The following is a 115,343-nucleotide window of genomic DNA, read 5'->3' as shown; positions in this document are numbered from 1 at the left end:
CGTACGAACCAGAACAAGAAATCACGGGAAGCATGATCCTTATCAGCCTCGGCGATATCAACCAATTTGTCGATCAACTCTGATACATAGCACTCGTGTTTGTAAACATGCTCGAATACCTCCAACGGATTTCCCCAGCCTGTCGGAACCACGTTGATCTGGCCGATCGTAATATCGCCGCCACGATCCAAGGCGTAATCGATCAACTTATGAGCATGCTCCAATTCCTCAGCCGCTTGTTTCTTCATCCAATGGGCGAAACCGTTCAACCCTGCTTTCTGGAAATACACGGACATTGACAAATACAAATTCGAAGACCACATCTCCGCATTAACTTGGGCATTGAACGCCTCTGATAAATTTCTACTTAAGATCATAATTTTATCATTGTTTAAAAATGTTGAAGTATTATCCGTTCACGAAATTTCACTATGCAAATATAAATAAAAGTAGGATTCCTTATCTCATTTCCGCCCTTAGATATTGGCTACTTTCGAAAATTTTTCTAACTTACGCCCTTATTTGATAAACATCATGCAATACACCGACAAATATCGATCTCCCTTGGGAGAAATAACCCTAGCCAGCGATGGCGACCACCTGACAGGATTATGGTTCGACGGGCAAAAATATTTTGCCGCCACTTTATCGGCGGAACACCAAGAAAGAGAACTGCCGATATTCGAGCAAGCCAAAGAGTGGCTGGATAGCTATTTCATGGGTAAGATTCCCAGCTTCACCCCTCCTATCCATCTGGAGGATACGCCTTTCCGACTTGCGGTATGGGACTTATTGAGCAAAATACCTTATGGCGAAGTCGTAACCTACAAGGAGCTCGCCGGGGAAATCGCCCGGCAAAAAGGTATCCCGAGCATGTCTACGCAAGCGATCGGAGGAGCGGTAGGCCATAACCCGATCAGTATCATCATCCCCTGCCACCGTGTCGTAGGCAGCGATGGCAGCCTAACCGGATACGCCGGAGGTATCGACAAAAAAAGGAGCCTGCTTACAATCGAACGGGCCAAAGGATTCTAAAACCGTATCAGTATGCGCACATTTCGTTCTATCGATGAATTGGTTCGTACGCTCGACCGAGAGAGGGAACTGCTACGTGAGATGTTTCATAAACGGACCTCCCTTTCTTTCAAATACGATTTCGCGGTGGAGCTGACCGATTATAAGGAGGAGCGGGTACAGAGCTTAATCAATCACGGAGTGATACGTAGTAGCGGCGATTTCTTGGAGATGGAAGACATTTACCTAAAGTTCTTCGAGGAGGTGCTGCAAGTGAACGAAGAGGTGAATGTAGCCTATATACAAGGACATCTCAGCAAGCTGAACGAGCAGATAGAGTATTATCTGAAAGAGAATAACGAGAGGCGGCGATATAACTACCATAATGACGTGCGCCGTACGCTCAAGAACATAGCGCTCACCACGGTACGCAACGTGATCGACCTGAAGCGGAATCTGGACAGCACGTATAAGAACGAGCCGAACTATCAGATAAAGAAAGTAAAACTGCAACGACTGGGCGAGAAACTGAAGAATATCATCCAACTCATCAACAAGTGCGAAAATGCGATCGATAAAGATCAATTGCTCTTCTTCCGCAAGGCAATGGATGCCCAGATGCGTGCCACGGTGAGCGACGTGAAGTTGCAACTCATCGACTCCTCCCACAACCTCATGGAGATACAGCGGCAAATCGTTCATTACCTCAACATGATCGAATACCAAAATCGAATCTTCGAGAAAGTACGCAAGCTGAAGTATCTTAAAGAGCAATTCCTGCTGGAGGAGAATACGAATATCAAGCAAGTGCTGGCTGAACGTAACCATGTGTGGATGGAGCCGCAACCTAGTTATCGCATCAAACTTTCAATAGATTACCTGCGCAATTCGGACGAAGCGCTGACACTTATCAAGAAACTCGCCACTAAGCTTAAAAGGCGTGACGATAAATCGAGAGACGTAGCGGAAGCAATACCTACCGAATATCTGGAAGGTAAGGCGGAAGTGATCGATCAAGTGAACTTGAGGGAAGTGTACAACTCGTTTGTGGCTTCCGGCGAGCATCTTTTCGCTTTTGTCATGAATTACGCTTATAAGAATGCGGTAAGTACAGAAGACAAGCTCGTCTTTTTCTGCCAGATAGCCTCTGAATATGCCGAAGATTTGAACTTTTCCGACCGTTACGAATGTAAGGGACAGGTAGAGTATCCCTTAGTTTTCCCTAAATAATTCATCAACCATGAAATATACCGAAGAAATATACAGTACATTGAGCCATGGCGGATTTATCTCGTCCAATAGCCTTTCGCCCGCAGTCCGTCGCTACTACGATGCCATCGAAGAGGAGTTGACCGACTATTATGAATATTATAAAGGCATAGGTTTCTATCTTGAAAGCGGCAATGGCTACTACTTTTTCGCACGTAAAGAAAGCAAGGCGGATATAGATCGTAAACTCGAAGCCGCCGCTCGCTGGATAGATTATCTCTGCTTCTTGAAAACCTACAATTCAGCCTTCGGCCCCGGTTTCGTATTCAGCAAGTCGGACATAGTGACACAAATACGTACCGAAATCGAGCTGAAGGAGCAAGCCAAGGAACTCTTTAGCGACAAGAAAGGTTTCGAGGAAATCGTTGATAAGCTCATCAATGAGTTAAAGACTATGGGATTTATAGAGTATGAAGACGAGGACGAAGGCACTTGGAAGGTACTAACGGCTTTTCATTATATAGAAGAGTTGGTAGATTGTATTAACATAACAGAAGAGGGACAAGATGAGATACCTGAATAAAATAGTTTTCCTGAATAGTGCGCATATCCCTTATTCCGAGATTCAACTGGACGGAAACGTGCATTTCATTGGTACGCAGGGTGTAGGAAAGAGTACGCTGCTCCGGGCTATTCTTTTCTTTTACAACGCCGATAAGCTGAGGCTAGGCATACCCAAAGAGAAAAGAAGCTACGATGAGTTCTACCTTCCTTATGCCAACTCATTCATCGTCTACGAGGTGATGCGTGAAAACGGCCCTTATTGCGTGATGGCTTTCAAGCAACAAGGGCGTGTGGCTTATCGATTTATTGACGCACCCTATCAGTCGTCATGGTTCGTCAACGAGCGTCGTGAGGTTCGTGCTGATTGGATCTCTATTCGCAAAGCCATTGGCACAGAGACGCAAATCAGTCGTATCGTCGTTTCTTATCAAGAGTTCCGGGATATTATTTTCGGCAACAATCGTCGTCCCGATCTCATAGGTTTCCGTAAATACGCTATCGTAGAAAGCCCCAATTATCAGAATATCCCCCGAACCATACAGAATGTGTTCCTCAACTCCAAGCTGGATGCCGATTTCATCAAGGACACGATAATCCGCTCCATGAATGAGGAAGAGGTGAATATAGACCTTGATGTCTACCGTAACCAGACGAAAGATTTCGAACAGAATTACAATGACGTTACGCTTTGGCTGGACAATGAAAAACCCGGAGGGTCGCCGGTACAAAGACAAGCCGGGAAAGTGATGCAAAGCTATCGCGACTTATTGTACATGGATAGCCACATAGCCAAGGGACGTGCCGAATTATGCTATGCAGAGAAATCAGCCTTGAAGCAGCGCCCATTAATTGACGAGGAAATATCCAGACACAAAACCGAGCTGGAACGTGTACATCGCTTACAAAGTGAGGAGACAAAGAAATACCAAGAGGGACGGGACAAATTGATAAAAGAGAAAGGCTCGGTTGATGCCGACTTAAAACGTGCCAAGCAGAAACAGCTGGAGTACGAGCAGATGAACATTACCGAAATAATTCGCAGGGTAGAGCAGAAAAGTGCGGTTACCGATGAATTAACACGCCAACAGCAACGGAGGCAGGAACTCACACGTGCCTACGATGATGTCATAGCCAAATACAGCGCACTTATAGAACGGGTAGATACCGACTTTCGAGCCTTTGAGAATGCGCAACACGCATTGGTGAACGAAAGGGAATATGCGACAAATAAGCAGAACGAGAGCTTGATGCAGACACGGCGCAATGAAGAGAACGAGGTATATACGCGTTTTGAGGAGAAATCGCAACTCTCGGCAGACAAACTCCAGCAACTACGAGAGGAGAAATCGCAACAAAACAATGAGTTGCTACGGATAGCCCACGAAGCTCCCTATAAAGAAGAACATGCCAAAGCCGACGAGGAACTGAACAAACTGAATACTCGTGCGCAGGAGTTGAAAATGTCCATTCAGCAACTCTCTACGCAAGCTGTAAGCCTGCGTCAAGAGGCTGGAATGAAGTTACGGGAATTGGAGTTGGCACAGGCTCAGCCTCTCGCTAACGCACAAAAAGAGAAGCAAGAGATAGAGGAACAAATAGCCCGGCTGGAGTCGCTCATCGAACGGCGCAAAGGTTCGCTGGCCGAATGGCTGGACAGGAACAAACCCGCATGGAAAGATACGATCGGAAAAATAGCCGATGAAGAGAAAATACTTTATCGCAATGACTTGGCGCCGCAGGTAACCAACCAAGGGGAGGCTTCCTTGTATGGCGTGCAAATAGACCTTACGGCATTGGAACGCAATTTCCGTACCCCCGAGGAATTGAAAGCAGAACTGGCCATATACCAAGGAGCATTGTCACAGTGCGTCAAGCGGATCAATATGCTACACCAAGAATTGGCAGAGCAAACGGAGGCTTTGAAGAAACAATACAACAAGCGCTTGCGTGAGATAACAGACCGACAGCGTCTGCAAGAATCCGAACAACTTCAGCTTCCCGCATTCATCAAGAACGCCATGGCACAATCCGCCTCATGGCAAAAGAAGACGGACGATTGGCGTGAACAGCGTATGGTTGAAATCCGGATGAAACAGAACGATACGGCTCATCGACTGGCGCTTTGCGAGGAAGAGATAAAGAAGTTGAAGGCTGATCGTGCGCATCGTCTTAAGGTATGCGAGAAAAGTTACAAAGAGAAGAAGCTCCGGCTGGAACAGGAACTGAATAACTACCGCAACAGTATCGAGACAGAAATAAAACTTCACAAGCAGCAATCGCTGGAACGCCGTAAAGAACTGGAGGCTTCCCAACAAGCGGAGCTTAGCGGAAAAGGCGCCGACACGGCAGCCATCGGAAAATATGACGCACGCATCCTGCAGATTCAAAAAGAGCTGGCTTACATCGAGAAACATTTCCCCGACACCATCCGCTATCAAAAGGACAAAGAGGAACTTTTTGATCGTGAACCACAACTTCGCAGTAGAAAGAAGATGCTTGAGGATGAATTGGCCACGCTTGAAGAACGTTTCACTTTGCGTAGCGAGAAACTGAACATACAAGAAAAACATCAGCAAGCCTTATTAGGCAAGGGCATCGAAACAAAGAGAAGCTTGGAGGAAGGTTTGGCACAGGCCGCCAAATTTCACGAAGACTCCACTTTCTGCCCACCCGAAGTAGTAGTGACCGAAGAGAGGCAGACCTGGAAGAGTTGCGCAGAGTTGGTGCAAGAGTTGAAAGACCATATCACCGGCCGCATGAAACAATTGGAAGAATTCAAACGGATGGTTAATCTGTTTAAAAGCAACTTCTCGGCCAAGAACACGTTCAGTTTCCGCACCGATCTGTCTACGGAGGAAGACTATCTGGATTTTGCCTCCAACCTCTGCGAGTTTGTGGATAATAATAAGATCCTCGATTTTCAGAAACAAATCAGCGAACGCTATACACACATCATTCAGCGCATCTCCAAAGCGGTAGGCGAGCTTACCCAGAATGAAGGTGAGATACATCGTACCATAGGCAATATCAACAAGGATTTCGAGCGCCGTAACTTTGCGGGAGTGATACGCAAAATAGAACTCCGTGCACAACCCAGCAGCGACCGACTGATGCAACTCCTCAAGGAAATAAAGAAATTTTGCGATGAGAACGAATTCAATATGGGTGAAGTAGACCTCTTCTCGCAAATGGATCTGCGCGAGGTCATCAACAGGCAGGCCGTGCGCTATTTGCTCAACCTCATGAAGGAATTGCAAAATGAACCGTCCCGTAAGCGGTTGCTGCTCACCGATACGTTTAAACTGGAGTTCCGCATCACGGAGAATGACAACGATACGGGATGGGTAGAAAAGATATCAAATGTAGGTTCGGATGGAACGGACATCCTGGTAAAGGCCATGGTGAACATTATGCTCATCAATGTCTTCAAAGAGAAAGCCTCACACAAGTTTGGAGAGTTTCGTTTGCATTGCATGATGGATGAGATCGGGAAATTGCACCCCACCAACGTGAAGGGTATCCTTGACTTCGCCAACAGTCGCAACATTTTGCTTATCAACTCCTCACCTACTACCTATAATGTAGAGAGCTATCGCTACACATATTTGTTGGGTAAGGACAGTGGAGCCAACACCAAAGTTACGCCATTATTGAAATATGATAATTAATGTTAGGAACCATGATTGATAGAGAACAGAATTTACGTTTGGGCGATGCCCGTAAACTGTCGCAAATGATGCAAGGCGAGAGCGTGCCCTCTTCCGGGCTTTCCAAACAGATGGCAGAAGAACTGCTCTCCGAGGATTTGATTTGGCAGCAAGTCTATGGTAGCAGAAGAAAATTCAAACTGAGAGACGCAAATGCGTTATCTATCTATTTAGCACAGCGATATGGGATACAAGTCTCGCTGGATGAGTGGATCAAGGTAATGGAGAGTGGCGAAACGGTGAGCCGTGCCAGACAAGTAGAAGTTACATCACGTTCTAAGGCGAAAAGTACCCGTAGTTTTACCGGATTCCTCGTTAAAAGTTATCAGCCCATTGAAACGTCGCTGTATGGAGAACCGCTGCTAATCAACCCTCCGCAGGGACTCTCTCTCTTTATAGAAGATTTCACGCATTTCCGCTTGGCGGATGATGTTACGGTGGTAGGTATCGAGAATGGAGAAAACTTCCAGCATATAGAGCAGATGAGGCATTTGTTCAAAAATATCAAGGTATTATTTGTCTCTCGTTATCCCCAGAGTTCGGATCTTCGCACATGGTTGCGGGCCATTTCCAATCCCTATCTTCATTTTGGGGATTTCGATCTTGCCGGCATTCACATTTTCCTCACTGAATTCTTCACTCATCTCGGTCTTAAGGCCCGCTTCTTTATACCTTCCGACATCGAGACGCGTCTTCAAACGGGAAACACCCTCCTTTACAACCTACAGTACGAACGTTTTAAAGAGATGAAAGTAATTGACGAACGGCTGAAACCACTCGTAGCGATGATCCACCGCTACCGTCGTATCTATGAGCAAGAAGGATATCTTCAAAATAGATAAAAGACACGCATTCAAAACAAGCAAGCTTCAATCCCAAAGTAAGTTAACTTACTTCATCATTTAAGTCAACTTACTTGGCCGCAAAGTTAACTTACTTTTTTTCGCCTTGAAATCTTATAAGTTTTCACCTTTATCAAGCTCTTTTGCCATCCAAAAATTAATAAGACAAAGCTGATTAGCCTTGCGTTTTCGTTCCACTTCTACTATATATCTTTTTTTTCAAAGAAAAGGCGAGCGGTTAGGCTCACTTCCGATGTAACTCGTGTGATACCAGCCGTAATCGCATACCGCTCTATATCGTTTAAAAGTATCGTAACGATACCTTTACTTTGGAAGTCCTTGTGAACAAACATCGAATGTAGATGCCCAATCTTCTACCTCAGCTTGCGAATAATCGCACCTGTTCACCACCAATACGGTATTCTGAAATAAAGCTCGAATGCAAAGGTAGGAAAGTTTTTGGAGTAGCAAAACAAAAGTTGCTACTCCTCGCTTACATCACCACTCTCCTCGATGGAATTAATTTCTTGAATGAGTAATGCCTGAAGTTCGTCTTTGGGCAGCAGCAGTTGATACTCGGCAACCCCAATCGGCTTGTTTATATCTTGCAAAGCAATCTCTACATCCAAGTGGTCCTTGTCGGCGCAAAGAATGATACCGATTGACGGGTTCTCATTCTCTCCTTTTTCCAAGCGGTCAAGCAGCGAAAGGTAGAGATTCATCTTGCCTACATACTCTGCCTTGAAGGCCCCGAGCTTCAATTCAATCGCAACGAGCGACCTCAAACCTCTGTGAAAAAAGAGCATATCCACTGCATATTCCTTATTGTTATACTCCAGACGATATTGGTTTCCGATAAAAGAAAAACCTTTGCCCAACTCCAGTATAAACGACTTGATTTTAGATACTAATCGCTTCTCCAGTTCCAACTCCTTAACAGGCTCTGTTATTCTAAGGAATCCTAAGTTGTACGAACTTTTAAATACTTCATTAGCATAGTCGGCATGCGCCATCGGCAGTACGGCATCAAAGTTATTCGTTTTGATTTTCGTCTGACGGGCTGCGTAGGTATTCATCTTTATTGCATTGAGCAGCATATCTCTCGACCAACCTTTTTGCAAGCACTCTTCTGCGTAGAATAAGGCTTCATTAGCTGACAACGACTTATCCAACAGTAGTAAATTATGTCCCCAAGGTAAAACTGCCACAGCTTGTAGCAGTTTTGTATCTTCTTGATAATAACGCTCGTATAGGCGTTTCATATTCCAAAGGTTACGAGGAGACAATCCCATATCCGGAAACTGTTCTTTCAAGTCCACTGACAATCGTTTAACCACGCCACTACCATATCCACTCTCTAAATTTCTATCAAAGAGTAACTTCCCGATATTCCAATATACAGAATTGACGGTAGTGTTTACTTGCCGAGCAACGGTCGTGCGAGCAGTTTGAATCTCAGAAACCGCCTGCTGCAATATTTGAGCGTACTCGTTATCATTTATTCTTATTTCTTTTGCCATATCATGAATCTTTTCAATGCTAATCTATTATATTTTCTTCAGTAACACCTTCTTTGTTATTTTTTTCAACAAATAACATCGGTAACGGAGCACCAGCATATCGGGCATTCTCATGCCTTAACACCCTTTGGGTACGGTGCAAATGTCCGAGTGCCGTGTATGCAATCTTTTCGTCGAATACTTCAGACGAAAAACACTCTAACCTTCCGATAATAGTGCGTTCGGCACGGTTCTTTTCCAAAATCTTCGAACACGTAGCCTGCAAATACCACATTACAATGAAAGGTTTACTTTTGTCCGGCATAGGTAGTATATCAAAAAGTTCTCTGTACATCACTTGCACTCCTTTCAGCCGATAGGTTTGGGATATCAAACAAATCTCCGGCAATAAACAACCCATCCACCTCGTGAACTTTCACTTGCTCTCGAAGCCACGTCAAAAATAGAGTATGTTCACCTTTACGGTCATATTCAAAAAACGTTTGCCCTAAATGCCAATCTGCGGTATGGATTATTTTCATTTATTATTATTTATACCATTCTTTTTTTATCTCATCTATTTTGAGATCTTTCCATTCCTCTTTCCATAATTTCCAATAAGGGATATCATTTGACGATGGTTCTGGGCTACAACGATCTATTTGAACTATTGAAGGTAGTATAACTGATTCACCTATTAATATACACTCTCCGGCTTTGAGTGTCGGCATTTTATCAATAAGATTTCCAAGTGTATCCGGCAACAGTCTCTTTACATAATTTTGATCGTTTGGATTTGTTAATCGCATGGCTAAAAAATTGTTACACTGAGAAAATATTGTTTCTGATATTTCAGAAGGTCTCTGACTAGCTAAGAGTAAAGATACACCATATTTACGTCCCTCTTTTGCTATTCTTTCAATGGAGTGTTTAGATGACCGATATTTTGCCAAATCACTATTGGGAACATATTTGTGAGCTTCTTCATACACAAGTAAGATAGGGACATCGTTATTAATTCTTTCCTCACCATTCTTTGAGCATCTTAGTCGTTTATAAAAATAACCATATTCAAATATTATCCTTGAAATCAAAGAAACGGTAATACTTAACACATCAAATGGAACCCCACTTAAGTCTATAATTGTGATATTGGAATGTTTTGTTTCCTCATAAGCAATTAAATGCTTTAAAGTATCTTCGAATGTAACGTCTTCTGTGATTTCACCTAAAAGAAAATTTAATCTTTTATCATTAACTTTACTTTTTATTCTAGAGATAAATTTGTCAATGCTTCCGTCTGCGTACGTACCCTTTGAATAATTTTGGCTCTTTGGCTCTTCAAATGTATATATTTTCGTAAAGTAATGATTAATTTTAGCTGACTCATCATTAAAACACTGATGCGCTTCTTTTATTGCTATTTCATTTGTCTTTTTATAATCCTTCGTTTCTCTAGAAAGATTTGACAAACAAGTGATTACTTCATTTAAAATAAATTTCACGGGTGTATCAAAAGATATATTTTCTAGTTCTGAATTATATTTTTTCTTGTTTTCAGTTATCACTTTTTGTAACAAAGAAGCCTGATTGTAATTATTAAAATCTCCTGATTCTAAAAAAAGCTCTTCCAATTCATCCCCATTAAGAAGCCAATATGGGAGTATAAGATTATTGATATCAATAAAGTTTGCATCTGGAAATGCTGATTTGTATTCTGAATGAATATCAAATATTATAATATGAGAATTATTCAAACCAGAATATTCTCCTGTTTTTTCATGTGTAGCACTTTGAATTAGTTTCGCTACAGTATGGGATTTCCCTGAACCTGTTGATCCTACGATGGCAATATGCTTATTGAAAAACTTATTACCATTTACAGGAACCGAAATATCTTTATTTGTAGAAAGTTTAGAGAAAGTGAACTTGTCTTTTGCCTCAAGAGATTCTTCATAAATTTTAGAAATTTCTTCTTTCTTAGCAGGCTCAACTTTTTTAGGTGGAATAGCTATTGTATCTCCACCACGCTCAAACTTGTCACCACGAATCAATCCTAAGGGATTAGCTTCAAGAATATACTTTCTTGTTGCATTTCCTTCCTTATCTGCTCCAACTTCAATGGAAAAGTTCTCAATAATGGCAATTAACACAGCATTATCATTGTCTGCGATTCTTAAATATGAACCAACTTTAAGCTTTTCTTCTGCTAAACAGAAATCTTCTAATTTATCTACTGATATTTTTACTTTATTGGGAAATACAGATATTACTTCTGCATTAATTTTTTCTTGTTCTACCATAATAATTATATTATTTTATTGATATGAATTGTTTGTTCAACTAATATCTTGATATGTTCATGGTTCGTATTTTCATAAAAAGGTATTCTTGTATAAAATTGATAAATCTTTCGAGTCTTTTGTATACTATCTATTACAGAATCTAAATCTTCCTTATTGTACAAGATTTTAAGTTTTAATCCATTGTAACAAGTAGCCTTTTTAACAATTGAATTGACTGAAAATTCAGCATCTTTATAATCGTAGCCATCTATAAAAATAAAGTTGTCATCATGTAAACTTTTTAAAATATTTTTCAATCTATTCTCAGGTAAACCATATAGATATACATAAGGGCAGAATGGACTTGGATTTTTTGCTTCTATTTTTGAATATTTATTTCCAATTTGGATTAGTAAAGATTTTATTTCTGTATCAGAAATTATCGAGTCGCACTCTATAACAAAAAAACGTTCAAAAGGAGATAAATTTAAAGGAGAAAAATATTCTCTTTTAATCATTAAGCAATATTCTTTGATGCTTTTTTTTATCAAGAACCACTGGTTGAAAAATATATCCTTACTATTGATTTTATCAATAAATTCACGTTTTGTTATTCTTCTTTGAGAAATATCCGGATTTATCGATAATTCTTTTACTATTCTTAATGAATTATTGTAATAAAAGTATTCTGCTTCAAAATCATTACAGCTAAAGAGTCTTTTTAGTTCATTAAAAATATCAGTCTCTTGCTGTTCAAACTCTCTTGCTGCAATATCTATCTCCAAATTTGATAAAAATGATATTATTTGTTTATCTTCTATCGAAAGACCTTTAAATGCTTTTAGACTTATAAAGTTACTTTTAAAAAATTCTATATTAATAGGTAATATAAGTTTATCTTGACCTGATTTGTAATACCCATAAATCTTATATTTTATACCATTATTAGCTTTTGATAGATAATGATCTAACATATATCGCAATGGTTGAGCTATAACAGAATGATTATATTCTGTTCCTGCATAATATTTGCATTGAATAGCAGTACTTTCATCAACTGTTTTTAAATCAACATCCTCGATGCCTTCAATACAAATGGAATCAGTTTCATTATTGCATTTTAGTAACTGAAGGATAAAATAGTCAAATTGATAATAATATCCTTTGATTGTTGCTATTGCTGAACGTTCTTTTGCCATATTTAAAAGGTTAATTTCGGTAATCCATTCACTATCTCCATCATCTCTATACTTAATAAAATAACGCTGAGGAGCAAATCCAATATATAGCGGGGATTGTCATGTTCCGTTGCCCAGTCATTAGGATTATTAGTGATGCCGCTATCTTTGTGAGTGATGACGGCATAACGCTCCATAATCCATTCGATAGCACTTTTGCCATTTACTATGTATTCATAAGCTGTGGCTGGTATATTTTCAATCGTTATCTGGCTGTTGTATATAATTTTGCTTTTATCCGTTTTGGAGGGAAAGCGCATCTTTTCAACTTGATAATTGATTGTCTCCATCTCGCCTGATTGCATTACTTTTTCTATTTCGCTCTGCGGAATGGTATTATAGGTCACAATGACTCCGGTTGCCGAAGGACGATTCTCATAGTTCAAATGCAATTCCGCTAAGTTTCTTCCTGCTTTGCTAAAACTCCAAAAATCAAGGGCTTCATCCACTAATGGAATACGGGGCAACATCTTTTTAAGGTCGGCGGCAAAGGCGGTGCGATATTCCGTGCTGTGCAGAATGCCGTAAACATAGTAAAAAATATCTTCTTTACTCACATGTGGACCGTAGGCTTTGCGACAACGTTCTGAAATGAAATCGGAGATGGCATCACGACGAATATAATTATTCTGAATGGTGTCCTCGGCATCATCAAACAAAGTTTTACTCTCAATTTTACGTTCCTCATAGTGATACATTGGGAAACATTGAACTCCAGCCTCAAGAAAATTCAAGTCAACAATCGTTTCAGACATTAAGAAACTGTTTAAAAATGAATTAAAACAATTACTATATAATTATATATCATATTGAATATCAGTTAATTAACCGATATATTATTTAAAACCTAGTGGTTACTAAAACATTAAGTTATGGAACAATATTCAACCAACCTCACTGATAAACAGTGGCAATTTATAGAAAAAATAGTGAATACGCAAAAAAGAAGACGAAAATATTCTGTGGTCAAATTATTATATATCAGCTATCGATATTTAATTTTCCAATTCTTTATTTCTCTTTTTCCACAGCTGATAACTGTTAAAAATATTTTGCCACAGTACATAGCTTCCCGGGCCAACAGAAGACAAGGGGTTCAAATAGGTGTAAGACATCCAGATAGCTAACACGGTATTTTTTTGTCCCAAGGCTTGTCCGGCGCTAATACGGTCATTGTATTTCTTGCCGATGCGCTTTCCCCAATAAAACTGCGCGATACAGGTTATCAAGCCGCCTAAAGCGATCAGGATTTCTACATAAATCTCCGCCTCGCTATTGACCAAGGATTTCACGGTCTGCCCGGTCACGATAGCTAGAGCGACGGCCCAGAGGTAAAAGGCCATGTCTCGAAGCCCCGCAAGGAAGCGATGGATAGGTGGTATGAATCTACGCAAGAACAAAGCGAGGAAAAACGGGAATAACAGCAATGGAAAGACTTTTCCCAAGATCTTCAAGAATGCGGCGAAGAAAGTAATCTCGGCATGCGGTTCCACTAATGGGAAGACCAGCGGCACGACAATCGCTGCCAATAGATTCGATAATAAGGTATAAGTAGTCAGACTAGAGGCGCTTCCCCCTAATTTACCCGTAATCACGGCGGCCGCCGTAGCGGTTGGGCAAATCAGGCAGACCATCGCTCCCTCGAACACATCCCGGTATTCCTCTCTCATTGGCAGCCAGAGCAATAAGGCGGCAAGCACCAAACTGGAAACCGCTTGGATAAGCAATAGCCAACCATGCCAAGGGCTGGGCATCAATTCCCGGACAGAGATCTTACAGAAGGTTAAGAGCAACTGCGCAAAAATCAAAAAGGGCGTCAGATACGCTATTAAAGTGTACATGAACGGCTTTGTAGGCTCCAGAAAAGTAACATTGGCGAAAACAAAATACCCTATCGCACCCGCTAACATGGAGATAGGGAGTGTCCATGTCTTGAAGAATTTCAACATAACGCCTATTCTTTTAATTCGGGATGCAAAATAACATCTTTCCACCGAAAGAGGCAAGAGAAACGGGGATTAATTAGGGATAAAGAGAGACGGGGCATGCCCCGTCTCTACATTAGATATTCTTACAGCTTACTTTTAATGTCCTTATCCCGTAACGAGGGATAGAGAGACGCATTGAACTGGCGCCTTTCTTCTCGGTGACGGTTAAGTCCTCAACCAGACGGTTATCCAATTCCACCAAGCTCGCTTTCACGTCTTGTCCTTGGAAGGTTATCGTTTTAGGGGAGGCATCGCTTTGGGCATTGAATAGGCGGATGTAAAGGTCATTACCTTTATAGACCATGGAGACCAACTCGTAGGCATTATTCTCTATCCGGAAAAGGGAACCGGATGTCAAGGTAGCATCGCCGTCCAAGGTTGCGACCAAAGGCTCATTGCGTCGTTCGCTTTGTGTCCAAATACGGCTTTTCTCCCAAGTTCCGGCATGAGGGATCAAGGCATACGAGATCTCGGTCGGACGGTCTATGATATAATCCCGGCCCCACAAGCCTTTACCGGCGTATTGTACGTTCAAGGCCAATGGGAAATCCTTACCATGCGCATAGCTGGTCGTATGATCCGTGAATAATGACAGACCGCAAGAGTTATCCTTGCTCGCTACATCCACCCAATTCAAGATGATATTATGCTTGATGCTATCCCAACGATTGAAAAAGGTATTCTCCAACCGGCTCTCGCAAACATCGAACGGAGCATCCTTATAAATCTGTTGGTTGGCGATCTGGATAGGCAGATATACCAGAAGTTTGTAACGGTCGTCATAGAATGACTTACGAGGATTATCCGCACGGAATTCGATACCCGGCTCACCAATACGAGGGCTTCCTATCCAATCCAGCTTAACACTCATATCGATGCGAGGCTCTCCCTGCGTTAACCGGATCGTTTGGGTAAATGAATACTTTCCAATCTTGCCTTTCACAGCTACCTTCACGAATAAGGGCCCTTGCTCCAACACGCTCACCTCAGCCGGTTGATCCATACTGGAAAGGAAACCACCCTCATCGATAAAATATCCCCGAAGCTCATTGAACCCACGTTCATTCCGGTTATCCACGAATTCCTTGCCTCGTACGGCTTTCGCTTTCAAGCTTTCTATTACACCTCCTTTAGAGGGGTTTAGCACCAAGGTGTATAAATCACTTTCCATGCGAAACGTACCGTCTTTCTGTCTCTCAGCCTTCAAGGTTCCGGACTGTTTATCCTCTGCCTTCCGGATCGCATAAGAGGCATAACCGGCAGAGGGGACTTGCGCACGAAACAAGAGTTTTGAAACGCCGTCTTCCGTCAGCCATTGAGCCGGCTGTTTCTTCCCTCGCTTATCAAGAACCACCCAATCTGAGTTTCTCCATGAGGCGGGAACTTCCACCGCCACCAATTCATTCCGGTCGGTAGCCAAGGTATTATATACGTACACCGTGGATTCACCTTCCTTTTCTTTCAATAAGGACAAGGCGTTATCAATTATCTGACGGCTGTTTTGAATGGTCACCCCAGTCCAATCCGTAACCGTCTCCGCCCATGTCTTTTTCCCTTGTAGTTGATTGTAAGGAACGATCCAGCAATCATGATGCTGCGACAATAAAAGCGTGCGCCATCCCTCATCGATACGTTCGGTCGGCCATTCCATGCCTTTGTATAAGCGAGCGTAAGCCGCCATTTTCTCCGCACGCACGATAGCGTTCTCGGCTACCCGTACCTCTCCGGCCAAACGCTGCATGACCTGCGTTCCCCACATCAAGCCACCTAGGACATCCTCTTGCGAGAAATGCCAATCATCCTGAGTAGTCCCGACGGAACAGTCTTGGATGTAATTCCGCCAAGTCTTATAGGCGGTCGGCGTATAATAGCCCGTCGTATCCTGTCCCAGCCAAGGGCCTTTATCCCAACCATGGCTCCATGAGGCATCTTGGATACACATGCCGACCGGGTGCTGGATACCGGCATCCAAGCATTTATGGATGTAGTCCTCCGTATTGAACCACGAGATGGATTGCCAGCAAGAGCCGGGTTGTAAATCCTCGCAGGCGTAACGGGGGACGGTGGTAAGTCTCGTACCATCCGGCCCTACCCAATTCACCAACTCACCTCCGTAGGCGCTTACGTAGCCACCCCACATCGTATTCGGGTTCTTAGTAGAGGCATACGAGAAGCCGAATGACTTCAATATATAGGGCAGGCAACTGGTAAAGCAAGGCTCCTCCGCCGAATAGGTGGTGAATACCGCCTCGGGGAAATGTTTCCGGATCAGCCGTATTCCATATTCGAATTGGCGGATAGCGCTCTCGCCGGATGTCCCGAAGAAATAACTTTGGGCATAGGTCGGGTTTACGTACTCGATCCGCCCGCTCTCCACGGATTGATCCTTAAATAAGCGCTTGAAAGCCTCGTAACCTTCGGGGTCTCGTTGCCGTACGACTTCCCATGATTCAGGCTCGATCTCGATATTGATATTCCAGTTGGGATTCTGCCTTAATTTCTGGGCGATAAAGGCGGTCTGCCCCACCGGGTAATGCCCGTAGATACCGCCATGATAGCCATCGATGAAATAGGCTTGTTGGGCATCTGCCCAACCGGCCAACAAGAATTGGCTTAATACGAATATCGCTAGTTTCTTTTTCATATAATATGTACTATTAATTCACATTTAGAATACTTCCAGTCGGTGGGAGACGGGGCACGCCCCGTCTCTACAAGTCTGTAAATTTCTTGATCTCTATTCGCAAGGGGATTGGTTTATTTTGCTCATAGATCCGGTTAACCAGATCCTGTTGCTCATTCACGCAATCCTCACGAATCCCCTTGTGCATGTATTGTAGCCAAAGGTCGCCGTTCCATTGCAAGAAGATGTCGTGGGGACGGTATTTGCGCAAGGTGTCCACGGCAGCCTCGTTGCAGGCCCAAAGCATGCCCGTCTTCCGCATCAAGTTATATTCCACCCAATAAAATTCACGCATCTTACGCTCTTTCAACCAGCGTTCCTCGTTCATCTGGCGGATCTTCATCGCTTGTTTATACTGCGGGGTATTCTGAAGAAGAGTCATATTGATGCCTCGCTCCAACTCCCTCGCCGTAAAACGACCGATAAACTCCCCACCGATCGTCAACCCGTAATATCCATCCGACAAACCGCTCACGGACAATCCCTCATAATTCATCTCATCCATAAAAGGGATAACACTCAAGGCATCTGCCTGCGTATGTTTCTCATTATCATAATAAGAGGTATCGATAGGATACGGAAGCGATTTCGCCTCGTACGTAAAAGTAAGGTTATCCGAGGAAACAGACAAATCCGAGACACGGCAATTATCCGAGCGAGTCACCTTTTTCCCCGCTCCGTCTATCCGGATATCGGCTACCGGCTTACCGGCCAGACCTTGCGCCTTCAAGAAGAGATAAGCCATGACCAGATGCCCGTCCGTAGAGGGATGTATACGATCCTTCCCGCATAAGGTATACATGGAATCCTCCGCTTGCTCCCATTGGTTGATCGCTACCATCGGGCGGTTAAAATCCACGAATCCCCATTGATTCTCCCGGGCCCGGGCATTCAGGAAATCCACGATCTCCAAGATCGGCGTATTCTTCCCCGGGAAAGCGACCTTATTGAAACGAGAAGTCTCGTCATAAGGAGAGCTTCCGATCAAGATTTTCCTCACCTCCGGATACTTCTTATAGACCTCCTCGATAAAGGCATAATCCCGGCAAGCTTTCTCTACCCGGTTCCGGGCGATCGTATCCGCCCCCGGCTTCCGAAAATCCATATAGCCGACATCGTTCATGCCAAAAGATAGCGTCACCACCGTAGGCTCATGTTCGAAAACCTTATCCAACCGCTGGTAAATCATCTCGGCTACATCCCCACCTACTCCCTCGTTAAAGATATCGATGCGTTGATCCGGGAAACGGGTCATATAGTATAGCCAGATATATGAATGATAATGACCACCGCAAGTAATGCTGTTTCCCACGAAAGCGATCCGATCTCCTTTCTGAAACGGAGCTATCGACTGAGCATATACTCCAGCAAGGCTTGATAAAAACAAACAGACAAACAAAACATATCTTTTCATCTCTATTTCTCTCTTCTCTAATTTTTTGTGATGAATAATATATACCGTGTTAAAAAATATTACTATCAATAGTAATCGTATTTATCATGGATAATAATCCGGATTACTACGGATAGTAATATCCTCCCACACACCTCTAGTCTAGAGAATCGCTCGCTTACTTTTAGCGAACGACATCCTCACCGAGCAGAGGGTTCAGTTCTTTCTCACGCAAAGGTACCGGGAAAACCAAATCCGATTCTTTAAACGGATACGTATGATTAACCGCCTGATAGCCGAATAAATCAACCATTTGCTTCGATACCGGATCAAACGCACGGTGAGTACGCAACATATCATACCATCCTGTAAACTCATAACAGAGTTCCCACGCACGCTCTTTCAATACTTGATCAACCGTGATTGAAGTCGGTCTCGCCTCATTGGGCAACGCACGGTGACGAACTTGGAAATAAGCATCCACAGCTATAGCGTCGGAAGTAGATCCACCATCCAAGGTAGCTTTTGCCTCCGCACACATTAATAGAACGTCCGCATAACGGTAAACCGGAATATTCGCCCCGCTCTTTCCTGTAGATTCGGCATTCTCATCCCAATATTTGCATAAATAAGGAACATCCAAAGTAATCGTTGTCTCCGGATCACCATATTTGGGTTTAGAAGTATAGAAAAACTCCTCATTCCGTTTACGAATATCTTGGTCATCATAACTTTCATAAAACTCTTTACGAGGAGCCAAACCACCCCCATAAGCCGGAGTAATGGAAATCGGTTGTTCCGGATAAGGCAAAAGGCCAAAATGGAAAGGAGCCCCGGCATCTTGCGCCTCACGCTGGATCATAAAAATATGCTCACCACTATTTTCGTTCTCTGACGCACGCAAATCCTTATAATCAGCGAACAAGCTAAAGGCTCCACTATCAATAACCTCCTTGGCTTTCTCGTAAGCCAATTGATAATACTCATTTCCTTTTTGAAGCGGATAACCTGCCATTGTCAAATAAACCTTAGCTAAAAGGGTCTTGATCGCTCCCATAGAGACATGGCCTGTTTTATCACTCCAATCCAGCCCGGACTGCTCCGCCTTTTTCAAGTCTTCCACGATCTGGTTATAAATATCCTCCTTAGGAGACCTTGGGATCTTCACCGTATTCAGGTCTACCGTAGGTTCCGTCTTCAACGGGATATCCCCGAATAATTGTACCCCTTGGAAATAGTAATATGCCCGCAAGAAATAAGCCTCTCCCAGATACTTCGCTTTCTGGCTCTCGCTAATAATATCCGTAGCGGAAACATTTTGAATCACGCTATTACAGTTTTCCAAAGGAAAGAAAGTAGCCTTCCAGAAGTTACGAATAATGCCGTTACTCTCTTCCAAACCGGAAAGCAATAAGAACTGGTTCTGCTCATTACCGGCCGCACGAGGACGATAACTAGTACCTACAAGGTATTCCAAGTTAAAAAGGTGAACTGTAGCAATCTCGAGGTCGGAACTCAACAGATCATCAAGCCCGTCATAAGTGCCATCCACAGCCGCCTTTATCTGGTTCTCTGTCGTATAATATTCAGAAGGACTCAAGAAGGTTTTCGGGTCTTCCTCTAAAAAATTCGTACAGGATGTAAAAGCCATTGTCGCAGAAAGCAAGCCACACATCCATACATGCGCTTTATTTTTCATATCTTAGTTTTTTACGAAGTAAAGATTAAATAATTAGAAATTAACACCTAAAGTAAATGAGTACGTACGAGGTTTGGGATAGGTATAAAAATCCACTCCCTGCTCAAATACGGCATCATAACTCGTTACCTCCGGATCACTACCAGAATAGTTCGTAATCAAGAACGCATTCTCCACATTGAATCCCAAGGATAAACTCTTGATGTGAGCGGCAGAAAGCATACGGGAACTAAAGTCATATTTCAAGCCGATATTACGTAAACGCAAGAACGAACCCGGCTCACAACTCCAAGAATCTACGTCATTCTCATATCCATCTCCCGGAAGGCGCAAGCTAGGCACCATCGTGTTTTGGTTTTCCGGCGTCCAAGCGTTCACCGGAATGTCCGCATAAGCATTGGAGAATGTCACACGGTTACCCATCAACTGGCGAGTGAAGTTAATCAACTTATTACCATATACCCATTGCAAATCAAACATAAACGTGAAGCCTTTCCACGAGAATGTATTTGTCATATTCATCTCGAATTTAGGAGCGCCATTTCCGATATAGTCTTGGTCTTCGCCATCCTTCATTCCATTACCATTCTTGTCCCAATACTTGATATCGCCGGGTTTCTTATTATACTTAGCGGCTTCTTCCGCCTCATCAGTACCCCATGTACCTAGGCGAACATAGCCGTAAAGAGCATTTAAAGGATGTCCCTCTTCAATGCGTCCTCCCCACTTACCGATAATATTATCATTTATATCCAGTACCATCGAGCGGTTCATCGTATAATTCCAAGAGGTAGTCCATAAGAAATCACGGCTTTGGATATTGCGTGTATTCAAGCTCATCTCAAGACCTTGATTACGGATCTTACCCAAATTTGTCATAGTCTTCTCATATCCCGAGTTAGAAGGCAATTGTAGCTCATACAATAAATCAGTCGTAATCTTATGATAATAATCCGCCATAAACTCGATACGCCCATTAAAGAAACTCAAATCGATACCCGCGTCAAGTTGTCTGGATTTCTCCCAGCGTAAATCCGGATTTGCCATACTTTTCAACGTAACGATCGTCGTCATATCCTTGCCAAAAGGAAGGCGTTTATTCTCATAACGTGCCATAGACGCATAATCACCGATTTCTGCGTTACCCACCGTACCGTAGCTCAAACGGACTTTCATATCATCAATCACCTTTTTTGCGTTCTCGAAGAAATTCTCATTGGATACACGCCAAGCGGCCGAGAATGAAGGAAAGAAACCATATTGGTTATTCAAGCCAAAACGAGAAGAACCATCCTCACGGAAAGAAGCGCCCAATAAGTAACGATTGTCAAAATTATAGTTGATACGGGCATAGTAAGAATTCATCTTATTATCCGTATAGTCTGAGCCAACCTTAGAACGTACGGTACCGACTCCCATATTATTGTACTCAAAATAATCATCGAAGAAATTCTCGGCCCCTAGCTCGCTTTTCTCTGTTTTTGAGTAATACCAACTGGCTCCCGCTACGACATTCAAGTTATGCTTATTCCAGCTTTTATCAAAAGTCAAGTAGTCCTCATTCGTCCACGACATCGTATTCTTATGCGTTTTCTCCGCCTTACCTTTTTGAGTATCTCCATAGCCGAATAAGGTACTCGGGTTATAAGATGAATTGATATAAGAACCATCTTGACGGCTGAAGCTAGTCGTTAACTTTAGCCAAGAGGTAATTTTAAACGTACCGATCACATTAGCCAACGTGTACTGATTCTTATCGATATTCTTACGCTCCTTTAAAATCCTCACGGGGTTCTCCGTATCTTCCGCACCGGGATAATCCCCCTTACGGGAATAGGTACCATCCTCATATTGGATAGGAAGGAACGGCAATGCTTCCAATGTATACCGAGAGATCGCATTCTCCGAGTTTCGGGCATTACTAGATCCTACATTCAACATGGCCTGTAAATGGAACCATTCTTTCAAATCCCATCCTACATTGATAAACGCATTCAACTGACGTTTATAAGTCTCCAACATAATACCCTGATTATCTTTATAACTTACATTCGCCACAGCGGTCAGCTTATCGCTTCCTCCGGAGAAACTAAGTGAATGCTGATGAGAAAAAGCCGTACGGGTTACGGCATCCTGCCAGTCCGTATCATATTTCGGAGTCCCGTCCGGATTGAACAGGTCATTCTTATGCGTAAACATATTGCTCGGATCCAGATGGGGAGCGATACGTCCCGGTTGAGCCTCATAAGCACGCTTGAATACATCCAAAGCCTCTTCCGCATTTAAGACATCGACTTTACGAGCTAACGTTCCGGCAGACAAAACGGTATTATACGAGATATTCGTTGTATTTTTCTTACCTTCCTTCGTTGTTATCACCACAACACCATTCGCACCTCTCGCACCATAAATAGAAGAGGAAGTAGCGTCTTTCAAGATATCGATAGACTGAACTATATTCGGATCAATCTGGTCCGGATCCACGCCAACCACACCATCGACCACATATAGCGGTGTATTGGAAGAATTCAAAGAACCGATACCACGGATTTTTATCGCAGGGCTACCACCCGGCGCACCAGAATTCAAAGCGATATTAACACCCGCTACCTTTCCGGCCAATCCTTGGAATACGTTCGTGGCATTCGGACGCTCCAATAACTTCTCCGAGTCTACGGAACCCACTGAAGTTGACAAGTTTCGTTTCAACATCGTACCATATCCAACGACGACGACCTCTTCAAGCGCTTTATAATCCTCGGCCAACTTCACGTTAAACAGTGTACGATTCCCTACCTCGATCTCTTGCTCCGCATAGCCGATATAGGAAAATGACAGGATATCGTTATTAGCCGCATCCAAGCTAAACTTTCCATCCAGATCCGTAACGGTACCGACCGTCGTACCCTTAATCACAACATTGGCCCCAATAACCGGTATGCCATCCGGATCCGTAACGGTACCGGAGATCTTTTTCTTTTGTTGCTGTACGGCGTCTTTCTTCAAGATCGTGATGTGCTTACCTGATATGCGGTAGGTCAAGTTCGTGTTTTTCAACAACTCATTCAACACGTCGGTGACTTGGCGATTCTTCACCTGTATATCCACCTGCTTACTATTATCGATATCCTCGCTCTTATAGAAAAACATGAACTCGGTCTGTTTCTCAATCTCCGAGACGACATCATAGAACGTCCCGTTCTTTACTTCTACCGTAACTTGAGCTTTTTGCGCATAGGTATCCGCCGAGACATGCAATATACCCAGTATTAAAAAAAGCAATGTGATCTTCATGATTGATTTAAATTTTTTAGGTAATAGATCATCACTATTCCAAACTTTTTCCATAAATTTGTAAATGTTTTTTTATTAAGGACTTACCTCGATCGCACGGTTTCAGCGGACTGGCGAGAAAGGTGATTCATAAATTAAGAACGAATAAGGATCGGGGGTGAGTGGTGTCAGTCCCGATTCTTTTTTTGTGATCAAGTATTTGTCATAGGCAATTCCAATGTTTAAGGTTATACATCTATTATTTTGTTATTTGCTTCTCGCCGATATCAGAATATCTTTTCCGTCTTTCATGAAAGTGAATTGTTTCTCCGAGTTAATAATATCCAACACCTCTTGTATACCTTGATCCAAAGAGAAGGTTCCCGTGTAGCGGATGTTCCGCAGACTGTCATGCGCCAAGCGGATATTTACCCCATAGTAATTCTCCAGACGTTTTACGATAGAGACTAAGGTCTCATCCTTGAAACGATATTTCCCTCCTACCCAAGCGTTCGAGATCGAGGCATCTGTCTCTGACAAGAAAATAGAGCCGGTCCGGTTATCCGACCGGGCTTGTTGATTCGGCTTTAGCTTCATGCTACTCATTTTCCGTCCTTGAGCGTCAAAAGATTCCAACAGGATACTACCACTTAATAAGGTGGTGACGCTAAAGCGATCATCGTTGAAAGCCTGTATATTGAATGAGGTTCCGAGTACCGTGATTTGTTGGTTCTTTAGTTTTACGATGAAAGGTTTCGAATGATTCTTCGCAACCTCGAAATAGGCCTCACCCTCCAGATGAACCACACGCTCATCTCCATTAAAAGAGGTGGGGTATTTAAAACGGGTGGAGGCATTGAGTATGATCTTACTGCCGTCGGATAGCAATAGCGTGTTCGCACGTCCGCCTTTTTCCACTACGATCTCGTTATATTCCATATCGCCGGCATATAAACGATTGCTTATCCATTGATTCATACCCACACCTACTCCCATAGCGATTACGATAATCGCCGCATATCTCAAGAATGAAAGCCAGAACTGTTTGCCAAGGACCTTGGATTTCACAGATACGCCAGAGATCGCATCCAGCTTTCCAGCCATTCGCTCCCAACTACGCTCCACGGAATAATGGTTCAAGAACGCCACTTCTTTCCGAGTGTCAAAAAGCCCCTTAAGCTCAAAGAAGTGGGCTTTATTAGCGTCACTCTCATGAATCCAAGCATCCAACACCCGAAGTTCATCCTCTTGAATCTCGTTCTGCAAATAGCGTATGATCAGTTCTTCTATCGAATTATTAGATTCCATTTTCTGTTTCATTTATAATATATACGACCGGTTTCCTCTTTTTACTTACGTATTCTACCGTATTTTCATCTAAAAAATAAAACCAGTGCCAGAAGCGCCAACACATTCCGTATGATCTTCAATCCTTTATAGAGTTGCGCCTCTACCGTACGTTGAGAGATATTTAGCATTCCTGCGATCTCCACTGATTTCTTCCCGTCCACATAAGCCAACGTAAAAACCTCTCGGCATCTGTCCGGTAACTTGGCTATTTCCCGGTAAACGGAGTCCAGACGCTCTTTCTCCAGCTCCGCCGCATCCGACTGATTATAATAACCTATCTCCTCTATCTTTAGTCTACGAGCAACCTCATCCGCATAAGTCATTTCTATTGATTTATGCTTTAGGTAATCGAGGCAAGCATTTTGAACGGAACGGAATAGGTATGTCTTCAAGCCTTCTTCCACGGAATAAATCTCTTTCTTTTGCCAGATCTTGATGAATATATCATGCACTAAATCTTCCGCCGTATCGCTATCCACATATTTCGAGGCATAAAAGATCAGTCTGGGGGCATTCTCCAGATATAATAATTTAAATTTATCTAACTCATGGTTCTTAATAATATAGTCTTTCATGCTCAATGTGGACATTTCTTGTATTATATTAGACAATTCAAGGCTTCTCCTTTATCTATATACGATCATAGAAACAGATCTACTTACGCCCACACGAAAAAAATAACACAAAAACAAAAAGCCCTATCCGAACTTAATCAGATAGGGCTTTCAGATTATTCTATCGCTAGATATTATCTCAACGGGATATATTGTACAAACGCCTCGATCGCCTCATAAGAAGCCAAACCTAATTGACGATACAACTCCGCGGTAGCACGGTTGCGATCTTCGGCACGCTGCCAGAACAAACGCTCGTCGTCACCCAGATACGGAGCGCTCTCGGCCTGCGATTGATGCTTCAAGATAGCGTTACGTTTGAAGCGCAACTCCTCCGGACTGATAGGTACGGCCATCTCGATATGGTCCATTTCCCATTCTGCCCATGCGCCGCGATACATCCATACACGGCAGTTCTTCATCCATTCCTCGTCTTTCACCTCGTCGATAGCGGCCAGTACGGCATCCAGACAAACCTTGTGAGTTCCGTGCGGGTCAGCCAAGTCACCGGCGACAAACATTTGATCCGGCTTGATCTCGAGCAACAGCGCCTTTACGATATCCTTGTCGGCCTCACTCAAATCATTCTTTTTCACTAATCCGGTCTCGTAGAACGGAAGATCCAAGAAATGAACATGATCGTCCTTCACGCCCGAGTAGCGGCAACCGTGACGGGCTTCCTCACGACGGATCGTTCCTTTCATAAAGAGGACATCCTTTCTCTCCGGCTCGCCGTTCTCCACCTTCTCGTAACGCAGGTAGTTGATGATCTCGTTCGCTTTATCCTTCACGGCCGAGTCGGGAGAGTATTTCTCACATACATCACGCAAATACTCGCAATAACGGATTACCTCCTCGTCGCCTACGGCAATATTACCGGAAGTCTCGTAAGCCACATGCACATCATGATGTTGGTCGCACAAACGGCGCAAGGTACCGCCCATGGAGATCACGTCATCATCCGGGTGCGGACTGAATACGATCACTTTCTTTGGATACGGGTTAGCACGCTCCGGACGATTGGAATCGTCGGCGTTCGGTTTACCACCCGGCCATCCGGTAATCGTATGCTGGATATCATTGAATATCTTGATATTTACATTATACGCCGAACCATACAGGGCTAACAACTCACCCAATCCGTGCTCGCTATAATCCTTGTTTGTCAATTTCAAGATCGGTTTGTCCGTCAACTGACACAACCAAACGATCGCACGGCGGATCAACTTATTATCCCACTCGCAGCTAGTCACCAACCAAGGATGACTGATACGAGTCAAGTCGTAAGCGGCTGAAAGATCGATCACGACCTTGGCGTTCGGATGATTCTGCAAATAGCTGGAAGGAACGGCATCGCTAACCTTGCCTTCAACGGTCTTAGCGACAATGCTAGCCTTATCCTCGCCCCAAGCCATCAAGATCACGCTGCGGGCGTTCATCATCGTAGAGATACCCATCGTGATGATACCTGCCGGGACATTCTCCTGCGAAGGGAACGTACGGGCAGCCTCCTTGCGGGAAGCGCCTTCCAACAAGACCATACGGGTACGCGAGCTGATCGTCGTTCCACCCACGTTGAACATGATATTGCTGGAGTTACCGATACCTAGCAACATGCAATCGATACCTCCCACGGATTGGATCGTCTCCTCATACTGGCGACAGAAATCTAGGATAGCGTCTTTCGGCATGCTTCCGTCCGGGCAATAGATATTCGCAGGATCGATATCGACCTGATCGAATAACTCCTCTTTTAGGCGAGCCAGATTTCCGGCGCTGGGATTAGCCAATGGATAGAACTCATATTCCACGAAAGCAATCACGTTGCGGAAACTTAAATTCTCCTCTTTATGCATACGGATCAACTCCTTGTAAACGCTTAGCGGAGAACGTCCGCCGGGTAAAGCGATCACGAAGGGCTTACCAATATCTTGTTTTTTACGGATTTGTGTTGCTATCTCTTTAGCGATAGCGAAAGAACCTTCCTCGGCCGATTCGTAAATGTTTGTCGGAATCTTTTCCAAACGAGTTAAAACTGAATGCTCGAAAGCATTTTCCGGGCGATAATACCGCAACGGTATACGCGTCAGAGTAATTTGAGAACTAAGGTTCGTTTTCATGTTTAATTATTGATTTAGTATTACAATCTTACTTGAATCACAAATATATGAAATAAGTACTGATTTCGCCATACGTTGATAGAACAAATTTATTAGCCGAAAGGTTTGATCTATATCGCCTAAAAATAAAAAAGAACCGTCCCGGCCAGCCAAGACAGTCCCTTCCTTATATTATTAACGAGCTTAGACCAATGTATTTGTCTCCGGAACTAAGTTTCCCATGCTCCATACCGCACGCACATTCAACTTACGATCCAAGATCACGATATCCGCGTCCTTCCCTCTTTGCAAGGTTCCGGTGCGATCGCTTACCCCCATCAGGCGGGCCGGAGTCTCGGAAGCCATACGGACAGCGTCGGCCAAAGGAATATCGGCCTTCTGCACCATCGTACGTACCAGTACGTCCATCGTGGCGATACTTCCCACCAATGAGGAATGATCCGCCAACTTGCATACGCCATCCTCAATGATAATGCGGGGATCGGATAACGGCTTACCCTCGTTGGCTGCGCAAGAAAGAGCATCCGTAACCAAGCAAGTACGTTCCACTCCTTTCAGCTTATAGACCAATCGGAGAATCGTAGAGGGTAAATGACGCCCGTCAGCGATCACCTCTACCGTCATATCGTCCATCAAGAAAACACTTTCCACCGTTCCCTCGTACTTATATTCACGACGCTTATGGAAACCGGGCATAGCGTTATAGAAATGAGCCGCATGCGTGAAACCGGCATTGTAAGCGGTCTTAATATCATCAAACTCCGCTTCCGTATGCGAGATAGCGGATAGGATTCCCCTCGACTTCAAGTATTGGGCGAACTCAAGCGCACCCGGTATCTCCGGGCTGGAATCCCAACGCTTGATGCAATCCGTACGTTCCAATATCTCTTTATATTCTTTCGGGTCGGCGGAATTCTCCTTATCGATAAACAGGCTCGCCGCCATCTTCGGATTCAGATACGGTCCCTCGATATGCAATCCCAAGATAGGGCCGTCTTTTTTCCTCATCATCTCCTCGCATACGGCCACCGCCTTATCGATCACCCCAATTTCCGGAGCCAACACGGTAGGGAATATCGTCGTGGCCCCATGCTTCTGATGGGCAGCTACCGCACCATGAAAAGCCTCTTCCGTACATTCAGAGAAGTCGAAGCCCCCACCGCCATGGATATTCATGGCGACAAAGCCCGGGACGATAGACATGCCTTTCGCATCCACCACCTTGGCGCCAATCACAGCCAAGTCGCTATTTGTTACCTCTAAGATCTTCCCATCGCTAATCAATACGGAACCATCCTTCATCCAACCTTGCGGAGTAAGGATATGGCCATTTATAATTTGTGTCAACATAATCGTTCTTGTTTAGAATAGTTTATTCGTACCTTCAACCAACTTACCCATCGCCCAGACCGCACGGACATTCAAGTCACGGTCCAACAAGACGATATCGGCGTCTTTGCCCCGCTGCAAGGTTCCCTTGCGATCGGATACGCCCATGATACGGGCGGGAGTCTCCGAGGCCATACGCACGGCATCCTCCAAGGGAATCTCGGCCTTTTGCACCATCGTACGGATCAAGCGGTCCATCGTGGCGACACTACCCGCCAAGGCCGAGCGGTCGGCCAACTTACACACGCCATCCTCGATGATGACACGGGGATCGAAAGCGACTTGGCTATCACTGGCGGCGCAAGCCAAGGCATCCGTGATCAGACAAGTGCGTTCCACACCTTTTATCTTATAGACCAGACGAAGGATCGTAGGCGGCACATGGATACCATCCGCAACGACCTCGACGGTCATATCATCGAGCAGATAGATGCTTTCCACCGTTCCCTCATACTTATACTCGCGGCGTTTATGGAAGCCCGGCATGGCGTTATAGAAATGGGTGGCGTGGGTATAACCTACCTCATAAGCGGTCAAGATATCCTCAAACTCGGCTTGGGTATGCCCTACCGAGGCGAGTACGCCTTTCGAGGTGATATATTTACCGAACTGCATCGCTCCCGGAAGTTCCGGAGCGGCGTCCCAGCGCTTGATGCAATGCGTTTCCTCCAACAGAGGGATATATTCCTCGGGATCGGGATTCTTGATATTCTCAGGGATTTGTCCACCAGCCATTTTCATATTGAAATAATGTCCTTCTAAGTGAAGCCCCAGAACCGGGCTATCTTTCTCGGCCATCAATTTCTCGGTGGTCTCGGCGGCGGCACGGATCATCGGGATGGTAGAAGAGGATAAGGTGGGGAAGATACTCGTCGTACCGTGTTTCATGTGCGTGGCTACTGCCGCACGGAAAGCGTCCTCGGTGCCTTCCATAAAATCACGGCCTCCACCTCCATGCACGTGAATTTCCACCCCCCCGGGGACGATATACATACCTTTGGCGTCTATCAAGGTTGCCCCTACTACCGCTAAGTCGCAGTTTGTTACTTCTAAAATCTTACTGTCGCTGATCAATACCGACCCGTCTTTCAGCCAGCCTTGCGGGGTAAGAATCTTTCCATTAATGATCTGAGTTAACATGATATGAGTTTTAAGCTTTCGCGTTTCTTTGGATAGCAAAGTTAAGGACTTTCTTTTTAAAACGAGTAAGCTATTAAAGGTTATTTTCAAGGAATAATCAAAATGACACTTTGTAATCCGAACCTCCGGAGAACCGAATATTCCGGGCCTAAGTACTGCTCGCCTCCAAATCCGAAAGAAAATTTCAGCAAACAACTAATAGCCAACTCTATACCCAAAAAGAGCCTTTTATTCTAGCGAAATCAATTCATCCTAATTCATATCAAAGGGAAAGATTGGTATCATTTATAGGGTTACAATAGGGTTCTAGCAGGGTAAGAATGCCTATTCACGAGTAGTCATAACCCTATTCTTGAGTAGTCACAATGCCCAACGGCGGCATACGCATCGGCCGATGGCAGTACTGGCGTAGCCCAACGCAGCCTATCACGCATGAGAAAAGGGATATTCTCCCCTTTAAAAGCCAGCTCTCGTACTCTCCCTTCCGCTATTTTGCGTCATCAACGGCAAGCGCTTGTCACGAAAACAGGAGTATTTGGATCAAAAAGATCAGATAAGCAGCCTTTCACTGACTAGCAGCCTTTTCATGAATCCTGCGTATTCAGCTCTTCCAACTCCATTGTCCGTTCGGTCCATAGATCCATCGCATCGGAAAGTTCTTTTTTTAGGGCAGAATATTCACCGTAGAGAGAAGCGTCGGAGGCACCTTCCGGCGTAGCCAGCTTCGCCTCGATAACGGCAATGCCATTCTCAAGCTCCGAGATACGGGCCTCGGCCTCGGCAACTGCTTTCTCCGCTTTCTTAATCGCTTTACTCAGTTCCTTCCTTGCCTCATAGGAGAGCTTGTTTTGAGATACCTGAGCCTCACCGGTACCGGATGTGGAAGTGCTCGTCCCGGTAGAACGTTCCAATTCACGCAAGCTATCCATTTTCTTATGCTCCAAGAAATTATAGATGCCGCCTAAGTGCTCGACGACTTTCTGGTTACCGAACTCATAGACCTTATCGACTAGGCCATCCAAGAACTCACGGTCGTGAGAAACCACGATCACCGTGCCGTCGAATTCTTTCAAGGCATCTTTCAGCACGTCTTTCGAACGCATATCCAAGTGGTTCGTTGGTTCATCGAGAATCAGCAGGTTGACTGGTTCCAATAACAAGCGGATCATCGCCAAACGGGTACGCTCGCCACCCGACAGGACTTTCACCTTCTTATCGGAAGCCTCGCCACCAAACATGAAAGCGCCTAGGATATCCCGTATCTTCAAGCGGATATCTCCTTGCGCTACGTAATCGATCGTATCAAAAACGGTAAGATTCTCGTTCAATAGTTGCGCTTGGTTCTGGGCGAAGTAACCGATCTTCACGTTATGACCTAATTGGAGCTTTCCGGTGAAATCGGCAATCTCTCCCATGATACATTTCACCAAGGTAGATTTACCCTCGCCGTTCTTTCCGACGAAAGCTACTTTATCGCCCCGGTTGATCGTAAGCGTCACATGGTCGAAGATCAGATGATCGCCATAACGCTTCGCCACCTCCTCACAAATCACCGGATAGGAGCCGGAACGGGGAGCGGGCGGGAATTTCAGCCGCAGCATGGCTGTATCCACATCGTCTACCTCGATACGTTCCACCTTCTCCAATTGCTTGATGCGGGATTGTACCTGTACGGACTTCGTGGCTTTATAACGAAAACGCTCGATAAACGCCTCGGTATCGGCCAATTTCTTTTGTTGGTTCTCATAAGCGCGCTGCTGCTGCTCACGGCGTTCTTGGCGAAGTACGACGTACTCCGAATATTTCACTTTATAATCGTAGACCTTGCCTAATTCGATCTCCAAGGTGCGGAAAGTCGTATTATCAATAAAGGCACGGTCGTGCGAGACTAAGATCACGGCGTTGGCACGGGTAGCGATAAAGTTCTCCAGCCATTGGATGGATTCTATATCCAGATGATTCGTCGGCTCGTCCAGCAACAACACGTCCGGTTGCCGGAGTAAGAGCTTTGCCAGCTCGATACGCATACGCCAGCCTCCGCTGAACTCAGACGTCGGGCGGTCGAAATCGCTACGGCTAAAGCCTAATCCGACCAATGTACGCTCCAACTCCGCATGGTAGTTGTTTCCTCCCATCATCTGGAAATGCTCGGATAGGTACGTGACACGATCGATCAGCTTTTGATAGCTCTCGGAGTCATAATCCGTACGCTCCGCCAATTGGGTATTCAAGCGGTTGATCTCCTCCTCCATCTCATGGATATGCTCGAAAGCGCATTCCGCCTCCTCCCGCACCGTACGGGTATCAACTAATTGCATGTGCTGGGGCAAATACCCGATCGTAACATCTTTCGGTACGCTAACAGTTCCGGAAGTGGGTGATTGCAAACCGGCGAATATCTTCAACATCGTCGATTTACCCGCACCGTTCTTACCTACCAAGGCTATACGATCCTTCTTGTTTACTACAAATGAAATGTCATCAAAAAGCGTAAAACCGCCAAACTCAACTGTTAGTCCTTCAACCGAAATCATACTGTCTCTTTAATTTATGACCGCAAAGATACAACAGTTCAAGGTTTACTCACAAACTTTTCAATTAATATCAGCACATCCTTATGCAACGGAAGGGCCGGATCGATATAGGTAGCCATCTGTTTTTGCTGGTCCATCGTATCGCAGGTCTTCATCAGATGGTTCATATTTCCAATCAAATGATAATCCGCCGAAGGCTGGGCTTGCTTCAACAGCTCGGCGTCTTTTACGGATACTTGCATATCCTTATCCCCTTGCAAGATCAACACCGGGGCTTTTAGTTTCTTGATGATTTCCTGCGGATTATACGTATACCATGAGATCATATAAGGCTGTACCGACGAACGGAACAAGGATTGTAAGCCGATCGGCACGTCCGGTACGAGCTTCCCTTCCTTCAAGGACGCATTTATCGACTTTACCATGTCCCGGATCACTTCCGGCTGACCCTCCATTTGCTCCTCCACGATCTCATAGGCCGGACGCCCCGCACCCGCCACCGAAATGTATCCTTTCACTTTCAGGTTATCCACCGAAGCCGCCATACCGACCAACGCTCCCTCGCTATGCCCCAACACATAGATTCCGGAAATACGTTTATCCCGGCTCAAATAATCGATCCAGCCTCGTGCGTCCTTGATCCCGTCTTCGAAACGCATGGAATACTCATCCTTTCCCGCTGAGGCGCTGGAGGCGATACCCCGTTTGTCATACCGCAAGGAAGCGATACCTTTTCCCGCTAGCCCTTCCGCCAAGTATTTAAGGGAGTTATTCTTACCCGGCAAGGCGGCGGAGTTCCCGTCCATATCCGTAGGGCCGGAACCGGGTATAATCAATACCACAGGATAACCGGACTCCTGATTGGGAGTTACCATCTTCCCTTTTAATGCCCCGGTAGACGTATTTAACACCACCGAACGCTCGTTCAACCGTACAGGCAACTGCGGCAAACAAGACAAGGATACGAGAAGAAAGCAGGCAAAAACTATCAGTTTCTTTTTCATAACGGAATCAATTTATATACTTAAGCACATGAGACATACAATCTCAATATTCGCCAAATGTAACTAAAAAAGGGGAGAACCTCTCGGCCTCCCCCCCCTTTTTATCTAACATCTCATAGGAAACTAATACCCCGGATTCTGTTTCAAGTTTGGATTCTTATCCATGCTTGTTTGAGGAATCGGCAAGTAACGGTTACGAGAAGAGAACTGACGAGTCTCAATAACAGCCGTACCCGTGATTTCCGCACGTTTAGTAGGCTCAGACTCCCCATAATTAATCGTTCCTGTAACACGTAACAAATCACCATTCAGGACTTTCTCGGCAAGCATCTTTCCATCTTCCTGCCAACGAACGATGTCCGCACGACGCAAGCCTTCGCCGGCCAACTCTACCGTACGCTCACGACGGATCAATTCACGAAGTTTATCCTTCGTCCCATATTTAGCCTTATCCACTTCCCGCATTCCTACACGCTGACGGATCTGATTCAAATAACCATAGATCTCATCAGAAGGACCGCTCAACTCATTCGCAGCCTCCGCATACGTCAATAGAACCTCCGCATAACGGAATACGATCGGACAAGCTCCCGAGCTCCAAACATCTCCATATTGATCCATTGGATCCAAGTATTTCGCCCAAGTCAAAGCACTCTTGGAAGCATTATCTGTATAAGTCGGGAAGTTCTTGTTGACAGTACCATCTTGAAGTTTCTCATCTAAAGTATTCAAGATATCACCTCTCCAGTCACGTCCCGGATATAAAATGGTCATGGCCATACGAGGGTCGCGATTCGCAAACGGATGCTTTGCGTCATAAGTCTTCGACTCTTCTTTCGTCAATCCATCAGACATTTCATACATATCCACCAAATTCTGGGTCGGGACGATAGAAGACCAGCCTTGGTCTACATTATTGTACATTTGCCCGATGGTTCCCAATCCGTCCAACGTCTCAATATTCTGATCCGCTAGGATTATCTCTTTAGAATCCACTCCCGATACCTTAAAAAGATTCGTATAATCCGGATCCAACTCATACTGCTTCAAATCAATGATTGCCTTAGCTGCGTCTTTTGCCTTTTGCCAATCACCATAATACAAAGCCTCACGCATCTTGATAGCTAAAACAGCACCTTTAGCGATATAGCCACGAGCCTCCGGAGCCTCCGCGATCCCAGCTAAGGCCTCGTCTAAATCCTTAGCTATATAATCGCGTACCTCTTGTTCCGTATTGCGTTCCACTTTAGCCTCGTCCGCACTTGAATAAGAACTAATAATAGGTACACCACCATACCACCAATTCATCAAGAAATACTTATAAGCACGGATCGCTTTAGCTTGAGCCACATAATTAGCTTTTACAGCGTCACTAGAAAACGTCACCTTGTCTACATTCTCCAAGAATGTATTCGCCTTACGAATCGACTTGTAATCATAAAGGATCTGCCCAGGATTAGAACTAGACAATGACCCATCCCCCCACGGGCGGAATCCTTCCCAAGGGAAATTATTATAGCCTATATCTGAGCCACAATCCAGATAAAGCAACGTATTTCCATCTAGCAAATCCTTATAACAGCCTACTATGAAGCCCTTCGCATCCGCCTCTGTCTGCCATGTGGTAGAAGGAGCCAACTGATCCTTAGGCACCGTATCCAGAAAATCCGAACACGAAGTAGATAACGCAGCCATACCAGCCGCCAACATATATATTGATAATCGTTTCATAAAATCTTCTATTTAAATGGTCTTAACTAATTAGAATGTCACATTTACGCCAAAAGAATTTGTCATCACTAATGGGTAGCTAGACAAACGGGAACTAACAGTCTCCGGGTCTACGTTCAATGGCATAGAATCTATCGTAAACAAATTCTCCGCAGAATAATAAACACGTACATTCGACAAACCGATAGCGTTCAGCACACTCTTTGGAAGCGTATATCCTAATTGCAATGTCTTCAGACGCAGGTAACTGGTATTAATTACCCAGAAATCAGACATCACGTTAGAAGCCTCACTCGGAGATTTTCTAGACTCCGCTACACGCGGCATACTTGCATTGGTATTTTCCGGTGTCCAGCTATCCAGCCATGCAGTAGAAGGATGTCCGGCACTACCCGAGAACTCACCAAACGCTTCTTTCGTAAACGCACGGCCTACATTAGCCGCACCGGTGAAGTTCAAAGTCAAGTCAAATGCTTTATAGCCTACATTCAAGTTCAAACCAAATGTAACAACTGGATTGATAGTCTTAGACAATACACGGTCATCCGCATCCAGCTTTCCATCTCCATTCGTATCTACATAACGTAAATCACCGGCTTGGAAATCCTGTCCGAACGGGTAGCCGTCTTTTCCTTTATAGGTATCCATCCATTGCTGTGCCTCTGCGTCAGATTGGAAAAAGCCATCAGCCTTATATACATAGTAAGAATCGATTGGCTTTCCAACAAAACGCCACAAATCACCGTCATCAGGATTTGTCATACGGTCTACACCTCCTAAATCCTCGATCTTGTTCTTATTATAGGCCATATTTCCCATCACATTCAATGACCAGTCATTCCACTTATTGTTATAACCTAGCTGTACCTCGACACCTCGGTTACGCATAGAACCCACGTTATCGAAATAAGGATCCAAGCCAAACTCAGTCGGGACCGGTACCTCCATGATGATATCCGTAGTCTTGCGATCATAGTAATCAAACGTGAAAGTCACATGATTAATAACCGCATCCAAGCCAATACCCCAAGTCGTAGATTTCTCCCATGACAAATCCTCGATACGATAGGCTTTCTGATAATATCCCGTCGTCAAGTTGCCTCCCATAGGATAATTACCATCCAAATTATAAGTCTGCATCCAAGGATAATATTGGTTCTCCCAAGGATTCGATTTATTTAAGGCGTCTTGATTACCTAACATACCCCAAGAAGCACGAATCTTCAAACTGCTCAACCAATCATGCGTACTTTCCATAAACTCCTCCTCGCTGATACGCCAAGCACCGGAGAAAGAAGGGAAATATCCCCAACGATGTCCCGGAGCAAAACGAGAGGAAGCATCCGCACGGAAGTTTGCCTCTAATAAATATTTTCCCGCAAAATCATAATTAATACGCCCAAAATAGGAAAGCATGGCAAGCTCTCGGCTCAAACCATCATTTGTTTGTGTAGAAGCCCCACCGGCATCCATATCATTCAGGCTATTACTCGGGAAATTATTCCTCTGCATCTGATTCTTGCTAACCTCATACTTCTCCGCATGATAACCTACCATCACTTTCAAGCCATGCTGACCAAAGTTCTTGCTGTAATTCAGCAAAGCATCGAAATTATAACGTTTCCAATTCACGAAACGTTCAACCAAGGAAGTGGTACGAGACGCAGATGCCGGATCATCCGGTATGCTCAGAACTCGCTCCGTATGACGTTGGTCCTCGTTCACATAGGCACCCGTCACAGTAGCCTTCAGCCCATCAATAATATCATAATCAACAGAAAGTGCCCCCGTAAAATTCTGGTTACAATTATCCACCGTCTGCCCGGAATCCAACCATGCGATAGGGTTACCATCGTTAGTTTGTCCGTATTTGCCATCCTTATCCTTGACAGGAATCATCGGACTAATAATATTCAATTGACGGATAATCTGGTCGGAAGAACCACCATAATAGCTAGCATTCGGATCCGAGAAGTCATTCTTGATAAAAGACATGTTCATCCGAACAGCCAGTTTCTTCGTCAACTGCATATCCAGATTCGTACGTCCGTTAAACTGTTTACGATCTGAGTTAGGAAGGATACCCGTCTGCCCTAAATATCCGGCCGAAGCCATATACTTCACGTTCTCCGCACCTCCTGTAATACTAACATTGTGCTTATGCAACAAACCTGTCCGATAAGCCTCATCATTCCAGTCCGTATTAGGATGTCCGTAAGGATCAGAGCCATCCTCAAACATCCGGATGTCCTCGTCACTATAACGTCCTGGCTCGAAACGATTCCACAAACGTGCGTAATCGGCTGAGCTGACACGATCAATCATGGAAGTAGCTTTCGAGGCACCCACATATCCGTTATAAGAAATACGAGGAGCACCCGTCTTACCACGTTTTGTCGTGATCAAGATAACACCATTAGAAGCCTTCGAACCGTAAATAGCGGCGGAAGAAGCGTCTTTCAATACAGAAATACTCTCAATATCATTCGGATCGATATCATTCATGGAGCCACTCTCGATACCATCGATCAAGATATATGGGCTGGCAGAGTTCAAAGTACCGACACCACGGATACGGATCGTACTACCATCCTGTCCCGGACGGCCTTGACCCGAGGTAACGGTTACACCCGGCATCATACCTTGAAGACCGGAAGACACGTTGGAGATAGGACGGCTTGTCAACTCCTTGCTATCCAATTGGGCTACCGCTCCCGACAAGTTTGCCTTCTGTTGCGTACCATAACCAACAACGATCACCTCATCTAATTTCTGGGTATCTTCCTGCAAGGACACATTGATGGAAGGCTCTCCATTATATTTGAATTCTTGAGTTAGATAACCGATAAAGGATACTTGGATCACATCCCCTTTCTTCACATCCAACACGAAATTACCATTCATGTCGGTTACAGTACCATTCGTAGTACCTTTTACAACTATTGACGCTCCGGCCACAGGGCCAAAACTGTCACTAACCGTTCCCTTCAAACTACCTTCTTGCTGGGAAATACCTACCCTCGGAGTTATCGCCGCACGATCAGAAGCATGAACCACACCCCCGGAACAAAACGCTGCAGACAATAGAACAAAACTGACAGGTCTTACAATTTTCAACATAAGAATCGTTTTTTGTTTATTAAATAGCTGTTACTATTATAAGACTTAAGGCATACTATTTTAGATCTCGTTTCTTATAATATTCACTCTTCTAAATCATTAATGTATAATTATAAATCCTCGGTTAACTACCATGAAAGCACTTCTTCATCGTTCTGGCGGAACTTATAATCATTAGACGCAGCAAATATAGCACTATTTTTAATTATAAAACAAAAAAGACTAATTTTTCGCATACGAATCTAAAACAACACCATCTAATTATTAAAATATTTAACAAACAATCTTTCCAACCATAATCTTTTTTAGTATGGAGCTATGGACATCAAAGAGGTATATGGTTTGAAATTCAAACATGAAGTTAGTGTATATTAGTAATAAACGGAGTTCCGCCAGAACTACGTACTTAATAGAAGCTTGATTAATATTAAGGCACTTATTCCATTTATTCCTTTATAACCACTATTTATCATGAAAAAGTTGTTATCTTCGTCCCTTGTAATAACTAATTATTAAATTATGAAAAAGAAAAGCTTAACTTTATTACTAGCGACTACGGTGGCAAGTAGTATCCTATTTTCGTCCTGTATAGGATCTTTTGGTTTAACAAACAAACTTTTAACGTGGAATAGAAGCATCGACAGTAAGTTTGTTAATGAGCTAGTGTTCATTGCTTTCTGGATTGTCCCGGTTTACGAGATTTCCGCTTTGGCTGATGTCCTTGTGATCAACTCTATCGAATTTTGGAGCGGAAGTAATCCTGTAGCAGATGTAGGTAACGTTAAAACAATCGATGGTAAAGACGGCGTTTATACCGTAGAAACAAAAGTTGACGGATACCATATCCAAAAGGAAGGCGACGAGAAAGCGCTTGACTTAGTTTTCAACGAAGCAGATCAAAGCTGGAATGTAGAGGCTGACGGTGAAAGCACAAAATTGTTAAAATTCAATGGCAATGACGAAGTTGTCATGTACCTACCGGACGGAAAAGAAATGAATGTCGAGTTAAGCCAATCTGGGGTTTTAGCATTCCAGCAAGTAGCTAACGGATATTCTTACTATGCAGCTAAATAATTGAAAATTGAGAATTGAGAATTGAAAATTAGAAGTGACTCTACGTAATTTTCAATTCTCAATTCTCAATTTTCAATTCCCCAGTGCTAATCTAAATAAAATACGATGAATATGAACTCTATCAAAAAAATGATGCTTTCCGGAGCATTAGGTTGCCTTATTTCCGGAATGGCTTATGCGGACGGTTCTTCACCCCAACCCGTAAAACCTTATTGGCAAGACATTCAAGTCGTAGCCGTAAACAAGGAAAAACCCAGAAGCTCCTTCATGAGTTATGCGGACCGAGAAACCGCCCTCACCTCTCGATTTGAGAAAAGCCCGTACTATTCCCTATTAAACGGTACTTGGAAATTTTTCTTTGTCGACTCTTACAAAGATCTTCCTCAAAATATCACAGATCCTTCCGTTAATACCTCCTCATGGGATGATATAACCGTTCCCGGAAACTGGGAAGTACAAGGACATGGCGTAGCCATTTATACGAATCATGGTTACGAGTTTAAACCAAGAAATCCCCAACCTCCGTTATTGCCGGAAGCGAATCCGGTTGGCGTATACCGCAGAGACATCGAGATACCCGCAAGTTGGGATAACCGGGATATTTATTTACACATCGGCGGAGCTAAATCCGGCCTTTACGTATATTTAAACGGGAAAGAAGTGGGTTATAGCGAGGATTCCAAAAATCCCGCCGAGTTCCTGATCAATAAATACCTGCAACCCGGAAAGAATGTGCTTACATTAAAGATATTCCGTTGGAGCACCGGTTCTTATTTGGAATGTCAGGATTTCTGGAGAATGAGCGGTATCGAACGTGACGTATTCCTTTGGTCTCAACCCAAGGCCAGTATTCAAGATTTCCGTGTCGTCTCAACCTTGGACGATACGTATACGAACGGAATCTTCAAACTGGCGGTAGACTTAAAGAATCATACCCAAGAAACAAAAAACTTAAATGTCGGATATGAGCTTTTGGACGCAAAAGGTAATCTTGTGACCTCCGAGGCTAATGATATATGGGTAAGTCCCGCAAGTCCTCAAACAGCATCTTTCGAGTATGATTTAAAGAACGTAGCCCCTTGGAGCGCCGAGCATCCGAATCTATACAAATTATTGATGACGATAAAAGAAGAGGGTAAGGTAATCGAGGTAGTTCCATTCAACGTTGGTTTCCGCCGGTTCGAGATGAAGCAAATCGACCAAGTAGCGGAAAACGGAAAACCTTATACGGTCTTATTATTCAACGGACAACCGGTGAAGTTCAAGGGAGTCAATATCCATGAGCATAACCCGGAAACCGGACATTACGTAACCGAGGAACTCATGCGTAAGGATTTCGAGCTGATGAAGCAAAACAATATCAACGCTGTCCGCCTATGCCACTATCCGCAAGACCGTAAATTCTATGAACTTTGCGACGAATACGGATTGTATGTTTACGATGAGGCGAATATCGAGTCTCACGGTATGTATTACAGTCTGAAAAAAGGCGGCACTTTGGGTAATAATCCGGAATGGCTGATCCCGCATATGGACCGTACGATGAATATGTACGAACGAAACAAGAATTATCCGAGCGTTACTTTCTGGTCACTCGGAAACGAGGCTGGAAACGGATACAACTTCTATCAGACTTATTTATACCTGAAAGACAAGGAAATAAATAGCATGAATCGTCCGGTGAACTACGAACGTGCCCTTTGGGAATGGAATACGGATATGTACGTACCTCAATACCCGAGCGCTGAATGGCTAGAGGAAATCGGGCGTAAGGGTAGTGATCGTCCGGTAGCTCCTTCGGAGTATTCACATGCGATGGGAAACTCTTCCGGTAACTTATGGGATCAATGGAAAGCTATCTATAAATACCCGAACCTGCAAGGCGGATTCATCTGGGACTGGGTGGATCAAGGTATCTTGGAAAAAGATAAGAATGGACGTGAATATTATACCTATGGTGGTGACTATGGAGTAAACGCCCCTAGTGACGGAAACTTCCTTTGCAACGGTATAGTAAACCCGGATCGTACCCCGCATCCCGCTATGGCAGAGGTTAAATACGCCCATCAAAATATCGGGTTTGAGGCGATTGATTTAGCGAACGGTTTATTCCGCGTCACGAACCGTTTTTATTTCACGAACCTAAAGAAATATATGGTCCACTATAGCGTAACAGCCAATAATAAAGTTGTACGCTCCGGTAAAGTCTCTTTGGACATAGAACCCCAAGCTTCTAAGGAATTTACGGTTCCCATAGGCAACTTAAAGCCACAAGCCGGTACGGAATATTTCGTAAACTTCAACGTAACGACCGTAGAAAAAGAGCCGTTAATCCCTATCGGACACGAAATCGCTTGTGATCAATTCCGCTTACCGATCGAAAGCCCCAAGAAGGCGTTTAAGACCAGCGGCCCTAAATTAACGGTTTCGACAAATGGAGATAACTTATCGGCATCCTCCTCAAAGGTAAACTTCATGTTTAACAAGAAGACAGGAATCGTTACTTCTTATAAAGTGGATGGTACGGAATATTTCAGCGAGGGTTTTGGTATCCAACCGAACTTCTGGCGTGCGCCGACCGATAACGATTACGGAAATGGTATGCCAAAACGCTTACAAGTATGGAAGGAAAGCAGCAAGAACTTCAACGTAACAGACGCTACCGTCACTATGGATGGCAATAACGCCGTGGTTAACGTGAACTATTTATTGCCGGCAGGAAATCTATACATTGTTAATTATACGATCTATCCAAGCGGAGCTGTAAATGTGGCCGCCCGTTTCACATCCACGGATATGGATGCCGCCCAAACCGAGGTATCGGAATCTACTCGCACGGCAACTTTCACTCCGGGACGTGACGCCGCCCGTAAAGAGGCTTCCAAATTGAATGTTCCCCGTATCGGTGTTCGCTTCCGCTTACCGGCAAGCATGAATCAAGTGGAATATTTCGGACGAGGACCTGCTGAGAACTACTTGGATAGAAACGCCGGTAGTATGGTCGGCTTATATAAATCTACAGCCGAGGAATTATATTTCCCATATGTACGCCCGCAGGAAAACGGTCATCATACCGACACTCGTTGGGTATCACTTAGTACCGGCAAGAAAGGCTTGTTGATCCAAGCGGATAATACGATTGGATTTAACGCTTTGCGTAATTCCATAGAGGATTTCGATGACGAGGAAGCGACTGGCCTATCCCGTCAATGGAGTAATTTCACACCAGAGCAAGTAGCGAATCATGATGAAGCCGCAGCAAAGAACGTATTACGTCGCCAGCATCATATCAACGATATCACGCCTTGCGACTTCGTTGAGGTTTGCGTCGACTTGAAACAACAAGGTGTAGCAGGTTATGATAGCTGGGGTTCACGTCCGGAACCAGCTTATACATTACCCGCAAACCGGGAATACAACTGGGGCTTTACCCTTATTCCGCTTAAATAAAGAAAAGTCATAACTTATCCATAAAAAAGGGAGTGTATTAGGCTTAATCCAATACACTCCCTTTGTTTATACTACTGCAACGGCTTTGCAGTAACGTATCCTTATTTAATCACTTCCTTCAAGGTATTCTGTAAGTCTTCTCCAGTGATATTCTTGGCGATGATCACCCCATTCGGATCCAATAACACATTTGCCGGAATACCCCGTACCCCATAAAGAGCAGGGATCTCAGAATCCCAATATTTCAAGTCGGAAACGTGAGCCCAAGTCAGATGATCGTCAGCGATCGCTTTCTGCCATTTAGCCTTATCCTTGTCCAAGGATATACCTACGATCGTAAAGTTCTTATCCTTATATTGCTGGAAGGCATTTACCACGTTAGGGTTTTCCTTGCGACACGGGGGACACCAAGAGGCCCAAAAATCCAATAACACATATTTTCCCCTAAAGTCCGACAAAGACACAGAAACCCCGGCAGTATCCGGCAAGGAGAACTCCGGAGCGACTTGTCCGATCTGTACGTGTTCTAATTGCTTGATAATACCGTCCAAGTCCTTCACATAAGGACTATTCGCCAATGCCGGGGAAATCTTCGCACGAGCCGCCTTCAAATCATCCAAAGATAATTGGTAGGTAAAATAACGATATAGATAGAACGCCGCCGCCGGAGAATCCGGATATTTCGAGATCAAACTGTCAATATCATACCCTTCCTCAAATACCTTCTCCGCATTTTCTTGAAAGACATCATTCACCGGCGAGTTCCGTACGGTGATGGTCTCCCCGTCATTCCCGATCTTGACATTCATATCCGTATTCTCCAAGAAAAGTTGAACCGGATAGTTCATGCTCTCGGTTGCCAAACCGAATAGTAAAGGCTGATCTACCGCACCCTTAAAGGTGAATTTCCCGTCTTTTACCTCTGCCGTATCCACATCAAAGAACATTTTATTACGGAATGACTTCAAGTAAATTTTACCGTCGGGCATATTCTCTACCTCACCATTGATAACATATCCTTTTGGAACTTCTTGGCAACCAACCACCAAAAGGCCGACAAGCGCCATCATACAAAATTGCTTCATTTCTCTATTCTATTTATTGATTACTTAAACTCTGGGTGATGATAACGTCCCTTTTTCAACGAGATCGTCCCATATTCTATCGCACGCACCGGACAACGATGAATACAGGCAACGCACTGAACGCAAGTATCAGCCCATTCCGGTTTTCCGTCACCCGACAGGGAAATCGTACCGGTCGGACAGACCTTCGCACAGATACCGCAAGAGATACAGGTATCCGTAGCATAAAATCGGTTGCTGCCTATCGCAAAGTGAGTAAATAACGGATAGACCATATAGCTCTTCAAAAGAGGGGCACTTCCCGCACAATACAAAGAGGGATTTTTCTTCTGCCGGATCGCCTCTACGATCTCGTCTACACGTTCCGGTGCTTTTTTCAGTTTTTCAGTCTCTACCTCCTTACTATCCACGTCGAAGCCGGGCATTAAGATATAATTGTTCGGCATTTGTAGAGAGAATCCTCCGGTTAAGGTAATTCCCCGTCTCGCCAAGGTGCTCCGCATGATCCGATCCGTATATCCACAATCATCACCACAAGTACAGACGAAATAAACCTCTTGCCCTTTATATCCAGACAGGATCAACCGGGAAATAAAACGGGACACCAATACAGCCGGCCCCCAAGAATGGACAGGAAACACAAAAAACACTTTCTCCCTCTCCCTCAATGGATAAACATTCTCATCCTTACCCTCATTCAACGCATCGGCAATGGAAACCAACGGCTCATCGAAAGCCGTTCCTAACGCTTCCGCAACCCAACGGGAGTTTCCTGTCCCTGTAAAGTAGAATATCATGCGCTCATTTTTTAGATGCAAAAATACATAATATCCAAATATATACGCTATCTTTGTCTAGTTTAAGAAACCTAAAAAACAAATCTTATGACAACGATGGAATTAAATTTACGGAAAGAATATCTCTATGACTTGATAAAAGGCATGGATGAGGAAAGATTATCGAAAGTGGAGACCTATATAAAACGTCTATGCCTTGCCAAGCAAAAGGAGAGTCTTTATCCTTGGGCACCAGACGAGGCTGAATTAACTTGTAAGATAGCTGAATCTGAAGTAGATTTCAACAATGGGGATTATTGTACGCAAAAAGCGCTGAAGAAAAAACTACAAAAAAAGTTGGCTTCATGGTAAAAGAAATCCAATGGTCTAAACATGCAGAAGAATCATTTACTGAAATATCAGATATTCGATACTAGGCAATTACCGGATAAACTGATGGATTTATTCAGATAAAATAACAAGGGATAGAAATGTAAGCGTCTTACAATTTATCCCTTGTTTTACTTTTCTGAATTATAGCACAAATCAAATCTCAATATCCCAAATACCCGCCGAACGTTCTAATTCGACCAAGGCTGAGCTGTAATTAAACAGCGTCTCGATATACTGAGCTTGTACCTCATCGTAAGTACGCTGGGCGTCCAAGACTTCCAACAAAGAGACTTCCCCCCTATTATAGCTGTAAATCTTGCCATCCATCACCTCACGGGCTTGCCTTAAAAGCCCATCCTCATAATGATTAACTTGCTCGGCGAAAGATTGATAATTACGATATGCCTGCATCACCTCCGTCTGTACTTGCAAAAGAGCCTGCTTATATTGCGCTTCCGCCTGTTGCTCCCGATAACGAGCGGCACGAACCGTTCCCTTATTGAAATTAGAGAATTTCAAAGGAACAGCGATACCTGCCGTCACTCCGGTAAAAGGAGGTGCCGGGGCTTCCTCATTATAAACCCGGGCGTTACGGCTTACGGCGATAGACAAATCCACATCCATATTCCGCTCCCGGCGAGCTACTTTCAAGGCTCTAGCGGCCACTTCCTTGTTTTTTAAGGCGGCTACCAAATCCGTACGCCCCTCGCTTGCCGCCGTGATTAAGTCGGCAAGGATAAAATCCCGAGGCTCCGTACGTAACTCAGCCTCTGGGTGAAATAAAGTATCCGTACTGAAAGTCCCCGTCAAGAAGTTTAAGTTCGAGAAAGCATTCTTTAATTCCGCTCCGGCTTGCAACAACTCATTTCGTAAGACCCCGGCCTCTACCCGGCTCTGCGTAGCATCCACCTCACGGATTTGCCCCAATGAGAAACGGATACTGTCGCTCTCCGCCAATGTCCGGATATTCTCATAGGCATTCTCCTTTACTTTATACAACTCATGTTGCTTCAAGGCTTCCATATAAGCAATCGTAGCGTCTGCCCGGAGATTCCGGAAATAATCGGCCAACAAAGCCTCGGTCAACTCACTCTCGCTACGTGCCAATGAGATATTCGCACCCCGTTTTCCAAAAGAGAAAGTTTTGCTCAGTTCTACTTCAACACCTTCTCCCATTTGCAAGGAATTATTCTCATTATTGAAATAAGACACGGAAAGATTCGGATCGTTAAACACCTTTGCCGCCGTTACCTCAGCCTTAGCGGCCGGCACATTCAATTTCTCCGACGCATACTCAAGGTTGCCTTCCGCAACCCGCTCCATATATTGCCGATACGTAAGCGGAACCATGGTCTGGGCATTCACGGATAAGCATCCGCAGAGTAATGACAGGATTATATATTTCTTCATATCTTCTAATCTAAACATAGTATATCTTTTTAATTCCACCTCCGGATTAAGCGTGCAGCTCTTTTTCCTCCGATACCGGCATCAAATCCTTCCCCTCATAATGTTTCTCGATCATGTAGTATAAAGCGGGAAGTACATAAAGCGTGATTACCGTAGCAAATAAAAGCCCGTAAACGATTACCGTAGCCAAGGGACGCTGCACGTCCGAACCGATACCTGTACTAACAGAGGCAGGAAGCAATCCCAAGACCGCAACCGTAGCCGTCATCAAGATCGGACGGAAACGGTGCTTAGTTCCCGTTATCACCGCATCTTTCAAATCTCGTTCCCTTGTACGTAAGTTATTGATATGGGAAATCATGATCACGCCATTTTGGATAGCGACACCGACCAAGGCAATAAAACCAACCGCCGAGGAAACATTCAATGTCATTCCCCGCACATTCAACGCCAACATACCACCAAACAAAGCCAAGGGAACGACACTCATCATCAAAGCCGCCTGCCGGAATTTACCGCAAGCCGCAAACAACAGAAGCAGCATCAGTCCCAACGCCAAAGGAACCACAGCCCCCAAACGGGCATACGCACGATGCTGGTTCTCGAACTGTCCGGCCCATTTCAAATGCACGGAATCATGATCGTATTTCACCTCTTTATCAATCAACGCATTCGCCTTATTCAAGAACGCTGTCAAGTCCACGCCACGTAAATTAACCCGTACCGTCAAGTGCCGCTTATTCATCTCACGGGTAATCGTACTGGCACCGGTTGTCATCTTAATCTCCGCTACTTGCGAAAGAGGAATCTTCGTACCGGAACCGGTAGTCAGCAATAGATTACCGATACGTTCGGGAGAATTGCGGCTAGCGTCATCGAAACGACAAATCACGTCATAACTTTTACTTCCGACAAATATCTGGGAAATAGAAGCTCCACCGATCGCTAACTCAATCAAATCGGCCACATCCGACACGTTCAAGCCATACTGGGCGATACGGGCACGATCCGCGATAATCTGCAATTGCGGCAACGGAGGCTCTTGATCTACCGCTACGTCGGCAGCACCCGGTATTTCCTTCAACACATTAGCGACTTGATCTGCGATATGGCGACTTTCCGTAATATCATCGCTATAGATCTTCAACGCCAAATCACTATGAGCCCCGGCGATCTGATCCATCACCATATCGATGATCGGCTGTGAAAAACCGACCGAGTAGCCGGGCATAGTCTCCAACTTAGCTGCCATCTCCTCGATCAAATCCGCTTTCGTCTTACCGAACTCCCATGTACTATAGGGCTTCAATCCCACGCCACACTCCACATGGGAGAGTGAGAACGCTTCCGCCCCCTCATCATCGCGACCTACTTGGGTCATTACATATGAGACTTCCTTAAACTCTTTCAAAGTCTTCCGAAGCTCCGCCCCCATCTCCTTAGATTTCTCAATGGAAATACCCGGAGGAAGCTGTACCTGTATCCAGATCGCCCCCTCATCCAACGGAGGCAAGAAGTCTTTTCCTACGGTATAACTTAAAATCCCCGCTCCCAGCAATATCGCCAGTAACGGTACAATAACCCGTCTTGGCTTCTCCATCAATCGGGCAATTTGTGAATGATAAGCCGTGGAAAGTTTCTCCAACCAACGATTATGGTAAATCTTTCCCGGCTTACGATACGCATAAAAGGCCAATCCCGGAATCAAGAACAAGGCCACGCACAAAGCGCCCAGCAAAGCATACCCTACGGTATAAGCCATCGGCGTAAACAATTTCTTCTCAATATGCTCAAAAGCGAACAAAGGAAGATAGGCCGTTATAATAATTAATGTAGAGAAAAAGATCGGGCGAGCCACCTCAGTCGTACGGCGCAAGATCGAATCTTCCGTCAATACCTCATCCGGATGCCGTTCCCTTTTCTTCAAGACCGTCTCCATCATCACGATCGCTCCGTCTACCAAAATACCGAAGTCTATAGCGCCTAGGGAAAGTAGGTTCGCAGGAATATTCGTAACATGCATCAAGATAAAGGCAATCAATAGAGACAAGGGAATGGTTAAGGCCACCAACAAAGCGCCACGCCAACTCCCCAAGAATAAGATCAGTACTAAGACAACCAGTACCATACCCTCGAACAACGTATGCGATACAGTATGCAAGGTCGTATTAACCAAATCCGTACGATCCATAAACGGATGGATACGGGTTCCCTCGGGAAGTGTCTCGTTATTTAGTTCGTCTACCGCCTTATGCACATCATCCAACACCCGGGACGGATTCTCCCCCCTAAGCATTTGCACGATACCTTCCACGCCATCGGAGTAATCACGGGTATCGTCCGTAAAACCTAAAACGCCCTTACGCTCCAAGTTTCCGTATTTCAGTTTACCGATATCATTCAAGTAGACCGGGACACCATTCACGGTCTTGATCACGATATGTCCCAAGTCTTCCAAGTCCTTAACCAGACCGATTCCACGGATCACATAACTCAAATCCCCCCGGCTTAACATACTACCACCGGCGTTCACGTTATTCTTCTCTATCTTTTCCGTAATATCCCCTAAGGTAATGTCGTATTGCTCCATCTTATAAGGGTTCACCTCGATCTGATATTGGGTAGTGATACCGCCGTAATTACTTACATCCGCTACACCCGTAACCTGTTTCAGTCTCGGAATAATTACCCATTTATGCAAATCGGTCAACTCCCTCAAGTCTAAACGGTCACTTTCCACCACATAACGAAAGATCTCTCCCGTCGGCGAAGTCAAAGGATTTAAGCCGGGAACCGCATTATAAGGAAGCTCCACGTCTACCAACCGCTCTTGTACACGTTGCCGGGCCCAATAATCCTCAATACCATCATCAAAAACCAATACGACCGTAGATAAACCAAACGTATTCTTGCTACGCATTACGTTTAGTCCCGGCAGACCATTCATAGCCCGCTCGATCGGAATACTGATTTGTTGCTCGATCTCCTCGGCGGCCAATCCGGGAACTTGCGTCACGACTTGCACGGTGGTATCGGCGATATCCGGATAAGCATCTATCGCCAACCGCGTCCAAGAATAATAACCAACGATCGCTAAGAACAGAAATAACACGAACATCAGTCCTCGCCGATGTATCGCCAAGTAAATAATCCTTTTCATAATCCGTTAGCGTGCGTCAAGTAAATAAAACGCTCCCGTAGCTACGATCTCGTCACCTACGTTCAAGCCGGATAAAACCACCGTCTTGCCATCTTCAGTAAGGCCGGTCTCGATCTTTTGTTTCCGATAATCGTTATTCCCCAATTCCACCAATACGTACATATTCTCCTCTTCCTGCAAGATAGCGGAAGTAGGTATACGGATTACCTCCGCCTCACGGTCGCTCAACTTGACCGTGCCGTACATCTCCGGTTTCATCAAACGGGTACTGTTATCGCACTCGATCAAGACCTCCACCGAACGGGTATCGGGGTCCAGCATCTCGCTGATATGATAAATCTTTCCCGATATCGGTTTATCCGGCATGGCTACCAACCGAATTTCCACCTCATCCAAAGCCTGTATTAAACTCAAATCCTTCTCTTTTACATGGGCGACCACCCATACCTTGCTCAAATCGGCGATGACAGCTACTGGCTCGGCGTCCTCTTTCATATATTGCCCGATTACGATCCGATCTTTCACGACCTCACCGGCTATAGGCGAGCGAACGATCAATGGTTGCCCCAAAGCCATTTCATCCGGATTAATCTGAAAGACTTTCAATGCGGCTACCATATTCTCATAGTCTTTTTTCTTTAACTCGTAATTCACCTCGGCCTCTTCCAATTCCTTTTGGACACCAACCTTGTTTTTCATCAAGTCTTTCTCCCGATTCAAGCTTTTCAAGGCCAGTTCCATCTCTTGGCGAGCTTGGTAATAAGATTTCCCCGCCTCATAAACAGCGGGAGCGCTAATCTCGAAGATCGGACTACCCGGGGCCACTTTCTGCCCTAAGCGAACGAACGATTTCGTAATTCGCCCGCTTACCGGTGAAGCCACCTCTGCGTAATTAGAAGGAATCGCCTGTACGACCCCCGAGGTGGTAAACTCCATACGGTAAGGTTCCCGTTTAACCGTTTCCTTTGTCAACTTGGATAAAACAGGAGATTCGGAACCGATATGTATAATATCCCCTTTGAGTGTTACGGCATGCGCAGACTCATCCTCTTGCTTTTGGGTATGGCAAGAGCATAGTACTATCGCTGGAAGCAATAGTAAAAATATAGATTTCATATAAGATGCGTAAAATGTTTAGTATAAAAAGTGATTCTAATGCTTGATTCAAATTACTATACCAAACGAGGGAGGCGCACGGGATTCGCCACGCCGCACAAGACGCAAGACAACCTCTTTCTTTAGAAAGACGAGCACTACCATCAAAAGCGCCCAAGCCATAACCAAAGGTAAGTACGGAATTAACTCCATACACAATTCGGTCAGCTCTTCAATCGTATTAAACGCTACCGTACTATGCTCATGATGAGGCAAGCCATCGGCTCCCGGCAGATAGGGATGAGAGTGAGTGATACTATAGTTTAGGAAATGATGCGTATGGGTAAAGGCCGTGCCACCCACGTAGTAACTCATAAAGAGTACTACCAAGAGGGGTCTTAACCACTTCAAGCTACGCATTGTTTTCATTCACCATCTGTTTACTCCGCAAAGTTATAAAAGAAACTGCCATTTCATTTGCAATAAGTCAAAATTTATTCCTTTATTTGCATACACTGAATAATAAACAGTCATATCAATGAAATAAACACTACTTTATGAGAAAAATCTTACTTGTTTGTGCGGCATTAGCCTGCATGACAGTCTCCCCTGTACCAGCTCAGGACGCTGCCGTAAAAAAAATCATCGAGATGGGTCAGAACGATAATCAAGTGATGCATCAGCTGGATATCCTTACAAACCGCTTTGGCGGACGTTTAATAGGTTCCGACGCTTATGAGAACGCCGCCGAGTGGATGGTGCGTGAGTTTAAGAGTTGGGGACTCGATGTCCAATTAGAAGAGGCCGGTACCGTCCCTGTCGGCTTTAATCGAGGACCTTGGTTCGGACGCTTGTTGAGCGACAACGGAATGATCCTGCATTTCGCCACCCCTTCCTACACTTCCGGAACGAAAGGCGTGCAACGTGGGCATGCGGTGATGGAGCCTCGTAACGACGAGGAGTTCCAGCAAATCAAAGGAAGATTAAATGGTGCTTGGGTTCTTATCTCAGGGAAAAATGTAGGTTGGCCTATCGACCGCTCCGCCTCGGGAGATTCCATCCGTGCGGAGATCAAGAAAGAGAACAACGAGATCATGAAGAAAAACAATGATCTAAGACGCCGCAACTGGGAAAACGGGGAGAAAAACGAGATGTTGCCTTATAAAGAATTCCCCGGATTATATTATAAGGAAATGTGCGAGGCCGGAGCTTTAGGTTTTATCCAATCCTCCACCGTACCTATCCGTGCGTTATACGACCGGAAAATGATGAACGACCCGAATACGAACTTCGACAATCTGCCGGAACTTCCGGATATCAAATTAGACGAGCATCAATTCGCGATCATCGAACAAATGGTGAAAGAGAGACGTACATTCGAACTAGAGTTCGATATTCGTAATCATTTTAAATTAGGCCCGGTTAAATACCATAATGTCGTAGCGTCTATCAAAGGCAGCAAATACCCGGACGAATATGTTATTATCAGCGGTCACCTAGATGCTTTCGACGTGGCTACCGGAGGCATCGATTGCGGTACTGGAATCGGACCGATGATGGAAGCCGCTCGCATGATCGCCAAATCCGGAGCCAAGCCTAAGCGCACGATCTTATTTATCGGATTCGCCGGTGAGGAATTTGGCTTATTAGGAGCACAAGCTTGGGTGAAAGCGCATAAGGATAAATTACCCAAAATCGCTAATTTGTTCAATCGTGACGGTGGCCCGGAACCTCCTGTCGGTATCTCCGTCCCTCAAGCCATGTATGATGATTTCGTGAAGATCAGCGAACCCATCCAAAAAATCCGTCCGGACTATCCTTTCGAGGTAAAAGTTCGTGAACCCCGTAAACGCCCGACACGCATGGGGGGAACAGACGCATCAGTTTTCGCCATCGAAGGTGTCCCCACATTAGGTTTCACCACAGAGGATTTCAAAGGATATGATTTTGATTACGGCGAAATCTGGCATACGGAACGGGATTTATACACAAAGAACATCCCCGAATACCAAGAACATACGGCTACGGTTACCGCTATCATAGCCCTCGGTGTAGCGAATCTGGATAAGCAATTATCAAGAGAAGGTTTATATACCGAAGAGTAGGTCAGCACGATCGCTATTATAAGGAGTTTACAATGCCTATTGTAAGCTCCTTATGATGGGCATCATAAAAGACTTACAATGCCCATTATAAGAAATAGAAAAAGGATATGCCCTAATAGACATATCCTTTTCTCATTCTAGGGTGAAAGATGGGGCTCGAACCCACGACCCTCGGAACCACAATCCGATGCTCTAACCAACTGAGCTACTCTCACCATATAAAAAAACCTTTCATTCTTCACAGACGCCTTGGTTCATAAAACCTTGTTTTATTCATAACAAGATTTTTATCTAAAAAACCACAATGGGTGAAAGATGGGGCTCGAACCCACGACCCTCGGAACCACAATCCGATGCTCTAACCAACTGAGCTACTCTCACCATATCCGCCTTTCAAAGGATTCCCCCTTTAAGACGGCGCAAAGATAGGTATAAATTCTGATTACACAAACCTTTTGCGAACTTTTTTATCCATCCACTTACTTATAGATCGCTTTCTTTCCCGCTAACAATGTGTTACGCATCAAAGAAATGATTGTCATAGGCCCTACGCCACCCGGAACCGGAGTGATATAGGAACATTTAGGAGCGACCTCGTTAAACAAGACATCTCCCGTTAACTTAAATCCGCTCTTGGTTACGCTGCTTGGCATACGGGTTGTTCCCACGTCAACGATCACGGCGCCTTCCTTCACCATATCCCCTTTCAAGAATTCAGGAACACCTAAAGCCACGATAATAATATCAGCAGACAGGCACATCTCCTTCAAGTTCTTAGAACGGCTATGGCATACGGTCACCGTACAATCGCCCGGATAAGATTTCTGCATCATCAAGGTAGCCATCGGCTTGCCGACAATATTGCTGCGTCCCAAAACCACGCAATGCTTTCCTTGCGTCTCGATATGATAACGTTTCAATAATTCCAAGATACCGGCAGGCGTAGCCGATACGAAACAAGGTAAACCGATAGACATACGTCCCACGTTAATCGGATGGAAACCGTCCACGTCTTTACGATAATCGATCGCCTCGATCACCTTCTGCTCGGATATATGTTTCGGAAGCGGAAGCTGTACGATAAAACCATCCACATCCGGATCATTATTTAACTCATCGACCTTACGAAGCAATTCTTCCTCCGTAACATCCTCCTCAAAGCGAATTAAGGTAGACTTAAAACCAATCTCCTGACAAGTCTTGACTTTACTAGCCACATAAGTCTCGCTACCACCGTCATGGCCCACCAAAATAGCGGCCAAGTGAGGGATCTTACCTCCGGCAGCCTTGATCTGGGCTACCTCCTCAGCCATCTCCTTCTTCATCTGAGCGGAAACGGCCTTACCATCCAGCAATTGATAATGTTGTTCTTCCATATTATTGATTGTCTCCTGTTAATTAACGTCTGAATGAGGGCTTCATCGAAGGTAGCTTCATCTTCCCCGACTTCGCGGAAGTAAGCATACGCATCATCTTACGGGTCTCATCAAATTGCTTGATCAGCTTGTTCACCTCCTGGATGCTCGTACCGCTACCTTTAGCGATACGCTGACGGCGTGAGCCATTCAAGATAGCCGGGTTGCTGCGCTCATCCGGAGTCATCGAATAAATGATAGCCTCGATACTCTTGAACGCGTTATCATCGATATCCACATCTTTCAATGCCTTTCCTACACCCGGGATCATGGATGCCAACTCTTTCAAGTTACCCATCTTCTTGATCTGTTGGATCTGGGAGATAAAGTCGTTAAAATCGAACTGGTTCTTAGCGATCTTCTTCTGCAAACGTTTCGCTTCTTCCTCGTCATATTGCTCTTGCGCACGTTCCACCAAAGACACGATATCACCCATGCCTAAGATTCGATCCGCCATACGTTCAGGGTGGAAAATATCCAAGGCATCCATCTTCTCGCCCGTACCGACAAACTTAATCGGCTTATCAACAACCGTACGGATCGACAAAGCGGCACCACCACGGGTATCACCATCCAACTTCGTAAGTACGACGCCGTCGAAGTTCAGCCGCTCATTAAATTCCCTCGCGGTATTCACGGCATCCTGACCCGTCATGGCATCTACCACGAACAAGGTCTCATCCGGCTGGATAGCGCTCTTGATAGCGGCGATCTCGTTCATCATCTGCTCATCGATAGCCAAACGACCGGCGGTATCCACGATCACGACGTCATTGCCTTTAGCCCGTGCCTCGCGGATAGCGTTCATAGCGATCTCCACCGGATTCTTATTCTCCAATTCCATGTATACCGGAACACCTACCTGCTCTCCGACTACACGCAACTGCTCGATAGCTGCCGGACGATACACGTCGCAAGCGGCTAATAATGGTTTCTTATTTTTCTTGGTCTTTAATAAAGACGCTAGTTTACCAGTGAAAGTAGTCTTACCCGAACCTTGCAAACCGGACATCAATATAATGGCGGGATTTCCCTGCAAATTCACGTCGACTGCCGTACCTCCCATCAAGCTGGCCAACTCATCGTGAACAATCTTAACCATCAACTGACTAGGCTTAACCGATGTAAGCACGTTCTGTCCTAAAGCCTTCTCTTTTACCGTATCCGTAAAACTCTTGGCAACCTTATAATTGACGTCGGCATCCAACAACGCTTTACGCACATCCTTCAATGTTTCCGCCACATTGATCTCGGTAATCTTGCCTTCGCCCTTCAACAGTTTAAACGATCTGTCTAACCTTTCGCTTAAGTTCTCAAACATAATTCGTATGTGTATTTATATTATTTTCTACTGGATTAAGGGGCAAAGGTACGAAAAAGAGATGAGTATGCGATGAAAGCGATCTCGAAATTCTTCACTTCTCAACGTTTTAGTATACGGATCGAATTAAGAACCGCCAGCAAAGATACGCCTACATCCGCGAAAACAGCTTCCCAAAGCGTGGCAAAACCGAAGGCTCCCGCCACAAGGACTATCACCTTCACGCCAATAGATCCCACGATATTCTGACGGACGATATTCCGGGTAGCACGTCCGATAGAAATAGCTTCCGCTACTTTAGAGGGCTGGTCCGTTTGGATAACCACGTCCGCGCTCTCGATGGCCGCATCCGATCCCAATCCACCCATCGCAATACCGACATCACTTAAAGCCAGTACCGGCGCATCGTTCATCCCATCGCCCACAAAGGCAACCGACTTATCCGGCTCCGCCGTTAATCGCTCTATATAAGCGGCTTTATCCTCCGGCAGCAGATTACCATACGCTTTATCGACACCCAAACGCTCAGCGAATTGATTCACGATCTCTTGCTTATCCCCGGACAACAAGCAAATATCTTTAACATCCAGATCCTTTAACCGACGAATCGCATCCACGGCATCCTTCTTCAAGGTATCCGAAAGGAGAAGATGCCCCGCATATTTCCCATCGATCGCACAAACCACCACGGTAGAAACACTATCGGATAATTCCTTCGGGACAGGAATATCACGTTCGGCCAATAAACGGATGTTACCGACAAGCACCTGCCGACCGTTCACGATAGCCTCGGCACCATGCCCTGCCAATTCCCGCATGTCAGTGATTTCCATCGGCACGCTATCTTGTTTTTCCGCATAGCGAACTACAGCCTGCGCTACCGGATGGGTACTTTTCCGCTCTACTGATAACAAAACACTCAAAAGATCAGAAGCCGGGATACCCGTGCTTTCCACCGTTGTGACCTCAAAACACCCGGTAGTCAATGTACCGGTCTTATCGAACGCTACCGTATTTACCCGTGTGATCGCATCTAAATAATTACCACCCTTAAATAATATCCCGGCACGAGAAGCGGCGCCTATACCACCGAAATATCCGAGCGGAACACTTATAACCAAGGCACAAGGACAAGAAATAACCAAGAAAACCAATCCCCTATATAACCAATCCGAGAAAACATACTGGAAAGAAGGCGTCACCATCCCTACCAAAGCAGGAACCGACACGATTAGAAACGACAGAAGAATCACGATTGGGGTATAAATCCGTGCGAAACGCCGAATAAACAATTCCGCCGGCGCTTTCCGCTCCGAGGCATCTTTCACCAAAGCCAAAATACGGGCCAAGGCACTTTGCTCGTACGGCCGATTCACTTGTATACGTACCGCCTGCCCCTGCACGATCATTCCGGCAAGCACCTCCTCACCCTCACGGATAGAACGAGGCATACTTTCCCCGGTTAATGCCGAGGTATCGAACTGTACCTCGGCTTCCAATAAAACGCCATCCAAAGGCACACGTCCGCCGGGCTTCACCTCGATCCGCTCGCCTACTTTCACATCCTTCGGAGATACATTCATATATGTACCCGTCCGCCATACATCCGTTCGTTCCGGCCGGACATCTAATAAGTCACTGATATTCTTCGAGGCTTTATTCACGGCTAGAAGTTGCAACCTCTCTCCTACCGTATAGAAAAGCATCACGGCTACGGCCTCGGGATACTCCCCAATACAAAACGCCCCGATCGAGGCGATCGCCATTAACGAGAACTCACTAAAAAAGTCTTTCCGCAAAGCAGCTTCCCAAGCTTCTCGCATAACAGGAAGTCCTACCGGCAAAAAAGCGACCAGAAACCAAATGGCCTCTATCCAAGACTCAGCAAACCAACTTATCCCCGAGTACTTCCCGATAAGTCCTATCACCAACAAAACGAAAGAAACCGTCGGCATCCATAAACCGGAACTTCCGTGCGAATGGCAATGTTCGCATCCACATGTTGTACTCATAATCTTATCTATTTTAATTATTTACTTCTTGATTACGGTACAAAGGTAAGAGAAGGGAGTTGCAACTTGATTGCAAATTATCAGGGTTTCTGGGAACGTCGCTTATTACACAATGGGCAAACACCCTTTACCGTATAATTAATGGTATCCATTATATATCCTTCCGGCAATTGAGCGACCGGGATCTTGATATTATTCAAACAAGAGGTTTTACGGCATACCTCGCAGAAAAAATGAATATGCCTATCACCCACTGGGCATGTCTCCGAACGGCTCTGGCATATCTCATATTTTATAGAGCCACTACCATCTTCGAAAGAATGGATCGCATGATGTTCCAATAACAAGGCCAATGAACGGGAAATGGTCGATTTATCCAACGTCTCCAACTCCGCCTCCAATTCGAACAGGGAAGCCGGGCTGGTTCGTTCTGATAATTTTTGCAAGACAAGGATCCGTGCGGCAGTAGGCCGTACTCCTTTTCCTACCAACATATCTTCACATTGCTTCGTGGACATGAGTTACCTTTCTTATTTGATTACAATACAAAAATACGAACAATTTCCCAATATTCACAGTTCAAAAAAACACGTACATGTTTTTCAGAATTCACGTACGTGTTTTCGAAAAAAGACGTACGTGTTTTTTCCCCCTCATATACTTATATTCTTTTATTTTGCCAAGAGGCTTTCTTTAAATAGATTACGCTAGCGACGAGCAATCCACTATAGTAAATAGCCTCTGTCAAGAAGCATACGGCTACCGGCAAACGCAAACGCATCCCTGCGACATATACAAAAAGCACATACAGAATCAATACCGCCGCTTCCATAAAAAGCGCAGAACGTGTATTTCCCGTACCCGACACCCCGTTGAACGCCACATTAGCTACCGATCCGATCAATAAAGAACCGACAATCACGTAGACGGATGGAACCGAGGCCGCCACTAATGAAGCGTCATTCGTATAAACAGACACGACCCATCCCGGCATCAAACTGACAATAGCGGCAAACACGACCATAATGCCCAACGATAACTTACAGATCTTCCAGATAGTCGGTATAACTTGATTGATCGCTCCCGCCCCGATACTATTACTCACGAACGTGTTTGTCGTGGTCGCCAAGGAATTAACGGGAATCAACATCACGACGTAAATACTACGTACGATATTCGCCACCGCCAACTCCCGTTGCCCCAAATGCTCCACAGCGATAAAGAACATAAACCAAGTAGCGATAGACAAGAAATATTGCAGCATCGTGAACACGGAAATATCCAGCACCCGTTTCAACAAGCCAAAATCGAAAGAACGAATCTGGTTAAGCGCATATTTACGTATATCTACGGTAAGTCTCGTGTAAACCACGAAAAAGAGAATCGATACCGCCTCGGCTATGACGGAAGCGATAGCCGCCCCTTGAATACCCATCTTTGGAAATCCGGCATGTCCGAAAATCAAAAGATAATCCAGTAAGACATTCGTCATTGCCATCAAGACAGCGTTCAATGTCAACACCTTTGTACGAGTAATACCAATAAAAAGAGCCCGGAACATCACGTTCACGAAAGAGAAGAAGAAGCCAAACACACGCCAATCCAAAAATTCCTCCGTGGCATTCAAGATAGCGTCCGAAGAAATCAATACACGCATCACGTCTCCCGCGAAAAAACGAGAAAACAAGAACAATATAGCAGCCAGCGACAATAGGAAGAAAACGCCTTGTATCATGACAGGCCCTATCTGGTCATAACGTCCCTCTCCATTTCTACGGCCAATCACGATTTGAGATCCCGTACTAAAACCGAAGGCAATCGTAAAAGCGCAGATATAATAAAGTCCTCCCATAGCGGAAGCCCCCAACTCGACTTCACCAACCCTACCTAGAAAAGCCGTATCAGTCACGTTTATCACGTTTTGCGCCAACAAGCTCAAAAAGATCGGGTAGCTAACATTCCATATATTCCTGTTCGTGTACATAACTCGCTTATTACTTAAATTTATGAAGATAAAAAAAGCCCGCCGCATCCCGACGAGCTTTTCTTATGATTAGAGATCTCTACAAAGCCTAGCGTCTGCTATATCAACTTATTTGTCGCCGTATCGGGAAATACCACGGAAGGCTTGAATGTTTTCGCCTCCTCGAAATCCATCATGGCATACGACATAACGATAATAATATCTCCGGGTTGAGCCTTACGGGCAGCCGCTCCGTTCAAGCAAACCACTCCCGAGCCACGTTCGCCCTTGATAATATACGTCTCAAAACGTTCTCCGTTATTATTATTCACGATCGAGACCTTCTCGTTCGCGATCAAATTAGCGGCGTCCAACAAATCCTCGTCGATAGTGATGCTACCGATATAGTTTAAGTTAGCTTCCGTTACCGTTACCCGGTGAATTTTTGACTTTACTACCTCTATAAACATGTATGACTTATAATTAGTATTTGATATTGTCGATCAAACGTACCTCTCCGCAATATACCGTGATGCAACCTACCGGATAATCGGTATCCGACCAGTTCTTGATAGACTCTAACGTATTGCCATCTACGATCTCGTAGTACTCAACTTCCATGACAGGATCGCTATTAATCGTATTGACAACATAGTCAATCACTTCTTGTACGCTTTTTCCGGGCACAAAGGTAGTACTTTCTTTTAACGTACGAGCAATTAACGGAGCTTTTTGACGTTGTTCCGGTGTCAAACGGGTATTCCGGCTACTCAAGGCCAAGCCATCGCCTTCACGAACGATCGGACAAGCATTGATCGTTACAGGGATATTCAATTGTTTCACCATCGCCCGGATCACAGCGATCTGCTGGAAGTCCTTTTCTCCGAAATAAGCGTTATCCGGCTCCACGATATAGAACAATTTACTTACCACCTGCGCTACACCGTTAAAATGCCCCGGACGCTTAGCGCCTTCCATTACCTCAGATACCGTTCCCAAATCAAACGTACGGGTATCTGGCTCCGGATACATCTCTTCTACAGAGGGAGCGAATACATAGTCACAGCCGGCAGATTCTAATAACACACAATCAGCCTCCAACGTACGGGGATACGTTTCCAAGTCGTGTTTGTCATTAAATTGGGTTGGATTTACAAAAACACTGACTACACATACATCATTGTTTTTCACGCAATGTTGTACCAAGCTAAGATGTCCATTATGCAGTGCTCCCATGGTAGGAACAAAGCCAATTTTCTTATTATCCTGCTTTGCCTCAGCAAGATAAGCCTTCAAATCTTTAATACTATTTACTATTTTCATCAGATAGATGCTTAATTGACGGTGCAAAGCAACTAAATAATTACCGTAAATAAAAGATTTTTCGTATCTTTGTAGCGTCTTTATAAAACTAGTTTACAGAATGGATGCAAAAAAAATCTTGTTTATAGCCCAAGAAATCACTCCCTACCTTCCCGAATCCGAGATCGCGACAATATGTAGAAATTTGCCGCAAGGAATTCAGGAGCGTGGTCGCGAAATCAGGACATTCATGCCAAAATTCGGAAATATCAACGAGCGCCGCAATCAGTTGCACGAGGTTATCCGTCTGTCTGGTATGAATCTTATTATTGACGACACGGACCATCCTCTGATCATTAAGGTAGCATCCATTCAATCGGCCCGGATGCAGGTTTACTTTATTGACAACGAGGATTTCTTCCAACGGAAATCCACGGTCAGCGATGAGAATGGAAATGAGTATGAAGATAATGACGATCGTTCGATCTTCTATGTACGCGGAGTATTGGAAACCGTAAAAAAATTGCGTTGGATTCCTGATGTAATCCATTGCCATGGCTGGATGTCAGCGTTAACGGCTCTTTACATCAAGAGAATGTATGCCGATGACCCGTGCCTGCGTAACGCAAAAATCGTTTATTCGATCTACAACGATGACTTCAAGAACCCGCTAAACAAAGATTTCGCGACAAAACTGAAGGCGGACGGAGCCAAAGAAGCTGACTTGAAGTTAATCAAGGCAGATACAAGTTTTGTGGCCTTAACCAAATTAGCGATTGATTTCGCTGATGGTGTAATCCAAGGTAGCGAGACGATCAATCAAGAAGTCCTTGATTATATCTCTGCCAAGAAAGATACTCCTTTCCTTCCCTATCAGTCACCGGAAACTTATATGGACGAGTTCAATAAGTTCTACGACGTGGTATTGGATTCTAACACGAAATAATAAATGTAGTAATGAAAATCAAGCTTTTAATACTTGGACTTGGCCTTGGTGCTAGCATTTTGGCCGGGTGTAATGATGATTTTAGTTCGATAGGAACAAGTATTCAGCCAGGCGACGATACAATTGCGGTATATATGGACACGTTCCAGATACAAGCCACTACGGTGCAATTAGATTCTATTTACGCAAGGTCTACTAGCGCCCAGTTGGGTGAACTCTACGATCCGCTGTATGGTAACCTTGTATCGGATTATATGTGCCAATTCTATTGTCCGAGTGATTTTCAATTTGCGCATACACCTTATGAGGGAAAAATTGATTCGGTGGAATTCAATATATATTATAATGGTTCCAATAGAAACGGTGTATGGGTAGGAGACTCCTTGGCGCCTATGCGTGCGGAGATCTTTAAAATTACAAGTCCATTACAAAAGAATTTTTATACAAATATTGACCCTAAGCAATATTGCAATATGCAAGAGTCAATGGGTGCTCAAGCTTATACAGCTTATAACACAAGTATATCCGACTCCCTTAGAAACTCTGATGGTTACAGCCCTCATGTAAGCATTAAAATGCCTACTGAGTTCGGACAAAAATTTTATGATGAAACGATTAATAATCCGGGTACATTCAAGAATCAAGAAACTTTCAATGAGTTTTTCCCGGGGCTTTATGTAACAACTACCTTCGGTAGTGGTAATATATTGTCCGTGGCTAGCTCTGTCCTTAAGATATATTATAATTATGCGGTTAAAAGCACAGCAGGAAAAGACTCTTTAATAACCACGTGGGAAGCTTTCTCCGTCACTAAAGAGGTTATTCAGCTAAGTCGTTTCAAAAATACGGATATGAGTCAATTGCTACAACCGAACGACAGCTATGCATTCTTTAAGACTCCTGCCGGCGTTTGTACACGCATTGTTCTTCCGACAAAGGAAATCACTCCGATCATGAAAGAGCGTATCGTGAATAATTTACCACTCGAGTTAAAAGCGATGCCGCAAGAAGATTGGCAATATGCATTGGCTCCTCCTCCTTATCTATTAATATTGCCAGAGGATTCGGTAAAAAGTTTCTTTGAGGGCAACCAGATAAACAATAATGTAACCTCGTTTTTATCGGAAGCTTACAATGAGACGACTCGCACTTACTCTTTCCCGAATCTCGCCAATTTATTGAAATATCAGATAGAGAAAGATCCGGATAAAGATATGGCGTTACTTATCATACCGGTTGATTGGACTTATACCCAAAGTAACAATTATGGTAGCGTACAAACAATCACAACCGCAATCACGAACTATTTGGCCCCTTCAGGAGTAAAAATACGGAAAGATGAAGAAGTAATGAAAATCGGTATCACTTCATGTAAATATGCCAGATAATAAAAAGTATTCATACAAAAAAAGCGAGAAGAAGAACATCTCGCTTTTTTTATGCACTGTTCCAAAGCAAAAAATAACGGGCCCCCTAAAGGACCCGTCACTCTCCAAAAATAGTCTAGTCAAATCAATTAACGACTTATTTCTTCGCCGCCTTCTTTTTTAATTTATCTAATTCTTTCTGTAGACTCTCGATCTCCTCTCCTTGATTCTTAATCGTAGAAAGCAATGAATTCAATTCCTCATTCTCTATGTTTTCCGGGAATTCCGCATTCACACGAACAATGAAATCGGAAAGAACATTCATATAGTTATTAAATGCGTCATACGGATTATCGTAAGGGCTAAAGCCTCCCTGTCCCATATGCTTTGTACTCATATAATAGAAATGGTCACTGCTCTGCAGATAGTACCAGTCCTGACGGATACGACGAGTCTGAGACAAACGAACACGCTCACCGATCTCGTTAATCTTACGGAATGCTTCCTGCTGCAATACATTTCCTAACCAAGAACTACAATCTCTCTCCTCATCTACCCAAGAGATCGGATAAGGAACGGAGATAGAATCTACCGGCTTGATCAATGTAAATACTTCCGATGGAGTAGAGAAACTAATACCCTTATCTGCGGCAAAGCGAGGCAAAGCCTTGAAGAACTCAAAAATACCGGTTGAAGCTGGATGCAAAGATCCCAGCACCTCATAATTCATAAACAAATTAATGATTTGCTCTGAATCCGGAGTAGCAGCGATCCATGACATATACTTATCGGCTGTCAAAGGATACTCATTCCAACTATAATCACTGAAACGGTTCGATAAATCCTCGCTGAAACGGTCATTCTTCAATAATAAACTCAACTTCGGAGCTACGCAAGAAGAATACATATAGTTCGGACTCTTCCAACCTAAGATATGCTTAGCACCCTCCGTCAACATCCCCTTATAGCCCATCTCAGAAACCATAGCGGAAATATCATCCGAGTAAATCAACTCCGTATTACGGAACACTTTCGGTTTAACCCCGAATAAAGTCTTGATCTTATCTTCTTGTTTCTTTACTTGATGCTTGAACTCCTCCGGATCTCCCAAGGAAGAAAGAGAATGAGCATAAGTCTCAGACAAGAATTCCACATTCCCCGTAGCCGCCAATTCCTTAAAGCTATCGATCACTTCCGGAGTATAAATCTCCATCTGCTCCAACGCTACGCCGGAAATAGAGAACGCTACCTTAAACTTACCACCACTGGTCTTAATCATCTCCAAAATAGTCCGGTTTGCCGGCAAGTAACATTGTTCAGCTATACGATGGATAATCTCCTCATTCTGGAAATCATCGTAATAGTAATGGTCGTTACCTATATCGAAGAAGCGATATCTTTTTAAACGGAACGGCTGATGTATTTGAAAATAAAAGCAGATCGTTTTCATAATATTGTTTGTTTTATTTTTGTCTTGTCGTTAATTTATTTGTTACCTATCACATTGTCGTAAATACGACGAACCTTTTGTCCGGCATATTCCCATTTGATATTATCCACCTCTTTCTTACCTTCCACTTTCAAGAACTCATGCATGGCAGGATAAGTAATAATAGAATACATGGCATCCGCTAACGCCTCAATATCCCAATAATCCACCTTAATCGCATAATCCAAGATCTCGGCGCAACCGGATTGTTTAGAAATGATAGAGGGTACACCACATTGCATGGCTTCCAACGGAGAGATACCAAAAGGCTCAGAAACCGAAGGCATCACATATACGTCACTGGCTTTCAACACCTCATAGACCTGCTTGCCCTTCATAAATCCGGTAAAGTGGAAACGATCTGAAATATTACGTGCTGCGGCCAAACGAATCATTTGATCCATCATATCACCACTACCAGCCATCACGAAACGTGCATAAGGAGCCTTAGCCAAAACCTTTGCGGCAGCCTCAACGAAATATTCCGGCCCTTTCTGCATCGTGATACGACCTAAGAATGTAATAACCTTATCCTTTACACCCTTTTTATCTGGGATCGCTAAAATCTCAGGACTTAAAGGCTCTACGGCATTATGTACGGTCGTTACTTTAGCGGGATCTTGATGATATTTCTCGATCACCGTCTGACGAGTCAAATTACTCACCGTTATGATATGGTCTGCATTGTCCATACCATTCTTCTCAATCGCATAGACATCCGGATTCACATTACCGCGACTACGATCGTAATCCGTAGCATGAACATGGATGACCAAAGGCTTACCACTCACATTTTTAGCGTGAATACCCGCCGGATAAGTTAACCAGTCGTGCGCATGGATGATATCATACTCTTCCGTACGAGCGATCACGCCCGCTACGATCGAATAGTTATTAATCTCTTCCAGCAAGTTATCCGGATAACGTCCGGAGAGCTCAAGGCAACCTAAATCATTCACATGGCGATAACTGAAATCCGCATAAATATGATCCCGATACTTATAATACTGATCAGCGTTCATTCCCGCTTTGGAAACCCGTTGCTGCACATATTCACGGTCAACATCCTTCCAAACAATCGGAACTTGGTTGACACCCACTATCTTTAGAAAGCTCTGGTCTTCATCGCCCCAGGGCTTCGGTATACAAAAAGTAATATCCATATCGGGCTGCATTGCCATGCCTCGTGTCAAACCGAAACTGGCCGTTCCTAAACCGCCCAAGATATGAGGAGGAAATTCCCATCCAAACATTAATGCTTTCATAATGGTACTTAGTTTTATTCGGCGTTATACTTCTTCAACAAATCCACAACACGGAGGATAGCCGCAACATTCATCGCAAAAGAGACAGCTCCACGTCCGGTAAACGGTGGGTTACCATCAAACAATTCCGGGATCGTCCCGATACAGTGTAATGACATCTCCTCCTCCAAGCTTATCAACATACGTTCAGCAAAAGCAACGCCACTCTTTCCGAATACACGCAAATAAGCTTCCAAATAGGTGCCTAACAACCACGGCCAAGCAGTACCTTGGTGATAAGCCAAATCACGTTCATATTGCGGCCCTACATAATACGGGCGATATCCTTCGCTCTTCGGACTCAAGGAACGCAAACCCTTCGGGGTAAGCAACTCTTTCGTCACGATATCCACCACGGCACGTTTCTGCATCCTCGTCAATGGGGAATAAGGCAATGCCACAGCGAAAATCATATTAGGCCGTACGCTCCAATCTACCGTAGAACCATTCACGGAATCGAACAAATAATTATACCCGTTCACAAAGGTTTCCGGGAACGATTTATCCATCGACTTGATAATCGGATCAATACCCTCGACAGGTACTCCCCCCATCAATTCCGTATAGAAACAAAGAGCATTATACCAAAGAGCGTTAAATTCCACTATATAACCGGAACGAGTTACGACAGGTTTTCCGTTTACGGTAGAATTCATCCAAGTAATCGCCTTATCTTTTCCATTAGCGAAAAGTAAACCATTCTCCATCAATTTCATATCGGGATGTTTCTGGTCCCGTATATAATCGATAACTTCTTTCACGAAATCGCCGTATAGCTCACGTGCCTTTTCAACGCCCTCATGTTTAGCATACTGTTGGATCGCCCAGATCGCCCATAAAAAGACATCCGGATGCTCGATCTCACGAATCACCGCATCGAAACGCCCATTCTCCATATACGCCCGCATCGCCGGCATCGCCGTATGCATGATCTTCTCAAAACGAACCGGATCATCGATAGACAACGTACTACCCGGAAGAGCTACGAACAAATCTCTCGCACGTACTTTAAACCATGGATAGCCCGCTAATAGATAAGCGTCGTCTTCCTTGGGACGAAAATAAAATTGCTGAGCGGAATTCTTCAAGCAATTGAAGAAGCTAGTACGAGGCGTACGAGCTACGACCTCATTCTCATACAGTGCCTTCAAGCGGGTAGTTGCCACTGCACTATCGCCAGCGCTGAAAATAATAGTCTCACCTTTTTTGATAGGGACCTCGAAATATCCGGGAACATACAAATCCTCCTGATAAGGATATCCCCTCTCTTGTTCTTTCGGATACTCGATGCCATTGTACCAATACGGCTCATACACAAATTTAACTTTCTTGTTAAATTGCATATACAGTTCCGGATAACCGGGATACATACATGTCTTGATTCCGTTTGTGACTTCCTCGTAAGATTGGTTCACGTTACCATTGGCTTGCGTTAAGTTCTTCACGCTACGGAAAGCGAGGAAAGGACGGAAACGTAAGGTCGTAGCGGAATGAGCATCTTCCAACGTGTACTTAATCATGATACGATTCTCGTACATGGAAAACACTTTCTCTTTCGAGAAGATCACACCTCCTACGCGGTAAAGCGTACGAGGTACTGTCTCTGAGCTATACTCGCGGATGTACTTATGTCCCTTGGGGCTGAAATTATCGCCTGCATATTTATGCAACCCAAGATTAAATTCGGCACCATGTTGAATTACCGTCTCATCAAAAGAAGACAGTAACACATGGTTGTCATCATCAATCGCAGGCACAGGCATAACGAGTAGTCCGTGGTATTTCCTGGTATTACAATCAACAACAGTAGTGCAGTGATAGGCTCCCAAACGGTTGGTTCGAAGCACCTCACGAGTCAGCGACTCTTCCAGGTTTATCATTACTGTTTTGTCAAATTTAAGATAACTCATATGTGTATTTGGGTTTTAAGTTACTTTCTTTAATATCAAAATGAAATTATTTTCGTTTCTGAGAATCAAAAGTATTATTTAATAACTAAAAAAACAAACTGTCTTTTATATTTATTTAGAAAAAAAGGCATCCTTCTTCTACGATAAACTTATAGATCAAGACTTTAAAAAGAAAGGTGCTCTAAAGGAGTGTTTTCAAACATATAAATTTTTGTTAAATCAATCCTATTATCATATTCATCAAAGCTCAAAATCAAGGTACAGCCCCCCGAAAACAAGCCTCGGTTTAGTCATAGGAAATGTTCTATTTTTCATTTTAAATCAATCTGAATATAAAAACAGATGCCTATAATGTTCCTGTGATTAAAATGCCTACCTTTGCGGAAATTTACAAACAATTTTTAATATGAGGAAGTTATTATATAATGTAGTAATTTTATTAAGCGCAATTCAAATGACACACGCAGCAAATAACCCTTTCTTCGGGAAGTTTAAAACACCATTCGAGACCCCTCCTTTCGATAAGATCAAGATCGAGCATTATGAGCCCGCTTTCGACGAAGGAATCAAGCAAATGGAAAAAGAGGTGCAAGAGATCGCCAATAACCCGCAACCGGCTACTTTCGAGAATACGGTAGTAGCTCTGGAACGTAGCGGCAAATTATTGGAAACAGTCTCTTCTGTTTTTTTTAATGTATTAGGGGCAGAGGCTAACGACGAGATGATGGAAATCTCGCAACGTGTCTCCCCGAAGTTATCCCAGACATCCAATAACATCTTCTTAAATGAGAAGCTACTTGCTCGGGTCAAATCAATCTATGATAAAAAAGAACAATTGAACCTTTCTACCGAGGATGCTAAATTGCTGGAAGACCTTTACGAGTCGTTTAAAGCGAATGGGGCTACGTTAAATAAAGATGACAAGGAAAAATACCGCAAGCTAAGTATGGACCTAAGCATGTTAACCTTGCAGTTCGATCAAAACGCCTTGAAAGATAAAAACCGGTTCGAATTACTAATAACGGACGAGAACGAACTATCCGGTTTACCCGAAAGTGCTCGTGACGCAGCGGCCATGTTAGCCAAAAGTAAAGATAAAGACGGATGGTTATTCAATCTCTCGGCTCCGAGTTACATTCCATTCATGCGTTATTCCGACAAGCGTGATTTGCGAGAGAAAATGTATCGTGAATACATGAGCGTAGGAAATAAAGGGGATGAGTTCGACAATAAGGACATTATCAAAAAGATCGTTAATATCCGCCTAGAGATCGCCCAGTTGATGGGATTCAAGAATTACGCCGAATATGCGCTGGAACACACAATGGCTAAAAACTCAGCGAACGTATACAAATTATTGAATCAGTTACTCGAAGCTTATAAACCGATAGCGATCAACGAATACAATGCGGTAGAAGGATTTGCGTTAGGTACAGAGAAAGAGAATATCACCGTTATGCCTTGGGACTGGAGTTATTATTCCGAGAAGTTACGGGATATCCGCTTCAAGGTAAACGACGAGATGACTCGCCCTTATTTCGAGTTGAGCAACGTAAAGAAAGGCGTATTCGGATTAGCTACCCAGCTCTACGGTATCACCTTTAAGGAAAACAAGAAAATCCCGGTTTATCATCCGGAAGTAGACGCTTACGAGGTATACGATGCCGATGGTAAGTTCCTTGCTATCCTTTATACGGATTTCTTCCCTCGTGACGGAAAACAATCCGGCGCTTGGATGAACAATATCAAGGCTCAATACAAAGATAAAGACGGAAAAGATAGCCGTCCTCAGATCGTTATCGTGATGAACTTTACCCGTCCGACAGACACGAAGCCCTCTTTGTTAAGTTTCGACGAGGTGAACACGCTCTTGCATGAGTTCGGGCACTCCTTGCACGGCATGCTAGCGCAAGGAACATATTCCAGCCTTTCGGGAACCAGCGTTTATCGTGATTTCGTAGAATTACCTTCCCAGATCATGGAGAACTGGTTGACTGAAAAAGAGTTCTTAGATCAGATCGCCGTTCATTACCTGACCGGAGAGAAAATCCCGCAAGAGATGATACAAAGCTTGGTAAACGCCTCAAACTTCAACGCCGGCTACCTTTGCTGCCGCCAATTAAGCTTTGGCTTGCTGGATATGGCATGGCATACGTTGGAGCAACCTTTCGACGGTGACGTAGCGGCATTCGAGAAAAAAGCTTGGGCTCCGACCGTAATCATGCCGGAAGTACCGGAAGCCTTGATGGGCACAAGCTTCGGACATATCTTCTCCGGAGGATATGCGGCAGGCTATTACGGATATAAATGGGCCGAGGTATTAGACGCCGACGCTTTCTCCGTTTTCAAATCGAAAGGAATCTTCAACAAGGAGGTCGCGAAATCTTTCCGTGACAATATCTTATCCAAAGGTGGTACGGAAGATCCCGCCGTGTTATACAAGCGTTTCCGTGGACAAGAGCCTACGATAGACGCCTTATTAATCCGTAATGGTATTAAGAAGTAATAATTTACCGGGCGATAAGCCCGGTAAATCTAAATAATCACTACCTTTGTGTCTGGATTAAAAGACAAAAGAGTAAACAAATGTGCGAGAAAACAGAAAAACAGCACGAATTAGATAAACGTTACCTGCGAATGGCCGCTATCTGGGCCGAGAATTCGTACTGTAAACGACGCCAAGTGGGCGCATTATTAGTAAAAGATAAAATGATCATATCCGACGGATACAATGGAACACCCGCCGGTTTTGAAAATGTTTGCGAAGACGAGAACAATGTCACCAAGCCTTATGTTCTACATGCGGAGGCTAACGCCATCACAAAAGTGGCAGCCTCATCGAACAGCAGTAAAGGAGCGACCATTTATGTGACCTCCTCCCCTTGCATTGAATGCGCAAAATTAATCATACAATCCGGGATCAAGCGAGTGGTCTATTCCGAGAATTATCGCATAGCGGACGGCTGCGAATTATTGAAGCGTGCCGGTATCATAGTAGATTATATAGATTTGAACGAATAAATAAAACGTTTTTATGGATAAAAACAAAAGACTGACCGTATGGCTCCCGGTTATCATCGCAGCTAGTATCGCTTTAGGTATCTTTATTGGGAACCATTATTTATCTATCAGTCAAGGAAAAAAACGGTCCTACTCCAGCGGCAACAAGATAAATGCCATCTTGGACATTATCGACGAGCAATATGTTGACACGGTTAGCATGTCTAAGTTGGTAGAGAGTACGATCCCGAAAATATTCAGTGAATTAGACCCTCACTCCGTATATATCCCCGCCGAAGACGCTTCCGTGGTGAATGAGGAGCTGGAAGGTTCTTTCAGTGGTATTGGCGTATCATTTAATATGCAAACCGATACGATCCTAGTGATCAGCGTAATTAGCGGTGGTCCCGCAGAGAAAGCAGGTTTACTGCCCTTCGACCGGATCATCTCGATCAATGATTCTATTTTTTCCGGAAAGAAAAAGAACCAAGGAGAGATCATGAAGACACTTCGGGGCGCAAAGAACAGTACGGTGAAACTAGGCGTACAGCGAGGGAATTCTCCTGAGTTGCTCTATTTTGACGTAACCCGTGGAGATGTCCCAGTTAATTCGGTCGATGTTTCTTATGAGGCGGCTAAAGGTATAGGTTACATCAAGGTTAGCAAATTTGCCCGGAATACTTATAATGAGTTCATCACGGCGATCGCCAAGTTAAAACAAGCGGGCTGTACCTCTTTCGTGATCGACTTACGGGGTAATACCGGCGGGTATATGGATGCCGCTATCAATATGATTAACGAGTTTATGCCGGAAGGACGCTTGATCGTCTACACGGAAGGTAAGTCGTTCCCCCGTTCCGACGTATACGCGAACGGAACCGGAACTTGTAAAGACGCCCCGATCGTAGTATTGACCGATGAGATCTCGGCTTCCGCCAGTGAGATATTCTCCGGAGCGATCCAAGATAACGACCGGGGTACGATTATCGGACGAAGAACGTATGGCAAAGGTCTGGTACAAACTCAAATGTCATTGAGCGACGGTTCAGAGATGCGATTGACCATCGCCCGTTATTACACGCCGTCCGGTCGCTGCATCCAGAAGAAATATGAGATGGGTAATACGGACGCTTACGACCAAGATATCTATAACCGATATATGCACGGCGAGTTTGACTCGGCCGATAGCATCAAGATGGATGATTCCTTAAAATACCAGACCGTAGGCGGACGTACCGTATACGGCGGGGGCGGGATCATGCCAGATATCTTTATCCCTCGTGATACGAGTGGCGTTACCTCTTACTACTCAAATGTGGTAAATAGCGGCGTGCTTTACCTGTATGCGCTCGAGTACTCAGACCGCCATCGGGAGAAACTAGGCTCATTCAAGACTTGGGAGGAATTATATAATTACTTGCAGCAACAACCGCTCCTTTCCGATTTCGTGAACTTCGCTGCTACCAAGGGCATCAAGAGACGTCCCACATTAATTAATATATCCGGCAAGTTAATCGAGAACCAATTGCAAGCGTATATCGTAAGGAATTTCTTCGACGAGGCGGGCTTCTACCCCATTTTCCTAAAAGATGACGTTACCTTATTACGTGCGATCAAGATCTTGCAAGAGGGAAAATCCGTGCCGAATGCGGAACTATTAAAACAATCAGCGAATGGAGACTTACACAGCCAAGCAGGCCCTACGAAAAGATATGGCCTCTCGAAAGAAAGAATATTCGAGGATTACCTTGTGCGAGCTATCGGATAAGATCATGGACCGCTTGGAACAGACGGAACTGTTCCAAGCAGCTTCTTGTATCGCCCTTTATCACGCCATACCGGGAGAAGTACAGACCGCCGGCTTTATCGAGAAATGGTACCGGAAGAAAAAGCTTCTGTTGCCCTTGATCGTCGGTGATGATTTGAGATTGCTTCTTTACGAAGGGCCGGAATCCCTAAAACCCGGACCTTTCGGGATATTAGAGCCCAAGGCGGACGGCATAGAAGTTCCAAAGAATGAGATCGACTTGATTATCGTGCCCGGAGTCGCCTTTGATAAAGACAAGAACCGCATGGGACGAGGAAGGGGATTCTACGACCGCCTTCTTTCCACGCTCAACGCTCCCAAGGTTGGCATATGCTTCGGGTTCCAGATGATACCGCAAGTCCCGGTAGAGCCACTCGACAAGAAAATGGATTACGTAATAACAGAAGACACCATCTATTGATCTCTCCGCAGAATATATACTTACTGGGTCAAGCCATATATACTTACCGGGACTGGGCAGTATATGTTACTTGACCCAGTAAGTAATATTGCGAATGGTAAAGCCACACTCAATGAAAAACGATATTGGTAATGACCGAGGCACCCGCATAATCATTCAAGCTTTTCACCAACCGTTCCCGGCAAAGCGTCAACTCGCTACGAAGTACGGAGGAAGTCAATGAGACATGAAGCACCTTATCACGTACATATATATTACGTGTGTACTGCATGATCGTAGGCCCTAAAACTTCTCCCCACGCACGTTGGACCCGGATCTCCATCATTTTCTCGTACAACTCGGTATTATCCTCGAAAAAGTCACGAAGCACCTCACCCAATGTCTGTGTATTTCTTCTCTGCATCCTTATTCCTCCATAGGTTGTACCTCGCCACGTTCCACACGGAAGAGGGCATAGTCATGATTCATAGCCAATAAGATCTCATCCAGATACTTCCGGTTCGTATCCGTAATAAAAATCTGCCCGAAGCCATTCTCGCTGACCAGTTTGATGATCTGCTCCACACGGCTAGCGTCCAGCTTATCGAAAATATCATCCAACAGCAAGATAGGTGTAGTCCGTCCCCGTTTATTTAGGAAAGCGAACTGAGCGAGTTTCAAGGCGATCAGATACGTCTTATTCTGTCCTTGCGAACCAACCCGGCGAATCAGGTACCCGCCCAACGTCATTTCCAGCTCATCCTTATGGATACCGGAAGAGGTATAGCCCAATATACGATCCCGTTCCCGGCTCATCGCCAATTTACCGGCAAGCTCCGTTTCCTCCAATTGCGAGATATAATGTAGCCCTACCTCCTCGGCAGAGCCGCAGATCGTCTGGTAGTACTCATTAAAGATCGGGGTAAAATCCTCCACCAGTTTTTTCCGCTTCTCGTAAACGATTTGGCCGTACATACCCAGCTGCATCTCCAATACCTCATAAAGAGAGGCATCCATGCTCTGATCTTTCAGCAACGTATTCCGTTGGAGCAACGCTTTATTATATTGGATAAGCGCATGCAGATAAGGCTTGTCCTGCTGCGAGATGATTAAGTCCAAAAAACGGCGTCGCTCATCGCTCCCCCCCCGGATCAAGTCGGCATCAGCCGGAGAGACCATGACCAACGGTAATAGGCCGATATGCTCGGACAGCTTGTCGTACTCCTTCTTATTCCGTTTGAACTGTTTGCGTTGCCTACGCCGCATGGCACAGAAAATCTCCTCCTCACGTCCCTCATAATCATAGTTACCCTGCACCACGCAAAGATCTTGATCACTGTTTATTATCTGGCTATCAGGCGTATTGACATGACTCTTGCAAAACGAGAGATAATGAATGGCATCCAATAGATTCGTCTTCCCCATCCCGTTATTGCCGAAAAAGCAATTCATCTTGGGCGAGAAAATAACCTCGGACTGAAGTATATTTTTGTAATTGAGAACAGAAAGCTTCTTTAGTATCATCTAAACCGTATTAATCGTACAAAATTAAAAAATATACTTCTAAGTATAGATTATATCAGCAAAAAAAACTACTTTTGCGCTTTGAATCGCCAACCGTATGGTATGGCTTAAAATCAGCGATAAAATTAATAAATAACTATAACACATTATGGCTACTAAAGAAAAGGACACCAACAAGGAGTTAGAAGTAGAAGAGATTGTCTCCAAATCGGAGCAATTCATTGAAAACAATTCAAAGAAGATTATTTACGGTATAATAGCTGTCGCACTCGTTGTTGGAGCTGTTTTGGGAATCAAGCATGGTTATTTAGTTCCTCAGGAGAAAAAAGCTGCCGCCGCCATGTTCAAGGGTGAGCAATACTTCGCCAGAGATTCTTTCGCCTTGGCTTTAAACGGCAATGGAGCTGACTATGAAGGTTTCGAGGCTATCATCGACCAATATGGAAGCACGGACGCCGGAAACTTGGCGAAAGCTTACGCAGGTATCTGCTACTACAAGATGGGCGATACGCAGAAAGCGATCGATTTATTGAAATCTTTCAGCGGAAAGGACCAAATGGTATCTCCGGCGGTTACAGGCTTGATCGGTGATTGCTACGTGAACATGGGTAATACGAAAGAAGGCATCAGCTATTTCGAGAAAGCCGCTAAGGAGGCCGACAATGAGGTAATCAGCCCGATTTACTTGAAGAAGGCCGGTATCGCTTACGAGAACTTGAAAGAGTACGACAAGGCTGTAAAGGCTTACACGACTATCAAGGACAAGTATTACACTTCCATGGAGGCATCCGATATCGATAAGTATATCACCCGTGCTTCGGCAGGAAAATAAATAAACAGTATATTATATAGTATAACAGAGGATGTCTCGGTCAAACAAGGCATCCTCTTCTTTTAAAGAGACAAGTATGGCTACAGCTTATCAGAATTTATCCGAGTACGATTTCAACAGCGTACCCGATGCTTCAGAGATGAACATCGGCATCGTAGTTGCGGAATGGAACAAGAACATTACCGAGAAGTTATTGGAAGGTGCTTGCAACACGCTTGAAAAGCACGGGGTGAAACCGGAAAACATCGTAGTTAAACGAGTTCCGGGAAGTTTTGAACTGACTTTTGGAGCCAAAAGATTGGCCGAGACTAAAGAATTAGACGCAGTGATCGTTCTGGGATGCGTCGTAAGAGGCGACACGCCACATTTTGATTACGTTTGTTCCGGCGTTACTCAAGGTATTACAGAATTGAATTTAATGTACGATATCCCTTTCATTTTCGGCCTGTTAACTACCGACACCATGCAGCAATCCGAGGATCGTGCGGGAGGTAGATATGGCAATAAAGGGGACGAGGCAGCGGTTACCGCAATAAAAATGGTAAATTTTTCTGCCTAAACGCTTGCAGGTTTCAAAATAAATCGTACCTTTGCACTGCAATTAAGAACAAGGGGGCAGTTACCAGAGTGGCCAAATGGGGCTGACTGTAACTCAGCTGGCTTTCGCCTTCGGTGGTTCGAATCCATCACTGCCCACCTTAATTGATCGGTTCACTATGTGAACCAATTCTTTCGAAAACCGAAAGAATACATATTGCGGAAGTAGCTCAGTTGATAGAGCATTAGCCTTCCAAGCTGAGGGTCGCGGGTTTGAGCCCCGTCTTCCGCTCTAGGAAAAGAGGAAAATCGAAAGGTTTTCCTCTTTTTTTATATCCTCGTATTACTATATATCCGGGATAATGTCTACTTTAGCCCCCAATACAACAAATAACAAAAAGAGAGATGAAGATGGTGAAAGGGATATACGTGTTGCTGACAATGTTCCTATTGATGGGATGCGCTACGGTAATGAATCCTTATAAAATGGACAACCGAATGCATAAGATAGAGCTAGGGATGACCAAGCAAAAGGTTATATCGATACTAGGAAAGGATTTTGAGTCGGCTGGCGCACGGATAACCCCCGACGGTCCGATAGAGAGTATCAGTTATAAGACGGTAACCATGACGATAGCCGACTACTCTGAAGGCTACTACATCCTAAGCTTCAAGAATGGGATACTAGTGGAGTGGTTCAAGGAAAAGACACCGATCAATAACAATACAGCGAACTAAGGTCTCCTTTTAGGCCACTAAAAACAAATAAGGCAGATGCCTCTGGGCATCTGCCTTCATTCTTTTACGATTATAAACTTTCTTCGATACATGAATCCGGTTATGACTGACCGGCCTGCCGTGGTTTTCTAACTCGGCCTCACGACTGCCTTTCCGGTTAGCCTTTATGTACTCGACTAACGGATCTTGCTTTTTTCTCTTTCTCTTCATAGCTTTATTGCTTTTATATCGCTTTCACGAGCGCAAAGATACGAAAAGAATTCATTTCACCTCACTATCGTCCCAAGGGTATTTTCTTTTCGGATTTCTAGGGAACCAACCTTTCTGCACACGCTCCTCCTGTTCGAAAATCTCCTTGATCGTCCAGAACGATGAGAAGGCGAATACGCCGCAAATAGCGGACACAAACACGCTGTCTATAAACAGGGAGGCTATCACTCCTAAAATCCCCAAGACAAGGAATATCCACCAGCATTTCGTCCCCCAATAATACTCGGCCTTCACGACTACCGGATGAAACAGACCGATAATCAAAAATGTAACGATACCGATCAACAACCCATCAAAATTTATCATATCCATATCTGAGTATTTATACTTATTACTATTATATGTAACAAATATACGAACAATATTCCACTTAACTGATCATTTCTTTCTATGAAGAGATAGAAGCCCCTATTCGCAATAATCGTCTCACAAAGATGAAACGATCTTTTCATATACGTAATACGATCTTTTCACCCTTGTGATACGATCTTTTCACATAGGTGAAAAGATTAAGAGATAAAGAAGCTTCCACTTAAAGTAGCACAAAAAAAGCCACATCCATTGTTAGTGGATATGGCTTCTATATTATTCTCAAATACAATCTTATTTGTTGCTTTCCTCCGCAGGTGTAGTAGTAGCGGGAGTTTCCTCTGCCGGAACTGCCGGTTGTTGCGCTGTACCAAAGTCCGGAGCGATCGTGTTAGGATCGATAGAGACAGCGTCGTTCACTTGTTGCTTGATCTCTGATTGAGCGGCATGCTCAGTTCTGGGGATAAATGCGGTAATCACGATACTCAGTACGATTACGGCACCCGCCAAACTCCAAGTAGCTTTCTCCAAAAAGTCTGTGGTCTTACGTACACCCATGATTTGGTTAGAAGAAGAGAATCCTGAAGCCAAACCTCCACCTTTCGAGTTCTGGATCAACACGATCAAGATTAATAGTATAGAGGCAATCAGGATTAAGATAGAAATAAATACGTACATCTTAGTTTTATTTTTTAGTGTTAATAATCAACTTTTCCAAAAATCTGATTTGGTCTGCAAAGTAAACATTTTTTTCTGGATATTTCAAGCTTAAGTTTTTAATAATTTGCAAAGCCTTATCATATCGCTTCTGTTTTATATAAATCCGGGCTAAAGTTTCCGTAAGGCACGAGTCTTCCAGCGATTTGGACTGTTCATCATCCAAATCTTTCACCGACTCTGGAGTCTCCGCACGGCTGGTTTCCTCACGGATTTCCAGCCCGCTACCCGGCATACGCTGTTGGTCATTTTTAATGAACGAATCGATCAAGTCGTGATGTCGAAGCCTATTCTCCGCATCCTCTCCAGATGGCTTCTCTTCTTCCTCTTTCGATAATGACCAAAACATATAATCTGACGATACCGATGGCTGGAACAGGAACGGGGCTTCTTTCTTAGGCTCCGGTTCCTCGTTACGGTTAGAGAGGAATGCGTCTATCAAGGAGAAAGTATCCTCTTTTCGCATATCCGGCTCATGCTCCACACGGGAGTTCAAGCCATATTTATCTCCCTCTATCAGTTGGAACAGCTTTTTCCGGTCCGGCAAGAATATCGCCATCTTCTCCAGCTCCGAGGTAAAACTCATATCATTTAATACGGCCAGATTCTTTAGATACAACATCCGTGCCACTTGAAAATACGGGTAATCCTCCACGATTCGTCGCAACTCAAGAAGAGTCCCCTCGGTCAATTCCGAAGGCTCCTCCATCAAACGATATAAATCCTCCGCCCTCATTCTACCAATTGGCAACCGTAGCGTTATAGATTTGGTCTACTATTTCCTCTATGATTTCCTCGCATAATGTTCCCTCTACCTGCTGCGGCATCAAGTTACTGTCGAACTCGCGGTAAGCGGAGAACGACTGCTCAAAATCCTCATCCGGGTTAACCCGGTTGGAGTAACGAACCCGCACCGTGATCGTCAACCTCGTCTGCGAGGCGATAGCATCCTCCTTCACGGCCATTGGAGCGAAATCGTAACCAGTGATCTCACCCTCCAACTCAAGGTCGCCATTGCTCGGAACCAGTTGCAGACGAGTCTGACGGATGTAAATATCCTTCAAATCCTCCGTAAACTGCGGCGCAAGGGTCGGATTCACGTAGGGAGCTTGGTTCGTGAAGTCACGAATCGTAATGGTCTTCACCTTCGTATAATCGATAGAGGCTCCATTAAACTTATAGGAAATAGAGCAAGCCGTAGCCAATACCGTCAAAAATGAGAGTATAAGCCAATTGGCTGCCGACAAACGTATGTTGACAATCTTCTTTAGCATATTTTTATTCCAAATTGTATTCCTTGATTTTTCGATATAACGTACGCTCCGATATCTTCAAGTCGGCTGCCGCGTTCTTCCGTCGCCCGTTATGCTTCTCCAGAGCCTTACGGATCATCTCCTTCTCCACCTCTTCCAAGGATAAAGTCTCCTCTTCCACATCCTCGGCATCTTGGATCGTCGGGTGCATGGCATGAACCGCCGCCGGATGGATCGGATGCGCATAAGGGGTATCGTCTGCCACCGTTGGCATCGGGATATTCCCTCCCATGATATCATGCACTAATTTCTTTAGCTCGTTCACGTCCTTTTTCATATCGAACAAGACTTGATAAAGGATCTCCCGCTCGCTGTTAAATATCTTTTGATCCGGATCTTGCTTCACCAATACCGGATATTTCTCAACGTTCACGTTCGGCAGATAAAGGTGCAGGACATCCGCCGTTATATCCCGTGTCTCCTCGATTACGGAGATACGTTCCGTGATGTTTTTCAATTCACGCACGTTACCCGGCCAACGGTAAGAAACCAATAATTGACGTGCTTCATCATCCAAGCGGATCGGCGGCATCCGGTATTTCTCGGCGCAATCACTGGCGAACTTACGAAATAATAAGACAATATCTTCCGGACGCTCCCGCAAGGGAGGCACTTGAATAGGCACCGTATTCAAACGATAGTACAAATCCTCCCGGAATTTACCTTCCGAAACCGCCTGCACTAAATTCACGTTCGTAGCGGCAACGATACGTACATTCGTCTTCTGTACCTTGGAGGAACCGACCTTGATAAACTCACCCGTCTCCAACACACGAAGCAAGCGTGCTTGCGTAGGAGTTGGCAGCTCTCCGACCTCATCCAAGAAGATCGTTCCACCGTCCGCTACCTCGAAATACCCTTTACGGTCGGCCAACGCCCCGGTAAAAGAACCTTTCTCGTGCCCGAAAAGCTCCGAGTCTATCGTCCCTTCCGGAATGGCGCCACAGTTTACGGCTATATATTGTCCATGCTTACGCTGACTGTTCTGGTGAATAATTTGCGGGAAAGTCTCCTTTCCTACTCCACTCTCTCCTGTAATAAGAACAGATAAGTCGGTTGGCGCTACTTGAAGCGCAACGTCGATCGCACGATTTAATCCCGGGTTATTACCAATAATCCCAAAACGCTGTTTTATCTGTTGTACATCAACCTTCATCACTCTTTCACTTTTAAAATCTGTAATTATTTCAGTTACTCTGCCAAAATTACAAATCTTAATTCAAACTACCACTATTGATAACAGATTCTATCGGTCGTTTCTTATTTTTTAGCACCATATGTACGTTTATACAAGAACTCGGCAAGATCCTTGTCTTCCGGGATGGCGGCGATCTCTTCCGGCGAGATAGGCTCACCGATATATACATCCGCTTTCTTTCCACGCTTATTGAAAGCCTCAGTAGGAATACGCAAGGTACGTATTTGCCAGCTGATATTCCCTAGCCAATAGAAAAAATGGGTATTTTGGAAATCAAAATAAACAGGGTATACCGGTGCTTTCGCCTTACGAACTAAGCGGATCACGCTATGCGCCCACGATAAATCCCGTACCTGTTTCTCTTTTTTATTATAAAATGAGATCGCTCCAGCAGGGAAGAAACCCATCGGATGACCTTCTTTCAGGCGTTGCAGGGATAGTCGCACGCCATTAACATTCGCCGGATTCGCCCCTCGCTTGTGGGAATCGGGCACCACGGATATGAAATTATCCTCCATCGCCCCGATCTTGGTCAAGATGCCGTTCACCATCACCTTAAAGTCCGGACGGCGGGAAGCGAAAATATCAATCAGCATGATTCCATCCAACGACCCGATCGGATGGTTGGAAACGGTAACAAAAGCCCCTTCCGGCAGATGATCTAAAATCTCCTTATTATGAACCTCATAGCTGAGATCGATAATGGGGTCATGCAATAAAGCGGAAGTAAACTCAGCGCCCCGTAAATGACAATTCCGGGCATGTACCTTATTAACCAGATCCACACGTAAGCACTTTATCAGCAACTTACCTAACCATGTCCCCACTCGCCCCTTGAAGAACGGGGCCATCTCTTGCAAATCGTAAATGTCAACAACACTCTTCTTCATACTTTATCCTAAAAACGAGGCACACATCTTCTCGTGTTTCCTCATCACTATCGCTAGTACGATGTTCAACACGATGATCTCGTATAGGTAATAAGCCCAGACCTGTCCCGTTAGTACGATCACAAACATAACCATCGTCCGGCCATTAAAGGTCAACAAGTCTATGTAACGCATTAAATGACGACTCTGTTTACGAAAGTCCACACGGATATTCTCCGGAATATTATCCCCATACTTCGCGTGCAAATTTTGTAACATACTCTGTAAGGTAGGCGTAGCCTTCACTTGCAACATCGTATACCAACGATATAAGAAGTAGAAAAACTTGTTAATGCCATACTTCATCTCCTTATGTTTCGCCTCCACCTGTTCCAAAGACTGAAACTCCGATCCTTTATCCTTACTGATAAAATAAAGGTGAAGCGTCTTATAATAATCCGTGATATTCGCTTGGACTAAATGAGACAGACCGGATAAGACCGCCAAGGCAAAGAACCAATCCGTACCGTAATCATGAGACAAACGAAGAGCGAATCCGATATAGATCGAAGCGAACCAGATATCCCCGGCGAATCCGTCCAAGATACGCCCGATAGCGGACTTGATCCCTGTAAGACGTGCCAGCTGCCCATCCACGCAGTCGAGGATATTGGCAAATACCAACAATAATATACCACAGATATTATATGTCAAATTATCGTGATAAAACATAAATCCGACCGCCGCACCCACGAAGATCGAGATAACCGTAATCATATTCGGGGTAATCCCCGTGCCTCGCAACATACGAGCAATACGAAATCCTATCGGACGATAAAAAATTCGGTCTATCTTATTTTCTGTTTCTATCGACTTTAACGATGCTTCGTATTCCTTATCCAACTCGCTCATTTGTTTCTTATTTATACGAGTAACCGCCATCCACAACGACTACCTCGCCATTAAAATAACTATTCTCTATCAACATTTTATAAACTTCCGCCAATTCATCCGGGTCGCAGAACCGTCCCAAAGAGACCTTGTTCTCTATATTCCGACGGATCTCGGCAGGCTTTGTTTTCTGCCATTCCGTATCGACAAAACCGGGAGCCACGGCATTCACACGCAGTTCATAGGGAACTAAGAACTTCACCATGTTTTTGACCAGCGCATGCACCGCGCTTTTCGTCACCCCATATGCCAAGGATACCGAATGAGGCTGTATTCCCATCAAGGAACCCGTAAACACGATACTTCCCCCCTTATTAATCCGTCCAACAATCTTCTGTAAAAGGAAGACCGGGAAATGGATATTAGCAAAGAAAACCCGTTCCCAATCCTCGAATGAAAGTTCCTCAAAAGGATCCCGACAGGTCATTCCCGCATTGAACACAAGGCCGTCCAAACGTAGCCTATTCTCCTCCAAGAAAGAATCGATAACCCCGATCGTATTCCGATCCGAGATATCGGCCCGCAGAATAGAAACCTGTATATCGAAACGCCCCACCAACTCGCTACGTACCTCCTCGGCCGCCGCTTGGTCGGAAGCATAAGTCAGTATAAGGTTATATCCGGCCTTTCCTAAACAGGACGCTACCGCCTTTCCTATCCCTTTTGTCCCACCGGTAATTAAAATAAATTTATCCATGAAACTGATCGTTATTTAGCGGCAGATCCTTTCACTGTTTCCGGCTTCGCCTGACGTTGGGTTGTCAGATTCGCCTCATAAGAATCATGTATCGTTTTTTTCAGATTCGAGGAGGAAACCCCCGTTCCGTAAGGGAAATAAAATACCTGAACGCCTAAATCCTTCAGATAGTCGTACTTTCCGAACCAGTCATCACCTACCACGAAAGCGTCGATATTCAGCTTCTTCACGATTTCCGTATGATCTAAGGAATGTTGTGGAATAACGATATCGGGAGTCTTCAACGCCTCGATGATCTGCAAACGTTCATGGAACGGAATGATCGGCTTCGCTTTATAAGAAGAGACCAACTCATCTGTACTAACCCCGACGATCAATATATCCGCCAAACTACGGGCGTAATTGATCATCCTAAGATGATTATAATGGAACATATCAAACGTCCCGGATGTATATACTATCGTTTTGTCTTTAAACATAATCGTAATTTTCGTTTTAAACCGCAAACTTACGCAAACTTTTCCTATCTTAAAAGTTTAAAACCAAAAAGCGTCCCACGCCCCATACAAAAATGTCATGTCAATAACATCCATTCGTTATTAACATGACATTTTATGTATTTATTGAAACTTGTCAGGAAAGATCTACTATAATCCGTCCGTATCGTCCTCTTTCGTCAAGTCCAGTTTCTCATTATCCCCCCCCCTATCGAAATATTGCTTACGCAACGGATTGGCGGTAGCCTCTTGATAACGCAACCGGTTCCGGAAGATATCCAACGCCGCATATAAGGCTTGGCGGAACGACTCTTCCGAAGCCACGTTCTGCCCGGCTATGTCATAAGCTGTTCCGTGTGCCGGAGAAGTCCGTACGATCGGCAATCCTGCCGTATAGTTCACCCCGTCATCCATCGCCAACGTCTTGAAAGGAGCGAGCCCTTGATCATGATACATCGCTAAGACACCATCAAATTTATCATACATCTGCGAACCAAAGAAACCGTCAGCCGCATAAGGGCCAAATGACATTACGCCTTTTTTCTCCGCCTCTTGCATTGCCGGTATGATAATCGTCTCCTCTTCCGTACCCAGCAATCCGGCATCACCGGCATGAGGGTTTAAGGAAAGAACCGCGATACGTGGCTTCACAATACCGAAGTCTTGCTTTAACGACTGATTGAAAATACGCAGCTTATTCACGATATCGCCCACGTTGATGGAAGACGCAACTTGCGACAATGGAATATGCCCCGTCACCAAAGCGACACGAAGATCATCTTTCATCAAGATCATCAAGGCTTTTTTATCCAAGCCACCGAAGCATTTCTCCAAATACTCAGTATGCCCGGGAAAATGAAAATCCTCGTTCTGGATATTATGTTTATTGATCGGGGCGGTAAGCAGTACATCCACTACTCCCCGCTTCATATCCGTAACTGCCGCTTCCAACGCCTTGAAAGCCGACTCACCGGCAACCGGCGTAGATTTCGACAACTCCACCTTGGTCTCGTCCTCCACGCAGTTAATAATGTTCACCCGGTTTACTCCCGCATCCTCCGCATGTGAAATAATATTCATATTGATAGGAGGAAGCTCCAATGCCTTCCGGTGATAAGCGGCTATCTTGGACGAGCCATAGATAATCGGCGTGCAAAGCTCCGCCATGCGGGTATCGGAAAAGGTCTTTAATATTACCTCATAGCCGATACCATTTATATCTCCGTGGGTGATCCCCACTTTAATCAGTCGTTCTTCCATATATTTTGTTTGTTTATTACTTTTTCTCTTTTGGGATATCTAATGTCTCAGTTACCGGTTCATCAAATTCACCCGGCAAACGTAACGTAAATAAGGCAGCTTCTATTCTACGCATGAAATTACGCTTGTCTGTCTCCGGAGCATACACAAATCCCTCGGCTACAACCACACGATGATTCTTTTCATCCAAGCGGGTGTGGCTTACGAACGGGCCTCCCATCATATCGCCTTGCATTCTCCACAAACCGCGCATCACGCCGCAATATTTACCATTTAAGGTTATTGGCGTATACTCCACTCCCGCACGCGTTTCTGTTTGCATATAGGAACCCGGGAACGAACCCGGCAGATTCGCCTTCAATACAGAATCTCGTTTAGCGACCAGATATTCCTCCGTAAACGTATTCGGATCAGTATAAGGGAAAGTATATACGATTAAGTCCATACGGCCTGTGTTAGCGTTATTGGAAGACCAGAAGAAATCTGTCGTATCCTTATAGTACGTGAAGTTTGCCGGAGCGTTTAACATCACGTTCAGGTCGCTTTTCAGGTTATCCATAACCACCATACTATATTCCTTTTGTAATTGCTCTATCGCACGATTCATCTCCACCTTTACGAAGAAATCGACCAACGCCTTCTCATGGGTCTTTGAATACTCGACGATCGACTCCGTATTAGGAGCTTTCAGCGAAACAACCACCTGCCCTCTAGCCCAGACATTATTCTCGTAGCCTACAGAAACTTTCGTATAAGCGGTGGGGTCTATCGTAACCACTAATATATTCCTTACATACCGTAACAGACCTGTAAAATCCTTTGGTTGTACGTAGGTAATCTTCAAAGAAGGCTCGGCTTGCGGAAGTCCGGGCACCGAAGAGGCCAACTCAGACTTTATGGCTTCTCCCGCAGGGCCTTTCCAATCCTTTTGATCCATAACCACGACAACCTCATATGCGAAGCCCGTAGCTTGAGTCATCACAGAACCTGAATTACATGCTCCCATCAAAACAAGAAGCAGCAACATACCGATGAATAAAGAACGTGTTTTCATACCTGTGTGTTTTATATTATACAAATGTAACATTTTTCGCGGTAGAAAGCATTCCACAAGCGGCGAAAATATCCTCCCCACGTGACGCCCTTATCGTACATACAACTCCTTTGGCGTTTAAGAAATCCCGAAACGCCTCCATTTTAACGATATCGGAAGTCTCTAAAGACACATTCGGTATCGCATGAAAACGGATCAAGTTTACCCGACAAGGAATTCCACCTAATAAACAACTCAAAGCTTCGGCATGTTTCAAGCTATCGTTCAAATTTTTAAAAACAATGTACTCAAAAGAGACACGTCGTTGATGCGAAAAATCATATTGTTTGATTAAATCGATCACCTCCCTCGCTGGGAATGCCTTTTCAACCGGCATCAAGGAAAGACGTTCCATAGGATAGGGCGAGTGCAGACTTACGGCCAGATGACATTCGCTCTCCTCTAAAAAGCGTTTCAAGCCTTTCGTCACACCGATGGTTGAAACCGTGATACGCTTCGGGCTCCACGCATATCCATACGAGGCCGTGAGTATTTCCAAAACCTTGAAAAGCTCGTCTACGTTATCCAGTGGCTCCCCCATTCCCATGAAAACGATATTCGTCAATGAATCGTTTTCCGGCAAGGACTGGATCTGGTTCAATATCTGGTTCGCTGTCAGGTTTGCCGTGAAACCTTGTTTTCCCGTCATACAAAACAAGCAATTCATTTTGCATCCGACTTGAGAAGAGACGCAAAGAGTCGCCCGATCATCCGTAGGAATATAAACAGACTCAACAAAACGCCCCGGTCCGGCAGCATATAGATATTTGATCGTACCGTCTTTCGACTTTTGATACTCAGATGGCGGATAAGCCCCGATCTCGAATGAATCCTCCAATAAAGCACGTTTGGCAACCGCTATATTCGTCATCTCCGAAATCCGGGTTATTTTCTTTTTATAAATCCAATCGGCCATTTGCTTAGCCGCATATGCGGGAAGACCCACCTCAGACGCTACACCTTTCAGTTCCTCCAAGGTCATCCCTAATAATTGTCTTTTGTCAACCATGCTATCGATATTTTCTTATTCGCGAAAGTACGAGAAATATTCCACAAAATAAAGATCCCCTGTTTTGCCGTCAAAATAAATATATCTTGACGACAAAACAGGGGATCTTTTTTATCTTAAGTATAAATACTCTTTATTAATAGAAACGGATACGGTTGTCTTCCACCTTAGCGTTGTTGACCATAGATTGGATAGCTTGGAATCCTACACGATACGCGTTCGAAGCATCCAACGCACGGATTTCCTCAGCCTCGTTGAACTCCTTACCATCTTTATTTCTTGCGTATACCTTGAACACATATACACCGTTGTTACCTTTAACCGGAGCACTTACTTGGTCAACTTGAGCCATAGAAACCATAGCGTTCAAGTTCGGTTCGATACCGATACCAGCGATACGGCGAGTACCAAAGTTCACGAACTTTACAGAGTCAACAGAAGAACCCATCGTTTCAGCATATGCCTCAACTGAAGTTAAATTCTTAGCAGCCAATTCCTGAGCGATCTTATCGCCTTTCTTCTGGGCAGCCAATTCAGCTCTCAAAGCCGGAGCAACCATATCAACCGGACGATACCCCTCGGAAATACTTCCTTCTACAGCAGCCACGACAAATTTATCACTACACTCGAAGATCTCAGAGATAGAACCTTTATCGTTCTGGAACGCCCAACGAATTACCGGACGTGAATTCTTGATAGAACCTAACAACTGATCATCTGTAGTAACCGTTGCACCTGAAATCAAGTTATAACCGGCTTCCTTCGCATTCTCCTCCAATTTAGCCATAGAGTTGTTCTTCGATACGAACTGATTCAACTCATTGTAGATGTTGCTATAGGTCTTAGAGCTAGGAGATACAGTCATGTCGATATCTGCGATCTTATATTTTTCAACATTTCCTGTTTTCTCTGTTACTTTTACAAGGTGAGTACCATATAAAGATTTCACAACCGCTACCTCATTCAATGGAGTTGAGAAGACAGCCTTCTTAAAATCATCATTCACACCTCTCAAAGCGGTAACCTCTGTAAACCAACCTAGTTCACCACCATTCTCGGCGGCTTGGTCTGCTGAGTATTTCTTAGCTAATTCAGCAAAATTAGCGCCACCTTTCAACGCCCCCATCAAGCTATCAGCCAAAGCTGTTGTCTCAGCCTCAGATTTACCGGCCAACATGATGTGGCTAACTTTTACTGAGTCCGGAGCGACCGTCTTATCGACTAGCTTAAACATTCTGTATTTGTCATTCTCGAATACAGGACCATAAACAGCGCCAACCTCAGAAGTCGTAGCGAATTGTTTCATCTCCGGATCCAAAGCCTTCTCCGTGAAGAAAGCGTCAACATAAGGAACCTCAGAGTTCTCGTTTACTACATCAGCCACTCTTTCAGACGTAGCCAGCTCCTCTTTCAAGCTCTCGATCTCGGCCTGTGCCTTATCATAATCCTCTTTACTCGGACGGATATCTACGGCGATATATTTAATTACCTTAGATTCTTTTTGTTTATAAAGCTCCTTGCGTTGGTTATACAATTTCTCGATCTCGCTCTTGCTTACCTCAATCGTTGAATCCGGAATCGTAGCATATGATTGCATAGCGTAAATGATATCCGAATTCTCGGCATTATCATTATAAGCTTCCTTAGCGTCCAATGAATTCGCGGAAATAGCCTTGCTCAATAATGTCGTATATTTTTGCTCCAAACGTTGACGTTTGATGTTCTTCTCCCAGAACAACCAGAAGTTCTTAGCTTGAATCAGCTGTGCCTGTTGATCTGCCGGATAGCTAGCGATATTATCGGAATCGATTTGTTTCAAGAAATTCAACAAAGCGGCCTTATCAAAAGCACCAGTCTGAGGATTCGTAAACATTTGCATTTGTTGGATCAACGGAGAGATATTCTCACCTTGAACCATATCAAACAATTCTTCCGGACTTACTCCCATACCTAATTTAGCAGTAGCCTCGTCCAACACGACCTCTTGTACCATCGCATCGAATACGGACTGGCGAATCTGTGTCATATATTCCTCGGGCAGGCTGGCTGAACCGGATTGCATCTTATACATCTCGGCCATCTCATCAACGCGACCTTGATAATCTTGAATTTTTACAACCTCTCCATCAATCTCGGCGATCCGTTCCTGTGATTGCCTAAAATAAGTAGAACCAGAGTTTAAAAAGTCTCCAATGATAAAAGCGAACAATGCCAAACCCACCACGAGTACCAGCAGTCCTGCTTTGCTTCTAATTTTTTCCAGCGTAGCCATTTATCTTTATTATTTTTTAAAGTTTATTATTTCACATTTTAAGGGCACAAAGATATGAAAAAAAGGAAATTCCACAGCATATAATCCTTTTTTTTATCAAATCCCTACTTTCATACGTACAAGTTCGATCTTCGTAGCCGTTACTTTGATTATCTTAAACGAATATTTATCGATCTGGACAGTCTCGTTCAATTTCGGGAATTTTTGATAGAAGTGCAAGATAAAACCGGCGATGGTGACATAATCATCCGACTCCGGAAGATCCAACCCGAACATTTCGTTCAAGGTATCAATCTCCATCCTACCCGACAGCAAATACTCATTGTCCGATACTTTTTTAGCCACATGCGACTTCATATCGTGCTCGTCCTCAATCTCTCCGAAAATCTCCTCCACCAAATCCTCAAGTGTCACGATACCCGACGTACCGCCAAACTCATCCACGACAACAGCCAAGCTCTTCTTCTCTTGCATCAGCAGTTTCATCAGTTTATTCGCCGCCATCGTCTCCGGAACGATCGATACGCTACGGATATGCTGGGTCCAATCCTCCGGATTCTTGAAAAGCTCGGAAGAATGGATATACCCGATAATATCGTCAATATTCTCGTTATACACCAATATCTTCGAAAGTCCTGTCTCGATAAACTTAGAACGCAATTCCTCTATCGTAGCCGACGTATCACAGGCTACAATCTCCGTCCGGGGCACGATACAATCCCTCAAACGGACATTCGAGAAATCTAAGGCATTCTGGAAAATCTTAACCTCCGTATCCATATCCGAATTTTGAGGTGCATCTTCCAGACTTTGCTGTATAAAATAATCCAAGTCTACCTTGCCTAATGCCTGAGGTGAACTTTTCAAGTTCTTCACGCCCCCTAACTTCAAAATCAAAAAAGATAGCAGGGATGAGAACTTGGAGACCGGATACAGGATGATATATATGATAAATAATGGTATCGCAAATATATTGAGTGATAAATTAGGATTCAACTTAAATATGGTCTTGGGAATAAACTCCCCGGCAAACAAAATCAAGATCGTAGATATCACGGATTGGATAAAAACGATCAATGCCTCATTCGCAACCACCTTGGCTATAAACGGCTCCAATACGATTGCCATCTGAAGACCATAAACGACCAACGCAATATTATTTCCTACCAACATGGTAGAGATAAACAAATTTGGATTACGATAGAAAACACCCAGTATCTTACTGGATAGACTACGTTCCTTCTTATCCAGCTCGAAACGAAGCTTATTGGAGGAGATAAAAGCGATCTCCATCCCGGAAAAGAATGCGGAAAATGCGAGGGAAATTAAAATATAAGTCAGCGTCCCCACCTTAATTACTTTTTATTGAATCTATTTGTGACACATCTACCCGGGCACTATCCCCCTGAGCTGTCCGTGTCGTATCGGCCGGAGCATCGCTCACCGGGAAAATACCCTGTGAGTTAAATATCTTATACTGAGTCATATCTTGGTTCGACTCAAAACCTATACCTGTTATGATCTTATCTTCTTGCTCGATACGCATAAACTTATCAGAATAAACCTTCTCTTGCTTCTGGTCCCAGAACAATTGGGAAGTCTCAAAATGCTCCCCTTGCAGACTTTCCACCTCTACATTACCGATCAGCTCCCAAAGCCCTTTTTTATCATAATAATAGGCTGTATCCGCCTTAATACTCGCTTCTGTCTGGAATAAGGTATCGAACTTCTCCACGTAGATCCCCTCAGGGAAATACCAATGGGGTTCCGCCGCCTTCCCATAAATCTGCCACTCTTTCGCTTTCAAGCGATATCTCGTGATACCAGAATCGGAGATCAAGGATGACACATCCGTAGCCTTCATCGTATAAGTCTTGTCCGGGTCAAACTCAACATCAACCACCTCCTTATGCTCCTTACTGCAAGAGGCAGAAAACAAAAGAAGCATAACAACCACCACGAAGGTAGTTGTTATGCCCATATTTTCCGTTTTACAATGAAAACGATTTCCTATCATAATTACCGAATCGTTGTACGCTCTCCGATCCAACCACCGACAGTGAAAGGTTTGCCCTTCTCCAAATCCGGGTGCATGAAGATCTCCTCCGTAGAAGGAAGGTGAGCACGATAAGATGATATCAAAGTATTAGCCTCTTCAGCAACACTCGGATCTACCTGTTTCGCTTTCTCAAATTTATCGATAGCGGCATTATAAGCAGCTCTTGCCAGTACTCCGTCGTTCGGGAAAACAGACTTGGAAGTAGCGGCATACATCTTACCGATCAATAAATAGGCATTGCCATAATTAGGATTTGCCTCCAAAGCTTTCTGGCAATATTGTCTAGCCTTTGAATAAGCATTTTGCTCAAACAGCAACAATGCGATCATATAATAATCATCAGCTTTTGAAGTCGCGTCCGTTTCTAAATTTGCGGCCTCATCAAAGTATTTAATAGCCGTATCATAATCCTTTATCTTAACGGCTTTCTTTCCTAGCCCAACAGCTGCCTCGGCACTAGGTTCTTGACGATAAGCATAGTCTGATGCCAAAAAGTAAGCCTCGATTTCTTGGCAACCTGTTCTTCTCAACAAGGATATAGTCTCTTTCAAATAAGGTAAGTTGTCCTTATTCTCCTCGATCTTAGCAGCATACAAATTCTGCAAAGTCTCGCAATCGGCAGCACCACTATTCGCAAAGGCATTATCAACACCACTCTTATATGCGGTCAAGGCATTCACTTCTTTTTGATTGTTTGCAGCCTGCGCAGCTTTTAATTGAGCATCCAAGCCACCAGAAACCTTCAAATAATCTTGAATATACTGTTCTTTGAAGTTCGGATCGTTAACCATTTTCTTCATAGAAGAGAAACTAAACAAGGAGAGACCTAGAGCCTCCGTATCAGCACCTTTCTCATCAACGATCTCCTTCAACCAAGTATAGGCCTGATTATAGTCGGCATTATCGCCAGTTTGCGCTAAATAATCTTGCACTTTTCGAGCAACGATCCAGTCTTTTCCATACCGGCGATCATTTCCAAAATATTTCACACGCTTGTCGTAAACTCCCATCAAATCATCAATAAGAGCTTTCTTCTTAGCGGGATCTTTCTCTTGGGCGATCTTCCAGCCCATAATTTTCACACCGTACAAATAGATATCTTTTGTAGCGGCAGGACACTCATCGTACACGATCTTCCAGAAATCAAAGGCGTCTTTGAAGTTTCCGGCTTTCGCATAAGGAACGAACAAGCTGATATTGGTAATACAACGCACGCTATCCTCACCGGAACCGAACTGTGTACCATTATCTACTCCTTTCTGCGCATAAGCGCCTAACGTACCCATAGTACATCCAAGCGCTAGTAATAAAACTTTGATCTTCATATCTCTTTCTATTAAAGTTAGCTATAATATTTATATTCCTTCAAAAAAGTATCATACTCATTAGACCCTTTCGGCCATTCCCGGTTTAATCCACTTTTCGTTTAAAAAACCATAATTCGTTAAATGTATAGTTCACAGTAAACCGGAAATACTGCTCATCAATCATTGTACGTAATTCCGGACGGATCTTCACGTATTCAAATGACAGGTTCACTAATGAACGGTTATCGATCAATGGAAGCCCAAAACCGACACTCGCCCCATATTCATTATAACCATGTCCTTTATAACCATTCTCCTCGGAGCGACTGACTCTTAAGTACGAATTGCTATAATGAAAACCGGCACGGTATCTGATACGCCCCAAATAATTACGATTATCATAACGAGGAATAAACTCGGCACCAGCCGCCACACGTGTACGGTTCTTGAATTGGCCTTTCTCGTTATCAAAATAAGCGTTCGCCCAGTCCTCATATAAGAAGTCCGCGGCTAATGTCAACCGATTCTCTTTCACATAGGAGATACCCGCTCCGTAAGAGTTCGGCATATCAAACCGATAATTCTTAATTGTATCGTTCCTTGTATATCCGGATGTAGCCGAAGAACCGACAAGCTGAGTATCATACACAGTCGTATTCAACTTTTTTCCGGGAGAGTAAACGAAACCTACCGTGACATGCTCCGTCTTACTCAAAGGATGCGTATATTGAATACCAAAATCTAACTTTAAATCACGAATCTCATAACGTTGGTTTCTATACACATCGTCCGCCCCTGTCGAGCTCGGGAAAATCAAGTTGCGGGAATGTGTTATATTTCCAAATAAAAATCCGGCGTTCACACCAATGGAAAGACGCTTCTTCCAAATATCATAGGAGAGCCCTAAATAGGCATCGCTTAAGCCACCTTCGCCACTAAAGCTTTCTCCCCAACTTAAACCGCCCTCGGTACGGCTCTCGCCGAAATCATATCCTACATATGAATAAGGTAATAAACCAATACTCATCGCTAAACGCCGGGTGATCGGAAATTGCATGGCGATATACTCCACGTTTCCATTCATCTGTCGTTGCTTGTTCGTACCGTCATAGAACCAAGACACCTGACCGGACGCACCAAAATCAAAAAGGAATGTCAACGAATCCATGCAACTATAAGATGCTGGATTTAATGGATTTATCTGTTTAGAGGACCTTAATCCATAACCGACTCCACCCATCGCCCTTCCGGCACCAAAAGATCGATCCGCCAACTCTCCATATCCAAATCGCGTATAAGGCGAGTTCGTGTTATTTTGAGCCCACAATGGCAATTGTGTAAAGATAAGAAAACTTATTATTACTACCTTATTAATTTTCAACATTATACTCTAAGATTCTGTTTAATCCTGTCAACACTAAATTAATGTCTGCAAAGATGGAGTTTTTTAGCCGTCTTTCAAAATAAAACGAATGACCGCCTGTTAAAAAAACCAAAAGATCCGGATATTTTACTTTCAGCTCGTCAATATATCCGTCCATCTCGTAAACAATCCCATTCACCACACCCGCTTGGATAGCCGTTTCCGTACTTCTCCCGATAAGCGGTATATCATCCTCTTCCGTTACCAAAGGCAGTTTCTTCGTAAAATGGTTCAACGCTCGAAAACGGGTTGTCATCCCCGGAGAGATATTCCCCCCCAGAAAGATACCCGGCGCTTCTATCACCTCATACGTGATAGCGGTACCGGCATCGATAACCAGCAGATTTTTTCCCGGCCGCAAATAATTCGCCCCCACGACAGCGGCCAAACGGTCCTTGCCTAGCGTTTTCGGCGTCCCATATTCCACCTTGATCGGTAAAGCTACATGTTCATCCAGAAAGACAAAACGCTGAAGCTTATTTTTTAGATAAGCGATCAACTCATCGTCCGTATCTATCACCGTCGATAAAATGCCTTGCGTAAAAGCGTACTTCTCAAAAAGAGCAGCGACCACAGATACACCGAATTGCTTGTATACAAAAGAAGCCTCTATATGCCCATTTTTATACACAGCGACCTTTGATGACGTGTTACCTTGTTCTATAATAAGATTCACTTCTCTGATATTTTCCGCAAAGAAAAACAAAAATGATGAAATAACACGCAAAAACATCGTATAACCTCTAAAATTCTTCTTGAACAAAAAGGATCGCATCTCTGTTTGAAGAAAAATCTAAATAAAAAACAAGTTATGAATTACGGGATTAGTGTCTTATTCAGGGCGATTCCATTGCTAATGGCCCTCTTTTGTTTCGGTTATGGATTTTTTGTCTTTAACTATGGAGTGGACTCCAGCAGATTCGTCGCCGGACCTGTCGTATTCTCTCTTGGCTTTATTTGTATAGCTTTGTTCGCTACGGCAGCGACCATTATTCGTCAAATTATCCATACATATAATAATGTAGCCAGATTCGCTTTGCCTATCCTTGGATATCTCTCGGCAACCATCACTTTTCTGGCGGGCTTTATCTTACTCATGTCCTCACCGACGCCAGCAGACTTTGTCGCGGGCCATGTCATTTGCGGGGTGGGCCTTATAACTGCATGCGTAGCGACAACGGCTACCGCCTCTACCCGATTCACCTTAATACAAATGAACGCCAAAAGCGACGATCCCAGAATACCAGACAAAGCGTTCAACTTTTGGCAGGGGGTATTCTTGATCCTTGTAGCATCATTTATATCCATAGTCGCATGGATTTGGGCTTACCGGTTGCTAGCGCATAGCGACGAGCATTCCCAATACTTTGTCGCCGGGCACGTGATGGCCGGACTAGCATGTATTTGCAGCAGCTTAATCGCTTTAGTCGCCACGATCGCCCGACAAATAAGAAACACATATTCCCGATTGGAAAAAAGGCTATGGCACCGTTTTGTCATCCTGATGGGATCTATCAGTCTGATATGGGGTCTCTTCGTATTAGGAGATAGCGACCCGGCTAATGCCTCAACCGGATATATCATGATCGGCCTTGGATTAGTTTGCTATAGTATCTCCAGCAAGGTGATCTTGCTGTCTAAAATATGGAGGGAAGAATTCAAGCTTGCCAACCGAATTCCATTGATTCCTATATTCACGGCTTTATTCTGCCTTTTCCTCTCCGCTTTCCTTTTCGAGATGGCGGCCGAGCATAGTTATTATGCCATTCCCGCACGGGTATTGGCCGGACTGGGAGCGATCTGCTTTACGTTGTTCTCCATCGTCAGCATATTGGAAAGCGGAACCTCTTCCAAGTAAACTGTTTTTTCATCGTGATGAAAATACTTTTTCTTCACGGTGAAAATACTTTTTCTTCATGATGAAAATGTTTTTTCCTCACAATGAAAAGATCAACATTCTTTGATAAACCATCGGCCACAATACATAAAACATTCTTTAACACTACCAAAAGCATAAGGTTTTCAATTCTTTATAAACAATTATCATCCCAAGAGTAAGAAAACGCTTGCAAAGTAAAAAATAATATCTACTTTTGCACCCGGGTAAGTCCTACACGGCATGCTCCCTCGGAATCCCGCGATGTAGTAAGCTTACCCACCTGCCTCTTTAGCTCAGTTGGCCAGAGCACGTGATTTGTAATCTCGGGGTCGTTGGTTCGAATCCGACAAGAGGCTCAGATAAAACACAACTTAAAAGGAAGCTTATACGTAGGCTTCCTTTTTTCTATTTTAGACATAATATAGTTGCGCATTTGCATTAATATATTAACTTTGCTGATAAGAATTCAAAACAGCAACATCATGGAAGAGAATAAGAATTTACTTTTAAAAGGCGCTATGACTTATGGTTTGGCCATGGGTATATATTGGGTAGTGAAATACATCTTTTTCATCTTCAGCGTTTCAGTCCCCTCCTTGAGTCTTGTCTATTGGCTATTGACGCTCGCCGTCCCTTTCATCGCCTACTACATGACGAAAAGATATCGGCACGACATCGGTGGAAGGATCAGTTTCTTTCATGCATGGAGATTCGGCACGATGTTGTATTTTTTCGCCGCATTGATCGTCTCGCTTGAATACTTTGTCTTTTATCAGTTCATCGCCCCACCTGATTTCGTGGCAAATGCGATCGGGCAATTAACGACTGCATTAAAAGATAGCCAAGTTAACTCGGATATGCTCGACTCGCTCAGCAATATTCGCATCTCGCCAATCCATATGGCCATACAAGGAATATTTAATAACGTATTTTACGGCATCATACTTTCTATACCGGTAGCGGCTCTCTTGTGCAGGAACAATTCGACTGGTTCCATCACTGAAAACCGCTAAAAAGTTAATTACAGACAAATAATGGACATATCAGTTGTTATCCCGTTGTATAACGAAGCCGAGTCTTTACCCGAGTTATTCTCGTGGATAGAGCGGGTGATGAAAGAACATAATTATACCTACGAAGTCATTTTCGTGAATGACGGTAGTACGGATAATTCTTGGGAAGTGATCGAGGAGTTGAAACAACGTTCTCCACATATCCGGGGAATCAAGTTCCGTCGCAACTACGGCAAGTCGCCGGGATTGCACTGCGGATTCCAGCGGGCTAAAGGTGACGTAGTCATTACCATGGACGCCGATCTACAGGACAGCCCGGATGAGATACCCGAACTTTACCGGATGATCACCGAAGACGGGTACGATCTGGTATCCGGTTGGAAAAAGAAAAGATATGACCCGTTGTCTAAAACGATCCCCACGAAATTATTCAACGCGACAGCTCGTAAATTCTCGGGAATAAAGAACTTACACGATTTCAACTGCGGATTGAAAGCGTATAAGAATGTTGTCATTAAAAATATAGAGGTGTATAACGATATGCACCGTTACATACCTTATTTAGCTAAGATTGCCGGATTTCACAAGATTGGCGAGAAAGTAGTGAAACATCAAGCCCGCAAGTACGGAACTACTAAATTCGGGTTGGATCGCTTCGTGAACGGTTATCTTGATTTGATCACGCTTTGGTTTACTTCCAAATTCGGAAAGAAACCGATGCACTTCTTCGGTTTATGGGGAAGCGCTATGTTCTTCATTGGTTTTATCGCTCTAGTAATCGTACTCAGCATGAAATTGATCTCGATGTACTCTGGAGATCTAAGACCTTTGGTTACAAGTTCCCCTTATTTCTATATTTCATTGACAGCGATGATTCTGGGAACCCAGATGTTCCTAGCGGGCTTTATCGGGGAGTTGATTTCCCGTAATTCTCCGAATCGCAATAACTATAAAATAGAGGATGAGATATGAGTTTCCTAGAATTAGCGAGAAAACGTTGCTCTATCCGAAAGTATGCCCCCAAAAACGTAGAGCAAGAAAAGATTGATTATATCCTAGAAGCAGCTCGTTTGGCCCCTTCGGCGGTAAATTATCAACCTTGGTATTTTGTATGGGTTCAAAGTGCGGAAGGAAAAGCTAAATTACAAGAATGCTATCCCCGGGAATGGTTCAAGCAAGCGCCTTATTACTTGATCGTTTGCGGAGATCATCAGCAATCTTGGAAACGGGGCGATCATAAGGATCATATGGATATCGATACGGCTATCGCTACGGAACACATTTGTTTAGCCGCTACCGAACAAGGATTGGGAACTTGTTGGGTTTGCAATTTCGACACGGAGCTTTGCCGTAAACATTTTAAAATTCCGGAAACGATCGAGCCTGTTGTATTGATACCGTTCGGCTATCCTTCCGACCCGGCATTATTCGATGAGACTCCAAAGAAACGTAAGCCCATAGAAGAAATTATTAAACGGGAATCATTCTAGTATGTTATACATTGAAGTTCTGCTACTAGCGATCGGCTTATCCATGGATAGCCTAGCAGTATCAGTTACCGGCGGCGCAGTTCTTAAGAACAACTGCACCGCCGGTAATATTATAAAGATAGCGAGCGTGCTCGGTATATTCCAAGCCGGAATGACCGTGATCGGTTATACGATGGGATTAGGATTCGAAAAATACATTTGCGCCTTCGACCATTGGATCGCATTTACCCTCTTGCTTTACTTAGGTGGAAAAATGATATACGATAGCACGAAGGAAGAGGAGGAAGACGGGAAATTCGATCCTCTATGTAACCGGACATTATGCGGATTGGGAATAGCGACAAGTATCGATGCCCTCGCCGTAGGAATCTCTCTGGCGATCTTAAAATCACCGCTCTTGCTGCAAGCCTCGACTATCGGTGTTGTCACCTTCGCTATCTCTGCCTTCGGTGTCTATTTCGGTAACCGATTCGGCAAGAGAATCGACTTGAAGCTGGACCTCATCGGAGGTTTAATCTTAATCGGTATCGGTACAAAGATTTTGATAGAGCATGTATTCTTTAGCTAGGGATACCTTATTGAATAAATAACCTTATACATTAATTAATAGACATGAAAAGCCAGCAATTACGAAAACTAGCGCCGGAGCTGGATTCACTCCGGCTAGGCAGCGGTTGGAAAATCGACGAATTGAGTAAACCGCAAATCATTGTAGAAAGCAGTTACGGACATAGCCATCCGGGAAGCGCCCATCTGGATAAATTGGGGGACGAGGCAGGAATCGGTATAAAGGAAAAGGGGGGACGTGCCGCAAACTACTTCGTCACTGATATTTGTGATGGAGAGGCGCAGGGACACGATGGTATGAACTACTCATTAGTCTCCCGTGATATCATGGCCGCCATGATGGAGATTCATGTAAAAGCGACTCCTTTCGACGCTGGTGTCTTTATAGCCAGTTGCGACAAATCCGTCCCTGCGCATTTGATGGCGATAGCCCGGCTAGATATGCCTGCTATATTCATGCCCGGTGGTATAATGAAAGCCGGTCCCAACCTACTCACGTTAGAACAAATCGGTACCTATAGCGCCCAATACGAGCGAAAAGAAATAACGGAAGAACAATTCATGGTTTATAAGCGTGACGCATGTCCGGATTGTGGAGCTTGCTCTTTCATGGGTACCGCCTCTACGATGCAAGTAATGGCAGAAGCGCTTGGCATCGCTTTACCGGGCTCCGCCTTGATCCCCGCCCATTTACCCGAGTTAAAAGAAACCACCCGTAAAGCCGGAGAACATGCACTCGGACTAGCGAAAGAAGAGTTAAAACCCTCCGATATCATGACGATACAAGCATTTGAAAATGCGATCATGGTACATGCCGCCATAGCGGGTTCCAGCAACAGCCTGCTTCATCTTCCAGCTATCGCCCACGAACTGGGAATCCAGTTATCACCGGATTTGTTCGACAAGATACATCGTAAGATCCCCTACCTTTTAAATATACGTCCCAGCGGTTTTTGGCCCGGCGAATATTTCTGGTATGCGGGAGGCGTACCGGCGATCATGGAAGAAATTAAAGAATTCCTCCATCTCGACGTCATGACTGTTACCGGCAAAACATTGGAAGAAAACTTAAAAGATTTACAACTCAACGGCTTCTATGAGAATTGCCATAAATATCTTCCTACCCTAGGAGTAAAGGTTGGCGATATTATCAAACCTCTTCATACACCGATCAAGGCACAAGGAGCCATCGCTATATTGAAAGGAAATTTAGCGCCCGAAGGGGCAGTCGTAAAACATTCGGCGATTTCACCCCGCTTGATGCAAGTCACCCTGAAAGCGAGGGTATTCGATTGTGAGGAGAACGCTATTGAGGCGGTATTACAAAAGAAAATCCATCCGGGAGAAGCGGTATTTATCCGTTATGAAGGACCGAAAGGAAGTGGAATGCCAGAAATGTTTTATACGACAGAAGCGATCGCCTCCGATCCTGAGCTGGTAGAGACCATCGCATTGATCACCGACGGTCGTTTCTCCGGAGCGACCCGAGGCCCGGCGATCGGACATGTATCCCCGGAGGCTTCCGAGGGGGGACCAATCGCCTTGGTCGAGAACGATGACTTGATCCGTATCGATATTCCAGCGAGAACATTGGATATAATCGGTACCGACAGTATTGAGAGAAGCGTGGAAGAGATAGAAAAGATCCTATCCGAAAGGCGTGCACATTGGATAAAACCAGAGTCACAATATAAAAAAGGAATCCTTGATATTTATACACACAATAGCGTCTCCCCCATGAAAGGGGCATATATGGAATTTTTTATGTAAGTTCGCGACATAAAATTTCATAATGATGCGCAAGAATATTTCCATATTAGTCAGCCTGTTGATCTTATCGCTTACGGCTTGCTCGGACAAGGGCCAATATTTCGAAGAGAGTGGTTCTGTTTTTCATACAAGTTACCACATCAAATACAAGGCCAAGCAAATCCTAACCGATAAGATCGACAGCGAGCTGCAACGTTTTAACCTCTCCTTAAATCCTTTCAACCCCAACTCCACGATCGCGAAAGTCAATAATAACGAGGATGTGGAGGTAGACGAATGGTTTACCGAAGTATTCAATAAGGCGGAAGAAATCTCCCAAAAATCAGGAGGAGCTTTTGATATTACTTGTGCTCCATTAATTAATCTATGGGGATTCGGATTCAGTAAGATGGATAGCGTAACCCCGCAGATGATCGATAGCATAAAGGCTTTCGTCGGTTATCAAAAAGTGAGATTGGAAGGAAAGAAAATCATCAAAGAAGATCCCCGGATTCTATTGAATTGTTCGTCCATCGCAAAAGGTTATGCTTGCGATGTCATCGCCCGCCTGCTGGAAAAGGAAGGCGTAAAGAACTACATGGTAGAAATAGGTGGTGAGGTCACCATGAAAGGCGTAAATCAACAAGGTGACTGTTGGCGAGTCGGCATCAACAAGCCGGAAATAGGGACAAGTGGCGTAACAAATGATGTTGAAGAGATCGTACAATTATGCCAAAAAGGGGGTGTGGCTACTTCTGGTGACTACCGAAACTTCTACATCAAGGATGGTAAGAAATATGCCCATACGATCAATCCGGCGACCGGTTATCCCGCTGGACAAAATATTCTTAGCGCGACCATCGTGGCGGAAGATTGTATGACAGCAGACGCTTACGCTACGACTTTCATGGTTTTGGGAGTCGAGAAAGCGAAGCTACTGGCACAATCCATCCCCCAAATAGAGTATTTTATTATTTATGCGGACAACAACGGACAACAGAAAGTCACCTACTCAAAAGGTATGTTGGAATACCTTCCTAACAGAAAAACATTGGCTATCCTCGAAAATCCTTAAGTTCCTACATGAAGCGTTATCTAAATCAACTTGAATGCAAAATACTGAGAGCCGGAGATTCCCTGTTTAATACCACAACCACGGATAATCTATTAATCTTCGTATTTTCGGGAAAACTTATTATTTACAGCCAAGAAGGGACACATATAGCGGAAGTGGCAAAAGATCATTTCATGCTACTTGCGCAAAACACCAATCATAAGGTTATAGCCTCAGCCCATACCCGCCTTATCTTAATACATGCGGGCAGCCTATCCGACATGATCATAAATGACCCGGAATGGAATGTGGAGAAACCGGTCGTCTTACCGATTCCCCCAGCCTTAGCGCACACATTAAATCAGATAGAATATTATATGAAGGATAAATACTTTACCTTGAATTGAGATTAAAAATGTTTCAATTCCTGATAAAGCTTTTGCACAGGTAATCCCATCACGTTATAAAAGCTACCATTGATAGCCTCTACCCCGATATAACCGATCCACTCCTGAATGCCATACCCTCCCGCTTTATCATAAGGTTTATATTTATCCAAATAATAATTAATCTCTTCATCACCCAATTTTGCGAAACAAACCGCAGATTCGACGGAAAAGCCTACATTTTTGTCCTTCGTCATGATACAAACGCCGGTTATTACCTGATGTACATGATCCGACAAAGCATGAAGCATAGCATAAGCTTCCTCCCGGTTCGCAGGCTTCCCCATAACCCCGTCAAACGTCCAAACGATCGTATCTGCCGTGATTAGCAATTCATCATCCGCCATAGTCGATTTATAGGCCTCCGCTTTCGAACGGGCAATATATAAAGGGATCTCCATGGAGTCAATAGAATCCGGGTAAGACTCGTCAATATCCGGAATTATCCTCACCTCGAAGTCGATATCCAGACCAGATAACAAATTCCGTCGTCTCGGAGAATTAGAGGCTAAGACGATCTTGTACTTTTTTAAATTCTCTAACATAACCTATTCGATTAAGCGTTACACATTCACCAAAATTTTACCACCCAAAAGCCTCCTCGCCGAACCAGTGTCCTTGAGCCCGCATCGTTTGCTCGATCACGTCCCTAGCTACGCCTTCGCCACCTCGCCGGGAGGATATATATTTCGCTATCTCCTTGATCTCCGGAGCCGCATCCGCAGGTGCCACCGGCAATCCGACTCGCGTCATTACCTCATAATCAGGAATATCATCACCCGCATACATGATTTGCTCAGGAGACAAGCCCGTTTTTTCCATGAAATCCTTAAAGTCATGCACCTTTACAGCGCTACGCATATAAATATGTTGTATTCCCAAACGAGAAAAGCGAATCTGTACGGCTTCCGTATATCCACCCGTAATTATAGCGACCTCATAACCTTTCTTCACGGCCAATTGCAAGGCATAGCCATCCTTGATATTGACAGTACGCATCGGATCGCCATTCGGGTGAAGCGGAATCACATCGCAGGATAGCACCCCGTCTACATCAAAGACAAAAGCCTTTATTTTTCTCAAATCATAGTTTATACTACTCATGTCGAGCCTCCTTATGTATACTTCGGCTAATCAGCTCATATAAATTTCGCATATCCGGATCTTTAAGCATAGCCATATGTTTGTTTATCACATTCTCGTCATATCGTATAGCTGGTCCCGTTTGGGCTCGCGCCGGCGACATTACATGTACCTTAGCGGCTGTCTCGTCTATCAAAGGTAACAAGACCTCTCCCGGTATTTGCTGTTCTTCCAAGATCTTTTCAGCTAGCGCATACATATGATTCGTAAAATTACAAGCGAAAACCGCCGCTAAATGTAAGTTCTTTCGCTTCTCGGAGGAGAGGAAACGGACATCACTGGAGAGCGCCCTAGCCACCTCTCCCAGCACCTTCTCATCTTCAGACGAGTTCGCCTCTAAAAAGAACGGTATTTTCTTGAAATCCACCTCCCTACTCTTACTAAACGTTTGTAACGGATAAACCACCCCATATCTAGCCGTAAGACCTTCAAATACAGAGATTGGCATACTCCCTGCCGTATGCACCCACAAACCGTTATTCGGTTTTACACGGGCGATAACATCTTGGAGCACGGCATCTTTCAAAGAGAAAACATACAAGTCGGCATCTTCCACAATCTCTTCCGGGATCACGGTCCACCCACATCCCAATTCATCAGCTAAAATCTTAGCATGCTCACTTGTGTGACTATATACTTGCCCGATACTCATTCCGGACTTACGCATTTCCAACGAAAGCCGGGTAGCTAAGTTTCCGGCACCAACAAATACGACTCTCATTCTCCCGTCTCTTTATTTTCTTCCGGAAGAGAGAACTTTCCTATATGTATCTTCTCCCATTGTAAATGGGATTCATCAAAAGGCTTACGAACCTGATCCTTATAACCGATACCAATGATAGACAAGACATCCAATTGATAAGGGATATCCAGCAACGAACGAACATAATTATTCGAATCCACCTCGTCCTCTGTTACCCGGTTCCGGATCTGACACCAGCAACTGCCCAATCCCAAATCCTCCGCTTGCAATTGCATATAAATAGAAGCGACCGAAGCGTCCTCGATCCAAACATCGCTTTCCATCACATTCGCCAAGACAACCACGGCCAAGGCACAACCCTCCAGAAAAGCGGAACCATTTTTCTTACACCCGGCAAGTTTCTTCAACATTTCCTTATCTTCCACGACCACGAACTGCCAAGGATTACTACGTTTTGAGGCCGGAGCCATCAACGCCGCCTTCAAGATCAGTTCTACCTGCTCGGGTGAAAGTAGTTGTTCGGTAAACTTACGTGTACTTCTTCTATTTTGTATAAGTGTTGCAAAACTCTCCATTTTTTTCGTTCTTTGTACTCTTTTAATATTAAGATTCGCAAATATAAATATAATTTTTTGCACCCATATATACGTATCGTTCTTTTTTCTCGTTAGTATTTTTATAATTGAACAATAGATTATGAAGATTCGTGCGATAGCCGCGCTGCTATTTATACTTATTTCCGTGAGTGCCTTTGGCGAGGGCCGCATAAAAATCACTGGTTATGTCCGTGACGCCGACGGTAACCCCCTGGAATTAGTGAATGTCCGGGTTAAGAACACGTTGATTGGCTCCATGACCAACGAGAAGGGATATTATTCCTTTTCCATATCGCCGGGGGATTCTATCTCCGTTATTTACTCTTGTCTGGGATATAATAAGGCAGAGCGTATCATTCCCTCGGCACAAGCGGATATGCGCCTGAACGTACAGATGAACAATACCTCATTTGATTTAGGGGAAGTATCCGTTACTGCCATCCGCAAGCAGACCACGACCATGGAGTCCCTAAACGCGGACAAAATCAAGTTATTGCCCGATCCCTCCGGAGGTAGTATAGAGAGCTTGGTCGTTACGTTTGCCGGCGTATCGTCCAATAACGAGCTAAGTTCCCAGTATTCCGTACGTGGAGGTAGTTATGATGAAAATATCGTTTATGTGAATGGTATCGAGGTATTCCGTCCGCTTCTGATTCGCTCGGGACAACAAGAGGGCCTTAGCTTTATCAATCCGGACCTAACGGAGGCGGTCAATTTCGCCGCCGGTGGCTTCGAGGCTCGTTACGGAGACAAGATGAGTTCCGTGCTGGATATTACCTATAAAAAGCCTAAGATATTCGAAGGCTCGGCTTCCGCGAGCTTGTTGGGCGCAAATGCTTATGTAGGCAGTTCTATCGGTAAATTTACCCAAGTAACGGGTTTCCGCTTTAAAAGCGGTCGGTCTATTTTGGGTACCATGGATACAGACGCAGAATACGACCCTAAATTTATCGATTTGCAAACTTACATCACGTACCAATTGGCCCCTAAATGGGAAATCAATTTCTTGGGAAACCTCGCTAACAATAATTATAAATTCACCCCTTATAGCCGGGAAACCTCTTTCGGTACAGCCGAGCATCCCAAGAACTTCAAAGTCTATTTCGACGGAAGGGAAAGAGACCGTTTCCAAACCTTATTCGGTGCGCTTACATTGAAACACAACCCCAATGAGAACACAGAGTTGGGACTTCAAGCCTCCGCTTTCAAAAGCAAGGAAGAAGAGGGATACGATATCGCCGGAGAATATTGGCTGAGCGAGAACGGAGCGGAAAATCCGAATGACGACGCGTCAGCCGCCATGTCCGTAGGCCGTTATCACGAGCACGCACGAAACCGTTTGAACTCCACCGTCATGAATGTCGGGCACTATGGGATGGCCCGCCTTTTAAACAATACGTTGAAATGGGGAGCCACGGTACAAATGGAGAAAATCAATGATAAGATCAGTGAATGGGAAAAAAGGGATTCCTCAGGTTATTCTTTGCCCCAAACCGGTAATAACGTAAGTGTATATTCGAACCTCTTTTCTGATAATCAGATAGAAAGCACACGCTTTTCCGCTTATGCGCAAGACGCATTCAAATTCAGGACCAAGCAAGGTCTGTTCACGTTAGTCGCAGGGGTTAGAGGTAGTTATTGGACTTATAATAAGGAGTTCCTTTTCAGTCCCCGTGCCTCATTGGGCTTTATCCCGAACTTCGACCAAGACTTGACGCTCCGTTTCGCCACCGGACTGTATTATCAATCGCCCTTCTACAAGGAATTACGTAGAGTAGACAAAGATAAGAACGGCAATAATATCACGGTATTGAACAAAGATCTAAAGTCACAACGCTCCATCCATTTCATATTGGGAGGAGATTATACGTTCCGTGCCGTAGACCGGAATTTCAAGGTGACCGCCGAGATGTACTATAAAAAGCTGGACAATCTGAATCCCTACACCGTAGATAACGTCAAGATCCGCTATTACGGTGAGAACTGCGCCAAAGGTTACGCCATGGGACTCGATGTCAAATTCTTCGGAGAATTCGTACCGGGTACCGACTCATGGATCAGCTTCTCCTTGATGAAAGCCCAGCAAACCATCCGGGAAAAAACGACCGTTCCTATGGCCAATAGCCAAGGCTACAACATCTCACTCTTCTTCCAAGATTATTTCCCGGGCTATAAACGAGTCAAGCTAAATCTGAAAGGAGTTCTATCCGGAGGACTTCCCCAGACAATCCCGGGCAAAGGATACGAAGCCGGCTATTTCCGTACGCCCGCCTACAAACGTGTAGATATCGGCCTCTCCTATCAATTGGCAGGAGGCACGGACGCTATCATGGACAGGGGCTTCTTCCGCCATTTGAAAAACATTTGGCTAGGTCTGGATGTATTTAACATATTAGACATCAAAAACGTTAGTTCCTACTATTGGATAACAGATGTATATAATGTCCAATACGCAGTTCCAAACTATCTGACCGGACGTCAATTGAACGTTCGTCTGATTGTCGATTTTTAATAAAATGTATCTTTAAACACATTTACTGGGAGATAAAAACAAAAAATTATTTCCTCATTCATAAAAAGTAGTGTACATTTGCACACAATAGAAACAAACATTTACTAAATCTTTAAATTATTATTGACATGGAACTTACACATATCGAACATTTAGGTATCGCAGTGAAGAGTATCGAGGCTTGTTTACCCTATTATGAAGGCGTTCTTGGATTAAAATGCTACAATATCGAAGTAGTAGCAGACCAAAAAGTAAAAACCGCATTTTTCAAGGTAGGACAGACTAAGATTGAATTACTAGAGCCGACCAGCGAAGATAGCACGATCGCAAAATTTATCGAGAAAAAAGGTGAAGGTATCCACCATATCGCATTCGCGGTACCTGATGTACAGGCAGCTTTGAACGAGGCTGAGGAAAAAGGCGTTAAATTAATCGATAAAGCTCCCCGTGGTGGCGCGGAAGGCTTGAACATCGCTTTCCTTCACCCGAAATCAACTTGCAGCGTATTGACAGAGCTTTGCATGCCGGGCAACAAATAATTAATCCGTTCATTTCTAACAACAAATCAAAATACAATGAGTAACCAGCTTGAAAAAGTAAAAGAGCTCATCGCACTTCGTGAGCAAGCTCGCTTGGGTGGAGGAGAGAAAAGAATCGAATCACAGCACAAAAAAGGCAAATATACCGCTCGTGAGCGTATCGCCATGTTGCTTGACGAAGGTAGTTTCGAGGAATTCGACATGTTTGTTCAACACCGTTGTACAAACTTCGGTATCGAGAAAACTAAATATTTAGGCGATGGTATCGTAACAGGTTATGGTACGATCGACGGACGTTTGGTATATATCTTCGCTCAAGATTTCACCGTATTCGGTGGAGCCTTGTCTGAGGCTTTGGCTATGAAGATCTGTAAAGTAATGGATCAAGCCATGAAGATGGGCGCTCCCGTTATCGGTTTGAACGACTCCGGTGGAGCTCGTATCCAAGAAGGTGTAAACGCCTTGGCAGGATACGCAGAGATTTTCCAACGTAACATCTTGGCTTCCGGTGTTGTTCCCCAGATTTCCGGTATCTTCGGCCCTTGCGCCGGTGGAGCCGTTTATTCTCCGGCTTTGACAGACTTCAACATCATGACACGTGGTACCAGCTATATGTTCTTGACTGGTCCGAAAGTCGTAAAAACCGTAACAGGTGAGGATGTAACCCAAGAGCAGTTGGGTGGAGCCAGCGTACACACTACCAAATCGGGTGTAGCCCATTTCGCTGTCGATACAGAAGAAGATGGTTTGCAATTGATTCGTAAATTGCTCAGTTTCTTACCTCAGAACAACTTAGAGGAAACGCCGTTAGTTGAGTGCAAAGACCCGATCGATCGTCTGGATGATGTATTGAACGATATCATTCCCGATAACGCCAACCAATCTTACGATATGTATGAGGTTATCGGTACGATCGTCGATAACAACGAGTTCCTAGAGGTCCATGCGGACTACGCTAAGAATATCATCGTAGGTTTCGCTCGTTTCAACGGACAATCCGTCGGTATCGTAGCTAACCAGCCGAAGGTTATGGCAGGATGCTTGGATAGCAACGCATCTCGTAAAGCAGGTCGCTTCGTTCGTTTCTGCGACGCTTTCAATATTCCTTTGGTAACATTGGTTGACGTTCCGGGATTCCTTCCGGGTACAGGTCAGGAATACAACGGTGTAATCCTTCATGGCGCTAAATTGCTTTACGCTTATGGTGAGGCTACCGTTCCTAAGATTACCGTTACATTGCGTAAGTCTTACGGTGGAGCTTATTGCGTGATGAGTTCTAAACATTTACGTGGTGATATGAATTACGCATGGCCGACAGCCGAGATCGCCGTTATGGGCCCGAGCGGTGCCGTAGAGGTTATCTTCGCCAAGGAAGTAGCAGCCGCTGAAGATCCGAAAGCATGCGCAGCAGAGAAAGAAGCTGAATATAAGAAAGCATTCGCTAATCCTTATAACGCAGCTCAATACGGTTATATCGACGATGTTATCGAACCGCGTAACACTCGTTTCCGTATTATTCGTGCTTTGCAGCAATTGCAGACTAAGAAGTTAAGCAATCCTGCTAAGAAACATGATAACCTGCCTCTATAATCCGTAAAACAGGAGATGAATATGATAAATAAGAAAATAGGGGTATTGCTACTGTTCGCTTTGCTCATTTCATTCGGGGCAAAGGCACAGCGCGCAACCTCCATGCGTATTAATGAAGTATTGGTTATCAACGAGGATAACTTCGTTGATGACTATGGCAAACGTCATGGCTGGATTGAGTTGTTCAACACTTCGGCCGGAACGGTAAATATTGCGGGATGTTATTTGACAGACGACAAAAACAATCCCATGAAATATCCGATCCCGAAGGGAGACGTATTGACTCAGATCCAACCCCGCCAGCACACACTATTTTGGGCTGACGGACAGCCGGGCAGAGGTACATTCCACGTTAACTTCGTATTAGATCCCTCTAAGGAGAATTATATAGCTCTGTATGATGCAGATGGTAAAACATTGATCGACGAAGTTACGATCCCTGCCGGACAAATGGCTGATATCAGTTACGGTAGAGTGATCGATGGTAAAGATGAATGGGCACAGCTGAAGAAAGTTACTCCCAGTACGAATAACCTAACATTGGATTCTAATGAGAAAATCGATAATTTCAAACAGAATGACTCTTTAGGTATCGGTATGACCATTACCGCTATGGCTGTAGTGTTCTTGGGATTATTTTTGTTATACATCATCTTTAAGCAGATCGGTAGATTGTCTATATCCGCGAGCAAACGTAACGCTCAAAAAGCTGCGGGAACAACAAGTGTATCGGTTGACGCCGGACAAGAGTCTGGTGAGATCTTTGCCGCTATCGCTACCGCTTTGTACGAGATGAGTGATGACAATCATGACATCGAGCACACGGTTCTTACGATCCACAAGGTACAAAGGACTTATTCTCCTTGGAGTTCAAAACTCTACGGTTTGCGTCAAACCCCACATAAGTAATTATCTAAAAACGAACAAAGAATGAAAAGTTTTAAATATACCATTAACGGTAACGTATATAAAGTACACATCAATTCTGTAGTGGATGACATCGCAGATGTTGAAGTAAATGGTACACCTTATCAAGTAAAATTAGAGAAACCGGCGAAGAAACAAATGGTTACATTGAAACGTCCGGCTCAAGCACCGACAACAGCAAGTGGCGACCCTGTAGTTACTCGTCCGGCAGCCTCTACTACACAAGGCGCTGTTAAGACTCCGCTGCCAGGTGTTATCTTGCAGGTTAAGTGCAACGTAGGTGATACCGTGAAGAGAGGTCAAACATTGATTATCCTTGAGGCTATGAAGATGGAGAACAACATCAACGCAGACCGTGACGGTAAGATTATAGAAATTAAAGTACACAAGGGAGACTCTGTGCTAGAAGGTGCTGATCTCGTAGTAATCGGATAAGACTATGCAAGAGAGCTTTTTAACATTCTTAGGTGAGAACTTACAACTGTTCCTTACCTATACAGGTGTATACAACGCTACTCCGGGACATCTCATCATGATTCTGGTAGGTCTGTTGTTTATATTCCTGGCGATTAAATATGAGTTTGAACCGATGCTTTTGATCCCTATCGGATTTGGTATCTTGATCGGTAATATCCCTTTCAAGGACGCAGGTCTTCAGGTAGGTATTTATGAGCAAGGGTCTGTACTGAACATCCTCTATCAGGGTGTGACCTCTGGATGGTATCCGCCATTGATCTTCCTCGGTATCGGGGCCATGACCGACTTCTCCGCATTGATCTCCAATCCTAAGTTGATGTTGATCGGTGCAGCGGCTCAGTTCGGTATCTTTGGTGCTTATACGATTGCTCTTCAAATGGGATTTGAGCCGAACCAAGCAGGTGCTATCGGTATTATCGGTGGTGCTGACGGTCCGACGGCTATCTTCCTTTCTTCTAAGTTAGCGCCAAACTTAATGGGTGCGATCGCGGTATCCGCTTACTCATACATGGCGTTGGTTCCTATTATCCAACCGCCGTTCATGAGATTGCTTACGACTAAGAAAGAGCGTTTGATCCGTATGAAACCGCCGAGAGCCGTTTCTTCCACGGAAAAAATTATCTTCCCGATCGTTGGTTTGTTGCTTACTTGCTTCTTGGTTCCGTCCGGTTTACCATTGTTAGGTATGCTATTCTTCGGAAACTTATTGAAAGAAAGTGGCGTGACTCGTCGTTTGGCAGAGACTGCTCGTGGTCCGCTGATCGATACAATCACGATCTTATTGGGTATCACGGTAGGTGCTTCTACCCAAGCTACACAGTTCTTGACATTGAACTCTATCAAGATCTTCGGTCTAGGTGCGTTATCATTCGTGATCGCTACTTGCGCCGGTGTATTGTTCGTTAAGTTATTCAATTTAATATTGAAAGACGGCAATAAGATCAATCCGCTTATCGGTAACGCCGGTGTATCCGCCGTTCCTGACTCAGCTCGTATCTCACAAGTTGTAGGTTTGGAATATGACCCGACCAACTACTTGTTGATGCACGCTATGGGTCCGAACGTAGCAGGTGTAATCGGTTCCGCTGTAGCTGCCGGTATCTTGCTAGGATTCCTTGGTTAATAAAACAACTATCTATATTAAAAAAGGCGAGGTCCGAAAGGATCCCGCCTTTTTATGTTATTGTTCTCAGTTAGCTTGCTCTATAGGAACCGGACTAATCTCCGTACTCGTATCCTCCACCAACGTTGTCCCGAGGAACAACCAGATCATCAAAAGGATTATAGCGACAACCACACCAAATACCAATAGCGTATTCACACTTTTCTTTCTCATGTCTTTAACTGATTTATTCATTTTAGAATAAACAGCCGGAACATGAATTTGGTTGTGTACCCTTACTCTTATTTGTTTTTCCCTAACGCCTCGTTCAGCACTTTGTTCTTAGCGATCGTTGCTTGGAATTCTTTCAAATAGAAAGGCTCAAAATAAGCCACATTCTCAAAACGGCCATCATCATATGCTTTCTGCGACAAGGATACCATATTTACAGCTAATGGATAGATACCATCTATAAAACAGGCGTTCGGAGAAGTGATTACCGTCTCACATTTAGCGGCACCGTCTCCAAAGAAACAAACCTTACCGTTCTCTAAAAAAGAAGCATACGAATCAGCATCTACGATATCAGCAGTCGTGGCACGTATCGTGTTGAGATGGGAATCATAAATCGAAGAGTAGACTTCCATACGACGGGCATCCAACATAGCGCAATACAAGCAATCGGCCTCCTCCTTATTTTTCTGAATAGCGGCAGACGCTAAAATATCCAGCGTATGAATACCGATCAAAGGAATACCATACCCAAAGCATAATCCTTTAGCCACAGACACCCCGATGCGTAACCCCGTATAAGATCCGGGTCCGCTACTTACCGCCACAGCATCCAGTTTTATCCCTTTCGACTTCGCAGCTTCTAATGCCTCTTCCATATAAACGCCCAATAACGCCGTATGAGACGGCCCCTCGAAGGAAGCCTTCTCAAAGACCACCTCCTCCCCTTCCGACAGGGCTACTGAACATACGGAAGTGGATGTCTCGATATTTAAGATCAATGACATAATAATTAACTATTAACAATTGATAATTGAACGAACAAACAATCTCAATCCTTCAATCTGATTAGGCTGCGAAGGTATACAAAAATTCATTATGCTATCAAGGCAGCCCTATGAGAAACATCTATTTATGAGAAAATAAACATCAAATCTAAAAGGAAACCACTATCTTTGCGCAAACTTTTGAGAAAAATGATACAATCAATGACTGGGTTCGGTAAGGTTACTGCCGAGCTCCCTTCAAAAAAAGTAACCGTAGAGATAAAGGCTTTAAACAGTAAGCAATTGGATTTGTCCACCCGTATCCCTTCCATATACAAGGATAAGGAAATGGAGCTTCGGAGCCTGTTACTTCAATCTTTGGAGCGGGGAAAAGTTGAGTTCAATATCTTTATAGAATATATAGGCAAAGATACTCCTACACAGATCAATCTTGCCGCCGTAGAGAATTATTACAACCAAATCAAGGAGATCGCAGAGAAACTGAATATCAGCGTTCCGAACGATTGGTTCCAGACCTTGCTCCGGATGCCGGACGCAATCAAGTCTGAGACCGTAGAACCGGACGAATCCGAATGGGAGGTGGTTTTAGAAACGGTAAAGGACGCTATCAAGCACCTGTGTGATTTCCGTATCCAAGAAGGAGCCATGCTTCAAAAGCTTTTCGAGCAAAAGATAGCCAATATCGCCACTCTGTTGAAAGAAGTGGAGAAATACGAGGGGGAACGTATCGAGAAGATCAAGGCTCGTATCATGGATAACCTGCAAAAGATAGCCGAGAAGGACTACGACAAGAATCGTTTCGAGCAGGAGATGATCTATTACATAGAGAAGCTGGATGTCAACGAGGAAAAGAACCGTCTGGACAACCACTTGAAATATTTTATCTCAACCATGGAATCCGGTCACGGCCAAGGCAAGAAGCTCGGTTTTATCGCTCAGGAAATGGGGCGTGAGATCAATACGCTCGGATCAAAGAGCAACCACGCCGAGATGCAGAAGATCGTGGTCCAGATGAAAGACGAGTTGGAACAAATCAAGGAACAGGTACTAAACGTATTATAATAAGATTAACGAGAATGGCTGGCAAATTAATTATCTTCTCCGCACCCTCGGGTTCCGGAAAATCAACCATTATTAATTATCTTTTGAAACAAGATTTACACCTTCGTTTCTCCATCTCGGCTACCAGCCGGGCTCCGCGGGGAACCGAGAAGAATGGTGTGGAATATTATTTCCTTACGCCGGAAGAGTTCCGCAGTCGTATCGCTAATGGAGACTTCTTGGAATATGAGGAGGTGTATACCGATAAATATTACGGTACGTTAAAAAGCGAGGTAGAGCGTATCTTGAATGAAGGGGACAACGTGATTTTCGATGTGGATGTGGTAGGCGGATGCAATATCAAGAAATTCTATGGAGACCGTGCCCTGTCTGTCTTTATCCAACCTCCTTGCATCGATGACCTACGGAAGCGATTGGAAGGACGGGGAACAGACAGCCCGGAAGTTATCGAAAGCCGTATCGCCAAGGCTGAGTATGAATTAGGGTTCACGGGACAGTTTGATAAGGTTGTCGTAAACGATGATCTGGAGACTGCCCAAAAAGACGCGTTGAAGATCATTCGTGAGTTCTTAAACAAATAGTCTATGCCTAATATATTCAAGAATACCCGTTTTATGATGGGGCTTTCTATCGTTTGTGGGATAGCGAGCCTCGTATTAGGTGGTATCAGCCTGTATTATAAGGAGTATATCATCGGGGGTGCCCTGATATTTAATATATTCATTTGTTTTATCAACTATAAGGGTTGGCAAAAGAAGGGGTAAGTATAAATCGGATGAGACTCAAGACCGGCATCTACAGTGGATCGTTCAATCCCATTCACATAGGCCATCTCGCCTTGGCGAACTGGCTATGTGAGTTCGAGGGACTGAATGAGGTGTGGTTCGTGGTCACGCCTCATAATCCGCTGAAGAAAAAGGATGACTTGCTAGATGACTCACTACGGTTGGAAATGGTCCAAGCCGCCATTGACGGATATCCGAAATTCAAGGTCTGCGATATTGAGTTCCACCTGCCGAAACCTTCTTATTCCATTGATACCTTGCGAGCCTTATCCAGCAACTATCCGGATAGGGACTTTTATTTTATCATGGGAGCCGATAACTGGCAGCTTTTTCCCCGATGGAAAGAATATGAAAAAATACTCCAAAACTACAAACTGCTGATTTATCCCCGCCTAGGATTCGATATCTCGATCCCAACCATTTATCCGAACGTGAAAAAGGTAGACGCTCCCTTGATGGAAATCTCCTCCACATTTATCCGTAACGCTTACCAAACCGGCAAGGATATCCGTTTCTTCCTGCCGGAAGGAGTGCGGCCTGACATGATACAGATTTACTTCACACGCAATTAACAATTAAAAGAACGTGTGTAAGATGTCAAACAAAGCAAGAGAACGTAAAAGTTACAGCATGGA

At 44.3% G+C, this 115,343-nt stretch carries 99 protein-coding genes, 5 tRNA genes and 1 pseudogene (1 of these 105 running past the window's edge); 39 read left to right on the top strand and 66 right to left on the bottom strand.

What is annotated here, in order from left to right; translation table 11 throughout:
- Window positions 1-377 carry the 5' portion of a ferritin gene (locus BHV83_RS01025; protein WP_005861772.1) on the bottom strand. Its footprint begins 106 nt before the window's first position, so only the first 377 of its 483 coding nucleotides appear in the window; it begins with the start codon at window positions 375-377; its stop codon lies off the left edge, out of view.
- Between the two features lie 157 nt (window positions 378-534).
- Between BHV83_RS01025 and BHV83_RS01020 the strand changes: the two genes are divergently transcribed.
- Genes BHV83_RS01020 through BHV83_RS01000 form a run of 5 tightly spaced genes read left to right on the top strand, consistent with a single transcriptional unit; the run spans window position 535 to window position 7,336 of the window.
- On the top strand, window positions 535-1,035 hold the full coding sequence (locus BHV83_RS01020) for a methylated-DNA--[protein]-cysteine S-methyltransferase (RefSeq protein WP_005861770.1): 501 nt from the start codon (window positions 535-537) through the stop codon (window positions 1,033-1,035).
- A gap of 12 nt (window positions 1,036-1,047) precedes the next feature.
- A complete protein-coding gene (locus tag BHV83_RS01015) occupies window positions 1,048-2,244 on the top strand; it encodes a hypothetical protein (protein ID WP_005861768.1) in 1,197 nt (398 codons plus the stop codon).
- Window positions 2,245-2,254: 10 nt separating this feature from the next.
- Complete coding sequence (locus BHV83_RS01010; RefSeq protein WP_005861767.1) at window positions 2,255-2,806, top strand: condensin complex protein MksE; 552 nt, start codon at window positions 2,255-2,257, stop codon at window positions 2,804-2,806.
- Entirely contained in the window at window positions 2,790-6,455 is a 3,666-nt protein-coding gene (locus BHV83_RS01005) for an ATP-binding protein (protein ID WP_005861766.1), read from the top strand. Before BHV83_RS01010 ends, BHV83_RS01005 begins: the two co-directional genes overlap by 17 nt.
- Window positions 6,456-6,466: 11 nt before the next feature.
- Window positions 6,467-7,336, top strand: coding sequence for a DUF7281 domain-containing protein (locus BHV83_RS01000; protein WP_005861765.1), 870 nt, complete (start codon window positions 6,467-6,469; stop codon window positions 7,334-7,336).
- A 114-nt stretch (window positions 7,337-7,450) separates the two neighbouring features.
- Here BHV83_RS01000 and BHV83_RS00995 read toward each other — a convergent pair.
- The 20 genes and pseudogenes from BHV83_RS00995 to BHV83_RS00900 form a co-directional block, all read right to left on the bottom strand.
- Window positions 7,451-7,807: pseudogene (locus tag BHV83_RS00995) on the bottom strand (GNAT family N-acetyltransferase).
- 11 nt (window positions 7,808-7,818) lie between these two features.
- Entirely contained in the window at window positions 7,819-8,856 is a 1,038-nt protein-coding gene (locus BHV83_RS00990; protein WP_005861764.1) for a PDDEXK nuclease domain-containing protein, read from the bottom strand.
- A gap of 314 nt (window positions 8,857-9,170) precedes the next feature.
- The gene (locus BHV83_RS00985) at window positions 9,171-9,377 is read right to left on the bottom strand and encodes a metallophosphoesterase (protein ID WP_005861762.1); all 207 of its coding nucleotides are present in this window, start codon (window positions 9,375-9,377) and stop codon (window positions 9,171-9,173) included.
- Window positions 9,378-9,383: 6 nt separating this feature from the next.
- The gene (herA, locus tag BHV83_RS00980; RefSeq protein WP_005861761.1) at window positions 9,384-11,138 is read right to left on the bottom strand and encodes an anti-phage-associated helicase HerA; all 1,755 of its coding nucleotides are present in this window, start codon (window positions 11,136-11,138) and stop codon (window positions 9,384-9,386) included.
- A gap of 5 nt (window positions 11,139-11,143) precedes the next feature.
- A complete protein-coding gene (locus BHV83_RS00975; RefSeq protein WP_005861760.1) occupies window positions 11,144-12,319 on the bottom strand; it encodes a DUF4297 family anti-phage-associated protein in 1,176 nt (391 codons plus the stop codon).
- A 2-nt stretch (window positions 12,320-12,321) separates the two neighbouring features.
- A complete protein-coding gene (locus tag BHV83_RS00970) occupies window positions 12,322-13,113 on the bottom strand; it encodes a type ISP restriction/modification enzyme (protein WP_005861759.1) in 792 nt (263 codons plus the stop codon).
- Window positions 13,114-13,353: 240 nt separating this feature from the next.
- Window positions 13,354-14,307, bottom strand: a complete 954-nt coding sequence (locus BHV83_RS00965; protein WP_005861757.1) for a transporter — start codon at window positions 14,305-14,307, stop codon at window positions 13,354-13,356.
- Between the two features lie 112 nt (window positions 14,308-14,419).
- The gene (locus BHV83_RS00960; protein ID WP_005861756.1) at window positions 14,420-16,990 is read right to left on the bottom strand and encodes a glycoside hydrolase family 38 C-terminal domain-containing protein; all 2,571 of its coding nucleotides are present in this window, start codon (window positions 16,988-16,990) and stop codon (window positions 14,420-14,422) included.
- A 67-nt stretch (window positions 16,991-17,057) separates the two neighbouring features.
- Complete coding sequence (locus tag BHV83_RS00955; protein ID WP_229033112.1) at window positions 17,058-18,443, bottom strand: SGNH/GDSL hydrolase family protein; 1,386 nt, start codon at window positions 18,441-18,443, stop codon at window positions 17,058-17,060.
- A gap of 163 nt (window positions 18,444-18,606) precedes the next feature.
- Complete coding sequence (locus BHV83_RS00950; protein WP_009018572.1) at window positions 18,607-20,121, bottom strand: RagB/SusD family nutrient uptake outer membrane protein; 1,515 nt, start codon at window positions 20,119-20,121, stop codon at window positions 18,607-18,609.
- Window positions 20,122-20,154: 33 nt separating this feature from the next.
- Window positions 20,155-23,415, bottom strand: coding sequence for a TonB-dependent receptor (locus BHV83_RS00945; RefSeq protein WP_195284197.1), 3,261 nt, complete (start codon window positions 23,413-23,415; stop codon window positions 20,155-20,157).
- A 246-nt stretch (window positions 23,416-23,661) separates the two neighbouring features.
- Window positions 23,662-24,702, bottom strand: coding sequence for a FecR family protein (locus tag BHV83_RS00940; protein WP_005865901.1), 1,041 nt, complete (start codon window positions 24,700-24,702; stop codon window positions 23,662-23,664).
- 65 nt (window positions 24,703-24,767) lie between these two features.
- Window positions 24,768-25,334, bottom strand: coding sequence for an RNA polymerase sigma-70 factor (locus BHV83_RS00935; RefSeq protein WP_008778039.1), 567 nt, complete (start codon window positions 25,332-25,334; stop codon window positions 24,768-24,770).
- A 158-nt stretch (window positions 25,335-25,492) separates the two neighbouring features.
- Entirely contained in the window at window positions 25,493-27,478 is a 1,986-nt protein-coding gene (locus BHV83_RS00930; protein WP_005865897.1) for a glucosamine-6-phosphate deaminase, read from the bottom strand.
- Window positions 27,479-27,661: 183 nt separating this feature from the next.
- The gene (nagA, locus tag BHV83_RS00925) at window positions 27,662-28,828 is read right to left on the bottom strand and encodes an N-acetylglucosamine-6-phosphate deacetylase (protein ID WP_057319954.1); all 1,167 of its coding nucleotides are present in this window, start codon (window positions 28,826-28,828) and stop codon (window positions 27,662-27,664) included.
- 12 nt (window positions 28,829-28,840) lie between these two features.
- Window positions 28,841-30,007 (bottom strand): N-acetylglucosamine-6-phosphate deacetylase, encoded by a 1,167-nt coding sequence (gene nagA, locus BHV83_RS00920; RefSeq protein WP_036617327.1) that lies wholly within the window; start codon window positions 30,005-30,007, stop codon window positions 28,841-28,843.
- A gap of 584 nt (window positions 30,008-30,591) precedes the next feature.
- Window positions 30,592-32,541, bottom strand: a complete 1,950-nt coding sequence (locus tag BHV83_RS00915; protein ID WP_057326374.1) for an ABC-F family ATP-binding cassette domain-containing protein — start codon at window positions 32,539-32,541, stop codon at window positions 30,592-30,594.
- A 38-nt stretch (window positions 32,542-32,579) separates the two neighbouring features.
- Window positions 32,580-33,545: an alpha/beta hydrolase gene (locus tag BHV83_RS00910; protein ID WP_057326373.1), complete on the bottom strand. Its 966-nt coding sequence runs from the start codon at window positions 33,543-33,545 to the stop codon at window positions 32,580-32,582.
- 123 nt (window positions 33,546-33,668) lie between these two features.
- Complete coding sequence (locus BHV83_RS00905; RefSeq protein WP_286755437.1) at window positions 33,669-35,276, bottom strand: RagB/SusD family nutrient uptake outer membrane protein; 1,608 nt, start codon at window positions 35,274-35,276, stop codon at window positions 33,669-33,671.
- Window positions 35,277-35,306: 30 nt separating this feature from the next.
- Window positions 35,307-38,396, bottom strand: coding sequence for a SusC/RagA family TonB-linked outer membrane protein (locus BHV83_RS00900; protein ID WP_005865885.1), 3,090 nt, complete (start codon window positions 38,394-38,396; stop codon window positions 35,307-35,309).
- A gap of 519 nt (window positions 38,397-38,915) precedes the next feature.
- Between BHV83_RS00900 and BHV83_RS00895 the strand changes: the two genes are divergently transcribed.
- Together BHV83_RS00895 and BHV83_RS00890 are read left to right on the top strand one after the other, a co-directional pair.
- A complete protein-coding gene (locus BHV83_RS00895) occupies window positions 38,916-39,470 on the top strand; it encodes a DUF3332 domain-containing protein (RefSeq protein ID WP_005865883.1) in 555 nt (184 codons plus the stop codon).
- A 111-nt stretch (window positions 39,471-39,581) separates the two neighbouring features.
- The gene (locus BHV83_RS00890; RefSeq protein WP_502687952.1) at window positions 39,582-42,920 is read left to right on the top strand and encodes a glycoside hydrolase family 2 TIM barrel-domain containing protein; all 3,339 of its coding nucleotides are present in this window, start codon (window positions 39,582-39,584) and stop codon (window positions 42,918-42,920) included.
- A 101-nt stretch (window positions 42,921-43,021) separates the two neighbouring features.
- On the opposite strand, the gene BHV83_RS00885 is transcribed toward BHV83_RS00890, so the two are convergent.
- Both BHV83_RS00885 and BHV83_RS00880 read right to left on the bottom strand, forming a co-directional pair.
- Window positions 43,022-44,005: a TlpA disulfide reductase family protein gene (locus BHV83_RS00885; protein ID WP_195205452.1), complete on the bottom strand. Its 984-nt coding sequence runs from the start codon at window positions 44,003-44,005 to the stop codon at window positions 43,022-43,024.
- A 20-nt stretch (window positions 44,006-44,025) separates the two neighbouring features.
- Window positions 44,026-44,802, bottom strand: a complete 777-nt coding sequence (locus tag BHV83_RS00880) for an EFR1 family ferrodoxin (protein WP_195205451.1) — start codon at window positions 44,800-44,802, stop codon at window positions 44,026-44,028.
- Window positions 44,803-44,889: 87 nt separating this feature from the next.
- On the opposite strand from BHV83_RS00880, the gene BHV83_RS00875 reads away from it, so the two are divergent.
- The gene (locus BHV83_RS00875) at window positions 44,890-45,153 is read left to right on the top strand and encodes a hypothetical protein (RefSeq protein ID WP_008774097.1); all 264 of its coding nucleotides are present in this window, start codon (window positions 44,890-44,892) and stop codon (window positions 45,151-45,153) included.
- A gap of 174 nt (window positions 45,154-45,327) precedes the next feature.
- Here the strand turns inward: BHV83_RS00875 and BHV83_RS00870 are convergent, their stop codons facing one another.
- Genes BHV83_RS00870 through BHV83_RS00855 form a run of 4 tightly spaced genes read right to left on the bottom strand, consistent with a single transcriptional unit; the run spans window position 45,328 to window position 51,268 of the window.
- Complete coding sequence (locus BHV83_RS00870; protein ID WP_048928020.1) at window positions 45,328-46,602, bottom strand: TolC family protein; 1,275 nt, start codon at window positions 46,600-46,602, stop codon at window positions 45,328-45,330.
- A gap of 28 nt (window positions 46,603-46,630) precedes the next feature.
- Window positions 46,631-49,744, bottom strand: a complete 3,114-nt coding sequence (locus BHV83_RS00865; RefSeq protein WP_122114960.1) for an efflux RND transporter permease subunit — start codon at window positions 49,742-49,744, stop codon at window positions 46,631-46,633.
- A gap of 6 nt (window positions 49,745-49,750) precedes the next feature.
- The gene (locus BHV83_RS00860; protein ID WP_122114961.1) at window positions 49,751-50,860 is read right to left on the bottom strand and encodes an efflux RND transporter periplasmic adaptor subunit; all 1,110 of its coding nucleotides are present in this window, start codon (window positions 50,858-50,860) and stop codon (window positions 49,751-49,753) included.
- 48 nt (window positions 50,861-50,908) lie between these two features.
- Complete coding sequence (locus tag BHV83_RS00855) at window positions 50,909-51,268, bottom strand: DUF8478 family putative metalloprotein (RefSeq protein WP_005861714.1); 360 nt, start codon at window positions 51,266-51,268, stop codon at window positions 50,909-50,911.
- Window positions 51,269-51,396: 128 nt separating this feature from the next.
- On the opposite strand from BHV83_RS00855, the gene BHV83_RS00850 reads away from it, so the two are divergent.
- A complete protein-coding gene (locus BHV83_RS00850) occupies window positions 51,397-52,944 on the top strand; it encodes a M28 family metallopeptidase (protein ID WP_005865866.1) in 1,548 nt (515 codons plus the stop codon).
- A 141-nt stretch (window positions 52,945-53,085) separates the two neighbouring features.
- On the opposite strand, the gene BHV83_RS00845 is transcribed toward BHV83_RS00850, so the two are convergent.
- From BHV83_RS00845 to panC, 9 genes are all read right to left on the bottom strand, one after another.
- Window positions 53,086-53,159, bottom strand: a tRNA-His gene (locus BHV83_RS00845).
- 92 nt (window positions 53,160-53,251) lie between these two features.
- Window positions 53,252-53,325 (bottom strand) — tRNA-His (locus BHV83_RS00840).
- A gap of 98 nt (window positions 53,326-53,423) precedes the next feature.
- Entirely contained in the window at window positions 53,424-54,320 is an 897-nt protein-coding gene (gene folD / locus BHV83_RS00835) for a bifunctional methylenetetrahydrofolate dehydrogenase/methenyltetrahydrofolate cyclohydrolase FolD (protein WP_005865864.1), read from the bottom strand.
- A gap of 22 nt (window positions 54,321-54,342) precedes the next feature.
- Complete coding sequence (gene ffh / locus BHV83_RS00830; RefSeq protein ID WP_005861632.1) at window positions 54,343-55,680, bottom strand: signal recognition particle protein; 1,338 nt, start codon at window positions 55,678-55,680, stop codon at window positions 54,343-54,345.
- 101 nt (window positions 55,681-55,781) lie between these two features.
- Window positions 55,782-57,692 (bottom strand): heavy metal translocating P-type ATPase, encoded by a 1,911-nt coding sequence (locus tag BHV83_RS00825; RefSeq protein WP_286755421.1) that lies wholly within the window; start codon window positions 57,690-57,692, stop codon window positions 55,782-55,784.
- A gap of 80 nt (window positions 57,693-57,772) precedes the next feature.
- The gene (locus BHV83_RS00820; protein WP_008774104.1) at window positions 57,773-58,210 is read right to left on the bottom strand and encodes a Fur family transcriptional regulator; all 438 of its coding nucleotides are present in this window, start codon (window positions 58,208-58,210) and stop codon (window positions 57,773-57,775) included.
- A 143-nt stretch (window positions 58,211-58,353) separates the two neighbouring features.
- The gene (locus BHV83_RS00815) at window positions 58,354-59,676 is read right to left on the bottom strand and encodes an MATE family efflux transporter (protein WP_008774105.1); all 1,323 of its coding nucleotides are present in this window, start codon (window positions 59,674-59,676) and stop codon (window positions 58,354-58,356) included.
- A gap of 98 nt (window positions 59,677-59,774) precedes the next feature.
- Complete coding sequence (gene panD / locus BHV83_RS00810) at window positions 59,775-60,125, bottom strand: aspartate 1-decarboxylase (RefSeq protein WP_005861624.1); 351 nt, start codon at window positions 60,123-60,125, stop codon at window positions 59,775-59,777.
- 13 nt (window positions 60,126-60,138) lie between these two features.
- Window positions 60,139-60,978, bottom strand: coding sequence for a pantoate--beta-alanine ligase (gene panC, locus BHV83_RS00805; protein WP_005861622.1), 840 nt, complete (start codon window positions 60,976-60,978; stop codon window positions 60,139-60,141).
- A gap of 100 nt (window positions 60,979-61,078) precedes the next feature.
- On the opposite strand from panC, the gene BHV83_RS00800 reads away from it, so the two are divergent.
- Both BHV83_RS00800 and BHV83_RS00795 read left to right on the top strand, forming a co-directional pair.
- Window positions 61,079-61,903 (top strand): glycogen/starch synthase, encoded by an 825-nt coding sequence (locus BHV83_RS00800; RefSeq protein WP_005865855.1) that lies wholly within the window; start codon window positions 61,079-61,081, stop codon window positions 61,901-61,903.
- Window positions 61,904-61,914: 11 nt separating this feature from the next.
- Window positions 61,915-63,291 (top strand): DUF4270 domain-containing protein, encoded by a 1,377-nt coding sequence (locus tag BHV83_RS00795; protein ID WP_121961625.1) that lies wholly within the window; start codon window positions 61,915-61,917, stop codon window positions 63,289-63,291.
- 136 nt (window positions 63,292-63,427) lie between these two features.
- Here BHV83_RS00795 and BHV83_RS00790 read toward each other — a convergent pair whose 3' ends face one another.
- Genes BHV83_RS00790 through BHV83_RS00780 form a run of 3 tightly spaced genes read right to left on the bottom strand, consistent with a single transcriptional unit; the run spans window position 63,428 to window position 67,973 of the window.
- Window positions 63,428-64,720, bottom strand: coding sequence for a glycoside hydrolase family 57 protein (locus BHV83_RS00790; protein ID WP_005861616.1), 1,293 nt, complete (start codon window positions 64,718-64,720; stop codon window positions 63,428-63,430).
- A 35-nt stretch (window positions 64,721-64,755) separates the two neighbouring features.
- Entirely contained in the window at window positions 64,756-66,024 is a 1,269-nt protein-coding gene (locus BHV83_RS00785) for a glycosyltransferase (protein ID WP_286755410.1), read from the bottom strand.
- A gap of 14 nt (window positions 66,025-66,038) precedes the next feature.
- Window positions 66,039-67,973 (bottom strand): glycogen debranching enzyme N-terminal domain-containing protein, encoded by a 1,935-nt coding sequence (locus tag BHV83_RS00780; protein WP_286755408.1) that lies wholly within the window; start codon window positions 67,971-67,973, stop codon window positions 66,039-66,041.
- Window positions 67,974-68,379: 406 nt separating this feature from the next.
- Here BHV83_RS00780 and BHV83_RS00775 point away from each other — a divergent pair, with 406 nt between their 5' ends.
- From BHV83_RS00775 to BHV83_RS00760, 4 genes are all read left to right on the top strand, one after another.
- Complete coding sequence (locus BHV83_RS00775) at window positions 68,380-70,479, top strand: M3 family metallopeptidase (RefSeq protein WP_286755406.1); 2,100 nt, start codon at window positions 68,380-68,382, stop codon at window positions 70,477-70,479.
- 80 nt (window positions 70,480-70,559) lie between these two features.
- Window positions 70,560-70,994, top strand: a complete 435-nt coding sequence (locus BHV83_RS00770; protein ID WP_008778036.1) for a deoxycytidylate deaminase — start codon at window positions 70,560-70,562, stop codon at window positions 70,992-70,994.
- Window positions 70,995-71,007: 13 nt separating this feature from the next.
- Entirely contained in the window at window positions 71,008-72,741 is a 1,734-nt protein-coding gene (locus BHV83_RS00765; RefSeq protein ID WP_005865846.1) for a S41 family peptidase, read from the top strand.
- Window positions 72,686-73,201 (top strand): 5-formyltetrahydrofolate cyclo-ligase, encoded by a 516-nt coding sequence (locus BHV83_RS00760; RefSeq protein ID WP_229033110.1) that lies wholly within the window; start codon window positions 72,686-72,688, stop codon window positions 73,199-73,201. The genes BHV83_RS00765 and BHV83_RS00760 overlap by 56 nt, the downstream gene beginning before the upstream one ends.
- 109 nt (window positions 73,202-73,310) lie before the next feature.
- On the opposite strand, the gene BHV83_RS00755 is transcribed toward BHV83_RS00760, so the two are convergent.
- Complete coding sequence (locus BHV83_RS00755) at window positions 73,311-73,604, bottom strand: DciA family protein (RefSeq protein WP_005865842.1); 294 nt, start codon at window positions 73,602-73,604, stop codon at window positions 73,311-73,313.
- Between the two features lie 2 nt (window positions 73,605-73,606).
- The gene (gene recF / locus BHV83_RS00750; protein WP_009276542.1) at window positions 73,607-74,704 is read right to left on the bottom strand and encodes a DNA replication/repair protein RecF; all 1,098 of its coding nucleotides are present in this window, start codon (window positions 74,702-74,704) and stop codon (window positions 73,607-73,609) included.
- A gap of 148 nt (window positions 74,705-74,852) precedes the next feature.
- Here recF and BHV83_RS00745 point away from each other — a divergent pair, with 148 nt between their 5' ends.
- The 5 genes from BHV83_RS00745 to BHV83_RS00725 all read left to right on the top strand — a co-directional run bounded on the left by BHV83_RS00745 (window position 74,853) and on the right by BHV83_RS00725 (window position 76,811).
- Complete coding sequence (locus BHV83_RS00745; protein WP_009276541.1) at window positions 74,853-75,536, top strand: tetratricopeptide repeat protein; 684 nt, start codon at window positions 74,853-74,855, stop codon at window positions 75,534-75,536.
- A 76-nt stretch (window positions 75,537-75,612) separates the two neighbouring features.
- Window positions 75,613-76,095, top strand: a complete 483-nt coding sequence (ribH, locus tag BHV83_RS00740; protein ID WP_008774114.1) for a 6,7-dimethyl-8-ribityllumazine synthase — start codon at window positions 75,613-75,615, stop codon at window positions 76,093-76,095.
- A 54-nt stretch (window positions 76,096-76,149) separates the two neighbouring features.
- A tRNA-Tyr gene (locus BHV83_RS00735) sits at window positions 76,150-76,232 on the top strand.
- A gap of 60 nt (window positions 76,233-76,292) precedes the next feature.
- Window positions 76,293-76,365: transfer RNA gene (locus BHV83_RS00730), tRNA-Gly, on the top strand.
- 113 nt (window positions 76,366-76,478) lie between these two features.
- Window positions 76,479-76,811, top strand: coding sequence for a hypothetical protein (locus tag BHV83_RS00725; protein WP_008774115.1), 333 nt, complete (start codon window positions 76,479-76,481; stop codon window positions 76,809-76,811).
- Between the two features lie 9 nt (window positions 76,812-76,820).
- Here the strand turns inward: BHV83_RS00725 and BHV83_RS00720 are convergent, their stop codons facing one another.
- The 19 genes from BHV83_RS00720 to BHV83_RS00630 all read right to left on the bottom strand — a co-directional run bounded on the left by BHV83_RS00720 (window position 76,821) and on the right by BHV83_RS00630 (window position 94,830).
- Window positions 76,821-77,021 carry a hypothetical protein gene (locus tag BHV83_RS00720; RefSeq protein WP_048928013.1) on the bottom strand — a complete coding sequence of 67 codons (201 nt, stop codon included), beginning with the start codon at window positions 77,019-77,021 and terminating at the stop codon, window positions 76,821-76,823.
- 51 nt (window positions 77,022-77,072) lie between these two features.
- Entirely contained in the window at window positions 77,073-77,393 is a 321-nt protein-coding gene (locus BHV83_RS00715) for a DUF4491 family protein (protein WP_008774116.1), read from the bottom strand.
- A gap of 291 nt (window positions 77,394-77,684) precedes the next feature.
- Window positions 77,685-78,068, bottom strand: a complete 384-nt coding sequence (gene secG, locus BHV83_RS00710) for a preprotein translocase subunit SecG (protein ID WP_022192885.1) — start codon at window positions 78,066-78,068, stop codon at window positions 77,685-77,687.
- 7 nt (window positions 78,069-78,075) lie between these two features.
- On the bottom strand, window positions 78,076-78,843 hold the full coding sequence (locus BHV83_RS00705; protein WP_022192884.1) for a DUF8458 domain-containing protein: 768 nt from the start codon (window positions 78,841-78,843) through the stop codon (window positions 78,076-78,078).
- A gap of 1 nt (window position 78,844) precedes the next feature.
- Window positions 78,845-79,381 carry an LptE family protein gene (locus tag BHV83_RS00700; protein ID WP_005861582.1) on the bottom strand — a complete coding sequence of 179 codons (537 nt, stop codon included), beginning with the start codon at window positions 79,379-79,381 and terminating at the stop codon, window positions 78,845-78,847.
- A gap of 4 nt (window positions 79,382-79,385) precedes the next feature.
- Window positions 79,386-80,576: a sigma-54 interaction domain-containing protein gene (locus tag BHV83_RS00695; protein WP_087880726.1), complete on the bottom strand. Its 1,191-nt coding sequence runs from the start codon at window positions 80,574-80,576 to the stop codon at window positions 79,386-79,388.
- 104 nt (window positions 80,577-80,680) lie between these two features.
- A complete protein-coding gene (locus tag BHV83_RS00690) occupies window positions 80,681-81,508 on the bottom strand; it encodes a lysophospholipid acyltransferase family protein (RefSeq protein ID WP_005861578.1) in 828 nt (275 codons plus the stop codon).
- A 3-nt stretch (window positions 81,509-81,511) separates the two neighbouring features.
- Window positions 81,512-82,399 (bottom strand): CDP-alcohol phosphatidyltransferase family protein, encoded by an 888-nt coding sequence (locus BHV83_RS00685; protein WP_005861576.1) that lies wholly within the window; start codon window positions 82,397-82,399, stop codon window positions 81,512-81,514.
- A gap of 7 nt (window positions 82,400-82,406) precedes the next feature.
- Window positions 82,407-83,135, bottom strand: coding sequence for an SDR family NAD(P)-dependent oxidoreductase (locus BHV83_RS00680; protein WP_005865829.1), 729 nt, complete (start codon window positions 83,133-83,135; stop codon window positions 82,407-82,409).
- 11 nt (window positions 83,136-83,146) lie between these two features.
- Complete coding sequence (locus BHV83_RS00675) at window positions 83,147-83,614, bottom strand: FAD synthase family protein (protein WP_005861572.1); 468 nt, start codon at window positions 83,612-83,614, stop codon at window positions 83,147-83,149.
- Between the two features lie 168 nt (window positions 83,615-83,782).
- On the bottom strand, window positions 83,783-84,892 hold the full coding sequence (gene pdxA / locus BHV83_RS00670) for a 4-hydroxythreonine-4-phosphate dehydrogenase PdxA (protein WP_005865827.1): 1,110 nt from the start codon (window positions 84,890-84,892) through the stop codon (window positions 83,783-83,785).
- A 16-nt stretch (window positions 84,893-84,908) separates the two neighbouring features.
- Window positions 84,909-85,946: a DUF4837 family protein gene (locus tag BHV83_RS00665; protein ID WP_008774122.1), complete on the bottom strand. Its 1,038-nt coding sequence runs from the start codon at window positions 85,944-85,946 to the stop codon at window positions 84,909-84,911.
- Window positions 85,947-85,962: 16 nt separating this feature from the next.
- A complete protein-coding gene (gene rlmN / locus BHV83_RS00660; RefSeq protein ID WP_048928010.1) occupies window positions 85,963-86,994 on the bottom strand; it encodes a dual-specificity RNA methyltransferase RlmN in 1,032 nt (343 codons plus the stop codon).
- Between the two features lie 136 nt (window positions 86,995-87,130).
- Window positions 87,131-89,266, bottom strand: coding sequence for a peptidylprolyl isomerase (locus BHV83_RS00655; protein WP_005861564.1), 2,136 nt, complete (start codon window positions 89,264-89,266; stop codon window positions 87,131-87,133).
- A 96-nt stretch (window positions 89,267-89,362) separates the two neighbouring features.
- Window positions 89,363-90,616 carry a hemolysin family protein gene (locus BHV83_RS00650; RefSeq protein ID WP_121961620.1) on the bottom strand — a complete coding sequence of 418 codons (1,254 nt, stop codon included), beginning with the start codon at window positions 90,614-90,616 and terminating at the stop codon, window positions 89,363-89,365.
- 1 nt (window position 90,617) lies between these two features.
- A complete protein-coding gene (gene lptC, locus BHV83_RS00645; protein WP_008774124.1) occupies window positions 90,618-91,283 on the bottom strand; it encodes an LPS export ABC transporter periplasmic protein LptC in 666 nt (221 codons plus the stop codon).
- A gap of 2 nt (window positions 91,284-91,285) precedes the next feature.
- Window positions 91,286-92,650, bottom strand: a complete 1,365-nt coding sequence (locus BHV83_RS00640; RefSeq protein WP_121961293.1) for a tetratricopeptide repeat protein — start codon at window positions 92,648-92,650, stop codon at window positions 91,286-91,288.
- A gap of 85 nt (window positions 92,651-92,735) precedes the next feature.
- Window positions 92,736-94,016 (bottom strand): BamG family beta-barrel-assembly machinery protein, encoded by a 1,281-nt coding sequence (gene bamG, locus BHV83_RS00635; RefSeq protein ID WP_005865814.1) that lies wholly within the window; start codon window positions 94,014-94,016, stop codon window positions 92,736-92,738.
- Window positions 94,003-94,830, bottom strand: coding sequence for a type III pantothenate kinase (locus BHV83_RS00630; RefSeq protein ID WP_005861554.1), 828 nt, complete (start codon window positions 94,828-94,830; stop codon window positions 94,003-94,005). The genes bamG and BHV83_RS00630 overlap by 14 nt, the downstream gene beginning before the upstream one ends.
- A 36-nt stretch (window positions 94,831-94,866) precedes the next feature.
- Between BHV83_RS00630 and BHV83_RS00625 the strand changes: the two genes are divergently transcribed.
- The 9 genes from BHV83_RS00625 (at window position 94,867) to BHV83_RS00585 (ending at window position 102,214) form a co-directional block, all read left to right on the top strand.
- Window positions 94,867-95,913, top strand: a complete 1,047-nt coding sequence (locus BHV83_RS00625) for a DUF2776 domain-containing protein (RefSeq protein ID WP_121961617.1) — start codon at window positions 94,867-94,869, stop codon at window positions 95,911-95,913.
- 303 nt (window positions 95,914-96,216) lie between these two features.
- A tRNA-Thr gene (locus BHV83_RS00620) sits at window positions 96,217-96,290 on the top strand.
- Between the two features lie 126 nt (window positions 96,291-96,416).
- Complete coding sequence (locus BHV83_RS00615; protein WP_005865810.1) at window positions 96,417-96,947, top strand: DUF4199 domain-containing protein; 531 nt, start codon at window positions 96,417-96,419, stop codon at window positions 96,945-96,947.
- A gap of 21 nt (window positions 96,948-96,968) precedes the next feature.
- On the top strand, window positions 96,969-97,919 hold the full coding sequence (locus tag BHV83_RS00610; RefSeq protein ID WP_005865808.1) for a glycosyltransferase family 2 protein: 951 nt from the start codon (window positions 96,969-96,971) through the stop codon (window positions 97,917-97,919).
- Complete coding sequence (locus BHV83_RS00605) at window positions 97,916-98,437, top strand: nitroreductase family protein (protein WP_121961616.1); 522 nt, start codon at window positions 97,916-97,918, stop codon at window positions 98,435-98,437. Before BHV83_RS00610 ends, BHV83_RS00605 begins: the two co-directional genes overlap by 4 nt.
- Window position 98,438: 1 nt before the next feature.
- Window positions 98,439-99,005, top strand: coding sequence for a manganese efflux pump MntP (locus BHV83_RS00600; RefSeq protein ID WP_008774127.1), 567 nt, complete (start codon window positions 98,439-98,441; stop codon window positions 99,003-99,005).
- Window positions 99,006-99,049: 44 nt separating this feature from the next.
- Window positions 99,050-100,774, top strand: coding sequence for a dihydroxy-acid dehydratase (ilvD, locus tag BHV83_RS00595; RefSeq protein ID WP_286755373.1), 1,725 nt, complete (start codon window positions 99,050-99,052; stop codon window positions 100,772-100,774).
- A gap of 22 nt (window positions 100,775-100,796) precedes the next feature.
- A complete protein-coding gene (locus BHV83_RS00590) occupies window positions 100,797-101,828 on the top strand; it encodes an FAD:protein FMN transferase (RefSeq protein ID WP_121961297.1) in 1,032 nt (343 codons plus the stop codon).
- Window positions 101,829-101,836: 8 nt separating this feature from the next.
- Window positions 101,837-102,214 carry a hypothetical protein gene (locus BHV83_RS00585; protein ID WP_057327070.1) on the top strand — a complete coding sequence of 126 codons (378 nt, stop codon included), beginning with the start codon at window positions 101,837-101,839 and terminating at the stop codon, window positions 102,212-102,214.
- A 2-nt stretch (window positions 102,215-102,216) separates the two neighbouring features.
- Here BHV83_RS00585 and BHV83_RS00580 read toward each other — a convergent pair whose 3' ends face one another.
- From BHV83_RS00580 to BHV83_RS00565, 4 genes are read right to left on the bottom strand one after another with little or no spacing between them, the layout of a single operon-like run.
- Window positions 102,217-102,798: a Maf-like protein gene (locus BHV83_RS00580; protein WP_005865796.1), complete on the bottom strand. Its 582-nt coding sequence runs from the start codon at window positions 102,796-102,798 to the stop codon at window positions 102,217-102,219.
- 37 nt (window positions 102,799-102,835) lie between these two features.
- A complete protein-coding gene (locus BHV83_RS00575) occupies window positions 102,836-103,357 on the bottom strand; it encodes a KdsC family phosphatase (RefSeq protein ID WP_005865795.1) in 522 nt (173 codons plus the stop codon).
- Window positions 103,350-104,117, bottom strand: coding sequence for a Rossmann-like and DUF2520 domain-containing protein (locus BHV83_RS00570; RefSeq protein WP_286755367.1), 768 nt, complete (start codon window positions 104,115-104,117; stop codon window positions 103,350-103,352). The genes BHV83_RS00575 and BHV83_RS00570 overlap by 8 nt, the downstream gene beginning before the upstream one ends.
- Complete coding sequence (locus BHV83_RS00565) at window positions 104,114-104,674, bottom strand: nitroreductase family protein (RefSeq protein ID WP_036616854.1); 561 nt, start codon at window positions 104,672-104,674, stop codon at window positions 104,114-104,116. The genes BHV83_RS00570 and BHV83_RS00565 overlap by 4 nt, the downstream gene beginning before the upstream one ends.
- Before the next feature lie 121 nt (window positions 104,675-104,795).
- Here BHV83_RS00565 and BHV83_RS00560 point away from each other — a divergent pair, with 121 nt between their 5' ends.
- The 6 genes from BHV83_RS00560 to BHV83_RS00535 all read left to right on the top strand — a co-directional run bounded on the left by BHV83_RS00560 (window position 104,796) and on the right by BHV83_RS00535 (window position 111,863).
- Window positions 104,796-107,207 carry a TonB-dependent receptor gene (locus BHV83_RS00560; RefSeq protein ID WP_057327068.1) on the top strand — a complete coding sequence of 804 codons (2,412 nt, stop codon included), beginning with the start codon at window positions 104,796-104,798 and terminating at the stop codon, window positions 107,205-107,207.
- Window positions 107,208-107,335: 128 nt separating this feature from the next.
- On the top strand, window positions 107,336-107,746 hold the full coding sequence (gene mce / locus BHV83_RS00555; protein ID WP_005861524.1) for a methylmalonyl-CoA epimerase: 411 nt from the start codon (window positions 107,336-107,338) through the stop codon (window positions 107,744-107,746).
- A gap of 36 nt (window positions 107,747-107,782) precedes the next feature.
- Complete coding sequence (locus BHV83_RS00550) at window positions 107,783-109,336, top strand: acyl-CoA carboxylase subunit beta (protein WP_005861522.1); 1,554 nt, start codon at window positions 107,783-107,785, stop codon at window positions 109,334-109,336.
- A 21-nt stretch (window positions 109,337-109,357) separates the two neighbouring features.
- A complete protein-coding gene (locus BHV83_RS00545) occupies window positions 109,358-110,245 on the top strand; it encodes an OadG family transporter subunit (RefSeq protein ID WP_005865789.1) in 888 nt (295 codons plus the stop codon).
- Window positions 110,246-110,266: 21 nt separating this feature from the next.
- Entirely contained in the window at window positions 110,267-110,698 is a 432-nt protein-coding gene (locus BHV83_RS00540; protein WP_005865787.1) for a biotin/lipoyl-containing protein, read from the top strand.
- Window positions 110,699-110,702: 4 nt separating this feature from the next.
- Window positions 110,703-111,863: a sodium ion-translocating decarboxylase subunit beta gene (locus BHV83_RS00535; protein ID WP_005861516.1), complete on the top strand. Its 1,161-nt coding sequence runs from the start codon at window positions 110,703-110,705 to the stop codon at window positions 111,861-111,863.
- A 66-nt stretch (window positions 111,864-111,929) separates the two neighbouring features.
- Here BHV83_RS00535 and BHV83_RS00530 read toward each other — a convergent pair whose 3' ends face one another.
- Both BHV83_RS00530 and tsaB read right to left on the bottom strand, forming a co-directional pair.
- Complete coding sequence (locus BHV83_RS00530; RefSeq protein ID WP_005861514.1) at window positions 111,930-112,076, bottom strand: hypothetical protein; 147 nt, start codon at window positions 112,074-112,076, stop codon at window positions 111,930-111,932.
- A 68-nt stretch (window positions 112,077-112,144) separates the two neighbouring features.
- Window positions 112,145-112,861 carry a tRNA (adenosine(37)-N6)-threonylcarbamoyltransferase complex dimerization subunit type 1 TsaB gene (gene tsaB / locus BHV83_RS00525; RefSeq protein WP_057327067.1) on the bottom strand — a complete coding sequence of 239 codons (717 nt, stop codon included), beginning with the start codon at window positions 112,859-112,861 and terminating at the stop codon, window positions 112,145-112,147.
- Between the two features lie 189 nt (window positions 112,862-113,050).
- Between tsaB and BHV83_RS00520 the strand changes: the two genes are divergently transcribed.
- The 4 genes from BHV83_RS00520 to nadD are packed head-to-tail and all read left to right on the top strand — an operon-like array spanning window position 113,051 to window position 115,280.
- Window positions 113,051-113,923 (top strand): YicC/YloC family endoribonuclease, encoded by an 873-nt coding sequence (locus BHV83_RS00520; protein WP_008774137.1) that lies wholly within the window; start codon window positions 113,051-113,053, stop codon window positions 113,921-113,923.
- A gap of 14 nt (window positions 113,924-113,937) precedes the next feature.
- Window positions 113,938-114,504, top strand: a complete 567-nt coding sequence (gmk, locus tag BHV83_RS00515; RefSeq protein WP_005861508.1) for a guanylate kinase — start codon at window positions 113,938-113,940, stop codon at window positions 114,502-114,504.
- Between the two features lie 3 nt (window positions 114,505-114,507).
- Window positions 114,508-114,687 (top strand): hypothetical protein, encoded by a 180-nt coding sequence (locus BHV83_RS00510; protein ID WP_022192875.1) that lies wholly within the window; start codon window positions 114,508-114,510, stop codon window positions 114,685-114,687.
- A gap of 11 nt (window positions 114,688-114,698) precedes the next feature.
- Window positions 114,699-115,280, top strand: a complete 582-nt coding sequence (gene nadD, locus BHV83_RS00505; RefSeq protein WP_286755316.1) for a nicotinate (nicotinamide) nucleotide adenylyltransferase — start codon at window positions 114,699-114,701, stop codon at window positions 115,278-115,280.
- Window positions 115,281-115,343: the final 63 nt, after the last annotated feature.

The organism is Parabacteroides sp. merdae-related_45_40 (assembly GCF_001915675.1).
Note: the sequence above shows the minus strand (reverse complement) of the source record. Positions and strands in the feature narration are given on the sequence as shown.

Excerpts from the sequence above, each read along its gene's own strand:
- BHV83_RS00615 (WP_005865810.1), top strand. The coding sequence starts at position 96,417 with ATGGAAGAGAATAAGAATTTACTTTTAAAAGGCGCTATGACTTATGGT.
- nadD (WP_286755316.1), top strand. The coding sequence starts at position 114,699 with ATGAGACTCAAGACCGGCATCTACAGTGGATCGTTCAATCCCATTCAC.
- BHV83_RS00680 (WP_005865829.1), bottom strand. The coding sequence starts at position 83,135 with ATGGATAAATTTATTTTAATTACCGGTGGGACAAAAGGGATAGGAAAG.
- BHV83_RS00520 (WP_008774137.1), top strand. The coding sequence starts at position 113,051 with ATGATACAATCAATGACTGGGTTCGGTAAGGTTACTGCCGAGCTCCCT.
- BHV83_RS00870 (WP_048928020.1), bottom strand. The coding sequence starts at position 46,602 with ATGTTTAGATTAGAAGATATGAAGAAATATATAATCCTGTCATTACTC.
- BHV83_RS00695 (WP_087880726.1), bottom strand. The coding sequence starts at position 80,576 with ATGAAGGTTGATGTACAACAGATAAAACAGCGTTTTGGGATTATTGGT.
- BHV83_RS00705 (WP_022192884.1), bottom strand. The coding sequence starts at position 78,843 with ATGAGGGCGGAGGATTTATATCGTTTGATGGAGGAGCCTTCGGAATTG.
- BHV83_RS00895 (WP_005865883.1), top strand. The coding sequence starts at position 38,916 with ATGAAAAAGAAAAGCTTAACTTTATTACTAGCGACTACGGTGGCAAGT.
- BHV83_RS00575 (WP_005865795.1), bottom strand. The coding sequence starts at position 103,357 with ATGAGTAGTATAAACTATGATTTGAGAAAAATAAAGGCTTTTGTCTTT.
- BHV83_RS00545 (WP_005865789.1), top strand. The coding sequence starts at position 109,358 with ATGATAAATAAGAAAATAGGGGTATTGCTACTGTTCGCTTTGCTCATT.
- BHV83_RS00675 (WP_005861572.1), bottom strand. The coding sequence starts at position 83,614 with ATGTTTAAAGACAAAACGATAGTATATACATCCGGGACGTTTGATATG.
- BHV83_RS00590 (WP_121961297.1), top strand. The coding sequence starts at position 100,797 with ATGATGCGCAAGAATATTTCCATATTAGTCAGCCTGTTGATCTTATCG.
- BHV83_RS00630 (WP_005861554.1), bottom strand. The coding sequence starts at position 94,830 with ATGCGATCCTTTTTGTTCAAGAAGAATTTTAGAGGTTATACGATGTTT.
- BHV83_RS00855 (WP_005861714.1), bottom strand. The coding sequence starts at position 51,268 with ATGAAAACAATGCGTAGCTTGAAGTGGTTAAGACCCCTCTTGGTAGTA.
- BHV83_RS00795 (WP_121961625.1), top strand. The coding sequence starts at position 61,915 with ATGAAAATCAAGCTTTTAATACTTGGACTTGGCCTTGGTGCTAGCATT.
- BHV83_RS00890 (WP_502687952.1), top strand. The coding sequence starts at position 39,582 with ATGAACTCTATCAAAAAAATGATGCTTTCCGGAGCATTAGGTTGCCTT.
- BHV83_RS00950 (WP_009018572.1), bottom strand. The coding sequence starts at position 20,121 with ATGAAAAATAAAGCGCATGTATGGATGTGTGGCTTGCTTTCTGCGACA.
- lptC (WP_008774124.1), bottom strand. The coding sequence starts at position 91,283 with ATGATAGGAAATCGTTTTCATTGTAAAACGGAAAATATGGGCATAACA.
- BHV83_RS00865 (WP_122114960.1), bottom strand. The coding sequence starts at position 49,744 with ATGAAAAGGATTATTTACTTGGCGATACATCGGCGAGGACTGATGTTC.
- BHV83_RS00780 (WP_286755408.1), bottom strand. The coding sequence starts at position 67,973 with ATGAGTTATCTTAAATTTGACAAAACAGTAATGATAAACCTGGAAGAG.
- BHV83_RS00885 (WP_195205452.1), bottom strand. The coding sequence starts at position 44,005 with ATGAAGCAATTTTGTATGATGGCGCTTGTCGGCCTTTTGGTGGTTGGT.
- BHV83_RS00510 (WP_022192875.1), top strand. The coding sequence starts at position 114,508 with ATGCCTAATATATTCAAGAATACCCGTTTTATGATGGGGCTTTCTATC.
- BHV83_RS00775 (WP_286755406.1), top strand. The coding sequence starts at position 68,380 with ATGAGGAAGTTATTATATAATGTAGTAATTTTATTAAGCGCAATTCAA.
- BHV83_RS00605 (WP_121961616.1), top strand. The coding sequence starts at position 97,916 with ATGAGTTTCCTAGAATTAGCGAGAAAACGTTGCTCTATCCGAAAGTAT.
- BHV83_RS01000 (WP_005861765.1), top strand. The coding sequence starts at position 6,467 with ATGATTGATAGAGAACAGAATTTACGTTTGGGCGATGCCCGTAAACTG.
- ffh (WP_005861632.1), bottom strand. The coding sequence starts at position 55,680 with ATGTTTGAGAACTTAAGCGAAAGGTTAGACAGATCGTTTAAACTGTTG.
- BHV83_RS00715 (WP_008774116.1), bottom strand. The coding sequence starts at position 77,393 with ATGGATATGATAAATTTTGATGGGTTGTTGATCGGTATCGTTACATTT.
- BHV83_RS00990 (WP_005861764.1), bottom strand. The coding sequence starts at position 8,856 with ATGGCAAAAGAAATAAGAATAAATGATAACGAGTACGCTCAAATATTG.
- BHV83_RS00600 (WP_008774127.1), top strand. The coding sequence starts at position 98,439 with ATGTTATACATTGAAGTTCTGCTACTAGCGATCGGCTTATCCATGGAT.
- BHV83_RS00610 (WP_005865808.1), top strand. The coding sequence starts at position 96,969 with ATGGACATATCAGTTGTTATCCCGTTGTATAACGAAGCCGAGTCTTTA.
- BHV83_RS00790 (WP_005861616.1), bottom strand. The coding sequence starts at position 64,720 with ATGAAAACGATCTGCTTTTATTTTCAAATACATCAGCCGTTCCGTTTA.
- BHV83_RS00640 (WP_121961293.1), bottom strand. The coding sequence starts at position 92,650 with ATGAAGATCAAAGTTTTATTACTAGCGCTTGGATGTACTATGGGTACG.
- BHV83_RS00580 (WP_005865796.1), bottom strand. The coding sequence starts at position 102,798 with ATGTTAGAGAATTTAAAAAAGTACAAGATCGTCTTAGCCTCTAATTCT.
- BHV83_RS00785 (WP_286755410.1), bottom strand. The coding sequence starts at position 66,024 with ATGAAAGCATTAATGTTTGGATGGGAATTTCCTCCTCATATCTTGGGC.
- nagA (WP_036617327.1), bottom strand. The coding sequence starts at position 30,007 with ATGTTAACTCAGATCATTAATGGAAAGATTCTTACCCCGCAAGGCTGG.
- BHV83_RS00860 (WP_122114961.1), bottom strand. The coding sequence starts at position 50,860 with ATGAAATCTATATTTTTACTATTGCTTCCAGCGATAGTACTATGCTCT.
- BHV83_RS00720 (WP_048928013.1), bottom strand. The coding sequence starts at position 77,021 with ATGAAGAGAAAGAGAAAAAAGCAAGATCCGTTAGTCGAGTACATAAAG.
- BHV83_RS00875 (WP_008774097.1), top strand. The coding sequence starts at position 44,890 with ATGACAACGATGGAATTAAATTTACGGAAAGAATATCTCTATGACTTG.
- BHV83_RS00665 (WP_008774122.1), bottom strand. The coding sequence starts at position 85,946 with ATGAAAACACGTTCTTTATTCATCGGTATGTTGCTGCTTCTTGTTTTG.
- BHV83_RS00550 (WP_005861522.1), top strand. The coding sequence starts at position 107,783 with ATGAGTAACCAGCTTGAAAAAGTAAAAGAGCTCATCGCACTTCGTGAG.
- herA (WP_005861761.1), bottom strand. The coding sequence starts at position 11,138 with ATGGTAGAACAAGAAAAAATTAATGCAGAAGTAATATCTGTATTTCCC.
- BHV83_RS00565 (WP_036616854.1), bottom strand. The coding sequence starts at position 104,674 with ATGGAGAGTTTTGCAACACTTATACAAAATAGAAGAAGTACACGTAAG.
- mce (WP_005861524.1), top strand. The coding sequence starts at position 107,336 with ATGGAACTTACACATATCGAACATTTAGGTATCGCAGTGAAGAGTATC.
- BHV83_RS00625 (WP_121961617.1), top strand. The coding sequence starts at position 94,867 with ATGAATTACGGGATTAGTGTCTTATTCAGGGCGATTCCATTGCTAATG.
- BHV83_RS01020 (WP_005861770.1), top strand. The coding sequence starts at position 535 with ATGCAATACACCGACAAATATCGATCTCCCTTGGGAGAAATAACCCTA.
- BHV83_RS00655 (WP_005861564.1), bottom strand. The coding sequence starts at position 89,266 with ATGGCTACGCTGGAAAAAATTAGAAGCAAAGCAGGACTGCTGGTACTC.
- BHV83_RS00770 (WP_008778036.1), top strand. The coding sequence starts at position 70,560 with ATGTGCGAGAAAACAGAAAAACAGCACGAATTAGATAAACGTTACCTG.
- BHV83_RS00905 (WP_286755437.1), bottom strand. The coding sequence starts at position 35,276 with ATGAAACGATTATCAATATATATGTTGGCGGCTGGTATGGCTGCGTTA.
- BHV83_RS00825 (WP_286755421.1), bottom strand. The coding sequence starts at position 57,692 with ATGAGTACAACATGTGGATGCGAACATTGCCATTCGCACGGAAGTTCC.
- bamG (WP_005865814.1), bottom strand. The coding sequence starts at position 94,016 with ATGTTGAAAATTAATAAGGTAGTAATAATAAGTTTTCTTATCTTTACA.
- BHV83_RS00685 (WP_005861576.1), bottom strand. The coding sequence starts at position 82,399 with ATGAGCGAGTTGGATAAGGAATACGAAGCATCGTTAAAGTCGATAGAA.
- BHV83_RS00535 (WP_005861516.1), top strand. The coding sequence starts at position 110,703 with ATGCAAGAGAGCTTTTTAACATTCTTAGGTGAGAACTTACAACTGTTC.
- BHV83_RS00900 (WP_005865885.1), bottom strand. The coding sequence starts at position 38,396 with ATGTTGAAAATTGTAAGACCTGTCAGTTTTGTTCTATTGTCTGCAGCG.
- BHV83_RS00530 (WP_005861514.1), bottom strand. The coding sequence starts at position 112,076 with ATGAGAAAGAAAAGTGTGAATACGCTATTGGTATTTGGTGTGGTTGTC.
- BHV83_RS00585 (WP_057327070.1), top strand. The coding sequence starts at position 101,837 with ATGAAGCGTTATCTAAATCAACTTGAATGCAAAATACTGAGAGCCGGA.
- BHV83_RS00910 (WP_057326373.1), bottom strand. The coding sequence starts at position 33,545 with ATGAAAAAGAAACTGATAGTTTTTGCCTGCTTTCTTCTCGTATCCTTG.
- nagA (WP_057319954.1), bottom strand. The coding sequence starts at position 28,828 with ATGTTGACACAAATTATAAATGGCCATATCCTTACTCCGCAAGGTTGG.
- BHV83_RS00800 (WP_005865855.1), top strand. The coding sequence starts at position 61,079 with ATGGATGCAAAAAAAATCTTGTTTATAGCCCAAGAAATCACTCCCTAC.
- BHV83_RS00725 (WP_008774115.1), top strand. The coding sequence starts at position 76,479 with ATGAAGATGGTGAAAGGGATATACGTGTTGCTGACAATGTTCCTATTG.
- BHV83_RS00985 (WP_005861762.1), bottom strand. The coding sequence starts at position 9,377 with ATGAAAATAATCCATACCGCAGATTGGCATTTAGGGCAAACGTTTTTT.
- BHV83_RS00560 (WP_057327068.1), top strand. The coding sequence starts at position 104,796 with ATGAAGATTCGTGCGATAGCCGCGCTGCTATTTATACTTATTTCCGTG.
- BHV83_RS00540 (WP_005865787.1), top strand. The coding sequence starts at position 110,267 with ATGAAAAGTTTTAAATATACCATTAACGGTAACGTATATAAAGTACAC.
- tsaB (WP_057327067.1), bottom strand. The coding sequence starts at position 112,861 with ATGTCATTGATCTTAAATATCGAGACATCCACTTCCGTATGTTCAGTA.
- BHV83_RS00915 (WP_057326374.1), bottom strand. The coding sequence starts at position 32,541 with ATGATTTCGGTTGAAGGACTAACAGTTGAGTTTGGCGGTTTTACGCTT.
- BHV83_RS00850 (WP_005865866.1), top strand. The coding sequence starts at position 51,397 with ATGAGAAAAATCTTACTTGTTTGTGCGGCATTAGCCTGCATGACAGTC.
- gmk (WP_005861508.1), top strand. The coding sequence starts at position 113,938 with ATGGCTGGCAAATTAATTATCTTCTCCGCACCCTCGGGTTCCGGAAAA.
- ribH (WP_008774114.1), top strand. The coding sequence starts at position 75,613 with ATGGCTACAGCTTATCAGAATTTATCCGAGTACGATTTCAACAGCGTA.
- BHV83_RS00745 (WP_009276541.1), top strand. The coding sequence starts at position 74,853 with ATGGCTACTAAAGAAAAGGACACCAACAAGGAGTTAGAAGTAGAAGAG.
- BHV83_RS00975 (WP_005861760.1), bottom strand. The coding sequence starts at position 12,319 with ATGGCAAAAGAACGTTCAGCAATAGCAACAATCAAAGGATATTATTAT.
- BHV83_RS00755 (WP_005865842.1), bottom strand. The coding sequence starts at position 73,604 with ATGCAGAGAAGAAATACACAGACATTGGGTGAGGTGCTTCGTGACTTT.
- folD (WP_005865864.1), bottom strand. The coding sequence starts at position 54,320 with ATGGAAGAACAACATTATCAATTGCTGGATGGTAAGGCCGTTTCCGCT.
- BHV83_RS00820 (WP_008774104.1), bottom strand. The coding sequence starts at position 58,210 with ATGTCCACGAAGCAATGTGAAGATATGTTGGTAGGAAAAGGAGTACGG.
- BHV83_RS00700 (WP_005861582.1), bottom strand. The coding sequence starts at position 79,381 with ATGCTAAAGAAGATTGTCAACATACGTTTGTCGGCAGCCAATTGGCTT.
- BHV83_RS00765 (WP_005865846.1), top strand. The coding sequence starts at position 71,008 with ATGGATAAAAACAAAAGACTGACCGTATGGCTCCCGGTTATCATCGCA.
- BHV83_RS00880 (WP_195205451.1), bottom strand. The coding sequence starts at position 44,802 with ATGATATTCTACTTTACAGGGACAGGAAACTCCCGTTGGGTTGCGGAA.
- recF (WP_009276542.1), bottom strand. The coding sequence starts at position 74,704 with ATGATACTAAAGAAGCTTTCTGTTCTCAATTACAAAAATATACTTCAG.
- panC (WP_005861622.1), bottom strand. The coding sequence starts at position 60,978 with ATGAAAATAGTAAATAGTATTAAAGATTTGAAGGCTTATCTTGCTGAG.
- BHV83_RS00970 (WP_005861759.1), bottom strand. The coding sequence starts at position 13,113 with ATGTCTGAAACGATTGTTGACTTGAATTTTCTTGAGGCTGGAGTTCAA.
- BHV83_RS01015 (WP_005861768.1), top strand. The coding sequence starts at position 1,048 with ATGCGCACATTTCGTTCTATCGATGAATTGGTTCGTACGCTCGACCGA.
- rlmN (WP_048928010.1), bottom strand. The coding sequence starts at position 86,994 with ATGGTTGACAAAAGACAATTATTAGGGATGACCTTGGAGGAACTGAAA.
- BHV83_RS00960 (WP_005861756.1), bottom strand. The coding sequence starts at position 16,990 with ATGAAAAAGAAACTAGCGATATTCGTATTAAGCCAATTCTTGTTGGCC.
- pdxA (WP_005865827.1), bottom strand. The coding sequence starts at position 84,892 with ATGGAAGAACGACTGATTAAAGTGGGGATCACCCACGGAGATATAAAT.
- panD (WP_005861624.1), bottom strand. The coding sequence starts at position 60,125 with ATGTTTATAGAGGTAGTAAAGTCAAAAATTCACCGGGTAACGGTAACG.
- BHV83_RS00955 (WP_229033112.1), bottom strand. The coding sequence starts at position 18,443 with ATGAAAAGATATGTTTTGTTTGTCTGTTTGTTTTTATCAAGCCTTGCT.
- BHV83_RS00760 (WP_229033110.1), top strand. The coding sequence starts at position 72,686 with ATGGCCTCTCGAAAGAAAGAATATTCGAGGATTACCTTGTGCGAGCTA.
- BHV83_RS01005 (WP_005861766.1), top strand. The coding sequence starts at position 2,790 with ATGAGATACCTGAATAAAATAGTTTTCCTGAATAGTGCGCATATCCCT.
- BHV83_RS01010 (WP_005861767.1), top strand. The coding sequence starts at position 2,255 with ATGAAATATACCGAAGAAATATACAGTACATTGAGCCATGGCGGATTT.
- secG (WP_022192885.1), bottom strand. The coding sequence starts at position 78,068 with ATGTACGTATTTATTTCTATCTTAATCCTGATTGCCTCTATACTATTA.
- BHV83_RS00940 (WP_005865901.1), bottom strand. The coding sequence starts at position 24,702 with ATGGAATCTAATAATTCGATAGAAGAACTGATCATACGCTATTTGCAG.
- BHV83_RS00815 (WP_008774105.1), bottom strand. The coding sequence starts at position 59,676 with ATGTACACGAACAGGAATATATGGAATGTTAGCTACCCGATCTTTTTG.
- BHV83_RS00945 (WP_195284197.1), bottom strand. The coding sequence starts at position 23,415 with ATGAAGATCACATTGCTTTTTTTAATACTGGGTATATTGCATGTCTCG.
- BHV83_RS00570 (WP_286755367.1), bottom strand. The coding sequence starts at position 104,117 with ATGAGAGTCGTATTTGTTGGTGCCGGAAACTTAGCTACCCGGCTTTCG.
- ilvD (WP_286755373.1), top strand. The coding sequence starts at position 99,050 with ATGAAAAGCCAGCAATTACGAAAACTAGCGCCGGAGCTGGATTCACTC.
- BHV83_RS00930 (WP_005865897.1), bottom strand. The coding sequence starts at position 27,478 with ATGAAAACGAACCTTAGTTCTCAAATTACTCTGACGCGTATACCGTTG.
- BHV83_RS00690 (WP_005861578.1), bottom strand. The coding sequence starts at position 81,508 with ATGAAGAAGAGTGTTGTTGACATTTACGATTTGCAAGAGATGGCCCCG.
- BHV83_RS00965 (WP_005861757.1), bottom strand. The coding sequence starts at position 14,307 with ATGTTGAAATTCTTCAAGACATGGACACTCCCTATCTCCATGTTAGCG.
- BHV83_RS00935 (WP_008778039.1), bottom strand. The coding sequence starts at position 25,334 with ATGTCCACATTGAGCATGAAAGACTATATTATTAAGAACCATGAGTTA.